The organism is uncultured Tateyamaria sp., assembly GCF_947503415.1.
Lineage (GTDB): Bacteria > Pseudomonadota > Alphaproteobacteria > Rhodobacterales > Rhodobacteraceae > Tateyamaria.
This window is the reverse complement of sequence record NZ_CANNDS010000004.1, coordinates 226,322-337,369: the sequence shown is the minus strand read 5'-3', so window position 1 is coordinate 337,369 and position 111,048 is coordinate 226,322. Positions and strand designations below refer to the sequence as shown.

116 protein-coding genes, 1 tRNA gene and 1 pseudogene (2 of these 118 only partly in view) are annotated in these 111,048 nt (G+C 59.9%); 49 read left to right on the top strand and 69 right to left on the bottom strand.

Going from position 1 to position 111,048, the window contains the following annotated elements:
- Window positions 1–122 carry the beginning of a CBS domain-containing protein gene (locus Q1A32_RS20610; RefSeq protein WP_299614272.1) on the bottom strand. The gene continues 313 nt to the left of window position 1, outside the view, so the window shows 122 of its 435 coding nt (coding positions 1–122); its start codon is at window positions 120–122; its stop codon lies beyond the left edge, outside the window.
- Between the two features lie 187 nt (window positions 123–309).
- Complete coding sequence (locus Q1A32_RS20605; RefSeq protein WP_299657535.1) at window positions 310–1,221, bottom strand: LysR family transcriptional regulator; 912 nt, start codon at window positions 1,219–1,221, stop codon at window positions 310–312.
- A gap of 121 nt (window positions 1,222–1,342) precedes the next feature.
- Between Q1A32_RS20605 and Q1A32_RS20600 the strand changes: the two genes are divergently transcribed.
- From Q1A32_RS20600 to Q1A32_RS20575, 7 genes and pseudogenes are all read left to right on the top strand, one after another.
- A complete protein-coding gene (locus Q1A32_RS20600) occupies window positions 1,343–2,842 on the top strand; it encodes a CoA-acylating methylmalonate-semialdehyde dehydrogenase (RefSeq protein ID WP_299614269.1) in 1,500 nt (499 codons plus the stop codon).
- 1 nt (window position 2,843) lies between these two features.
- Window positions 2,844–3,278, top strand: a complete 435-nt coding sequence (locus Q1A32_RS20595) for a hypothetical protein (protein WP_299614267.1) — start codon at window positions 2,844–2,846, stop codon at window positions 3,276–3,278.
- A gap of 61 nt (window positions 3,279–3,339) precedes the next feature.
- Window positions 3,340–4,482 (top strand): acyl-CoA dehydrogenase family protein, encoded by a 1,143-nt coding sequence (locus tag Q1A32_RS20590; RefSeq protein ID WP_299657534.1) that lies wholly within the window; start codon window positions 3,340–3,342, stop codon window positions 4,480–4,482.
- The gene (locus Q1A32_RS20585; protein ID WP_366141250.1) at window positions 4,479–4,829 is read left to right on the top strand and encodes a RidA family protein; all 351 of its coding nucleotides are present in this window, start codon (window positions 4,479–4,481) and stop codon (window positions 4,827–4,829) included. Before Q1A32_RS20590 ends, Q1A32_RS20585 begins: the two co-directional genes overlap by 4 nt.
- Window positions 4,826–5,809, top strand: a pseudogene (locus Q1A32_RS24075) (enoyl-CoA hydratase/isomerase family protein); the annotation flags it as partial. The gene Q1A32_RS20585 and the pseudogene Q1A32_RS24075, both read left to right, overlap by 4 nt.
- 57 nt (window positions 5,810–5,866) lie before the next feature.
- A complete protein-coding gene (gene mmsB, locus Q1A32_RS24070; protein ID WP_366141251.1) occupies window positions 5,867–6,739 on the top strand; it encodes a 3-hydroxyisobutyrate dehydrogenase in 873 nt (290 codons plus the stop codon).
- Window positions 6,740–6,832: 93 nt separating this feature from the next.
- Window positions 6,833–8,089: an EAL domain-containing protein gene (locus tag Q1A32_RS20575; protein ID WP_299657529.1), complete on the top strand. Its 1,257-nt coding sequence runs from the start codon at window positions 6,833–6,835 to the stop codon at window positions 8,087–8,089.
- Here Q1A32_RS20575 and uvrA read toward each other — a convergent pair whose 3' ends face one another.
- The 8 genes from uvrA to Q1A32_RS20535 all read right to left on the bottom strand — a co-directional run bounded on the left by uvrA (window position 8,090) and on the right by Q1A32_RS20535 (window position 20,827).
- Window positions 8,090–10,972 (bottom strand): excinuclease ABC subunit UvrA, encoded by a 2,883-nt coding sequence (gene uvrA / locus Q1A32_RS20570; protein ID WP_299657527.1) that lies wholly within the window; start codon window positions 10,970–10,972, stop codon window positions 8,090–8,092.
- Between the two features lie 103 nt (window positions 10,973–11,075).
- Window positions 11,076–12,230 carry an MFS transporter gene (locus tag Q1A32_RS20565; RefSeq protein WP_299657525.1) on the bottom strand — a complete coding sequence of 385 codons (1,155 nt, stop codon included), beginning with the start codon at window positions 12,228–12,230 and terminating at the stop codon, window positions 11,076–11,078.
- Window positions 12,231–12,271: 41 nt separating this feature from the next.
- On the bottom strand, window positions 12,272–12,670 hold the full coding sequence (locus tag Q1A32_RS20560) for a hypothetical protein (protein WP_299657524.1): 399 nt from the start codon (window positions 12,668–12,670) through the stop codon (window positions 12,272–12,274).
- A 77-nt stretch (window positions 12,671–12,747) separates the two neighbouring features.
- Window positions 12,748–14,145 carry a dihydrolipoyl dehydrogenase gene (lpdA, locus tag Q1A32_RS20555; protein ID WP_299657522.1) on the bottom strand — a complete coding sequence of 466 codons (1,398 nt, stop codon included), beginning with the start codon at window positions 14,143–14,145 and terminating at the stop codon, window positions 12,748–12,750.
- Between the two features lie 147 nt (window positions 14,146–14,292).
- Window positions 14,293–14,871 (bottom strand): DUF924 family protein, encoded by a 579-nt coding sequence (locus Q1A32_RS20550; RefSeq protein ID WP_299657520.1) that lies wholly within the window; start codon window positions 14,869–14,871, stop codon window positions 14,293–14,295.
- A gap of 90 nt (window positions 14,872–14,961) precedes the next feature.
- Window positions 14,962–16,230 (bottom strand): MFS transporter, encoded by a 1,269-nt coding sequence (locus Q1A32_RS20545; protein ID WP_299657517.1) that lies wholly within the window; start codon window positions 16,228–16,230, stop codon window positions 14,962–14,964.
- Window positions 16,231–16,324: 94 nt separating this feature from the next.
- Entirely contained in the window at window positions 16,325–17,377 is a 1,053-nt protein-coding gene (gene queA / locus Q1A32_RS20540) for a tRNA preQ1(34) S-adenosylmethionine ribosyltransferase-isomerase QueA (RefSeq protein ID WP_299657515.1), read from the bottom strand.
- A gap of 21 nt (window positions 17,378–17,398) precedes the next feature.
- A complete protein-coding gene (locus Q1A32_RS20535) occupies window positions 17,399–20,827 on the bottom strand; it encodes a DUF3971 domain-containing protein (RefSeq protein WP_299657513.1) in 3,429 nt (1,142 codons plus the stop codon).
- A 72-nt stretch (window positions 20,828–20,899) separates the two neighbouring features.
- On the opposite strand from Q1A32_RS20535, the gene bcp reads away from it, so the two are divergent.
- The 5 genes from bcp (at window position 20,900) to Q1A32_RS20510 (ending at window position 25,661) form a co-directional block, all read left to right on the top strand.
- Complete coding sequence (gene bcp, locus Q1A32_RS20530) at window positions 20,900–21,361, top strand: thioredoxin-dependent thiol peroxidase (RefSeq protein WP_299657511.1); 462 nt, start codon at window positions 20,900–20,902, stop codon at window positions 21,359–21,361.
- 2 nt (window positions 21,362–21,363) lie between these two features.
- Window positions 21,364–22,173 carry a ferritin-like domain-containing protein gene (locus Q1A32_RS20525; protein ID WP_299657509.1) on the top strand — a complete coding sequence of 270 codons (810 nt, stop codon included), beginning with the start codon at window positions 21,364–21,366 and terminating at the stop codon, window positions 22,171–22,173.
- Between the two features lie 175 nt (window positions 22,174–22,348).
- On the top strand, window positions 22,349–23,680 hold the full coding sequence (locus Q1A32_RS20520; RefSeq protein WP_299614560.1) for a M23 family metallopeptidase: 1,332 nt from the start codon (window positions 22,349–22,351) through the stop codon (window positions 23,678–23,680).
- A complete protein-coding gene (locus Q1A32_RS20515; protein WP_299614250.1) occupies window positions 23,670–24,182 on the top strand; it encodes a polymer-forming cytoskeletal protein in 513 nt (170 codons plus the stop codon). Before Q1A32_RS20520 ends, Q1A32_RS20515 begins: the two co-directional genes overlap by 11 nt.
- 12 nt (window positions 24,183–24,194) lie before the next feature.
- The gene (locus Q1A32_RS20510; RefSeq protein WP_299657507.1) at window positions 24,195–25,661 is read left to right on the top strand and encodes an MFS transporter; all 1,467 of its coding nucleotides are present in this window, start codon (window positions 24,195–24,197) and stop codon (window positions 25,659–25,661) included.
- Between the two features lie 113 nt (window positions 25,662–25,774).
- Here Q1A32_RS20510 and Q1A32_RS20505 read toward each other — a convergent pair whose 3' ends face one another.
- Window positions 25,775–26,332: a peptidylprolyl isomerase gene (locus tag Q1A32_RS20505; RefSeq protein ID WP_299657505.1), complete on the bottom strand. Its 558-nt coding sequence runs from the start codon at window positions 26,330–26,332 to the stop codon at window positions 25,775–25,777.
- On the bottom strand, window positions 26,322–26,831 hold the full coding sequence (locus Q1A32_RS20500; protein WP_299614246.1) for a peptidylprolyl isomerase: 510 nt from the start codon (window positions 26,829–26,831) through the stop codon (window positions 26,322–26,324). Before Q1A32_RS20500 ends, Q1A32_RS20505 begins: the two co-directional genes overlap by 11 nt.
- Window positions 26,832–26,961: 130 nt before the next feature.
- Between Q1A32_RS20500 and pgk the strand changes: the two genes are divergently transcribed.
- From pgk to Q1A32_RS20470, 6 genes are all read left to right on the top strand, one after another.
- Window positions 26,962–28,149 (top strand): phosphoglycerate kinase, encoded by a 1,188-nt coding sequence (pgk, locus tag Q1A32_RS20495; RefSeq protein WP_299657503.1) that lies wholly within the window; start codon window positions 26,962–26,964, stop codon window positions 28,147–28,149.
- Between the two features lie 78 nt (window positions 28,150–28,227).
- Complete coding sequence (locus Q1A32_RS20490) at window positions 28,228–29,001, top strand: SDR family oxidoreductase (RefSeq protein WP_299657501.1); 774 nt, start codon at window positions 28,228–28,230, stop codon at window positions 28,999–29,001.
- Window positions 29,002–29,091: 90 nt separating this feature from the next.
- Window positions 29,092–29,391, top strand: a complete 300-nt coding sequence (locus Q1A32_RS20485) for a septum formation initiator family protein (protein ID WP_299657499.1) — start codon at window positions 29,092–29,094, stop codon at window positions 29,389–29,391.
- Between the two features lie 125 nt (window positions 29,392–29,516).
- The gene (gene pdhA / locus Q1A32_RS20480) at window positions 29,517–30,530 is read left to right on the top strand and encodes a pyruvate dehydrogenase (acetyl-transferring) E1 component subunit alpha (protein WP_299614242.1); all 1,014 of its coding nucleotides are present in this window, start codon (window positions 29,517–29,519) and stop codon (window positions 30,528–30,530) included.
- A gap of 14 nt (window positions 30,531–30,544) precedes the next feature.
- Window positions 30,545–31,924 (top strand): pyruvate dehydrogenase complex E1 component subunit beta, encoded by a 1,380-nt coding sequence (locus tag Q1A32_RS20475; protein WP_299657497.1) that lies wholly within the window; start codon window positions 30,545–30,547, stop codon window positions 31,922–31,924.
- Window positions 31,925–31,936: 12 nt separating this feature from the next.
- Complete coding sequence (locus tag Q1A32_RS20470) at window positions 31,937–33,235, top strand: pyruvate dehydrogenase complex dihydrolipoamide acetyltransferase (RefSeq protein WP_299657495.1); 1,299 nt, start codon at window positions 31,937–31,939, stop codon at window positions 33,233–33,235.
- A 413-nt stretch (window positions 33,236–33,648) separates the two neighbouring features.
- Here Q1A32_RS20470 and cysE read toward each other — a convergent pair whose 3' ends face one another.
- The 25 genes from cysE to fabD form a co-directional block, all read right to left on the bottom strand.
- Window positions 33,649–34,458 carry a serine O-acetyltransferase gene (gene cysE, locus Q1A32_RS20465; protein ID WP_299657493.1) on the bottom strand — a complete coding sequence of 270 codons (810 nt, stop codon included), beginning with the start codon at window positions 34,456–34,458 and terminating at the stop codon, window positions 33,649–33,651.
- 109 nt (window positions 34,459–34,567) lie between these two features.
- On the bottom strand, window positions 34,568–38,506 hold the full coding sequence (locus tag Q1A32_RS20460; RefSeq protein ID WP_299657491.1) for a glycoside hydrolase/phage tail family protein: 3,939 nt from the start codon (window positions 38,504–38,506) through the stop codon (window positions 34,568–34,570).
- Window positions 38,506–38,955 (bottom strand): NlpC/P60 family protein, encoded by a 450-nt coding sequence (locus Q1A32_RS20455; RefSeq protein ID WP_299657488.1) that lies wholly within the window; start codon window positions 38,953–38,955, stop codon window positions 38,506–38,508. The genes Q1A32_RS20460 and Q1A32_RS20455 overlap by 1 nt, the downstream gene beginning before the upstream one ends.
- Window positions 38,952–39,839: a DUF2163 domain-containing protein gene (locus Q1A32_RS20450; RefSeq protein ID WP_299657485.1), complete on the bottom strand. Its 888-nt coding sequence runs from the start codon at window positions 39,837–39,839 to the stop codon at window positions 38,952–38,954. The genes Q1A32_RS20455 and Q1A32_RS20450 overlap by 4 nt, the downstream gene beginning before the upstream one ends.
- Window positions 39,839–40,471 (bottom strand): DUF2460 domain-containing protein, encoded by a 633-nt coding sequence (locus Q1A32_RS20445; RefSeq protein ID WP_299657482.1) that lies wholly within the window; start codon window positions 40,469–40,471, stop codon window positions 39,839–39,841. The genes Q1A32_RS20450 and Q1A32_RS20445 overlap by 1 nt, the downstream gene beginning before the upstream one ends.
- A 23-nt stretch (window positions 40,472–40,494) precedes the next feature.
- Window positions 40,495–41,160 carry a phage tail tape measure protein gene (locus Q1A32_RS20440; RefSeq protein WP_299657479.1) on the bottom strand — a complete coding sequence of 222 codons (666 nt, stop codon included), beginning with the start codon at window positions 41,158–41,160 and terminating at the stop codon, window positions 40,495–40,497.
- Window positions 41,157–41,363: a rcc01693 family protein gene (locus Q1A32_RS20435; RefSeq protein WP_299614233.1), complete on the bottom strand. Its 207-nt coding sequence runs from the start codon at window positions 41,361–41,363 to the stop codon at window positions 41,157–41,159. The genes Q1A32_RS20440 and Q1A32_RS20435 overlap by 4 nt, the downstream gene beginning before the upstream one ends.
- Complete coding sequence (locus tag Q1A32_RS20430; protein ID WP_299614231.1) at window positions 41,360–41,677, bottom strand: gene transfer agent family protein; 318 nt, start codon at window positions 41,675–41,677, stop codon at window positions 41,360–41,362. The genes Q1A32_RS20435 and Q1A32_RS20430 overlap by 4 nt, the downstream gene beginning before the upstream one ends.
- The gene (locus Q1A32_RS20425; protein ID WP_299657476.1) at window positions 41,677–42,096 is read right to left on the bottom strand and encodes a phage major tail protein, TP901-1 family; all 420 of its coding nucleotides are present in this window, start codon (window positions 42,094–42,096) and stop codon (window positions 41,677–41,679) included. Before Q1A32_RS20425 ends, Q1A32_RS20430 begins: the two co-directional genes overlap by 1 nt.
- Window positions 42,097–42,123: 27 nt before the next feature.
- Complete coding sequence (locus Q1A32_RS20420) at window positions 42,124–42,534, bottom strand: DUF3168 domain-containing protein (RefSeq protein WP_299657474.1); 411 nt, start codon at window positions 42,532–42,534, stop codon at window positions 42,124–42,126.
- Window positions 42,531–42,869 carry a phage head closure protein gene (locus Q1A32_RS20415; protein WP_299614228.1) on the bottom strand — a complete coding sequence of 113 codons (339 nt, stop codon included), beginning with the start codon at window positions 42,867–42,869 and terminating at the stop codon, window positions 42,531–42,533. The genes Q1A32_RS20420 and Q1A32_RS20415 overlap by 4 nt, the downstream gene beginning before the upstream one ends.
- Complete coding sequence (locus Q1A32_RS20410; protein WP_299657471.1) at window positions 42,866–43,462, bottom strand: head-tail connector protein; 597 nt, start codon at window positions 43,460–43,462, stop codon at window positions 42,866–42,868. Before Q1A32_RS20410 ends, Q1A32_RS20415 begins: the two co-directional genes overlap by 4 nt.
- A 161-nt stretch (window positions 43,463–43,623) precedes the next feature.
- Window positions 43,624–44,802 carry a phage major capsid protein gene (locus Q1A32_RS20405; protein ID WP_299614226.1) on the bottom strand — a complete coding sequence of 393 codons (1,179 nt, stop codon included), beginning with the start codon at window positions 44,800–44,802 and terminating at the stop codon, window positions 43,624–43,626.
- Between the two features lie 40 nt (window positions 44,803–44,842).
- Window positions 44,843–45,406 (bottom strand): HK97 family phage prohead protease, encoded by a 564-nt coding sequence (locus Q1A32_RS20400; RefSeq protein ID WP_299657468.1) that lies wholly within the window; start codon window positions 45,404–45,406, stop codon window positions 44,843–44,845.
- A 30-nt stretch (window positions 45,407–45,436) separates the two neighbouring features.
- The gene (locus Q1A32_RS20395) at window positions 45,437–45,664 is read right to left on the bottom strand and encodes a hypothetical protein (RefSeq protein ID WP_299614223.1); all 228 of its coding nucleotides are present in this window, start codon (window positions 45,662–45,664) and stop codon (window positions 45,437–45,439) included.
- Window positions 45,657–46,841 carry a phage portal protein gene (locus Q1A32_RS20390; RefSeq protein WP_299657465.1) on the bottom strand — a complete coding sequence of 395 codons (1,185 nt, stop codon included), beginning with the start codon at window positions 46,839–46,841 and terminating at the stop codon, window positions 45,657–45,659. The genes Q1A32_RS20395 and Q1A32_RS20390 overlap by 8 nt, the downstream gene beginning before the upstream one ends.
- A 134-nt stretch (window positions 46,842–46,975) precedes the next feature.
- Window positions 46,976–48,202 (bottom strand): DNA-packaging protein, encoded by a 1,227-nt coding sequence (locus Q1A32_RS20385; protein ID WP_299657635.1) that lies wholly within the window; start codon window positions 48,200–48,202, stop codon window positions 46,976–46,978.
- Between the two features lie 55 nt (window positions 48,203–48,257).
- Window positions 48,258–48,602: a hypothetical protein gene (locus tag Q1A32_RS20380; protein ID WP_299657462.1), complete on the bottom strand. Its 345-nt coding sequence runs from the start codon at window positions 48,600–48,602 to the stop codon at window positions 48,258–48,260.
- 331 nt (window positions 48,603–48,933) lie between these two features.
- Window positions 48,934–50,100 (bottom strand): endolytic transglycosylase MltG, encoded by a 1,167-nt coding sequence (mltG, locus tag Q1A32_RS20375; protein ID WP_299657459.1) that lies wholly within the window; start codon window positions 50,098–50,100, stop codon window positions 48,934–48,936.
- On the bottom strand, window positions 50,100–51,359 hold the full coding sequence (gene fabF / locus Q1A32_RS20370) for a beta-ketoacyl-ACP synthase II (protein WP_299657456.1): 1,260 nt from the start codon (window positions 51,357–51,359) through the stop codon (window positions 50,100–50,102). Before fabF ends, mltG begins: the two co-directional genes overlap by 1 nt.
- 267 nt (window positions 51,360–51,626) lie before the next feature.
- Complete coding sequence (locus tag Q1A32_RS20365; RefSeq protein WP_299614218.1) at window positions 51,627–52,172, bottom strand: GNAT family N-acetyltransferase; 546 nt, start codon at window positions 52,170–52,172, stop codon at window positions 51,627–51,629.
- A gap of 149 nt (window positions 52,173–52,321) precedes the next feature.
- Window positions 52,322–52,555: an acyl carrier protein gene (locus tag Q1A32_RS20360; protein WP_299614217.1), complete on the bottom strand. Its 234-nt coding sequence runs from the start codon at window positions 52,553–52,555 to the stop codon at window positions 52,322–52,324.
- Between the two features lie 222 nt (window positions 52,556–52,777).
- Window positions 52,778–53,515: a 3-oxoacyl-ACP reductase FabG gene (gene fabG, locus Q1A32_RS20355; RefSeq protein WP_299657453.1), complete on the bottom strand. Its 738-nt coding sequence runs from the start codon at window positions 53,513–53,515 to the stop codon at window positions 52,778–52,780.
- Between the two features lie 17 nt (window positions 53,516–53,532).
- Window positions 53,533–53,970, bottom strand: a complete 438-nt coding sequence (locus Q1A32_RS20350) for a hypothetical protein (protein ID WP_299657450.1) — start codon at window positions 53,968–53,970, stop codon at window positions 53,533–53,535.
- Window positions 53,963–54,895: an ACP S-malonyltransferase gene (gene fabD / locus Q1A32_RS20345; protein WP_299657447.1), complete on the bottom strand. Its 933-nt coding sequence runs from the start codon at window positions 54,893–54,895 to the stop codon at window positions 53,963–53,965. Before fabD ends, Q1A32_RS20350 begins: the two co-directional genes overlap by 8 nt.
- Window positions 54,896–55,065: 170 nt before the next feature.
- Between fabD and Q1A32_RS20340 the strand changes: the two genes are divergently transcribed.
- Window positions 55,066–56,292 carry a cytochrome b/b6 domain-containing protein gene (locus Q1A32_RS20340; RefSeq protein ID WP_299657444.1) on the top strand — a complete coding sequence of 409 codons (1,227 nt, stop codon included), beginning with the start codon at window positions 55,066–55,068 and terminating at the stop codon, window positions 56,290–56,292.
- A gap of 314 nt (window positions 56,293–56,606) precedes the next feature.
- On the opposite strand, the gene Q1A32_RS20335 is transcribed toward Q1A32_RS20340, so the two are convergent.
- Complete coding sequence (locus Q1A32_RS20335; protein WP_299657441.1) at window positions 56,607–57,176, bottom strand: YceI family protein; 570 nt, start codon at window positions 57,174–57,176, stop codon at window positions 56,607–56,609.
- 134 nt (window positions 57,177–57,310) lie between these two features.
- On the bottom strand, window positions 57,311–57,796 hold the full coding sequence (locus Q1A32_RS20330; protein ID WP_299657438.1) for a hypothetical protein: 486 nt from the start codon (window positions 57,794–57,796) through the stop codon (window positions 57,311–57,313).
- 241 nt (window positions 57,797–58,037) lie between these two features.
- Between Q1A32_RS20330 and rpsF the strand changes: the two genes are divergently transcribed.
- From rpsF to Q1A32_RS20310, 4 genes are all read left to right on the top strand, one after another.
- The gene (rpsF, locus tag Q1A32_RS20325) at window positions 58,038–58,391 is read left to right on the top strand and encodes a 30S ribosomal protein S6 (protein ID WP_076630132.1); all 354 of its coding nucleotides are present in this window, start codon (window positions 58,038–58,040) and stop codon (window positions 58,389–58,391) included.
- 18 nt (window positions 58,392–58,409) lie between these two features.
- Window positions 58,410–58,637: a 30S ribosomal protein S18 gene (rpsR, locus tag Q1A32_RS20320; protein WP_028957713.1), complete on the top strand. Its 228-nt coding sequence runs from the start codon at window positions 58,410–58,412 to the stop codon at window positions 58,635–58,637.
- Window positions 58,638–58,648: 11 nt separating this feature from the next.
- Window positions 58,649–59,293 carry a 50S ribosomal protein L9 gene (gene rplI, locus Q1A32_RS20315; RefSeq protein WP_299614210.1) on the top strand — a complete coding sequence of 215 codons (645 nt, stop codon included), beginning with the start codon at window positions 58,649–58,651 and terminating at the stop codon, window positions 59,291–59,293.
- Between the two features lie 103 nt (window positions 59,294–59,396).
- Window positions 59,397–59,957 (top strand): DUF4329 domain-containing protein, encoded by a 561-nt coding sequence (locus Q1A32_RS20310; RefSeq protein ID WP_299657435.1) that lies wholly within the window; start codon window positions 59,397–59,399, stop codon window positions 59,955–59,957.
- 204 nt (window positions 59,958–60,161) lie between these two features.
- Here Q1A32_RS20310 and Q1A32_RS20305 read toward each other — a convergent pair whose 3' ends face one another.
- The gene (locus tag Q1A32_RS20305) at window positions 60,162–60,935 is read right to left on the bottom strand and encodes an ion transporter (RefSeq protein WP_299657431.1); all 774 of its coding nucleotides are present in this window, start codon (window positions 60,933–60,935) and stop codon (window positions 60,162–60,164) included.
- Between the two features lie 731 nt (window positions 60,936–61,666).
- Between Q1A32_RS20305 and Q1A32_RS20300 the strand changes: the two genes are divergently transcribed.
- On the top strand, window positions 61,667–62,113 hold the full coding sequence (locus tag Q1A32_RS20300; RefSeq protein ID WP_299657428.1) for a GNAT family N-acetyltransferase: 447 nt from the start codon (window positions 61,667–61,669) through the stop codon (window positions 62,111–62,113).
- Between the two features lie 98 nt (window positions 62,114–62,211).
- Here the strand turns inward: Q1A32_RS20300 and tig are convergent, their stop codons facing one another.
- A complete protein-coding gene (tig, locus tag Q1A32_RS20295; RefSeq protein ID WP_299657425.1) occupies window positions 62,212–63,546 on the bottom strand; it encodes a trigger factor in 1,335 nt (444 codons plus the stop codon).
- Window positions 63,547–63,813: 267 nt separating this feature from the next.
- Here tig and Q1A32_RS20290 point away from each other — a divergent pair, with 267 nt between their 5' ends.
- The 4 genes from Q1A32_RS20290 (at window position 63,814) to Q1A32_RS20275 (ending at window position 69,380) form a co-directional block, all read left to right on the top strand.
- Window positions 63,814–64,197: a response regulator gene (locus Q1A32_RS20290; RefSeq protein WP_299614203.1), complete on the top strand. Its 384-nt coding sequence runs from the start codon at window positions 63,814–63,816 to the stop codon at window positions 64,195–64,197.
- Between the two features lie 66 nt (window positions 64,198–64,263).
- Window positions 64,264–67,563 (top strand): chemotaxis protein CheB, encoded by a 3,300-nt coding sequence (locus Q1A32_RS20285; protein WP_299657422.1) that lies wholly within the window; start codon window positions 64,264–64,266, stop codon window positions 67,561–67,563.
- Window positions 67,564–67,646: 83 nt separating this feature from the next.
- Entirely contained in the window at window positions 67,647–68,882 is a 1,236-nt protein-coding gene (locus Q1A32_RS20280; protein ID WP_299657419.1) for an ATP-binding protein, read from the top strand.
- 111 nt (window positions 68,883–68,993) lie between these two features.
- Window positions 68,994–69,380: a response regulator gene (locus Q1A32_RS20275; protein WP_299614199.1), complete on the top strand. Its 387-nt coding sequence runs from the start codon at window positions 68,994–68,996 to the stop codon at window positions 69,378–69,380.
- A 159-nt stretch (window positions 69,381–69,539) separates the two neighbouring features.
- Here the strand turns inward: Q1A32_RS20275 and Q1A32_RS20270 are convergent, their stop codons facing one another.
- From Q1A32_RS20270 to Q1A32_RS20245, 6 genes are read right to left on the bottom strand one after another with little or no spacing between them, the layout of a single operon-like run.
- Window positions 69,540–70,844, bottom strand: a complete 1,305-nt coding sequence (locus Q1A32_RS20270; RefSeq protein ID WP_299657416.1) for a TRAP transporter large permease — start codon at window positions 70,842–70,844, stop codon at window positions 69,540–69,542.
- Window position 70,845: 1 nt separating this feature from the next.
- Window positions 70,846–71,382, bottom strand: a complete 537-nt coding sequence (locus Q1A32_RS20265) for a TRAP transporter small permease (RefSeq protein ID WP_299657413.1) — start codon at window positions 71,380–71,382, stop codon at window positions 70,846–70,848.
- Window positions 71,383–71,391: 9 nt separating this feature from the next.
- Complete coding sequence (locus tag Q1A32_RS20260) at window positions 71,392–72,432, bottom strand: TRAP transporter substrate-binding protein (protein WP_299657410.1); 1,041 nt, start codon at window positions 72,430–72,432, stop codon at window positions 71,392–71,394.
- A 25-nt stretch (window positions 72,433–72,457) separates the two neighbouring features.
- The gene (gene maiA / locus Q1A32_RS20255) at window positions 72,458–73,108 is read right to left on the bottom strand and encodes a maleylacetoacetate isomerase (protein WP_299657407.1); all 651 of its coding nucleotides are present in this window, start codon (window positions 73,106–73,108) and stop codon (window positions 72,458–72,460) included.
- A 10-nt stretch (window positions 73,109–73,118) separates the two neighbouring features.
- Window positions 73,119–73,832 (bottom strand): fumarylacetoacetate hydrolase family protein, encoded by a 714-nt coding sequence (locus Q1A32_RS20250; protein WP_299657404.1) that lies wholly within the window; start codon window positions 73,830–73,832, stop codon window positions 73,119–73,121.
- Window positions 73,829–74,869 (bottom strand): cupin domain-containing protein, encoded by a 1,041-nt coding sequence (locus tag Q1A32_RS20245; protein ID WP_299657401.1) that lies wholly within the window; start codon window positions 74,867–74,869, stop codon window positions 73,829–73,831. The genes Q1A32_RS20250 and Q1A32_RS20245 overlap by 4 nt, the downstream gene beginning before the upstream one ends.
- A 120-nt stretch (window positions 74,870–74,989) precedes the next feature.
- Here Q1A32_RS20245 and Q1A32_RS20240 point away from each other — a divergent pair, with 120 nt between their 5' ends.
- Window positions 74,990–75,787, top strand: a complete 798-nt coding sequence (locus tag Q1A32_RS20240; RefSeq protein ID WP_299657398.1) for an IclR family transcriptional regulator — start codon at window positions 74,990–74,992, stop codon at window positions 75,785–75,787.
- Between the two features lie 67 nt (window positions 75,788–75,854).
- On the opposite strand, the gene Q1A32_RS20235 is transcribed toward Q1A32_RS20240, so the two are convergent.
- Window positions 75,855–75,930 (bottom strand) — tRNA-Thr (locus tag Q1A32_RS20235).
- Window positions 75,931–76,061: 131 nt separating this feature from the next.
- Between Q1A32_RS20235 and Q1A32_RS20230 the strand changes: the two genes are divergently transcribed.
- A complete protein-coding gene (locus Q1A32_RS20230; protein ID WP_299657395.1) occupies window positions 76,062–76,937 on the top strand; it encodes a hypothetical protein in 876 nt (291 codons plus the stop codon).
- On the opposite strand, the gene Q1A32_RS20225 is transcribed toward Q1A32_RS20230, so the two are convergent.
- Window positions 76,934–77,362 (bottom strand): GFA family protein, encoded by a 429-nt coding sequence (locus Q1A32_RS20225; RefSeq protein WP_299657392.1) that lies wholly within the window; start codon window positions 77,360–77,362, stop codon window positions 76,934–76,936. The two genes, Q1A32_RS20230 and Q1A32_RS20225, sit on opposite strands and share 4 nt — an antisense overlap.
- A gap of 51 nt (window positions 77,363–77,413) precedes the next feature.
- Here Q1A32_RS20225 and Q1A32_RS20220 point away from each other — a divergent pair, with 51 nt between their 5' ends.
- Entirely contained in the window at window positions 77,414–77,905 is a 492-nt protein-coding gene (locus tag Q1A32_RS20220; RefSeq protein ID WP_299614189.1) for a helix-turn-helix domain-containing protein, read from the top strand.
- Between the two features lie 5 nt (window positions 77,906–77,910).
- Here the strand turns inward: Q1A32_RS20220 and Q1A32_RS20215 are convergent, their stop codons facing one another.
- A complete protein-coding gene (locus Q1A32_RS20215; RefSeq protein WP_299614188.1) occupies window positions 77,911–78,174 on the bottom strand; it encodes a DUF2312 domain-containing protein in 264 nt (87 codons plus the stop codon).
- Between the two features lie 107 nt (window positions 78,175–78,281).
- Here Q1A32_RS20215 and Q1A32_RS20210 point away from each other — a divergent pair, with 107 nt between their 5' ends.
- The 4 genes from Q1A32_RS20210 to Q1A32_RS20195 are packed head-to-tail and all read left to right on the top strand — an operon-like array spanning window position 78,282 to window position 79,831.
- Window positions 78,282–78,524 carry a hypothetical protein gene (locus tag Q1A32_RS20210; RefSeq protein ID WP_299657389.1) on the top strand — a complete coding sequence of 81 codons (243 nt, stop codon included), beginning with the start codon at window positions 78,282–78,284 and terminating at the stop codon, window positions 78,522–78,524.
- Between the two features lie 12 nt (window positions 78,525–78,536).
- The gene (locus tag Q1A32_RS20205) at window positions 78,537–78,956 is read left to right on the top strand and encodes a YeeE/YedE family protein (RefSeq protein WP_299657386.1); all 420 of its coding nucleotides are present in this window, start codon (window positions 78,537–78,539) and stop codon (window positions 78,954–78,956) included.
- Window positions 78,956–79,387 (top strand): DUF6691 family protein, encoded by a 432-nt coding sequence (locus tag Q1A32_RS20200; RefSeq protein ID WP_299657383.1) that lies wholly within the window; start codon window positions 78,956–78,958, stop codon window positions 79,385–79,387. The genes Q1A32_RS20205 and Q1A32_RS20200 overlap by 1 nt, the downstream gene beginning before the upstream one ends.
- Window positions 79,388–79,396: 9 nt before the next feature.
- Window positions 79,397–79,831 carry a TIGR01244 family sulfur transferase gene (locus Q1A32_RS20195; RefSeq protein ID WP_299657379.1) on the top strand — a complete coding sequence of 145 codons (435 nt, stop codon included), beginning with the start codon at window positions 79,397–79,399 and terminating at the stop codon, window positions 79,829–79,831.
- Here Q1A32_RS20195 and Q1A32_RS20190 read toward each other — a convergent pair.
- The 5 genes from Q1A32_RS20190 to Q1A32_RS20170 all read right to left on the bottom strand — a co-directional run bounded on the left by Q1A32_RS20190 (window position 79,828) and on the right by Q1A32_RS20170 (window position 85,874).
- Window positions 79,828–81,039 carry a FliM/FliN family flagellar motor switch protein gene (locus tag Q1A32_RS20190; RefSeq protein WP_299657376.1) on the bottom strand — a complete coding sequence of 404 codons (1,212 nt, stop codon included), beginning with the start codon at window positions 81,037–81,039 and terminating at the stop codon, window positions 79,828–79,830. The genes Q1A32_RS20195 and Q1A32_RS20190 overlap by 4 nt on opposite strands.
- Window positions 81,040–81,127: 88 nt before the next feature.
- A complete protein-coding gene (locus Q1A32_RS20185; RefSeq protein ID WP_299657373.1) occupies window positions 81,128–83,806 on the bottom strand; it encodes a sensor histidine kinase in 2,679 nt (892 codons plus the stop codon).
- Window positions 83,803–84,105: a hypothetical protein gene (locus Q1A32_RS20180; protein WP_299657370.1), complete on the bottom strand. Its 303-nt coding sequence runs from the start codon at window positions 84,103–84,105 to the stop codon at window positions 83,803–83,805. Before Q1A32_RS20180 ends, Q1A32_RS20185 begins: the two co-directional genes overlap by 4 nt.
- Window positions 84,102–84,476 (bottom strand): response regulator transcription factor, encoded by a 375-nt coding sequence (locus tag Q1A32_RS20175; RefSeq protein ID WP_299614179.1) that lies wholly within the window; start codon window positions 84,474–84,476, stop codon window positions 84,102–84,104. Before Q1A32_RS20175 ends, Q1A32_RS20180 begins: the two co-directional genes overlap by 4 nt.
- A gap of 90 nt (window positions 84,477–84,566) precedes the next feature.
- On the bottom strand, window positions 84,567–85,874 hold the full coding sequence (locus Q1A32_RS20170) for a helix-turn-helix transcriptional regulator (RefSeq protein WP_299614178.1): 1,308 nt from the start codon (window positions 85,872–85,874) through the stop codon (window positions 84,567–84,569).
- A 231-nt stretch (window positions 85,875–86,105) separates the two neighbouring features.
- Here Q1A32_RS20170 and Q1A32_RS20165 point away from each other — a divergent pair, with 231 nt between their 5' ends.
- From Q1A32_RS20165 to aat, 8 genes are all read left to right on the top strand, one after another.
- Window positions 86,106–87,443, top strand: a complete 1,338-nt coding sequence (locus tag Q1A32_RS20165; protein WP_299614177.1) for a substrate-binding protein — start codon at window positions 86,106–86,108, stop codon at window positions 87,441–87,443.
- A gap of 126 nt (window positions 87,444–87,569) precedes the next feature.
- Window positions 87,570–88,601 (top strand): branched-chain amino acid ABC transporter permease, encoded by a 1,032-nt coding sequence (locus Q1A32_RS20160; RefSeq protein ID WP_299657367.1) that lies wholly within the window; start codon window positions 87,570–87,572, stop codon window positions 88,599–88,601.
- Window positions 88,602–88,604: 3 nt separating this feature from the next.
- Entirely contained in the window at window positions 88,605–89,804 is a 1,200-nt protein-coding gene (locus Q1A32_RS20155) for a branched-chain amino acid ABC transporter permease (RefSeq protein ID WP_299657364.1), read from the top strand.
- A 12-nt stretch (window positions 89,805–89,816) separates the two neighbouring features.
- A complete protein-coding gene (locus tag Q1A32_RS20150; protein WP_299657361.1) occupies window positions 89,817–90,581 on the top strand; it encodes an ABC transporter ATP-binding protein in 765 nt (254 codons plus the stop codon).
- Window positions 90,582–90,645: 64 nt separating this feature from the next.
- The gene (locus Q1A32_RS20145) at window positions 90,646–91,401 is read left to right on the top strand and encodes an ABC transporter ATP-binding protein (RefSeq protein ID WP_299614172.1); all 756 of its coding nucleotides are present in this window, start codon (window positions 90,646–90,648) and stop codon (window positions 91,399–91,401) included.
- A 192-nt stretch (window positions 91,402–91,593) separates the two neighbouring features.
- The gene (gene accB / locus Q1A32_RS20140; protein WP_299657356.1) at window positions 91,594–92,085 is read left to right on the top strand and encodes an acetyl-CoA carboxylase biotin carboxyl carrier protein; all 492 of its coding nucleotides are present in this window, start codon (window positions 91,594–91,596) and stop codon (window positions 92,083–92,085) included.
- Window positions 92,086–92,095: 10 nt separating this feature from the next.
- On the top strand, window positions 92,096–93,442 hold the full coding sequence (gene accC, locus Q1A32_RS20135; protein WP_299657353.1) for an acetyl-CoA carboxylase biotin carboxylase subunit: 1,347 nt from the start codon (window positions 92,096–92,098) through the stop codon (window positions 93,440–93,442).
- Between the two features lie 108 nt (window positions 93,443–93,550).
- The gene (gene aat / locus Q1A32_RS20130; RefSeq protein ID WP_299657633.1) at window positions 93,551–94,186 is read left to right on the top strand and encodes a leucyl/phenylalanyl-tRNA--protein transferase; all 636 of its coding nucleotides are present in this window, start codon (window positions 93,551–93,553) and stop codon (window positions 94,184–94,186) included.
- On the opposite strand, the gene Q1A32_RS20125 is transcribed toward aat, so the two are convergent.
- Genes Q1A32_RS20125 through Q1A32_RS20115 form a run of 3 tightly spaced genes read right to left on the bottom strand, consistent with a single transcriptional unit; the run spans window position 94,150 to window position 95,348 of the window.
- Window positions 94,150–94,515 carry a DUF2155 domain-containing protein gene (locus tag Q1A32_RS20125; RefSeq protein WP_299657350.1) on the bottom strand — a complete coding sequence of 122 codons (366 nt, stop codon included), beginning with the start codon at window positions 94,513–94,515 and terminating at the stop codon, window positions 94,150–94,152. The genes aat and Q1A32_RS20125 overlap by 37 nt on opposite strands.
- Window positions 94,512–94,964, bottom strand: coding sequence for an outer membrane lipid asymmetry maintenance protein MlaD (mlaD, locus tag Q1A32_RS20120; RefSeq protein ID WP_299657347.1), 453 nt, complete (start codon window positions 94,962–94,964; stop codon window positions 94,512–94,514). The genes Q1A32_RS20125 and mlaD overlap by 4 nt, the downstream gene beginning before the upstream one ends.
- Complete coding sequence (locus Q1A32_RS20115; RefSeq protein ID WP_299614167.1) at window positions 94,965–95,348, bottom strand: NADH:ubiquinone oxidoreductase subunit NDUFA12; 384 nt, start codon at window positions 95,346–95,348, stop codon at window positions 94,965–94,967.
- Between the two features lie 149 nt (window positions 95,349–95,497).
- On the opposite strand from Q1A32_RS20115, the gene Q1A32_RS20110 reads away from it, so the two are divergent.
- Window positions 95,498–97,306 carry an FkbM family methyltransferase gene (locus Q1A32_RS20110; protein ID WP_366141249.1) on the top strand — a complete coding sequence of 603 codons (1,809 nt, stop codon included), beginning with the start codon at window positions 95,498–95,500 and terminating at the stop codon, window positions 97,304–97,306.
- Here Q1A32_RS20110 and Q1A32_RS20105 read toward each other — a convergent pair.
- The 3 genes from Q1A32_RS20105 to Q1A32_RS20095 form a co-directional block, all read right to left on the bottom strand.
- The gene (locus Q1A32_RS20105) at window positions 97,303–97,671 is read right to left on the bottom strand and encodes a RidA family protein (protein WP_299657344.1); all 369 of its coding nucleotides are present in this window, start codon (window positions 97,669–97,671) and stop codon (window positions 97,303–97,305) included. The two genes, Q1A32_RS20110 and Q1A32_RS20105, sit on opposite strands and share 4 nt — an antisense overlap.
- Window positions 97,672–97,795: 124 nt before the next feature.
- Window positions 97,796–99,061 (bottom strand): ATP-dependent Clp protease ATP-binding subunit ClpX, encoded by a 1,266-nt coding sequence (gene clpX, locus Q1A32_RS20100; protein ID WP_299614164.1) that lies wholly within the window; start codon window positions 99,059–99,061, stop codon window positions 97,796–97,798.
- 161 nt (window positions 99,062–99,222) lie between these two features.
- The gene (locus Q1A32_RS20095; protein WP_299614163.1) at window positions 99,223–99,864 is read right to left on the bottom strand and encodes an ATP-dependent Clp protease proteolytic subunit; all 642 of its coding nucleotides are present in this window, start codon (window positions 99,862–99,864) and stop codon (window positions 99,223–99,225) included.
- A gap of 176 nt (window positions 99,865–100,040) precedes the next feature.
- Between Q1A32_RS20095 and Q1A32_RS20090 the strand changes: the two genes are divergently transcribed.
- Window positions 100,041–100,424, top strand: coding sequence for a DoxX family protein (locus Q1A32_RS20090; protein WP_299657341.1), 384 nt, complete (start codon window positions 100,041–100,043; stop codon window positions 100,422–100,424).
- 6 nt (window positions 100,425–100,430) lie between these two features.
- Entirely contained in the window at window positions 100,431–101,684 is a 1,254-nt protein-coding gene (locus Q1A32_RS20085; RefSeq protein WP_366141248.1) for an FAD-binding domain-containing protein, read from the top strand.
- Between the two features lies 1 nt (window position 101,685).
- On the opposite strand, the gene Q1A32_RS20080 is transcribed toward Q1A32_RS20085, so the two are convergent.
- Window positions 101,686–102,753, bottom strand: coding sequence for a zinc ABC transporter substrate-binding protein (locus Q1A32_RS20080; protein ID WP_299657338.1), 1,068 nt, complete (start codon window positions 102,751–102,753; stop codon window positions 101,686–101,688).
- 100 nt (window positions 102,754–102,853) lie between these two features.
- Between Q1A32_RS20080 and Q1A32_RS20075 the strand changes: the two genes are divergently transcribed.
- Genes Q1A32_RS20075 through Q1A32_RS20065 form a run of 3 tightly spaced genes read left to right on the top strand, consistent with a single transcriptional unit; the run spans window position 102,854 to window position 104,854 of the window.
- Window positions 102,854–103,339, top strand: a complete 486-nt coding sequence (locus Q1A32_RS20075) for a transcriptional repressor (RefSeq protein WP_299657335.1) — start codon at window positions 102,854–102,856, stop codon at window positions 103,337–103,339.
- A complete protein-coding gene (locus Q1A32_RS20070; protein ID WP_299657331.1) occupies window positions 103,330–104,070 on the top strand; it encodes a metal ABC transporter ATP-binding protein in 741 nt (246 codons plus the stop codon). The genes Q1A32_RS20075 and Q1A32_RS20070 overlap by 10 nt, the downstream gene beginning before the upstream one ends.
- Window positions 104,063–104,854, top strand: a complete 792-nt coding sequence (locus Q1A32_RS20065; protein ID WP_299614157.1) for a metal ABC transporter permease — start codon at window positions 104,063–104,065, stop codon at window positions 104,852–104,854. The genes Q1A32_RS20070 and Q1A32_RS20065 overlap by 8 nt, the downstream gene beginning before the upstream one ends.
- Window positions 104,855–104,863: 9 nt before the next feature.
- Here the strand turns inward: Q1A32_RS20065 and Q1A32_RS20060 are convergent, their stop codons facing one another.
- From Q1A32_RS20060 to Q1A32_RS20030, 7 genes are all read right to left on the bottom strand, one after another.
- Complete coding sequence (locus tag Q1A32_RS20060; protein ID WP_299657328.1) at window positions 104,864–105,553, bottom strand: ABC transporter ATP-binding protein; 690 nt, start codon at window positions 105,551–105,553, stop codon at window positions 104,864–104,866.
- Window positions 105,550–106,305, bottom strand: a complete 756-nt coding sequence (locus tag Q1A32_RS20055; RefSeq protein ID WP_299657325.1) for an ABC transporter ATP-binding protein — start codon at window positions 106,303–106,305, stop codon at window positions 105,550–105,552. Before Q1A32_RS20055 ends, Q1A32_RS20060 begins: the two co-directional genes overlap by 4 nt.
- Complete coding sequence (locus Q1A32_RS20050) at window positions 106,298–107,281, bottom strand: branched-chain amino acid ABC transporter permease (RefSeq protein WP_299657322.1); 984 nt, start codon at window positions 107,279–107,281, stop codon at window positions 106,298–106,300. The genes Q1A32_RS20055 and Q1A32_RS20050 overlap by 8 nt, the downstream gene beginning before the upstream one ends.
- Window positions 107,281–108,198 (bottom strand): branched-chain amino acid ABC transporter permease, encoded by a 918-nt coding sequence (locus Q1A32_RS20045; RefSeq protein WP_299657319.1) that lies wholly within the window; start codon window positions 108,196–108,198, stop codon window positions 107,281–107,283. Before Q1A32_RS20045 ends, Q1A32_RS20050 begins: the two co-directional genes overlap by 1 nt.
- 86 nt (window positions 108,199–108,284) lie before the next feature.
- Entirely contained in the window at window positions 108,285–109,412 is a 1,128-nt protein-coding gene (locus Q1A32_RS20040) for an ABC transporter substrate-binding protein (protein ID WP_299657316.1), read from the bottom strand.
- Window positions 109,413–109,498: 86 nt separating this feature from the next.
- Window positions 109,499–110,683, bottom strand: coding sequence for a kynureninase (kynU, locus tag Q1A32_RS20035; protein ID WP_299657314.1), 1,185 nt, complete (start codon window positions 110,681–110,683; stop codon window positions 109,499–109,501).
- A protein-coding gene (locus tag Q1A32_RS20030) for a tryptophan 2,3-dioxygenase (protein WP_299657312.1) crosses the window boundary here: on the bottom strand, window positions 110,684–111,048 show its final stretch. Its footprint extends 460 nt past the window's final position; only the last 365 of its 825 coding nucleotides appear in the window; its start codon lies off the right edge, out of view; it ends in the stop codon at window positions 110,684–110,686. It lies immediately after the preceding gene.

The following is a 111,048-nucleotide window of genomic DNA, read 5'->3' as shown; positions in this document are numbered from 1 at the left end:
ACGACCACCGTCCCGATCTTGCGCTCCGCGAGGATCTTGGCGGCCTCTGACACCTTGCTGCCGGGCTGAACCGTAACGACGGCATCATCGGACTTGGACTTCAAAATCTGGTGCACAAGCATGGAACAGGACCCTATCAATTTTGCGACATGATTGAGCGTCCGCCGGACGAGGCCCTTCTGTCAAGTGTATGCCGCGTTTCAAGCGAACCACTGCTGGTAGAAATGCAATCACGCAATGTGCAGCACGGCAGCCCACCAACCCAGCAAGGCCAACATCAAATAAACCCCGCAAGCACCTGATGAATATTCATAAACTGCCTTCGAGGCGCGCCACTTCCGCCCGAACGCCCTGAACCAGAAGCTCGGCAAACTGGTTCAATCGCGTATCTCGCGTGTCTGACTGATGTCGGATCAGGAAAAAACTGCGCGACAATGACAGCTGATCTTCGAGAACCCGGCGCAATCCGGGTGCCAAGGGCAACGCAAAGTCATGCACAACCCCGACCCCCGCTCCTTGCCGCAACAGGTTCAACTGCACGGCGACCGAGTTCGATGCCATCGCAACCCGCGCCACGCCAGCATCCGCAAGGTAATCCAACTCGCGGTCAAATATCATGTCGGGGATGTAACCCACGACCCTATGCGCATGCAGATCCGCCAGAGTGTCCAGGGGCGGAGCGTCCGCTAGGTACTGCGCGCCGGCCGCAAAATGCAGGCGATAATCCGTGATCCGTTGCACCGTCAACTGCCCCGCGGTGGGCGCGCTGACGCCAATGGCAAGGTCCGCTTCGCGCCGGGACAGGTTGAAAACGCGCGGCAGGGCAACGATCTGAATGTCCAGATTCGGGTGCGCCTGTCCCAACGCCGTGCACACCTGCGGCAGAATGTAGTTGGCGCATCCGTCCGGCGCACCGATACGGATCTGGCCGGACAGGCCCGTATCCGCTTCGACCCGACCTGCGCCGGTGATCCCGTCGGTCGCCGCACGCATGGCTTGTTCCACAGCCTCCGCCCTGTCCAGCAATTGCGCGCCGGCTTCGGTCAACGCATAGCCTTGTGGGGATTTACGGAACAGCACGACGTCCAGATCCCGCTCCAGCCGCGCCACACGACGGCCCAGAGTGGCCGCATCCTTGCGCACATCCTTTGCGGCGGCTGACAGTGTCTCCGCCCGTGCGACAGCCAGAAACAAGCGCAAATCATCCCAATGCGGCAGCATCTACGGCCCCTCATCATGCAAAAATGCAGAACGGTTTTGTCCACTTGCCTCTTTTACCGGCTATTTTGCAAGACTATCCTGCGCGCAAATCAAAACACGGCTCATGCCCCGGAGGATTCCCATGCAAGAACTCACCCACTACATCAATGGCGCTCACGTCAAAGGCACGTCCGGCCGTTTCGCCGATGTCATGAACCCCGCCACGGGCGAAGTACAGGCCAAGGCCCCCCTCGCCTCGACGGATGAGATCGCGCATGCGGTGGACATAGCGGCCAAAGCACAACCGGCCTGGGCTGCCACCAATCCGCAGCGCCGCGCGCGTGTGCTGATGAAATTCGTGGACCTGCTGAACCGCGACATGGACAAGCTTGCCGAAGCGCTCAGCCGTGAACACGGCAAGACGCTGCCGGATGCCGCTGGTGACGTGCAGCGCGGCCTTGAGGTCGTGGAATACTGCATCGGCGCGCCCCACCTGTTGAAAGGTGAATACACCGACAGCGCGGGCCCCGGCATCGACATGTATTCCATGCGGCAGGCGCTTGGCGTCACGGCTGGTATCACACCTTTCAACTTCCCTGCCATGATCCCGATGTGGATGTTCGCGCCCGCCATTGCGTGCGGCAATGCCTTCATCCTCAAACCGTCGGAGCGTGATCCGTCGGTGCCTTTGATGCTGGCCGAGCTGATCGAAGAGGCAGGCCTGCCCAAGGGCATTCTGCAGGTCGTGAACGGTGACAAGGAAGCCGTGGATGCCATCCTGCACAACGACGTGATCCAGTCCATCGGCTTTGTCGGCTCGACCCCGATTGCCGAATACATCTATGCCACCGGCTGCGCCAACGGCAAACGTGTGCAGTGCTTTGGCGGGGCCAAGAACCATATGATCGTCATGCCCGATGCGGACATGGATCAGGCGGCCGACGCGCTGGTCGGTGCCGGCTATGGGGCTGCGGGCGAACGCTGCATGGCGATCTCGGTTGCGGTGCCCGTGGGTGATGAAACCGCAGACCGGCTGATCGAAAAGCTGGTGCCGCGCATCGAAAAGCTGAAAGTGGGACCATACACGTCTGGCAATGACGTGGACTATGGTCCCGTTGTGACCGGCGCGGCCAAGGCCAATATCGAGCGGCTGGTGCAGACCGGAATCGACCAAGGCGCTGAGTTGGTGGTCGACGGACGTGATTTCAAATTGCAGGGCTATGAAGACGGCTTTTTTGTAGGCCCTCACCTCTTTGATCGCGCCACCAAGGATATGGACATTTATACGCAGGAAATCTTTGGACCCGTCCTGACCACCGTACGGGCGCAGACCTATGAAGAAGCGATCGGCCTTGCCATGGACCATGAATACGGCAATGGCACCGCCATCTTCACCCGCGACGGCGACACCGCGCGCGACTTTGCGAACCGCATCAACATCGGCATGGTCGGAATCAACGTGCCTATCCCTGTTCCATTGGCGTATCATACATTTGGGGGCTGGAAAAAATCCGTATTTGGTGACCTAAATCAACACGGTCCTGACGCATTTAAGTTCTATACGCGTACGAAGACAGTGACGGCACGGTGGCCGTCTGGAATAAAGGAAGGCGGAGAATTCTCGATTCCCGTTATGGAATAACATGCCGATACGTTTTCGCATCTTCCCGGACCGCGGTTTGGTCGTGGTCCGGTATTCAGGGTTCGTCACAATCGACGACACGATGGGCGCCACCCGGACATATGTGGCGCACCCGCACTATGCGCCGGGACAAAAGCAACTGATCGATTTCAGTGCAATCACTGACTACGAAAGAGACTATGTGCGGTTCATGCTGATGCAGGCGAAAAAGGCCGGCCGGTTCGCAAGTTCCGGCACCCAATCGCTTGTCGTCTACATTGCGCCAACCCAGATCAGTCAGGAACTCAGCGCCCTGTTCATCAAGTCATGGGACGACGTGGATGCAGTTGTGCCGATGGTCCAAAACTCCGAATCCGAAGCGTTGACGCTGCTGGGCCAGCCCGAAAGCTCCGTTGATATGCTTATGCCACCGGTTGGCGGGCAGGCCTTGCAATAGTCCTGCAAACATCGGAATTTAACGTGCGTTCAATTCAAGCCATCGCGCAAGGGGAGGCAGCATGGACTTCGCACTGACCGAGGAACAAACCGCAATTTTCGACATGGCCCACGCCTTTGGCCAATCCGAGATTGCGCCCCACGCCCGCGACTGGGAAGCCGCAGGCACCATCCCCAAGGATCTTTGGCCCAAAGTGGGCGAGTTGGGCTTTGCCTCACTCTATGTCTCCGAAGATGCGGGCGGCGCAGGTCTGTCGCGGCTCGACGCAACGCTGGTCTTCGAAGCGCTCAGCATGGCCTGCCCCTCCGTCGCGGCCTTTCTGTCGATCCACAACATGTGCGCCAAGATGCTCGACACCTTTGCGGATGATGCGCTGAAGGCGCGTGTGATGCCGGACGTGCTGAGCATGAACACCGTGCTCAGCTATTGCCTCACAGAACCGGGCTCCGGCTCGGACGCGGCCGCCCTGCGCACCCGCGCCGAGCGCACGAACGAAGGCTACACCCTGAACGGGACCAAGGCATTCATCTCTGGCGGCGGGTATTCCGACGCCTATGTCTGCATGGTCCGCACGGGCGAAGACGGCCCCAAGGGCGTGTCCACCGTCTATGTCGAGGACGGCACAGACGGGCTGTCCTTCGGCGGTTTGGAAGACAAGATGGGCTGGCGCAGCCAACCCACCGCACAGGTTCAATTCGACAATTGCAAGATTTCCGGCGGCAATCTGGTTGGTGAAGAGGGTCAGGGGTTCAAATACGCCATGATGGGTCTTGATGGCGGCCGCCTCAACATCGCCGCCTGTTCACTCGGTGCGGCCCAAACCGCTCTGAACCTGACGCTCGCCTATATGGGCGAACGCAAGGCCTTCGGCCAACCCATCGACCAGTTCCAGGGCCTGCAATTCCGCCTCGCCGATATGGAGATCGAGTTGCAAGCCGCCCGCACCTTCCTTCGCCAGGCGGCCTGGAAGCTGGACAACGGCGCGGCGGATGCAACCAAGTTCTGCGCCATGGCGAAGAAGTTCGTGACCGACGCAGGCTCAAAGGTTGTCGATCAGTGCCTGCAATTGCACGGCGGCTACGGCTATCTGGCGGACTACGGCATCGAAAAGCTGGTGCGCGACTTGCGCGTGCACCAGATCCTCGAAGGGACAAACGAAATCATGCGGGTCATCGTGGCGCGCGACATGCTCAAGAACCGATGACCCATCTGAAACGCTTCGATGTTGGTCCTCGCATGAGCCAAGCCGTCGTTCACGGTGAAACTGTGTATCTTGCCGGACAATGCGGCAAGCCATTCGCAAGCATCGACGAGCAGACGCAGGGCGCACTCGCCAAGATCAGCCAACATCTGAACACCGTCGGATCGGACAAAACACGTCTGCTGACGGTGACCATCTGGCTGTCATCCATCGCCGACTATGATGCGGTTAACCGGATTTGGGACGCCTGGATACCACCGGGCACCGCCCCTGCCCGATCCTGTGGCGAAGTTCAGATCGCAGGGGACGGCTATGACATTGAAATCATCTGCACGGCGGCACTGCCATGACTGATATCTCCATCCGTATCGTGGGCCAGGCCGGTCGGATCACCTTACAGCGTCCGCACGCGCTGAATGCCATGACCTACGAGATGTGTCTGGCGATCGAAGATGCGCTGGATGGCTGGGCGACAGATGACACGGTCAAAGTCGTCGTGATCGACGCGGAAGGCGACCGTGCCTTCTGCTCGGGCGGCGACATCGCGGAACTCTACAAGACGGGCACCAAAGGCGACTACGCTTACGGCCAGAAATTCTGGGCCGACGAATACCGCCTGAACCACAAGATCTTTCACTACCCCAAACCCGTTGTCAGCTTCCTGCAAGGCTTCACCATGGGCGGCGGGGTTGGCATCGGCTGCCACGGCTCGCACCGGGTCGTCGGCGACAGCAGCCAGATCGCAATGCCAGAATGCGGCATCGGGCTGGTGCCGGATGTCGGCGGCTCGCTTATGCTCGCCCTCGCCCCCGGACGAATGGGCGAATATCTGGGCACGACGGCGGCACGCATGAATGCAGGTGACGCGATATTTGCAGGCTTTGCGGACCACTATGTGATCGAAGCGCACTGGCCCGCCCTGATTGCCACGCTGGAAGCCACTGGCGACACGTCCTGCATTGCGGCCTCGGCCACACAACCCGCGCCTGGTCCGCTCCAGACGGCACTGCCGGACATCGACAGACATTTTCACGGCGCATCCCTGTCCGACATTCTGACAACATTGCGCGCCGAAGACAGCGACTTTGCCCGCGACACGCTGAAACGGATGGGACGCAACAGCCCGCTTTCGATGGCCTGCGCAATTGAAACGCTGCACCGTCTGCGTGGTCCCTCCCTGACGCTGGAAAAAGCGCTGGACCTCGAATACTGCTTCACCGCCCGCGCGATGGAGCATGGCGATTTCCTTGAGGGCATCCGCGCCGCGATCATAGACAAGGATCGCACGCCGAAATGGAAATATGCAGATCAGGATGTGCCCGCGACGGCTGTCAGCAAGATGCTGATGCCGCTTGGAGAAATGGCACTGAAGTTGGGAGGATCAGGCATGAAGATCGGATTTATCGGGCTCGGCAACATGGGCGCGCCCATGGCCGCAAACCTCGCCAAGGCTGGCCACGAGGTGACGGGTTTCGATGTGGCGGGCACCACTGCCGAAGGTGTCACCAATGCAGACACCGCGGCAGACGCTGCAGCGGGCAAGGATATCGTGATCACCATGCTGCCCAATGGCGACATCCTGCGCGCTGTTGCGGGTGACGTGATCCCGGCAATGAAATCGGGGGCCACGTTGATCGATTGCTCGACCGTGGATGTGGAAAGCGCGCGCGCTGTTGCGGAACAAGCTGATGCAGCAGGTCTGGGATGCGTGGACGCACCTGTCTCTGGCGGCATCGGCGGTGCTTCGGGCGGGACGTTGACCTTCATGGCCGGTGGCAGCACAGCGGCTTTTGAGGCGGCTAAACCGCTCTTTGACATCATGGGGCAAAAGGCGGTGCATTGCGGTGACGCTGGTGCGGGACAAGCCGCCAAGATCTGCAACAACATGATCCTTGGCGCCACCATGATCGCCACCTGCGAGGCGTTCGCGCTGGCTGACAAACTGGGACTGGACCGGCAAAAGATGTTCGATGTGGTCAGCACGTCTTCGGGGTATTCCTGGACCATGAACGCGTACTGCCCTGCCCCGGGCGTTGGACCTCAAAGCCCCGCTGACAATGAATACACACCCGGGTTCGCGGCTGAATTGATGCTCAAGGATCTGGGGCTCAGCCAACAGGCGGCTGAGGCTGTGGATGCGGACACGCCCATGGGTGCACGTGCGTTGGAGCTGTACCGGCAATTTGTCGAAGACGAAGGCGGGCGTGGCAAGGATTTCAGTGCGATGTTGCCCCGGTTTGCCACGCGCGGTCGGACTTGATTCAAGTCTTAGGGGCTTTCGCCGACCCAAAGCAGGCATTTCATTAATCGTTTCGGTCCATCGTGTTGCTTACGCAGTGACTGAGGGACTCGGATGGACAGCGAAGCCAGCGCAACAGCCGCTCGCCTGATGGGCGAAACCATGACCCGCGGCATGACCACGGATGAGACGATCAACACCGCTCTTGATTTCGTGCGCGGCCATCTTGGGATGGAGGTCGGCTATCTGTCCGAATTCATTGGCGATGATCTGGTGTTTCGGGCCGTCAGTGCTCCGGGATTGGAAGACATGGTGTCGGTCGGTGACAGTATGCCACTGGACGCGGTGTACTGCCGCCATATCCTCGCCGGGCGCCTGCCCGAGTTGATCCCGGACACGGGCGACATTGCCCTGTGTCAGGACATTCCGCTCACAAACGCTATCCCGATCAAAGCGCATGCCAGCATTCCAATCCACCGACGCGACGGATCGGTCTATGGCATGTTCTGCTGTCTCAGCCGCTCGGCGCGGGCCGATTTGAACACGCGCGATCTCGACGTGATGCGCGCCTTTGCTGCCATTTCGGCTGAGCAGGTCAACAGCCGCCTCAGCTTTGAGACAGTGCAAGCCAAGCAACGGGCACAGATCACGCGCATGCTGGAAACGCAGGATTTCGACGTCGTCTATCAACCGATCATGGACGCACAGCAAAAGATGCCCAAGGGGTTTGAAGCATTGTGCCGCTTTCGCCCCACCCCCTATCGCCCGCCAAACCTGTGGTTTGACGATGCGCAGGACGTGGGGATGCAGGTCGAACTGGAAGTCTGTGTGATCAAGCGGGCGTTGCAGGCCCTCGATCATCTGCCGGCTTCCGTCTACCTGTCTGTAAATGCCTCACCTGACACGGTTTCTTCGGGTGTCTTGCTGGACGTGTTTGCCGGGTGGCCGACCGAACGTGTGGTGCTGGAAGTAACAGAACACACCAGAGCCTCTGACGAGGACGCGTTGGACGACGCCCTTAAAAAACTGCGGTTCACCGGTGTGCGTCTGGCGATTGACGATGCGGGCGCAGGTTATTCCGGGTTGCAGCAAATTGTGCGTTTGCTGCCGGACATCATCAAGCTCGACATCTCTTTGACTGAACGCATCGACCAGGATGTTGTACGCCGCTCGCTTAGCGCCGCTCTGGTATCCTTTGCAAAGGAAATCGGTGCAGACATCGTTGCCGAAGGGATCGAGACCGGCGACGAACTCTTGACGCTCGCCGATCTCGGTGTGCCGCTCGCTCAGGGGTATTTTCTGGGCCGACCCGCTGATCTGTCCGAAGCACTCGCGTGGTTCGCATCCCCTTCGGACGCAAACCGCGCCTGACTATTCCGCAGCGACCTTGCGGGACATCAGCATCGGCTTCAAATACTGACCCGTATGGCTGCCAGACACCTCTGCCACCTCTTCGGGCGTGCCCGTGGCCACGACCTTGCCACCGCCATCCCCGCCTTCGGGACCGATATCAATGATGTGGTCCGCGGTCTTCACCACGTCCAGATTGTGTTCGATCACGACAACCGAATTGCCCTGATCCACCAATTCATGCAGCACTTCCAACAGCTTGCGCACATCTTCAAAGTGCAGACCTGTCGTCGGTTCGTCCAGAATGTACAGCGTCCGCCCCGTCGACCGCTTCGACAGTTCCTTGGACAGCTTCACGCGTTGAGCCTCACCCCCCGACAAGGTCGTCGCCTGCTGGCCCACCTTGATATAACCAAGGCCAACCCGCATCAGCGCATCCATCTTCTCGCGGATCGACGGCACAGCTTGGAAAAACCTCTGCGCGTCCTCGACGGTCATATCCAGCACATCCGCAATGGACTTGCCCTTGAACTTGATCTCTAGCGTTTCGCGGTTGTAGCGCGCACCCTTACAGGTCTCACATTCCACATACACGTCCGGCAGAAAGTGCATCTCGATCTTGATGACACCGTCACCCTGACACGCCTCGCACCGCCCGCCCTTCACGTTGAAGCTGAACCGCCCCGGCTTGTAGCCGCGCGCCTTCGCCTCCGGCAGCCCCGCAAACCAGTCGCGGATCGGCGTAAACGCGCCCGTATACGTGGCCGGGTTCGACCGCGGTGTCCGGCCAATCGGCCGCTGATCAATGTCGATCACCTTGTCCAGATGTTCGAGCCCCTTGATGGTTTCGCAAGGCGCAGGCGTCTGCCGTGCCCCGTTCAGCTGCATCGACGCGGTCTTGAACAATGTCTCAATCGTCAGCGTGGATTTGCCCCCGCCTGACACACCCGTCACACAGACAAACTTGCCCAACGGGAAGTCCACGGTCACATTTTGCAGGTTGTTCCCGGTGGCCTTCACCACGGTCACTTTCTTCTTGCCCTTCTTGCCTTTGCGCCGCTCCAGCGGCACCGCAATCTCGCGCTTGCCGGACAGGTAGTCACCGGTGATCGACCCACTGGCGGCAAGCACATCCGGCGTGCCGTGCGCAACAACCTCGCCCCCGTGCACACCCGCACCCGGCCCAATGTCAAAGACGTAGTCTGCCTCACGAATGGCCTCTTCGTCATGTTCAACCACAATGACGGTATTGCCCTGATCGCGCAGGTTCTTGAGCGTGCCAAGCAGCCGGTCGTTGTCGCGCTGGTGGAGGCCAATCGACGGCTCATCCAGTACATACAGAACCCCGGTCAGACCCGACCCAATCTGGCTGGCCAAACGGATACGCTGGCTCTCTCCTCCACTCAATGTACCACTTGAACGTGACATCGTAAGATACTCAAGTCCCACATTATTCAGGAACCCAAGCCGCTCGCGGATCTCTTTCAGGATCGCCCGCGCAATCTCGTTGTTCTGGTCCGACAGGTTGTCTGGCACGGTCTGACACCAGGCATAGGCTTCGCGGATCGACATCTCCACCACCTGCCCCACATGCAGCAACTGGTCCGGATCACCAGACGGCCCAATCTTCACCGCCAGCGCCTCGGGCCGCAGGCGGAAACCACCGCAATCGCCACAAGGCCGGTTGTTCTGATACCGCTCAAACTCCTCGCGAATCCAGTTCGAATCCGTCTCGCGATAGCGGCGCTCCATGTTCGGGATCACGCCCTCGAACACGCGTGTCACCTGATAGACACGCCCGCCTTCGTCATAGCGGAACGGGATCTCCTCATCGCCCGATCCATACAGAAACACCTGTTTCACATGGGCGGGCAAATCCTTCCACTTGGTCTGCGCATCGAACTCGTAATGCTTGGCAATGGCCTCGATGGTCTGCAGGAAATATGGGCTTTTCCCCTTCCGCCACGGCGCCAGCGCCCCGTCATAAACCTTCAACGTCTGATCCGGCACCACCAGCCGCTCGTCAAAAAACAGTTCCTGCCCCAACCCGTCACAGGTCGGACACGCGCCAAACGGTGCGTTGAACGAAAACAGGCGTGGCTCGATCTCGGGGATGGTGAAGCCACTGACGGGACAGGCAAACTTCTCAGAGAATGTGTAACGCTCAGGCTCACCCTCACTCGGCGCTGTCTCCAGAACGGCAATCCCGTCTGCCAGGTCCAACGCCGTGCGCAACGAATCCGCCAGCCGCGTTTCCAGCCCTTCGCGGACCACGATCCGGTCCACCACGACGTCAATGTCATGGCGGAACTTCTTGTCCAGCGTCGGCGGCTCGTCCAGCTCATAGAAGGACCCATCCACCTTCACCCGCTGGAAGCCCTGCTTGCGCAGTTCCAGAAATTCCTTGCGATACTCGCCCTTGCGGTCACGGATGATGGGGGCAAGCAGATAGGCGCGCGTCCCCTCCTCCATCGTCATCACGCGGTCGACCATGTCCTGCACCTGCTGCGCCTCGATGGGCTTGCCGGTGGCAGGGCTGTACGGCGTGCCAACACGGGCAAAAAGCAGCCGCATGTAGTCGTAAATCTCGGTCACGGTGCCAACGGTCGATCGGGGGTTCTTCGACGTTGTCTTCTGTTCGATCGAAATCGCAGGTGACAGGCCGGAAATATGATCCACATCCGGCTTCTGCATCATATCCAGGAACTGGCGCGCATAGGCCGACAGCGATTCCACATAGCGGCGCTGCCCCTCGGCATAGATCGTGTCGAAGGCGAGGCTCGACTTGCCCGACCCCGAAAGCCCAGTGATCACAACCAGTTGGTCGCGCGGGATATCCACGTCGATGGATTTGAGGTTGTGCTCGCGCGCGCCGCGCACCTCGATATTCTTTTGCTCGGCCATGTCAGCCCCCCGGATTAACGATCTGTACATAGGTCAGATGGCCGGAACAGCCAATGGAAAAGTGCGAACAGATGGCGAACATGCGCCTTGCTGACGCGAGGTGTCAGTGGGCGCGTCGCGCCGCCATCCACGCATGCGCCGCAATCCCGCAGCCAAAGACGGCAATGCAGGTCCAGATCAGCCCCGGAAAGCCCGCAACGCCCAAGACTGCCAGCAGCACCGGTGTGCCCAAAGTGTTGCCCAGATTGCCAGTTTGCGCGAGGCCACCATAGGCTTGGCTTTGATGCGCAGCCGTGTCGTTCAACTGCGGCACAGCGGCAAAACTGGCACCCTGCACCAGCCCCAAAGCCCCCGCCAAAGCCAAGCAGGCGGCGGGCAATCCGGGTGCCGCCCATAGCCACAGCAGCGCTACGATGCACAAGGCAAAACCGATCTGCACCAGCATCACTGCCGAGATGAACCGCAGAACAAACACACCCAGCGTCAGCGACACCGCAATCGACGTCAAAGGCATCGCCCCCATCACCCACGCCCGCCATTCGGGCGCAATAAAGGGCGGCAGGACCGTCAAGATCGCCAGAAAACAGAAGGTGTAAAACATCCACCCCGCCCCCGGTGCCGCAATCGACGGCGACCGGTAGATCGCAACGTGATCGCGCAGAATACCGCCCAGTGACAGCGCCCCCTCTGGCGGCACCTCAAGCGGGCGCAGAAACAGACCAAGGATCACGGCAAATACAGCAAGCCAGATCGCATGGGCCACAAACAGTGCAGGCACGCCCATCGCATCGACCAATGGAAGGCCCAGAGCAACCAGCAGCGTAAACGCGACAGAGAAAAACGTACTCCACAACGTCAGGGTAAACCCGCGATGCCGCTCCGCACTCAGTTGCGCGATCAGCGTGGGTGCTGCCACGACCATGGCCAGATGCGACACCCCCTCCAGCGCGCGGCTCAGCAGCATCAGCGGCAGGCTGGGCAGCGTGGCTTGGAACAGCGACAACGCCGCCCCTGCCCACAGCGCCCACAGCATTGCGCGGCGGTACCGAATGCGCGCCACAACCAGACCGGCCACCACGCCCAATACGATACCCAGAAATCCGACCAGAGAAACGATGAACCCCAGCGCCGCGCCTGCGTCCGGATACACGGCCGGAAGGCGATCAAAAATCACCGAAATCTTGGCGTATTGCCCAGCTGCCCCAAGGCCCGCCCCCCACAGGGCAAAAACGAGCGAGAAATTGGTGCGATCGGTCATGCCCGAGGCTCATCACAGCGACGCGGGCGGCGCAAGTCCTGTTAGCCGGCGGCTTCGTAAATCTCGACGCGGGTCACGGTGGAGCCGGTGCCGAACACCCGAACCAGAACAAAGCCGATGACTTGTGACCGGATACGCTGAACCGTGTGATACGAAGGATCGTAGGCACATCGCCCGGTGATCATCGCGCGCCGCTCCGGGGTGAAAAAGAAGTTGTCCACCTGGTCGCCTGAATCGCGTTTGCCGAACTTGTGGACGTTTGCACGGTCCTGCTGCACGATCCCGCAGACATCGTTCAGGGGCGCCCCGCGCGAGTTGTAAGTGTCCTGCGCAGACAGCATTGTGTAATATTCGAACATCATCTGCTGGGCAGATGCGGGCGCGCTCACCAGCCACAAGCTGCACAAAGACGCGGTTACAAATGTCAAAATTCGATACATGGCAGGTCCTTCCAATTCAAAAAAGAATGACCGCAGAATAGCGGTCATTCAAACGTCCGGAAAGGAAATCGCCGCCCTTACATATGAATCACACGATCATACGCATCGAGAACGCTTTCGTGCATCATCTCCGACAGTGTCGGGTGTGGGAACACGGTGTGCATCAGGTCTTCTTCCGTGGTTTCCAGCGCCTGGCCCACGACATAGCCCTGGATCAGTTCGGTCACTTCCGCGCCGATCATGTGCGCCCCCAACAGCTCACCCGTTTTGGCGTCGAACACGGTCTTGATCAGGCCCTCGGGCTCGCCCAATGCAATCGCCTTGCCGTTGCCGATGAAGGGGAACTTGCCCACTTTCACCGTGTGCCCCGCCTCTTTCGCCGCCGCTTCGGTCAGACCAACGCTCGCCACCTGCGGATGGCAATAGGTGCAGCCCGCAATCGAGTTCGGCTTGATCGGATGCACATCGTTCTTGCCTGCGATCAGTTCCGCCACCATGACCCCCTCGTGGGAGGCTTTGTGGGCCAGCCAAGGCGCGCCTGCGATGTCGCCGATTGCATAGATGCCCTCGACCCCGGTGCGGCAATATTCGTCCGTCACCACATGGGTCCGGTCCACCTTCACGCCCAACTTTTCAAGGTTCAGCCCCTCGACATTGCCGACGATGCCCACGGCGGAGATCACGGTGTCAAAATCGTGCTTTTCAACATTACCACCCACTTCGATATGGGCGGTCACCTTACCCTTGGCGCGGTCCAACTGCTTGACCATCGCCTTCTGCATGATCGTCATGCCCTGCTTTTCAAAGCTCTTCTTGGCAAAGGCCGAAATCTCGGCATCTTCGACGGGCAGCACGCGGTCCATGACCTCCACCACAGTCGTGTCAGCACCCAATGTGTTGTAGAAACTGGCAAATTCGATCCCAATCGCGCCCGACCCAATGACCAGCAGCTTCTTTGGCATCCGCTTGGGCGTCAGCGCCGCCTTGTAGGTCCAGACCAGTTCACCATCAGCCTCAAGGCCCGGCAGTTCACGCGCCCGCGCGCCGGTGGCCAGAATGATGCTCTTGGCGGTCAGCTCCTCGGTGCCCTTGTCGGTCTTGACCGACACCTTGCCCTTGGACGGGATCGTGCCCTCGCCCATGATCACGGTCACCTTGTTCTTTTTCAGCAGATGTTGGACGCCGCCCGACAGCTGACCCGCAATCTTGCGGGACCGGTCCACAACGGCAGGCAGATCATATCCAATGCTGTCCGCCTTCAGGCCAAACTCCTTGGCGCGGTGCATCAGGTGAAACACTTCGGAACTGCGCAACATCGCCTTCGTTGGAATGCAGCCCCAGTTCAGGCAGATGCCGCCCAGATGCTCGCGCTCCACAACGCAGGTGCTGAGGCCAAGTTGGGCCGCTCGGATCGCCGCCACGTAACCACCGGGGCCGGACCCAATCACCACCACGTCAAAGGATTTCGCTGCCATATCAATGTCCTCGCCAAGCGCTGCGTCAGATTTAGTTTACCGTTAAACTATTTCCAACGGCATCACAACGAAACCATGGCGCGACAAATCGACTGACGCAAGGGAAGCCTTGCGCCACGCCGAGAAAACGAAGCGATCAGATGCAGATCAGGCGGCTTCGTCCGCCTCAAGCCCGCGCACTACGGCACCATAACCACCGGCATCCAGATGCACTTTTTCCGCCGCTGTCGTCGCCCTGCCCATCAGCGCGTTTCGATGCGGGAACCGGCCAAACTGGCGGATCACCTCGCGATGCGCGCGGGCATGCAGAAGGAAATTGTCATCCTTCATCCGCTCACAGATCAGGCGCACAGCGCGGTCCTGATCACACAGGTTCTCCGAATGCTCGAGCGGCATGTAGAAGAACTGCCGCGCGGGCAGATCAAGGCGCATGTCCCACCCTTTCGCGATCGCCGACTTCGCCGCCGCAAGGGCCGCCTTGTCGGTCGAGAATGCCGCAGCATCATCGCGGAACATGTTGCGCGGGAATTGATCGGTCAGAATTACGTACGCCAAGGCACCTGATGGATAGGTCAGCCAAAGGGCGAATTGGCCCTCGGTCGCTGCCTTCCATGTTTCGCCAAAACGGTCGCGTATGGTCTGATCAAACACGGGATCGGACTTGAACCATGCCTCCGGACCACACTCGTCTAACCAAAATCGTAAAATATCGTCCGGACCCACCATGGTCTGTCTCCTGCTACCGATGCCCCGTTTTCAAAGCGTTACACAAGTTGTCCACAGACCCCAATCACGAAATACGACATCTCCGACACATTACCCGGCACGGTTGTCATCTTCGCCCTCAAGGTCACTTTCGATGGCGTATTCTTGTGCAATTTCCATCGCGACAGGTGTGGTCGCCGCCTGCGACATGGCAACGTAGGACCCGGTTTCGTCGACGGGGATGGTGGCCCGCTGCGTGGCCCGATACGCCGCGTAAGACACCAGTGCCGCAAACAAAACGCCGGTGAACATGTAAAAGCCCGACGGCCCCACCGTTTCCATCAGCGCCCCCACGATCAACGGACCAAAGACAGCCCCCAGCCCGTTGATGAACACCAAACCGCCCGAAGCCGCCGCCATATCATCGTGATCAAGAAAGTCGTTCGTGTGCGCCAAAAGCAGGGAATAAAGTGGGTTTGACATGCCTCCGACCAAAAAGGCCGACACCAGCAGCATCGCGAAACTTCCCCCCAGAATCAGACCAATCAAAGATCCCACCCCGCCCATCGCAGCCACGCCAAGGATCAACGTCCGTCGGTCCATCCGATCCGAAATCCAGCCAATCGGATATTGCAACAGCATCGCGCCGACAAAAAACGCCGACACGAAGGTCGAAATTTCCGCCACGGACAGGCCCGCTTGGGTGCCGTAAACCGCGGACATGCCGAATTGCGCGGCAAACACGCCGCCCAGCAGGAACATGCCCACGCATCCCAACGGCGACGTCTCGACCAGCTTGCGCAGCGTCATCGGCTTGGTGGTGTCGAAGGCGGGCACCGGGCTGATCGACAAAAGGATCGGCGTGATCGCCAGCGACACCAGCACAGATGGGATCACAAACAGGATGAACCCGGACGGATCCGCCGTCAGCAGCAGGTACTGGCTGGTCACAATGCCCACCATCTGCACGATCATATAAAGCGACAGGGCCTTGCCCCGGTTGGAATTGTCCGCCGCATCATTCAGCCAGCTTTCCGCCGTCACATAAACGGCCGAAAAACAGAACCCGATCACGATCCGGCCCACGGTCCAGACCCATGGGTCAGCCAAGGCAGGATACAGGATCATCACCGCCGAAATCAGCGATGCCAGGGCCGCGAACACCCGCACATGGCCCACCCGCTGGATCATGCGTGGCGCCAACCGACTGCCCCCCAGAAACCCGAGGAAGTAGGCGGACATGACGATGGACATCTCGGCAGTCGAAAAGCCCTCGATCTCGCCCCGGATACCCAAGAGCGTGCCCTGCATGCCGTTGCCGACCATCAAAAGGCCCATGCCAAACAGCAGCGCCCATGCGCTTGTCAGTACCTGGAACATCTCGCTGAACTCCTTGGCCGTGTCGGTTATAAGTGGCCGGTTTCGCAGGCCGCTGTCGCAGATATGAGCGACTTGGCCATGTCGGTTTCCGGTGTCACGTTTGCGGCAACAAAAGCGACGCATCCCCGTACGAGAAAAAGCGGTATTCCGAGCGCACCGCATGGTTATAGATGGCGCGAATGCGGTCCTGCCCCATCAGCGCTGACACCAGCATCATCAGCGTGGATTTGGGCAGGTGGAAATTCGTCATCAGCCCATCTGCCACGCCAAAGGTGAAACCGGGGTAAATGAAGATATCCGTGTCGCCCTCCCACGGCGAAATACCACCATCCCGCGCCATGGTTTCGATCAGACGCAGCGCCGTTGTCCCCACCGGAATAACCCGACTGCCCCGCGCCTTGGCCGCCGCGATATCTGCGGCAGCCTGCTCTGACACCTGCCCCCACTCCGCGTGCATCTTGTGCTGCGTGACGTCGTCCACCTTCACCGGCAGGAACGTGCCCGCCCCCACATGCAGGGTGACATAGGTGATCTCGACCCCATGCGCGGCCAATGCGTCCATCAACGCCGCGTCAAAGTGCAGGGACGCCGTGGGTGCGGCCACTGCCCCTTTGTTCGTGGCCCAGATCGTCTGGTAATCCGTCTTGTCCTGCGCATCCGCTGGCCGTTTGGCTGCGATGTAGGGCGGCAGGGGCATGGCCCCGGCGTCGGCCAGTGCAGCATCAAAATCGTCACCCGCCAAGTTGAACCGCAAATGCCCCTGGCCATCCGCGCTGCCTTCAAGCGTCGCAGACAGGTCATCGGAAAAACGCACGACTTCGCCCGGCTTCACCTTCTTCAACGGCTTCACCAGCGCCGACCACGTGCCATCGGCGCGCGGCTCCAGCAATGTCACCTCGATCCGCGCCTCGGTCAGGCCCTGCGCACTTTGCCGTGCACGGCTGCCAAACAGACGCGCGGGGATCACCCACGTGTCGTTCAGCACCAAGAGGTCACCCGGGCGCAGCCACGACACCAGGTCGGTCACGTGCTGGTCATGGATCTTGTCGCCATCAGCCACCAGCAACCGGGCCGACGACCGGGGCACGGCAGGCCGGGTCGCAATCAGCGCCTCGGGCAACTCAAAATCGAAATCATCCAGTTTCATGCGCGTCCCCTAACCGCGCACTCACCGCTCATCAATACGTCGTTGACGTTCCAGCCGTCTTTGTTCGGCATCGCTGGGCCCGGTGTCCTCGGGGGCAAAGGCTTCGGGCACAGCAGGGGCCGGACCCTCGCCATCGACCTGCGGCACATCGGGCGCAGGCGCGCGGAAAATCTCGCGGAACATGCCGGGGGTCAAAGCCGACAGCGGATTGACCTGCACACGCGGATTGGCGACAGGCCCGCGCAAGCGGTAGTTGAAGCCGATCAGCCCCTCGCCCCGCCGGGTGAAAATGCTGCCGATCCCGTTGATCAGAAACAGGGGCGAGATCACGCCCTGCATGTCCAGCCGCCCCCCCGCCACATCATAGACACCGTCCATCGACAGGCCCATCGATGGCCCCGTGGCACTGGCCTGGGTCAGGGTCATGGTCGACGGGGTCAGGCGAAACGACGCCTCGACCTCCTGAAAGTGGATGCCGCTGCCGCCCATCTGCTCCAACAGGCCCACAACGCTCAACGCATTGAGCAGGGCCGCAATGGCTGGCGCATCCTGCACGCGCGTCTCTTCAACGTTCAGCGTGCCGTCAAAGCTCGCCGCACCCACGGGCAACAGGGTCAAGGACAAGGACCCTCCCCGCGCCTGTTTCAAAATCCCGGCTGACGCCGCAACACCGCCCGCATCGGCCGAGGTGACGCGGATCGCGCTGCGCCCGTTCTGCGGCAACACCTGCCCGCGGATGGGCGTGCCGCCGTTCACACGCGCGGTGAACGCACCATCAAGGCCCCGCGCCATGTTGAACTCACCGGACAAGCCGTCCAGCGCGATGGTGTCCGTGATCTGCAAACGGTCCAGCTTCAGGGTCAGCGGTCCGCCCCCCTGCTGTCCCCCCGTGCCGGAACCGGAGCCACCGAAATCCGCCTCTCGCAGGTCCAGCGTGCCGCCGCGCACCAGAACGGCGGGGGCCGCTCCACGGCCACGACCCACAAGATCAACGGGGCCATTCATCCAATTGCCCACCCGCACCGAACTAAAGGTCGCGCGACCGAGACCACCATTCGGATTGGTGGTGATGGCCCCTTGGGCCTTCAGGCCGGGTGCGTCCAGAACCAGATTGTCCACACGCGGCGCATCGCCCAGCACGCCATTCAACGACAGGGCCGCAGTCGATCCCGCAGGCTTCGACCAGCCAAGGGGTGGCGATGACAAACGCACGCCCTGTAAATTCGTGGACAGCGCAAAGGACGGGGCACCATCCCCCACCGGCAATTCTATTCTGATGTCACCGGTCCCGCGCCCCGACACCAACCCATCCGGCAGGCCAAGGTCAAACGCATCAATGGTCCGTTCCGACAGCTCGATCGTACCGGTGACGGAACTGGGCTGCGGACCACCACGACCCAAGGGCTGGGCCCATGTCACATCAAACGGAACCCCATCGAGCGTGCCCGCACCCGACACCGCAACCCCGGTCTGCGAGGCGACAACACGCAAGGTGTCTGCCGCCAGTTGACGGCCTTCGATCAGGGTGGTGCTCAGCACATCGCGGGCCGTGCCCGTCGCGTCATACACCACATCCGACGGTGTGGTGCCCTTCTTCATGGGAAAGGCCAGCGTGCCCGCCGCCTGAATGCGCCCGTCGGCCAGACTGGGCGACAGACCGGCACGCTCCATCACATTCAGGGGCGGCAAATCCAGCAAGGACAAGCCCGCAGTCACGGTGCCATCGGTCTGCAGACGGACGACCGCAGGCACACCATCGCGCGCACTGATATCGGGAATGATGAAGGATGATCCGCCCACATTGATGCGACCACCAAGAGGGGCCGGCACACTGCCCTGATCCACGGACACCACAAAGCGGTTGTCGAGCAGGCTGGCACTGCCCCGCGCCTCCTCGACCGGTGGCATCGTCTTGAGATAGCGGACTTTGGCCCCTTCATAGGCGAAACCCGCATAAATCACCGGCTGGGTGGTCGGACCATCACGCAAGGCAAAATCCAGATCACGCATGTAGCCGTCCAGCAGGTTGGTCAGCACCCATGTCCGCGCCTTGGGCGCAAAACGGTCGGGCCACAGCTCAAGCAACCGTTCGGGCAGCATGCCAGCCATCTGCGCGTCAACCTCGTAACGCCAGCCCTCGGACGCTGCCAGCAATGCACCACGGGCAATCAAATCCTGCCCCTGATCCTGAAACAGCGCCTGCCCCACATCCAGGCGGAACGGATCAAGTGTCAGGCGGAAATCCAGCTGGGCCGCCTCCATCACCACAGGCTCGGGATACAGGCCATCCGGGTTGGCGCTCAGCGACGAGGCGCTGAACTGGCCCACCAGATCGGCCAGCCCGCCCTGATCGTCCAGACCCAGCACCGCCTGCCCATCGATCTGCGCTGTGATCCAGGCGCTTTCGACCGACAATTCGTCAAAGATCAGCACCGTGTCATTGGGATCATAGCTGAAATAGCTGCGCGCAGAGGCAAACGGCACGGGCCGGGTTGCGTCCGTAGGCTGGATCACGCCCGCACCAATGTTCAGGGCGACATTTACGGGGGCCAGCGTGCCATCGACACCGAAAACACCACGTACCGCGCCCGAAATGGGCGCGCGCAACACATCCAGCCAGGCAAAGGCCGGTGCGAGCGTGGCGATGTCGCTCGAATCCACGTCATTGACCAGCACGCCAAACGTGGCGGCTGACTCGCCCACCCGGCTCTCGTAATTGGCCTCAAGCGTGGCAACACCCTGTCCACCGCTCAGCAGCGCAAGGTCCGACGTGATGCGCAACGCGTCCCCGTCGCGGTTCAGGCGCAGACGCCCGCCATCAATCGTCCACGCGCGCGCCGATCGCACATCCTCGATCCGCAGGGTCAGCGCTTGTATGTCCGCACCCGTCAACGCCGACAGGCCGGGCACGGTGATCAGATCATCAAGCCCCTCGATCAATTGGGCGAATGTTGCGGCCTGTTGCGTGGGCGCAGTCAGGTCCAGACCACCCGACAGCAGGACCGAACCATCGATTTCGCGCCGCAACTTGGCAAAAACCCCGGTCACACCAATCTCGGTCGGTCGAAACTGGCCCCTTGCCAGATCAGCAACGGACAGGCCGATCCGCATTTCGGAAAAGCCGACAATCTCGGCCCCGGCATCGTTCAGGAGTTGCACATTGGTCATGCGCACGCGTGGCTTGGTGTTGTCCTCGACCATCAGATCAAGCGCGTCAAAGCGCAGAGATGCCGCCCCCAACGCTTCACCTGCGCGCAGCTCGATCCGGTCACGCAACCACTCGGGTGCCGCCACCGGGCGACCGATCAAAACATAGATTGCAGCGCCCACGACAACGGCAAGGAACAGGCTGAAGAACAGGCTGAAGAACAGGCTGTTCAGCCCAAGGCGACGCCACAGGCTTTTCTTCCGCCGACGCGGCGGGTCCGTTATGGGGTCTGCACTGCTCACATCTTTATTCTTGTCCGCTCAGCCCTATCATGCCAGTCACAACTTTCCCAAGTCTGACGAAAAGGTCGAATAATGCTGGATATCGCCTCACCCGCTCCTGATTTCACCTTGCCAGATGCCGATGGCAATGACGTTACCCTGTCGGCTCTGCAAGGTGGGCCTGTCGTGATTTATTTCTACCCACGCGATGACACGCCGGGATGTACCAAGGAATCCATCGCCTTCTCGGAAAATCTTTCAGAATTCGAGGCAGCGGGCGCAAAGATTTTCGGCATCTCGAAAGACAGCGTCGCCAGCCACGCCAAATTCGCCAAGAAACGCGAGCTGTCCGTTGGTCTTTTATCGGACGAAAACGGCTCGGTCTGCGAGGATTACGGGGTGTGGAAGGAAAAGAACATGTACGGCAAGAAGTACATGGGCATCGAACGCACCACCTACCTGATTGACGCGCATGGCAACGTCGCGATGGCGTGGCCCAAGGTGAAGGTGCCCGGCCATGCCGAGGCTGTGCTGGCCGCCGTGAAAGCGCTCTGATCATGATGCCACTGGCGCAGATGGCGGACGCGGTTCTGCGCACCGGCGATGGTCGGGAAAAGACGGCCCTGTCGCGCAAACTGGCCGCCGAATGGCGCGCCGCCCGCGAGGGTGGTGCGGCGCCCGAGATCGGCACCGCCACCCCGCCCCTGCACCCGGCGCGGCCCGCAAAGCCAGAGCTTCTCAGCCCCCGCGACGTACCACGCCGCCGCCCCGGCAGCCCGCAGGGCCGCATCGCGCTGCTCCATGCCGTCGCGCATATCGAGTTGAACGCCGTCGACCTGCACTGGGACATCATCGCCCGCTTCACCCACGTGCCCATGCCCATGGGCTTCTACGATGACTGGGTGAAAGCCGCCGACGAAGAATCCAAGCATTTCAACCTGATGTGCGACTGCCTTGAAGAGTTGGGCAGCCATTACGGCGCGCTCCCGGCCCACGCAGGCATGTGGCGTGCCGCCGAAGACACTGCTGACGATTTCATGGGACGTCTGGCCGTGGTGCCCATGGTGCTCGAAGCGCGCGGGCTCGACGTCACGCCAGGCATGATCGACGTGTTTCGCAAAGCGGGCGCGGACAGCGCCGTCGCAGCACTCGAGACGATCTATGCCGAGGAAGTGGCCCACGTGGCCTATGGCTCCAAGTGGCTCCATTTCATGTGCGGTCGCGACAACCTCGACCCCAAGGAGGCGTTCCACGCACTGGTGCAACGCTACTTCCACAGCCCCCTCAAACCCCCCTTCAACGAAGAGAAACGGGCCGAGGCGGGCCTGCCCCCGGATTTCTACTGGCCCCTCGCCGTAGCAGACTGATCCGTATGGAGAATATGCGCGGTTTTCCGCCAATTTGACGCTTTTCAGCACCGTTTTTGAACAGATGTTCACCGAAGGCTTGCCGCCAAAGCCCCGCGACTTTATGCACAGGTCCCAAGGCGCCGTGTTGGGGGATATGAGCGTCGACATTGGGATGGGACAAGGGACGAGCGTTTTGCGAACACGCCTCGGCATTAAATGGCACGGCCTTCTGGAGCACTATTTTCCCGAACGGCGCGTGTTTCTGAAATCGGACAACGACACCCGTTTCATCCGGCTGCGTCCGGGCACCCAACTGATTGCGTTTGCGGGCAGCTCCTTTGTCGTGGCATGGGCCATCGTCGCCACCGCCATCCTGCTGATGGACAGCATCGGATCTGGAAATTTCCGCGAACAGGCCAAGCGCGATCAAGACACCTATCAGGCCCGTCTCAACGATCTGGCAGGGCAAAGGGACACCCGCGCCGAAGAGGCAATCGCCGCCCAACAGCGCTTCAACGCCGCCCTCGAACAGATTTCGGTCATGCAGTCCGAACTGCTGGCGTCCGAGACGCGCCGCCGCGAACTTGAGACCGGGATCGAGGTGATCCAGGCCACCCTGCGCGGCACGATGAAAGACCGCGAAGCAGCCCGAAAGCAGCTTGCCAGCCTTCAGGAACAGGTCGAAACCGGTGGGGCGGGCACGGCCCTGGCCGCAAATTCTGGTGGCGCACCCATAGATTTCGTGGCCGCCGCCCTCGCCAAAACCGCCGCCGAACGGGACCAGATCGAACTGGACGCGCAGGACGCGCTGCTCGCCGCCGACGCCATGGCCGGCGAAATCGCATTGATGCGGGAACAGAACGACCAGATCTTCCGCCAACTCGAAGAGGCGATGACCGTCTCGGTCGAACCGCTGGACAAGATGTTCCGCGCCGCGGGCATGCCCACCGACCGGATCATCGAACAGGTGCGCCGCGGCTACTCGGGCCAGGGCGGCCCGCTTACGCCCCTGTCCTTTTCCACGCGGGGCGAAGAACCCACACCGGACACGCGCCGCGCAAACCGTCTTCTCAATCAGATGGACACGCTGAACCTCTACCGCATCGCCGCGCAAAAGGCGCCGTTCGCGACACCGGTGAAATCCGCGTTCCGCTTCACATCTTCGTTTGGCTTCCGCCGCGACCCCAAAACGGGCGGTCGCCGGATGCACAAGGGCGTCGATTTCGCGGCCTCGCTCGGCACACCGCTTTATGCCACGGCGGATGGGGTTGTGACCCATGCAGGCTGGCAATCGGGCTATGGCCGACTTGTCAAAATTCAACATGAGTTCGGCATCGAAACACGGTACGCGCACCTGTCACGTTTGCGCGTAAAAGTTGGCCAAAAGGTCTCGCGCGGGGATCGGATAGGTGATATGGGAGCGTCCGGACGGGTGACTGGTGTGCACTTGCACTACGAAGTCCGCGTCGGCGGAAAAGCCGTCAACCCGATGATCTATATCAAGGCAGCCAACGATGTTTTCTAAGAGCAAAATCAACGAACCTGGCCCCAGCACGGATGCGGCCAAACCTGCGGCACCGGCCGCCCCTGCCCCCGCAGCACCCAAGCAAAGCGAATTCAAGGCCAGCGCGCCCAAAGCCAAGCCGCCCGCCTCGATTCTGTCTGCGGACCTGCACATCACCGGCAACATGAAGACAACCGGCGACATTCAGGTTGAAGGCACGGTCGAAGGCGACATTCGCGCCCACCTGCTGACAATCGGTGAAAGCGCCACGATCAAGGGCGAAGTTGTGGCCGACGACGTCGTGATCAATGGTCGCATCGTGGGCCGCGTGCGCGGCCTCAAGGTGCGCCTGACCTCGACCGCGCGTGTCGAAGGCGACATCATCCACAAGACCATTGCCATTGAATCCGGTGCCCATTTCGAAGGGTCCGTGCAGCGTCAGGATGATCCCCTGAACGCAGGTGGCAACAAGCCCAAGGGCCATCAACCGCAACCGGGCCAGCCGCCGCAGCAAAACGGCTAAGGTCACGTAAACATGACAGAAACACGGGCGCCCCAGACCACTGCGGCGCCCGTTTTTCATGCAGGCTTCTGCGCCGAACACAGCAGACCATACCTTCTTGTCGCCGCAGTGCTCGCCTCTGCCCTCGGCATCATCGACAGCACCGTTGTGGCCATCGCCCTGCCCGCCATGCGCGACAGCCTTGGCGCGGGTCTGGTGCAAGCGCAATGGATTCACAACGCCTATATGCTCACGCTCTCCGCCCTCATCCTGCTGGGCGGCGCGATGGGCGATCGGTTTGGCCTTGGCCGTATTTTTGGCGCTGGCATTGCGCTGTTTGTCACGGCGTCGATGTTCTGCGCGTTGGCACCAACGCCGCTTTTCATGATTACCGCACGGGCCGTGCAGGGCGTGGGCGCCGCCATCATGGTGCCCGGCTCGCTCGCATTGATTGCCCGTGCCTACCCTCGGGAAAGCCGGGGGCGTGCCATCGGCATCTGGGCCTCGGCCACGGCAGTCACCACCGCCGCCGGGCCCATCATTGGCGGGCTGACCCTGACCATCGGCGGCCCCGAGATGTGGCGCTGGATCTTTGCCATCAACCTGCCATTGGGTTGCGTGGCGCTCTACCTTCTGGTCCGACACTTGGGCGATGATCCGGTCAAGAAGGATGCCCGCGTTGATGTCCCCGGCGCTGTGACCGCCACGCTTGCGTTGCTCGCCATTGCATGGGGTCTCACATCCCTTGATCACGATGGGCAGGCAACGCTGTGGCTCGTGGGCGGCGGTGCCCTGCTGCTTGTCTTCTTCTGGACGCAGACGCGCAGCGACCACCCCATGATGCCGCTGTCGTTGTTTTCTTCCCGGCCCTTCTCAGCTGCCAATGCGCTCACCTTCACGCTCTATTCCGGGCTGTCGATGATGTTTTTCTTCATGCCCATGACCTTCATCGCGGGCTGGGGTCTCAGCGAAATCGCGGCCTCCGCCGCCTTCGCACCGATGTCCGTGTTCATCTCCCTGCTGTCTGGTCGGGCCGGAGCATTGGCGGACCGCATCGGCCCGGCCCCCCTTCTCACCGTCGGATCGCTCATCGTGGCGTCGGGCTACGCCGCGATGGCATTACTCGCCCCGTATCAGGATTTCTGGCGCCACATCCTGCCCGCCATGTGTCTCGTGGGTCTGGGCATGTCCGCCGTCGTGGCCCCGCTCTCAACCGCCGTGATGGGCGCCGTGGACGAGGCGCAGTCCGGCATTGCCTCAGGCATCAACAACGCCGTGACACGCATGGCGTCTCTGATCTCGGTGGCAGCCGTGGGTGGCGTCGTTGGGGCGTTGTATGTCGGGGCTGGTGGCTCTGCGAGCTTCGGGATCGAAAGCGATACGGAAGGTCACGCAGCCGCCATGACCACCGCCTTCGTCGGTCTCGCCTGGATTGCGACGATGTTGTCTCTGATCAGTGCGGGGCTCGGGTGGTTGACGCGCAGTGTAACGGAAAATTAACCAGCGTTAACCTTCCAGAAAGGTGAAGAGCTTCGCGCAACCTTCTGTCTTGAAACGCAAAAAGGGCGCGCTTGTTGCACACCCTTTAATTTTGTCCCCGCGGGGACAGATTTTCACTCGGTCACGGTGACCGTCTGCATCACATCCGGCGCACCGGTGATCGCGCCCGACCGCGGGTTCCCGCGCTTGATCTGATCAAGTGTGTCCAAACCATCTGTGACCCGCCCGACAACGGTGTATTGACCGTTCAGGAACGGCCCCGGCGCGAACATGATAAAGAATTGGCTGTTGGCACTGTTGGGGCTTTGCGACCGGGCCATGCCGACCACACCACGCTCAAACGGAATGTCCGAAAACTCCGCTGGGAGGTCAGGCTGATCCGATCCACCCCGCCCTGCCGAGCGGGCGTCGTACTCTGCCGTGGTGTCGCCAAACTCCACGTCGCCCGTCTGCGCCATGAAACCGTCGATCACACGGTGAAAGGCCACACCATTGTACTCGCCCGCCTCGGCCAACGCTGTGATGCGGTCCACGTGTTGTGGGGCCGTCTCTTCCAGCAGGTCGATGGCGATGGTGCCGTTGGCCTCGCCCGTCACTTCGATCTCGATGCCGGTAGCAAAGGCTGTCCCGGCGGGGACAATCAATGCTGCGGCCAAAAGGTTACGCCACATCGGCGGCAACCTTCACGCTGATCATCCGGTCCGGCTCCGCTGGTGGCTCGCCGCGGGTGATGGCGTCCACGTGCTCCATCCCGGCGGTGACCTGACCGTAAACGGTGTACTGACCATTCAGGAAGTCATTGTCCTTGAAGTTGATGAAGAACTGCGAGTTCGCACTGTCAGGGTTGGCAGACCGGGCCGCACCAAGCGAGCCGCGGGCGTGCGGGATCTTGGAGAACTCGGCCGGCACGTCCGGCTTGTCAGACCCGCCGGTGCCGGCCATGCGGATGTTGAACCCGTCTTCCATATCGCCGTGCTGCACGTCACCGGTCTGCGCCATGAACCCGTCGATCACCCGGTGAAAGGCCACGTTGTCGTACTCGCCCGCACGCGCAAGTTCCTTCATACGCTCGACATGCTTCGGCGCCACGTCGGGCAGCAATTCGATGGTGACAGTGCCGCCCTTCAGCTCCATCAGGATCGTGTTTTCGGGGTCTTTGATATCGGCCATGAGTGCTCTTTCCATATGGTTTGGGCACCTACCTAAGCCGCAGGGCTGCCGGGGACAAGACACGTGGTTGACCGCAGCGGCATTTGCCGCGATGCAAGGGCGCATACACAAGACATAAGGAGTGCGCGACATGGGCTGGAATTCGCTGGACGACATGGACCTTGCAGGCAAACGCGTGCTGACACGCGTGGACATCAATGTCCCCATGGAGAACGGTCAGGTCACCGACGCCACGCGGATCGAGCGGATCGTACCGACGATCAAGGACATCCGCGCCAAGGGCGGCAGCCCGGTGTTGCTGGCCCACTTTGGACGGCCCAAGGGCAAGCCGAACCCCGAGATGTCGCTGCAGCCGCTGATCCCTGCCCTTGAGGACGCCTTTGGCTGTCCGGTCACCTTTGTCGAACGTCCCAGCCGCGACTTCATCGATGCGCAACCCAGCGACGCGGTGATCCTGGTCGAGAACACGCGCTTTACCCCCATGGAAGAAGCGAATGATCCGCAGATGGCGCAGTTCCTCGCGAGCCTTGGAGATGTGTTCTGCAACGACGCATTCTCGGCCGCGCACCGGGCGCATGCCTCGACCACCGGGGTGGCGCATCTGCTGCCCAATTGCGCGGGCCGTTTGATGCAGGCGGAACTGGAGGCGCTGGAGGCGGCCCTGTCCAACCCCAAGCGTCCCGTGGGCGCGGTTGTGGGGGGCGCGAAAGTGTCGACCAAATTGGACCTGCTGCAGAACCTTGTGAAGAAGATCGACGTACTGGTGATCGGGGGCGGCATGGCCAACACGTTCATCGCAGCTCAAGGCGCAGACCTTGGCGCGTCGTTGCAAGAGGCCGACCTGCATGACACGGCGCGGGACATAATGGCAGCCGCCGATGCTGCGGGCTGCACCGTGATCCTGCCCACGGATGGGCGGGTTGCGACCGAGTTTAAGGCCGGTGCGGACCACGACATTATTGCCCTTGGGCAAGACACGAAGCTGGCCGCGGACCAGATGGTGCTGGACGCGGGCGACGACGCGGCAGAGACCATCGCACGCAGCTTTGACGGTTTGGAAACCTTGATCTGGAACGGACCGCTGGGCGCGTTCGAGATTGCGCCCTTTGACACGGCAACCGTGACCGCGGCCAAGGCGGCGGCGGCGCTGACACGCGCGGGCAAACTGGTCACTGTGGCTGGTGGCGGTGACACAGTGGCCGCTCTGAACCAAGCGGGTGTGGCGGATGACTTCACCTATATTTCCACCGCGGGCGGTGCATTTCTGGAGTGGATGGAGGGCAAGGAATTGCCGGGGGTTGCGGCCCTCACTCGCTGATCGCGCCAAACCGTTGGCGACAGACAGGTGCGCCCCCATATGACAGCGTATTGACCAGCACCAAACAGGGATCACGACATGGCTTGGACACTCATCACTGGCGCTTCCGAGGGCCTTGGCGTGGAATTTGCGCGCATCGCAGCCAAGGAAAGCCGCAATGTGATCCTTGCGGCGCGGTCCAAGGACAAGCTGGAAAAGGTGGCCGATGAGGTGCGCAGCCACGGTGTCGAAGCGGTCGTGATCCCGGCGGATCTGTCGAACATGGATGAGGTGGACCGGCTGTGGTCCGACGCCACGGACGGGCGCGAGGTTGATGTGCTCGTGAACAATGCGGGGCTTGGCTACAACGGCCCGTTCGAGGCCGGTCAAAGCTGGGAACGGGAACTGGCGTCGATCAACGTCAACATGCTGGCGCTGACGCGGTTGATGAAGCTGGCGATCCCGCACATGCAGGCGCTGCCCAAGGGCCGTATTCTGAACGTGGCGTCGGTGGCGAGCTTTACCCCCGGTCCACATATGGCGACGTATCACGCCACCAAAGCCTATGTCCTGTCGCTGTCCGAAGCGGTGGCAGAGGAATTGCGAGGATCGACCGTCACGATCACGGCACTGTGCCCCGGGGCCACGGCCACCAACTTCTTTGAAGATGCCGATATGGACGGTGTGCGTCTGCTGAAGTTGTCGAAGCCGATGAAAGCCAAGGATGTTGCCGAAGCCGGTTGGCTGGAGGCGCGGATCGGCAAGCGCATCGTGGTGCCCGGCGCGATGAACAAGTTCTTTGCCTTTTTGCCGCGCGTCTCGCCGCGCTCAATGACCACGCGGATCGCCGCACAGATTATGGGAAAACACTAGGTCATTGAAACAAAGGGGATTCACAGGAAGAATCACCTGTGTCATACTGTGTGAAACCGCACGACAGAGGCGGAGCAGAGGCAGTTTGACATGACCCGTACCGCGCGTCCCGCTTTGGGCACTTTCGTTTTCTTCTCAGTTGCGTTCGCTTTGGCGATCTATTTCACCTTTGCCGCCGTGCAAGGGGATTTCGGCCTGTTTCGCCGGGCAGAGATCGATGCGGAGGCCCGTGATCTGGCGCGCCAGTTGACGGACGTGCAGGCGGACGTGACGCAGATGGAGAACCTGACCAAGCGCCTGTCGGACGATTATCTGGACCTTGATCTGCTGGACGAACAGGCCCGCAGTGTCTTGGGCATGTTGCGCAGCGACGAGATCGTCATTCGCTAACCCCCAATAAAACATGGTGATCGCGCGCAAGTTGCCGTTGCGGCACATTGACACTCGCGTATGGGAACCGAATCCTGTAGGGAATAGTTTAACGCTAAACTATTCCTTTTGAGGGAGGTCGCCCTATGGCCGCACGCAAAGCCGCAAAGAAACCGAATGTGTCCGCGGAGGAGCTTCAGGGCTACTATCGCGACATGCTTTTGATCCGCCGCTTCGAAGAGAAGGCGGGCCAGTTGTACGGCATGGGTCTGATTGGTGGGTTCTGCCACCTCTATATCGGGCAGGAAGCGGTTGTTGTGGGTTTGGAAGCGGCCGCCGAGGAAGGCGACAAGCGCATCACATCCTACCGCGATCACGGCCACATGCTGGCCTGTGGCATGGATCCCAACGGCGTGATGGCCGAGCTCACGGGCCGCGAGGGCGGCTATTCCAAAGGCAAGGGCGGGTCGATGCACATGTTCTCGAAAGAGAAGCATTTCTACGGCGGTCATGGGATTGTGGCGGCTCAGGTGCCGCTTGGGGCGGGTCTCGCCTTTTCCGACATGTACAAGGGCAATGACCGCGTGACCTTTACCTATTTTGGCGACGGCGCGGCGAACCAGGGCCAGGTCTATGAGGCCTACAACATGGCCGAGCTGTGGATGCTGCCCTGTATTTTTGTCATTGAAAACAACCAGTATGCCATGGGCACCTCGACCCAGCGGTCGACCAAATCGCCCAGCTATTGGGAGCGTGGGGCGGCTTATGGCATCCCTGGTGAGGAAGTGGACGGTATGGATGTTTTGGCTGTGAAGGCGGCCGGCGCCAAGGCTGTGGCCCACTGCCGGGCTGGCAAGGGTCCGTATATCCTTGAAATCAAGACATATCGCTATCGCGGGCATTCCATGTCCGACCCGGCCAAGTATCGCACCCGCGAGGAAGTGCAGAAGATGCGTGATGAGCGTGATCCGATCGAGGCCGTCCGCTCCATGCTGCTCACTGGCAAGCACGCCACCGAAGAGGACCTGAAGGCCATCGACAAAGAGATCAAGGAAATCGTGAACGCCTCTGCCGAGTTTGCGAAGGAAAGCCCCGAGCCCGCGCTTGAAGAGCTTTGGACCGATATCTATGCCGCCGAAACGGCGCCGCAGAACGCGTAAGGGGAGATTGACCAATGGCAACTGAAATTCTCATGCCCGCCCTGTCCCCCACGATGGAAGAAGGCACGTTGGCGAAGTGGCTGGTGAAGGAAGGCGATACGGTATCGTCCGGTGACATCATGGCCGAGATCGAGACTGACAAGGCCACGATGGAATTCGAGGCCGTCGATGAGGGGATCATCGGCAAGATCCTGATCGACGAAGGCACCGAGGGCGTGAAAGTGAACACCCCCATCGCCGTGTTGATCGAAGAAGGTGAAAGCGCTGACGATATCGAAGCGTCCAGCGCCCCTGCCCCCGCAGCTTTGAGCGGCGAGGAAGGCAAGGCTGCGTCGCCCGCAACCGCCTCCACCCCGGATGCGCCCCCGACCCCGTCTGTCGATTTGAGCCCCGACTATCCCGAGGGCACGACCATGAAAGAGCAGACCGTGCGCGAAGCGTTGCGCGATGCCATGGCCGAAGAGATGCGCCGCGACGACACCGTTTTCCTGATGGGCGAGGAAGTGGCCGAGTATCAGGGTGCCTACAAGGTATCGCAGGGCCTGCTGGACGAGTTCGGCTCCAAGCGTGTCATCGACACGCCCATTACAGAGCATGGTTTTGCGGGGATTGGTGTGGGTGCCGCCTTTGGCGGATTGCGTCCCATTGTCGAGTTCATGACGTGGAACTTCGCCATGCAGGCGATTGACCAGATCCTGAACTCTGCCGCCAAGACGTTGTACATGTCCGGTGGTCAGATGGGTGCGCCCATGGTGTTCCGTGGCCCCAACGGTGCTGCGGCCCGCGTGGGTGCCCAGCATTCGCAGGACTATGCCGCATGGTACATGCAGGTGCCCGGCTTGAAGGTTGTCATGCCCTACTCTGCCGCGGACGCGAAAGGTCTGATGAAGACTGCCATCCGCGACAACAACCCAGTGTGTTTCCTTGAGAATGAGATCCTCTACGGTCGCAGCTTTGAAGTGCCGGACATGGATGATTTTACGGTTCCGTTCGGCAAGGCGCGCATCTGGCGTGAGGGGTCTGACGTGACCATCGTGTCCTTCGGCATCGGCATGCAATATGCGCTTGAGGCTGCCGACAAGCTGGCCGAGGACGGCATCAGCGCCGAAGTGCTGGACCTGCGCACAATCCGGCCTATGGACACAGGTGCCATCATCAATTCGGTGATGAAGACCAATCGCTGCGTGACTGTGGAAGAAGGCTGGCCGCAAGGGTCCGTCGGCAGCTACATCAGCTCGGTTATCATGCAAGAGGCGTTCGATTATCTGGACGCGCCCGTCATCAATTGCACAGGCAAGGACGTTCCAATGCCCTATGCCGCAAATCTTGAAAAACACGCGCTGATCACCACCGACGAGGTGATCGCAGCCGTCAAACAAGTCACCTACCGCTAAGGAGCCGCAGACATGCCGACAGAAATTCTCATGCCCGCGCTGTCTCCGACGATGGAGGAAGGCACGCTTGCGAAATGGCTTGTAAAGGAAGGGGATACGGTATCGTCCGGTGACCTTCTGGCCGAGATCGAGACCGACAAAGCGACCATGGAATTCGAAGCCGTGGACGAAGGGACAGTGGGCAAGATACTGGTGCCTGAAGGTTCCGAGGGGGTGAAGGTCAATACACCGATCGCAGTACTTCTCGAAGAGGGTGAAAGCGCGGATGACATTGGCAGCGGTTCTGCTCCCGCCGCCCCTGCACCAGCGGCTCCCGAGCCTGAGGCAGCGCCCTCGGAAGCAGCGGCGCCAGCTACTCCCGCACCGGCCGCTTCGAAAGGAAGCGATGGCAAACGCGTATTTGCATCCCCCCTCGCCCGCCGGATCGCTGCTCAAAAAGGTCTCGACCTCAGCGGTATCAAGGGATCAGGACCGCACGGACGCATCGTAAAAGCGGACGTCGAAAACGCGGAGGCAACTCCCGCCAAGTCCGAGGCACCTGCTGCATCCGCACCAGCCACTGCCGCGGCAACGCCGTCTGGCCCGTCCAGCGACGCCGTCGCCAAGATGTACGAAGGCCGCGACTACGAAGTGGTAAAGCTTGACGGGATGCGTAAAACAATCGCCGCGCGCCTGACGGAAGCCAAGCAAACCGTCCCGCATTTCTATCTCCGGCGCGATATCAAGCTGGATGCGCTTCTGGAGTTTCGTGGCACGCTGAACGGCCAACTTGCCGACCGCGGTGTGAAATTGTCGGTCAATGACTTTATCATCAAGGCCTGTGCGCTCGCACTGCAACAGGTGCCCGAAGCCAATGCAGTCTGGGCCGGCGACAAAGTTCTAAAGCTGACTCCTTCCGATGTTGCAGTGGCGGTCGCTATTGAAGGCGGTCTGTTCACACCTGTGCTTCAGGACGCACATCAAAAATCGCTTTCGACCTTGTCCGCTGAGATGAAGGATTTGGCAGGTCGCGCCCGCGATAGGAAACTTGCTCCGCACGAATATCAGGGTGGCAGCTTTGCCATCTCGAACCTTGGCATGTTCGGCATCGACAATTTTGACGCCGTAATCAACCCGCCACATGGGGCAATCCTTGCGGTCGGTGCTGGCGTGAAAAAGCCGGTCGTAGGCAAGGAAGGCGCGCTGGAAGTTGCGACTGTGATGTCGGTAACACTGTCGGTCGATCACCGGGTCATCGACGGCGCGCTCGGCGCCCAACTGCTGCAAGCAATTGTCGAAAATCTTGAAAATCCGCTGACTATGCTCGCATAAACACACGTAGAATCAAAAAAGCCCCCCTTGCTTCGCGGCAAGGGGGGCTATTCATTTCGGATGAGATGTCGTTGGCACGTCTTCGACACAGTGCCATAAACTCAAACAACTAGAATCTGTCTACAAAACGTTGGACGGCTCTGGACTGCCCAAATTCGTTTACAACGAAAACAGAGACTAACGAGTCCCCGTTAATGAGTATCCGGACGACGTCGCCAGTCGAATTGTTCGATACGATTTTTTTGGCGAAATGATTGCAGGACGAGCGAGCATCGGCAGCAGCCCAATTGTTTCGTTGATCTCACCTTCAGCACCGACATCAGAGGCGGCTCGAGGCAACAAGGCGATCCACTTCACGCACCACTTGGCGGATCGTAAACCTGACCATCAGATTTGTAGCAACTGATCAAATGCTATTGGTTCTTGCCCAGCATATGGTTCATGGACACTGCCGGTTGGTCGCACCCCGCCTCCCCTACAATCTTGGCCGGAATGCCGGCAACCGTCTTGCATGGCGGCACCTCTTCAAGAACGACCGATCCCGCGGCAATACGGCTGCAGTTTCCGATGCGAATGTTGCCTAGAACCTTCGCTCCCGCGCCAATCAGGACACCGTCCCCAATCTTTGGGTGGCGATCTTCTTCTTCCTTGCCTGTCCCGCCCAGCGTGACGGAATGGAGCATAGACACATTGTCACCAACCACGGCCGTTTCACCAATGACGATGGAATGGGCGTGATCAATCATGATGCCTTTGCCTATCCGGGCGGCCGGATGGATATCGACACCGAAGATTTCCGATACCCGCATCTGGAAAAAATAGGCAAGATCCGCGTGGCCTTGTTCCCACAGAAAATGGCCCACCCTATAGGCCTGCATCGCCTGATATCCTTTGAAGTACAAAATGGGCTGCAACAGACGATGGCACGCGGGATCACGCTCGTAGACCGCGACAAGATCCGCGCGTGACGCCTCTACCAACTCCGGAGACTTCTGGTACGCCTCTTCGACAATCTCGCGCACAACGACCATCGACATCTCGTTTGAAGCCAGCTTGGCAGCAATACGATAGGACAGCGCCTTTTCAACCGATTTGTGGTGCAAGATACAGGCATGCACAAATCCGCCAATCAACGGCTCATCTGAGACCGCTTGCCGCGCTTCTTCTGTGATTTGGTCCCAAACTGGATCAACAGAAGCGATATTCGTACGTAGGTCAGCCATGATGTGTCCTTTCAGGCTCTCGATACCCTACTTAAGACACTTTCTCCAAACGCAAACCCGTGATGGATATCATTGCAAAATGAGATCAATCCATAGTCATCGCACTCTGTCAGTTGCCCCAGGATGCCGTTTTGAACGGACCAGGACCAAATCGCGCCGAATTCTGCGCAACCGATATGTCAAAACCACCAATGATCTCATCAGCATCTTGCATCGATGACGTATACGCCCATTGTGGTGAATCAACGACGACTTCTCGCTTGACCTCCCCGCCTTGGGTCACACGAACGGTATAGCTTTCCGCCTCTTCCGCCAGCGGCACTTCTGGCAAACCCCAATCGTCACCGTCTAGTCGCGTGCGTCGAATCCACTCAGCACTGACGCCAGAGGTTCCATCCGACAATCGAAGATGAACCGGCGCGTACGGTCGCAGCCCGTTACCATTAAATGCGGCCGCAGTCTGAGTGTAAGACGGATCATCAAAACTTCTCTGACCAGGGCCGAAACGAAAAGTCTGAGAGACACGGCGCAGCGCTCTCGACAACTCAATCTGTGATGGCACACCATTTAACAACACGAACCAAGAGCCTACAGGCCACTCGTCGGCAATGAATGCGTCCGTCCCCGCTTGACCCCGAAGGCGTTCGGAAACGAGATACTGATCAGGTGCGATAAGTTCTGCACTCTGGAATTGCACCAGCTCCCAATTATCCGGCGACCCATCACCGACGGCGGCCAAGTTGCCACCACTCAGAAAAGCAAGATCCGGAATGGATTGCAGCGTCCCATGGAGCATCTTAACCTCCAACGGTGCACCACGATCGATTACTCCTGTAGCGCTGCGCCGAAGCGGACTACTCAAAAAACCAATACTTGATCGGGCAGCGACGACTGAGTTGAGTACGAAGTCAGACTCAGTCGGCGATTGGTACACTGCGACGCTTCCAGGCCACGGGGTTCCCGTCACGGCGAGGTGCGGTGCATGCTCAACCTCGTCTCCGGACAACAGTGGCAAGTCCAGGAAAACCGATGTCAATGGTACTGGTGGTACGAATTCCCGCACACCTGCAAGTTCGTCGGAAAGCTCGGAAGGCGTATAGACTTCCGGCTCAATACGCACCGCCTCCAAAAGCTGCATTTCACCGTGCTCGACCCGATCTACGCGATAAAGCCCAGCGCCTTCAGACTGATCCGCCGTTACTTCTATGACATCACCAGCCCCAACGCCAATTTGTGACGGTGGCAATGCAAGCTTGATGGCTTCTCTGGCAATCCGGGCTTCGGCCAGCCACCGTTCGGCAACTTGCCTCCCTTCAGGTCGCGTCAAAGCCATTGGAACTTCGCTTGTGGACACGGCGTGCGTTGCGTCGTCGGCAAGGATCGCTTCCTCAGACAGGACATCAAAGTTGCCATCAGTTTGCACAAACCTTACGCGCACTCGACCAGCCAACTCGGCCTCCGATTCGCGTGCTTGCTCCAATCGACCATCCAAGTCCGGATGGATGGCAATGGTATCCGAAGGAAGCGATACGGCGCGTTTGCCTGTCCGCGAAATGAATTTCAGGATGCCATCACGCTCAATCGCATCGAACGCAAACCGCAACATGAGCGGCTGCAACGCGCCGCGCGCATCGGTGACGTCATCAACAACGTAGCCTCGAACATACCCAAATAACTCTGACGTGTCGTAGTGTTTCAACCCCGACCGCTCACAGATTTCACCAACGACCGACGCAAGACTACGACCCGAGGTACGCCCGTTGATCCAGTGCCCGCGTGGATAGTTCTCGCCGTCAGACCACATGCGCAAAGAGTTCGGAAAAAATGGATAAGGCCGCGCATCCCACGCCCAAACGAAAGCCCTCGACATATCCACCATTCGGCCTTCGTAGTCAGTAGCGGCCGGGTTGTTTTCCGGATCCCGCCAATAACTATGTACCGCGCGCAGGTACTGTTTCTGGATCAGATCGTCGCGTGCACCGTTCGAATACTTCGGCAGACTGCTCTCGGACGATTTCTGATCGAGAAACTTGTTAGGTTGATTTGTACCCTTGTCGATTGCGGCGCAACCAAACTCTGTAAACCAGATAGGCTTAGATCCTGGCACCCAGTCGGTCGAGCTCGCTGAACGAACACCATCGATACGTTCGTGGTGCGCGTTGCTCCACCAATTTCGAATATCTTTGTACCTGTAAATCCAAGGCTCGTCGTGAGCCCCGTCAGTGATCGGTGTGCGTATTTGTGCCGCTTCTGCTTCGGCCGATTGGTAGTACCAATCATACCCCTCGCCACCCTCGATATTAGCGCTTAGATAGTCCAAGTTGTATATATCTTGCCAGTGAGCGTCCGCGTGATCGTCACCTTCGCGCCAGTCCGACACAGGCATATAGTTATCAATGCCGATAAAATCGATATTGTCGTCGGCCCAAAGCGGATCAAGATGGAAGAAGCGGTCACCTGAACCGTCTTGCGGTTGATAACCAAAGTATTCGGTCCAATCCGCTGCGTAACTGATCTTAGTATCTGGCCCAAGTAGCAGGCGAACTTGCGCTGCAAGTTCCTTCAGCTTCTGTACAGCATAAAAACGGTTCTCAACTCCGCGGATCTGGGTCAAGCCGCGCATCTCGGAGCCTATGCAGAACGACTCCACCCCGCCTGCCCAACGACACAACGCCGCATAGTGCAAAATAAAGCGCGACAAAGACCATTCTTGAGGACCGAAGTACTCAAATGAGCCTGTGACGCGGAAATCCGCCGCCGTGACTGTTCCAAAAAACGCGTCGACCTCAGCTTCTGCTGCTTCGGTCCCGTCGGGTGATCCGTCCACGCCGGGTGCACGAGACAGGGTGATGCGACCACGCCATGGCAAATGCGGCTGAGTGTCATCCGGAGCATATGGATTTGGCAAATCGTTGCCTTCCAATTGGTCCATCAGAATGAATGGATAGAACATCACATTCTTGCCTGCAGCACGTAGGCCGTTGATGGCTTCCACAACAGCTGCGTCAGCTGGCGTACCTCCATAAATCGGACGATCATTTATGTAAGGGACACGCTCCACAGTGTTCCGCAGCCTATGCGCAACCCGCCACGGCATGTTCTCACCGTCAATATCAAGGCGTTCGACTTTCGGTTTAACCTCGCAAGACCCACACCTCAGATCGTTACCAAACCAGGAAACAATCAAGGACGCCGCTTCACAGTTCGGCATCTCCGTCGTCAGCGCATCCAACGACACAGCAAAATCTGGCCGGCCAGCGGGGGTGTTGATATTCGCGCTCCATCGGCCTCGGTTCCCATCGACATAATTGACCGCGGTCGTCGCCAATGCGTATTCACCAGTACCGGGCATCAGCGCGACAGCCTCTACTGCGCGCGTGATCTCTTCGTCTGCACCAACCTCTTCTGGTTGCTCTGGGCGGACAACTTCGAAGGACAGCTGCGGCACACGATTGCCGAATTGGCCCAGCGCGAGGTTTTCAATAACCACATAGGCAGTACCCCGATACGCCGGGACCAGACCCTGCCCTTCGGTGGCTTCCATCAACGGATCAGGAAGTTGATCCCGCGCGCCGGTGTAAACGCGCATGTTCAAATCGTTGATTGACACCTCTTCGCCGTCAGCCCAGACGCGGCCAATCCGCGTGATTTCCCCTTCGCAAACGGCGAGGGCAAGGCTGACGGAATAAGAGTATTCACGCACTTTTGGCGACGCTTTCTGGCCGCCAGTACCTTTGCCGCCTCCACCGCCACCGGTGACAGTGACGGTTTCCTTGAAATCCGAAGACCAAATCACCTGACCACCTAAACGCATACGGCCGTACAGTTGCGAGATAGGCGCGCCTTCACCCGAATTCGACAATCTAAAACGGTCAACCTTACCGTGCTCTACGACATCAGAACCCTGCCCCATCACACGTTGGTCGATGACCCGACCCAGCGTTGCTCCAATCGCGCGCCCGATCGCAACCGATGACAAGCCCAAGGCAGTGCCACCAATCGATCCGCCAATAGCCGCGCCAGCGGCAGAAAGTACTACGGTTGCCATCAGTCGGCCTCCACATCGGGAAATTGGAAACGGGCCACAGCGCGTCGGGCCCAGGGTTCGCTCATGGGGCTTTCAACAACGCCATGTCCGCTATATGCGTGAACAAAACTTGGTGCGGCGCCAATGCCAGCTTGAATTCCCAAATGCTTGGCAATGGAACCCTCGCGCATGCGAAAGAGGATCACATCGCCAACCGCCAAGGTATTCAATTGCTTCGGATGCAAGTGGCGAGACGCAGCACCCCACAATTGTTCTTCGCCCTGCGGCTCCGACCAATCCATGCTATAGGCGGGAGGTAACTCCGGCTCGGACCCGAAAAGCGCCCGCCACACACCGCGGACCAGGCCCAGACAATCCGTGCCCGCCCCGCGCGCAGCCATCTGGTGGACATAAGGTGTACCAATCCAGGTTCGCGCCTCTTTAACGATCAACGACGGTGACACAGTCATCGCAGGCTCCCCCCAGAATTTGTGCCACCGGAGGTGGGATAGGTCATCATCCAGTCATCACTTGGCAAATCAGGAAAACCCTGAAAATTCAGCAAGTTGTTGAACTTTAAACGGCAGGTATCAAAACGCTTGTCGCAGCCAGCGGTTAGCCGGACCGCATCAGCGCGGTTCATCTGTCCGCGCACGGCTTCCCACAGCTCAATCCGCCGTACGCCGTCTTCGAACGCATCGCGCTTGATCATCCCCCAAAGCCCTGCTGCATTTCCCGATGTCACATCAAGACGGCCACGGGAGAACCACCGGGGTTCAAAGCCGGCCAGATCGTCCCACTCGAAAACACGGTTATCGATCACGCGATCCGGTTGGCCTTCGAACACATATCCCGGTTGGCTCAGGTCAAAGCCGCACGAGCCATCACCCAGTACTGCTGTACATGGCTTTTGGTATATACGGCCCAACGGTCTGTTCAGGGCTTCGGTCAATCCGCGCAATTCCGCATGGAACGCGCCGCCTGAACGACGCAACTCACCAATTGAGCCACGAAATTGAAGCCATCGCACGTCCGGCTTTGCCCAGTTGACCATCCAAGCGCGTACTTCTGCATTGTCAAAACGACCCGCTTCGATCTCATCTTCGCGCACGGATGCATCAGTCAACGCACCCAATGCTTCAGTGTTGTCGACGCTCAAGCCTGTACTCTGCGCCAAGGCAGCCGCCGACAAGCCGGTGTCCGCCCGAAACTCTATGCCATCGAAGTTTAGAGGCGTGTCATGGTCGGTGAAGCCAAAGGTCTTGCCGTCTGTCCGCAGAATAGCCCACGCCCGGCACAACGTTGTGACACCTGTTCCAGCGTGTGCGAGAAACTCTTCACTTTGCCCGCTCATCACACACGCACCTCGATGATTGGAACGTTAGGGACCGTGCCCGCTTGGAAGCTCGCAACCGAGGTCTGAATTTGGTCCGTATCAAAACGCACGGGTACATCGAATTCGAAACCAGCTGTGATTTCCTCATTCTCTTCTGGGGGGTGCTGGAATGTGATCAACCCGGTGGACAGATCTACGTCGTAATCCACGCCTTCCTGCATTTCATCACGACCCAAGCCCACGCGGACAGTGCCAGCCACGGGTTTCACGATTGGGCGGGAATATGAAAACTCGCCGGAGCGATAGGTTTTGAGAAGCGGGAAGGTGTCGACAATGCCATCACCCTGAGCGATTGTCTGGTCTGAAAAGCGCGGGTCAGCGCTTGCAGCACCAGACTTGAAATCCGCCCAGTCCTTCCAGCGGAACCCATACATCTGTCCCATCCGGGCTTCAAAGAACGCGATCAACGTCTCGACATCATCCAATGATCGCATCCCCAAACCTGCATCATATCGGCGACGCGAATGCGCCCACGGCGTGTTGCGCTCCTCAAACCCATTGGCAAGGGTCACAACTTCTGTGCGGCGTTGTGGCCCGCCAACCGAGCCAAAGCTCAAGGACGCGGGAAATCGAACCTCGTGAAAATTCATGGCCTTGGCTCCCCTTCAATTTCTTAACGGTTTCGGCTCGCGCGGCTCAGCGCGCGGTTCATCTGTGCGGCGATCTGGTTCTGGGATCGGGCAAAACCCTGTACGTCCGGCGTCGTGATATTCATCACCACGGTCGGGCCGCCCTGCCCGCCGCCTCCACGCACGCCCAACTTGCCGTCCGGGCCACGGGCCAACGGCATGATGGCCTCTGGTCCTGCCTCGCCCATCACACCGGTACCACCACGCATTCCAAAAGGTGTGGCCGAACTGACAATGCCGCCAGACGCAAAGGGCATCACGCGACCCTGGCTAAAGGGCGCGCCATCGGCAAAGGGCAGGATCTTCTCGAAGAGCCCGCCGGCACCAGTGGCAAGCAACCCGCCGACATGATCGGTTACGGGCTTGATCGCAGCATTATACGTCGCGTTGATCATGGAGTTGGCCACGGTATCCAAGGCATCCGACAGACTCAGCCCATCAAACACCAACCCGTCAAAAGCCTTCCGCAAACCGCGCGACAAACCCTTCTCAAGGGTCGCCACGTCCTTGTTGGTCGCAGCAAGGCTTTCGCGCATCCGCCGCAACTCGCTGTCAAAGCCAGTCACCATGATCGTTGTCGCATCCAGTGTCTGACGCAATCCATCGGTATGATCTTCGAGATTTTCAATCTCATCTCGGTAATCGCTCATGTCTGATCCCCTTCCGACTGTTCGTCCGGCCAGGCAGCCATCAGAGCATCCAGCCCACCACTCAACAGCGGCGCGCTCTGACCCGGTGTGCCCAGCATCATCTGCAATTCGGCAGGGGTCAGCGCCCAGAACGCCTCAGGCGTCAGGCGAAGCCCCTGCATCCCGGCCCGCATCAAGGCGGGCCAGTCAAGTGTCTTGGTCATACCTCTGGCACCACGAAAGCGCGGGCGATCAACTCAGCTGCAGCGCGAGCAGCACCCATCGGACCACCTGCGATCTCAGCATGATCGAGTTGCGCGGGATCAAAAGCCGCCCCACCGCCAACAAGCCCGGCTTTCAACACGGCCAATACATCACCGCTCGAAAACCGGCCCTGTTCAAATCGTTCGACCAAGGCAACCAACGAAGGCTCAGCCAAAGCCGCCTCAAGCCCTGCAAGCGCTCCAAGGGTCAGCCGCATCACCTGCGGCGCCCCCTCAACCACCAGCGTGACCTCTCCCCTCCAAGGATTGGTCATCAGGCCACAAGCGCCGTAAAGGTCAGCGCGCCAGCAGATGCCAGCGACATCTCATAGGTCGCCTCGCCATTGTGGCTCCCACTGTATTCCAGCGACGTCACCTGAAACGAGCCTTCGACAATGCCGAAGTCGGGGATGATAACCTGGAACTCCGGTGTCTCTCCGTCAAAAAAGATCTGGCGCGCGCGTTCGTCCGTGCCTTCGTCCTTGAAGACACCACCACCTGAAATGTTGGCGGACCGAACACCGGCACCAGCGAGCAGCTCACGCCAGCCACCTTGGCTTTCCAGACTGGTGACGTCGACACTCTCAGCGTTGAAACTGACGCGTGTCGCCCGCAGACCAGCAATGGTTTCGAACTGCCCGTCCGAGGTCATGTCGACCTTCAGCAGCAGGTCCTTTCCGTTCTGAGCACCCATGGGTTTTCTCCGTTTGAAATTGGTTGATTAGTTGTCTTCAGTCCGCGCGCGGAAAGTCAGATCAATGCGGCGCCCTGTGCCCTTGTCGATCTTGACGGCGCGGGCACGCTCAAATCGCAGGGACACGAGGCGCCCACGATCCAGAGGCAAGTCAGCATCATGCAACACGTCACACACAGCGCCTGCAGCTTCCTTGGCCGCAAAAAAACCGGGGACGTCAGTCACGACAGACACGACAAAGTTGTGAACGGCGCCACTGCCCGTCTTGTCATCCGCCACACGCACGGTCTCGGGACCAAGGTTGACATAAAGGCTCGGCAACGCGCCACTGGGCAGCGCGTCATACACAGCATCTCCAACCGCATCTCCCACGGCCAGATCAGCAGCAACAGCAGCAAACACGGCGCTTTGAAGCGCCGCTGCAACAGCATAGCTCATATCGCGATCTCCTCGTCGGCCATGCAGACCAGATAGCGACCCTCGGGGTCGCGCTCGGCCACACTGCGGATGTTGAACAGGCGGTTTCCATCTCGGAAACGTTGCTCGGCCATGGGGCGTTCTGGGTGACCCACGGGCGCACCACGCACAACGACAGTGTAAGGCACGGCAGAAACAGCTGCCCCGGTGGTCACCGTTTCGCGACCCGTCCGCGCCGTCAGTTCGGCCCAGATCACACCCAAGGACGTCCAGCTTTCGGCGTACCCCCCCGCTCCATCAGATGCGCGAGATGGGCTTTCCAGGTTCAGGCGCCGGTTCAGGCGCGGCGTCTTCACCGGACACCCCCGCCCAAACGAATGGGCTTGTAGCGCTCGATCAGACTGGTCACGCCAAAGGGCATGCAACCTTCACTCAAGGTCGTCTCATGGCGGAATTCATAGTAATGCGAAGCCAAAAGCATCACAGCCTGCGCCAGATCAGCCGGCACCTCGGACCAGACAGCCCCGTACCCGGCGGTGAAGCTCACGGTCATAGTTCCGGCAACAGGGATCGTCGGCAGCGCGTGACCGACCGACCGCAGACGCGGGCGGTGCATGTCACGCTCAAGCCAAAACAGATCACCGCCGATAGGCGTCTCATCGCCCGCACGATCGACCAGAGCGACCGCGCCAATCGCAGCGACAGGCGCCACGGGCAAAGCAACGGCATCATCCGCAGCCAATGCCGTTACCGACAGAACAAAATCACGCGCGATCAGGACCTTGCCCGTGCGCGCCTCGATCGCCGTGACAGCCGCTCGCAAAAAGCTGACCAACACCGCATCCTGTACGCTGTCATTGCCAAACCCGCTGCCCAGACGCAGATGCGCCTTGAATTGCTCGACCGGAAGTGCTGCATCAGGCACCGTGGTCACTTCGTTCAACATCATGGAACATCTCCAGAAAAACTCTGCCCCTCGGCTCCAAAGGCCCGGGTGCGCGCCAGTCCACGTTGCTCGGACGGAGGGGAGCAGCTAGACAACACGGCGCACTTCAGCGCGCACCCGGAACCGGGGATGGTCACCCACCCCCGGCCATCCACGATCAACCCTTAGGCTGTCGCGAATTTCAGCAGCTTGATGGCCGCAAAGTCGCTCACGTCACCGCCAACGCGCTTGGTGGCATAGAACAGGACGTGGGGCTTCGCGCTGAAGGGGTCACGCAGGACACGCAGGTCAGGACGCTCGGCCACGGTGTAACCGGCGGCAAAGTCACCAAACGCAATGGCGTCGGCATCGCTGTCCGCATCAGGCATGTCTTCGGCGATCAGGACGGGGTAACCCATCAGGGTCGCAGGCTGACCAGCGGCCAGACCGTCCGACCACAGGAAACGACCGTCATTGTCCTTGAGCTTGCGCACAAGACCAGCGGTCTTGGAGTTCATCACGAAGGACGCGTTGGCGCGGTATTCAGCACCCAGGGCATACACCACGTCGATGATAGCCTCGGCAGTCACGTCACCGTCGATACCCGAAGGCACATAGCCAAGGTTGCCCCAGGCCCACACGTCATTGTCGACCGATGTGTGGGTCAGGAAACCGCGGGGCTTGTCCACGCCATCACCGTTGATGAAAGCAGCCGCTTCGGCGCGGGCGAACTTGTCGGCAATACGACCAGCGAGCCACGCTTCGATATCAAACGCGCTGTCGTCCAGCAGGCGCTGTGACGCTTTCGGCAGGGCCGACAGCTCATGCAGCGGGATGGTGATGCGGTCAATGGTGGGGGTGTCGGTCTCGGCCTGTGTGGCCGTTTCGGTCGCCCAGCCTGCGCCGACGTCGGTGTGATCCACCAGCACGTCATAGGACGTCGCTTCGACATTCACGACGCTTGCGATGGAACGGATCGACGCGGTTGCGTTCAGAACCGACTTCACGCTCTCGGATGTGGTCGGATCTACAAGGTAGCCGCCATCCGAATTCACTGCCGTGGACAGCGATTTGCCCTCCAGTTCAAGGCCACGCAGGCCATCATCTTCGCCCGAACGCAGATAGGCATTGAACGCCTTCTGATGGGGGGCACCCAATTCGACGGCCCCGGCCAGAGGGGTACGCGTCGCAGTCATGTTTTTCCGATCCAGCATGGTCAGTCGCTCTTCCGTTTGTTGAAGTTTGGATTGCAGTTCGGCTTGGAAGCCTTTGAATTCCGTGACGAAACCCTGCACGGCTTCGGCCACGTCCTGGGCGGGGGACAAACCTTCCCCGGCCCGAGCCTTGATCTCGGTCTTGCTCATCAGCATGTCCTTGATGGTTGGTATGAAACGGCCCTGCGCGTCAGCGCTGCGCCAACTCCGCGCGCGCAGCCCGCAGGGCCGCCGCCATGTCACGCAGATGCGCGTCCTGATCCGAAGACATCTCTTCGGCCTTGGCCGCCACCCGCGCACTGGGCAGCATCGGGAAGGTCACAAGCGACACCTCCCAAAGCTCCAGTTCGGTCAAGAGCCGCTGGCCCTTGTCGTTCTTCGTGGCCTTCACGGTCTGGTAGCCGATGGACAGGCCATCAATGGCCCCCGCACCAATCAGCTCCGCCGCCTCGCGACCCTTGGCAATGGACGGCAACAGCCGCCCCTTCACCCAAAGCCCCTTGGCATCTTCCCGCACCTCGTCCCACACCCCGATGGGATAGGCCGGATCGTGTTGCCACAGCATCTTCACGTTGCGCCCCTCGGCGGCAATGGTCTTCAACGACGCCGCATAAGCGCCCTTGCCCACGACATCACCACCTTGATCGCAGGCACCGAACAGGCTGGCATAGCCCTCGATCACGGTGCCGTCCTGCACTTCGACACTGTCGCCAAAGCGCGCAAATTTCGTCTCCAGACCGGTTTCTGCCTGCATCTGCTCTCTCCTCATTCTCAATGCGGCCCACTAATGGGGTATCGCCGCCATGATCGATTGAAACCCAGTCGCCAGAACAACGGCCACAACGCCATAGACAGTCAGCCAAAGCCGCTTCTCCAACCGCTCCATCAACGTCTCAAGACGCTGCAAACGGTCAAGAATATTGGCGAAGTGAACTTCCGTCAGACGCTCATGGGCTTCCAGTTTCAGCCCCGGACCGCACGCAAACTTTTCCCAAAGCTTCGCATCATCCATCCGCATCCTCCTCGGCCACCGCGGGCAGACCCAACAGACGGCGCTTCTCGGCCACGCTCAGGAAATCGGCCCCTGCCACCCGCGCCCACTGCGCGTCGCGCTCGGCAGACAAGGCAGGCACCTGATCCAGATCCGGAGACAGCACCACATCCTCGCCCGTATGGGCACCAAGCCATTCGGCCAAAGCCGCCGCCACGCGCGTGGCCAGGGGCAGAACTGTCAAACGATAAAACGCCCGGTTCGCCTCCTGATAATTGGCGTAAGTGGCATCACCCTGAATGCCCAAAAGCATCGGCGGCACGCCAAAGGCCAACGCGATCTCCCGCGCCGCAGCCTCCTTGGTCTTCTGGAACTCCATGTCCGACGGCGAAAAGCCCATCGGCTTCCAATCCAGACCACCCTCAAGCAACATCGGCCGCCCCGCATTGCGCGCGCCCGAATGGTTGGTCTCGATCTCACTCACCAGACGGTCATATTGATCGCCTGACAATTGCGATTGGCCATCAGACCCGCGATACACAATGGCCCCCGAAGGACGCGCCGCGTTATCCAGCAAGGACTTCGACCACCGAGACGCCGCCGTATGGACATCCAGCGCCATGGCCGCCGCCTGCATGGGCGAAAACCCGTAATGATCATCCTGGGGATGAAAGCTCTTGATATGACAGATCGGGCTCACCGGCCCGGAGGCGTCAAAACGGTGCGTCTTGCCGCCCACGGAATAGTCATAGGCCACAGGCCACCCATCCGCACCGGGCACAACAGACATCCGGTCCGACCGCAACACATGCAACTCCAGCGGCGCGCCGCTTTCGCCGGCCACGGCCTCGACATAGGCATTCCCGGACAGCAAAAGCTGCGCATAGAGCGCCTCCAAGAGCTCCGCACGCCCCTGCCCCGGATTGGGCCGCTTGATCAGCGAAAGCAGCGGATGCACGTCAAAGCGTTGCTCCATATCCTGCAAAACCAGGGGCAAGGCCGCAGCAGCCTCAGCAATCAGCTTGACGGACCGAAACCCAACCGGGTTCCCGGAAAAGCCCGAACGGGTCAAAGACACCGCATCGCGCGGGGACCACGCCACACGGCCCCCCGTCTGCCAGGCCACAACCTTCCCCGTCGCACTTGCCTTCTGCTCTGGTACATCCGCCACAGCCCGGTTCCGAAAGAAATCAAACACGAAGGGTCTCCTTTTGATCCCAATGGGCCGCCCGGCCCGTCGTCCAAAGAAAAAGGCGGCTCAAAAAGAACCGCCTCACCGCAAGGGTCATCCCCTGCTTCATCTTGCCAAATAAACTCGCCCCGCAGGGCCGCTCACAACCGGCGCACACCGGGCCTCTGGTACTGGCCAGCGGGCTCGATCATCAACTCGTGCAACGCCCAGACCAAAGCATCGACCCGGTCCGGCGACCCCTGTCCCTCATAGCCAGCGCGGGTCATCCGCGTCATCTGATCCTCCAAAGGCCCCAGTTCCAACGCATGTGTCACACGGTCCTGCTCGTACAAGGCCGCCACCGGCTCCGATCGCGCCACCTTGCCCCGAGAGGCGTGCACAGTCTTCAAAGACACCAGCGGGTCGACCTGCCGGATCACCTCGCTGACAAGCTGCCCGCCCTGATTGACCTCGGCCACGAGGCGGTCAGCATCGTATTTCTTCATCGCATCAATGGCCGCCTGCGCCCAGCCTGCAGGTCCCAGTCCCTGCACGGTGCAATCGGCAATCACATGGGCGCGCCAATCCTGCGGCGGGCCGTCCATCGACACGCCAGCCACGATAATCCCACACGCGTCCGACGCTTTGCCCGACGACACCGCAGGGTCCAGCCCCACCACCACGCGATCAAGCTTCGGCTTGCGCTTGCGGCGCACAGCATCCAGCATCGCTGTGGTCCACAGCGCGCCCTCGGCATCACTCAGCAGAATGCCTTCCAGCTCCTGCCGGCCCAACCGCGTCCCAGCATAGCGGCGCTTGACCTCGGCAAGGAACGACGACGCCAGATTGGCCGCATTGGCCTCGGTTGGCGCATGCGTGACAACAGTCGATGACTGCTCCAAAAGCTCTTTCAAAACCTCGACATTGCGCGGCGTCGTCGTCACGCAACAGCGTGGATCATCGCCCAGCCGCAACGCAAATTGCAGCATGTCCCAGGTCTCGGCCCCGCGTTTCCACTTGGCCAGCTCGTCCACCCATGCACAGTCAAATTGCGGCCCCCGCAATCCTTCGGGGTCAAAGGCCGTGTGAATTGTGGCAACAGCCCCGTTGGGCCATTCCAGCATCTTGCGGCCTGCATGAAACTTGGGCCGCCGGTCCGATGGCGAACAGGCCAGCAAACCGCTTTCGCCAAACACCATGACCTCCCGCACCTGCTCGATGGTCTCGCCCACCAATGCAACGCGCCTGGCCTTGCCCTTGTCCAGCGGCATGTCACCTTCGACCATGCTGCGCACCCACTCCGCCCCGGCCCGGGTCTTGCCCGCACCGCGCCCGCCCATGATCACCCAGGTCCGCCAATCCCCCTCAGGTGGCAGCTGGTGCTCCATGGCCCAGAATTCGAACAAAAAAGGGAGGGCGCCCAAAGCGCCCTCCGCCTCCAACTCACTCAGAAACCGATCCTGTGCGTCCACAGTCGCGCAAGCGACCAAGCGCGCACCGAACCTGAGCTCGGGCAATGCTAAGGTCGAAAGCATATCCGTTTTGGGCAATGCCACTGCGGGCTTGTCTGAACGTGTCAAGCTTGTGCTCCGCTCCTTGCAGGCTCACCACCAGCTTTGACAAGGATGTCAGCTGGCCGTTCACCTCGGTTTCCTTGAATTCCTCCCCGGCATCCGCCTTTTCTTTGAAGGCTTGGATTGTCTGTCGCAATTCAGCGAGCGAAGCCTGCATCGAAGAGACAAGCTCCTCGCTGCGGGCTTCTTCAGCCTCCGGGGTAATCAGTGTCATGTGATATGACCTCTCATGCGTTGGATTGTCTCCGCACGAGAGAAACAGAAAAGCGACCTCGGATCACTCCGACGGCCGCTTGCCCACTTCTTCTAGCTTGACACAAGTTATACGTGTGACCGTTCGCAGAGTCAAGCGAATTCCGGATGAGCTGCGCCCGCTAACCGTACGGTACGATTAACAAATTCCTAATCGAGAGGTTAAAATGTGGTTAACGCAACACGTAACCTCTTGATCCCCCACAACAACGGTTGTCTGTCCCCGCGGGGACAAATATCAAAACGGTTCAAACAGCCCGTAGGGCGGGCTTCAGCCCGCCACCTTTCCCGGCCTATCCCCCGTCCGACTGGTTCGCCCGTTCCGCTTCAATCTCACGCCAGCGCGCCACATTCCGGTTGTGCTCGTCCAATGTCTCGGCAAAGGCGTGCCCGCCCGTCCCATCGGCCACAAAGAACACATACGGCGTCTCATCCGGTTGCGCCGCCGCCATCAGGCTTGCACGCCCGGGGTTCGCGATGGGCGTCGGCGGCAGTCCCTGAATGACATATGTGTTCCACGGCGTCGCCGCCCGCAACTCGGACCGGCGCAGGCCACGGCCCAGCACACCCTGCCCCCGCGTGACACCATAGATGACGGTGGGGTCGGTCTGCAGGCGCATGCCCCGGTTCAACCGGTTCACAAAGACAGACGCCACCTGACGCCGCTCCTCGGCGACCCCCGTCTCTTTCTCGATGATGGACGCCAGTGTCAGCAATTCCTCCGGGCTCTCCAGCGGCAGATCTGGATCGCGAGACTCCCACGCAGCCGACACCCACAACTCCTGCTGCTCGGTCATCTGCGCAAGAATGCCGGCACGGTCATCCCCCTCGCGGACTTCGTAGCTGTCCGGCGCAAGCGCACCCTCGGGCGGGATCTCGGACACCTCACCCGACAGCACGTCCATGTTCTGAAGGGCATTCACCACCTGCCAGCTGGTCACACCCTCGGCCAGGGCGATGCGATACCGCGTGTCCTGTCCTTCACGCACTTCACTATAGATGGCGGGTGTCTCTTCCTCACCCGGCTGAAACTCGGCCCGCTCCACAAAACGATTGGTGGCCGGGTCCAACTCGCGGACCTGCGCGCTCAAGCGGTTGACCCCGACGCGATAGACCACTTCGGTCCCGCACGTGCTGGCCCCGCCCCGGGTCACCGCATCCACGATCTCTTCCATGGACGCACCCGGCTCGACCAGGAAACTCCCGGCCTTCAACTCGCCGGTTTTGCCTGAATAGTCGGCACCCGTCCGAAAAATCCAGCCATAGGACACAGCGCCCTGCTCTTCCAGATCGGCACTCACACGGCGAAAGTTCGATCCGCGATCCACTTGCACGCAAATCGCATCGGTCAGCGGTCCGGGGCCTTCATACTGGCCACGTCCCCACAGGATTAATCCGCCCAGAACAAACAGGGCCACGATCAGAAATGTCAGTGCGTTCGAGGCGATGGATCGCCACATCAGCTGACCTTTCCAAAGATCACGCTGGCGTTTGTTCCACCAAAGCCAAAGCTGTTGGACAAGGCATAGTCCACCTTGCGCGCCCGCTTGGCATTCGGTACCAGATCAACGGGCGTCTCAACAGCCGGATTGTCCAGATTGATGGTCGGCGGACACACTTGATCGCGGATGGCCAAGATCGAGAAAATCCCCTCAATCGCGCCCGCAGCCCCCAACAAGTGCCCTGTCGCTGACTTGGTCGAGGACATGGTTACATTGCCTGCATGATCGCCCAACAAACGCTCCACCGCGCCCAACTCAATCGTGTCGGCCATGGTCGAGGTGCCGTGCGCATTGATATAGTCGATGTCCGACGGCTCCAGCCCTGCGTTGCGCAGTGCAGCCTTCATGGACCGCTCGCCGCCCTCACCATCCTCGGACGGGGCCGTGATGTGGTAGGCATCACCGGACAGGCCATAGCCCAGAACCTCGGCATAAATCTTCGCACCGCGGGCCACGGCGTGTTCATATTCTTCAAGCACAACGATGCCCGCGCCCTCGCCCATCACAAACCCATCCCGGTCCGCATCATAAGGACGGCTCGCCGCTTGGGGATCATCCGCGCGTTTCGTGGACAGGGCCTTGCACGCATTGAACCCGGCAATCCCGATCTTGCAGATCGCAGCCTCAGCCCCGCCCGCAATCATCACGTCGGCATCCCCATGCTGGATCAGGCGGCTCGCGTCACCAATGGCGTGCGCCCCGGTGGAACAGGCTGTCACAACCGAATGGTTCGGCCCCTTGAACCCGTACTTGATGCTCACCTGACCGGAGATCAGGTTGATCAGCGCACCCGGCACAAAGAAGGGCGACACGCGGCGCGGCCCCTTCTCTTCCATCATCACGGCGGTGTTCGCGATGGAGTTCAACCCACCAATACCGGAGCCAATCAGAACGCCTGTGCGCTCAAGGCTCTCGGTGTCTTCCGGCATCCAGCCTGCATCCTCGACCGCCTGCTGGGCGGCGGCGAGACCAAACATGATAAAGGTGTCGACCTTGCGCTGTTCTTTCGGCGCCATGTAGGTGTCGGCATTGAAGGTGCCATCGCTGCCATCCCCGAGGGGCACTTCGCACGCGTATGTGGTGGCAAGACCTTCGGTGTCAAAACCGGTGATCGGACCTGCACCCGATTGGCCATCCAGAATACGGCTCCAGCTGGCCTCGACCCCATCGGCCAACGGCGTCACCAGTCCAAGACCTGTCACGACAACTCTGCGCATCTGCTCATGCCCCTTCACGTTTCTGGCCCGCCTCTTACCGCGCCGTGTGTCCCCTGTTCAAGTCCCGACAGGGGATGCACCCTACTGCTCCATGGTATGGCTGACAGCTTTGATGATCGGCAACTAGCTACTCCACGGTGTGGCTGACAGCTTTTGCAAACAAAGGCAGTCCTTGCCACTGGCCGCGTCTGCCTACGCAGCCGCAACCTATCTCGCTTTGGTGAGCCCGAAGCGCCAAGTGAAAAATGTAATGCGCGCACAGCGCGCTCAATAGGATCCCGCCTGAGGCGGGGACTTGCGCAGCTTCAGCTGGATCGGGCCAAACTCATCCTCGGCCATCCGCATATCGACATAGCCGATATGACCAGCGATCCGCGCCGACGCCTCATGTTCCGGGTCCATCATGCACACCAAAGGCCCGGTCACGACACGGTCAAACCAGTCGTGTGCCGCCTGCACGGCCTCAATCCCAAGGCCACGGCCCTGCGCCTCGGGCGCCAACACCCAGCCCGCTTCGGGCACGGTGTCAAAATCCTCTCCCAAGCCCCGCGCGCCGTAGAAGAAACCGACCTGACCGACCAGCTTTTGAGATCCATGTTCTTCAATGCCCCACTGGCCAAAGCCCGTGACCTGCCAGTGGCCTGCTATGCCCAGAAACGCTTTCCAGGACATGTCACGACTGCGCGGTGTGCCGCCGATGTAGGTTGCAACTTCGGGCATCGCCCAAATCTCGGCAAAGCGGTCGAACTCGCCCGGCCGCATTGCGCGCAAGGTCACGCGCGCCGTGTTGATGGTCGGCACATGTCTGCCCATGGTGTATGTCCTGCCCGAACAATATGTTTGTTTTGACAAACCTTGTCCCCGCGGGGACAGCAAAGGCAAGAGCCCATCTGCCGGGCACAAAAAAACGGCGTCCTTTCGCATGAAAGAACGCCGTTCTGTCGAGCAAATGCCCGAAAACCTTACGAGGCTTTGGTGATGAAGCCCACTGCGTCGCCGAATGTCTGGATGGTTTCGGCCGCGTCATCAGGGATTTCGATACCGAATTCCTCTTCGAACGCCATGACCAGTTCCACGGTGTCCAGGCTGTCAGCGCCCAGGTCATCGATGAACGAGGCGTTTTCTGTCACCTTTTCTTCGTCCACACCCAGGTGTTCCACAACGATCTTCTTCACGCGATCGGCGATGTCGCTCATATGACTGTCCTCATTCTATGCCGGGGCAAATCGTGGCGCCCCCAAGTGGTGTCCCTGTGCATACAGGGCTCTGGTCTTGCCCCCTTGGGGCGGTGAAGCCTCGCCCCGTGAGGGGCGGTGCAGCGCCGGGCCGTGATAGTGGCCCGCCGCCGGAAACTGCGCCGCCTATAGCATATCCCGAAAAGATGGCAATACGCAGCGTGTAGGGTCAGGCCCTCGCGCCTACAACATGGCCATGCCGCCATTGACGTGCAAGGTCGTGCCCGTGACATAGGCCGCCTCGGGGCTGGCCAGATACAGGGTTGCGGCAGCGATTTCATGCGCCTCACCCATGCGACCGGCAGGAATTTGTTCCATGATTCCAGTCTTTTGGTCGTCCGTCAACTTGTCAGTCATGGCCGTCGCGATAAAGCCCGGTGCCACGGCGTTCACCGTGATCCCACGGCTTGCGACCTCGTAGGCGAGGCTTTTCGACATGCCCACCATACCCGCCTTGCTTGCTGCATAGTTGGCCTGGCCCGGATTACCCGTGGCCCCGACAACCGAGCTGATATTCACAATCCGGCCCCAGCGCGCCTTCATCATGCCCCGCATGACCCCTTTGCACAGCTTGAAGGTCGAGGTGAGGTTCACATCAATCACCGATTGCCATTCGTCATCCGACATCCGCATGAACAGGTTGTCACGCGTGATCCCCGCATTGTTCACGAGGATGTCGAGCGCGCCCATCGCCTCTGTCGCCTGTTTGGGCAGCGCATCCACGGCTGCGAAGTCACTGAGGTTGCAGGGCAGCACATGCGCCCGCTCTCCAAGCTCGCTGGCCAGCGCCTCAAGCGGATCGGTGCGCGTCCCGCTAAGACCCACGGTCGCCCCGGCGGTGTGCAGCGTGCGTGCAATTTCCGCTCCGATGCCACCCGAAGCGCCGGTGATCAGCGCGGATTTTCCTGTCAGATCAAACATATGAACCTCTTCATTCTTCAAGCTTGGGCCACGTCCATATAGACGTCGCAAATATTCAGGGAGGAGTCCTTGGCCACAAAACGATACACTTCGCGCGCCCATCCCGTGCGGATCAGACCGCGATTTTCCACCTCTGCCGTCAGGGCCTTGTAGACCCCCGGCAGCGTGTCAAACGGCCCGCAGTGGCGCATGTGCAGTGCTGTGGCTTCGGCCACCTCAAACATCTGGAAGCCCGGCAAGGGCTTGGGCAGCGCCACGCCAATGCGGATTTCCATATCGTCGCCATCGACGCGGTAGAGCGCTGTCTGTGGCCCCGCAAAGAAGATGCCCGACTGGCCCAACGCCGAATCCATGCGACCGAAAACATCGGGTATGAACTGGAACCGGCGCGCAAACGGCACCGTATCGATCACACCGCCGAGGGTTTCCGGTGGCAAGGTGACCAGATCAGCCATCCAAGGCCGCTTTCACATCATCCGGTGTGCCTACGGCGCGGCATGCAATGGACCGGTCAATGCGGCGCACCATGCCCGACAGAGCCTTGCCTGCGCCAATCTCCCAGATCTCGGTCACGCCCTGCCCGGCCATATAGGTCACGCTTTCGCGCCAGCGGACGGAGCCTGTGACCTGCGCCACAAGCTGAGCACGCAGTTCATCGGGATCGGACCCGGCTTGCGCTGTGACATTGGCGACCAGTGGCACGGCGGGTGCGTTGAAGGTCACACCGCTCAGAGCCTCTTGCATCACCTCCGCTGCCGGAGCCATCAAGCTGCAATGGAACGGGGCGGACACGGGCAGCAGAACGGCCCGCTTGGCCCCCTTGGCCTTCGCCAGATCGACCGCACGTTCGACGGCGGCCTTGTGACCCGACACAACCACCTGTCCGGGGTCGTTGTCATTGGCCGCGGCGCAAACCTCACCTTGAGCAGCCTCTTGCGCCACCTCGGTCACGGTATCGAAATCGAGACCCAGCAGGGCCGCCATGGCACCAACACCCACCGGCACCGCCTCCTGCATCGCTTGGCCGCGGGTCCGCAACAAGCGCGCAGTGTCGGCGACACTCAGCGCACCAGCAGCACAGAGCGCGGAATACTCACCCAGGGAATGGCCCGCCACAAAGCTGGCCTTGTCAATGGTGACCCCTTCGGCCTCCAGCGCGCGCATCACGGCCATGGAGGTGGCCATAAGCGCGGGCTGCGCATTCAGCGTCAACGTCAGCGTGTCCTGATCTCCCTCCCAGATCAGGGTGCTCAGGCTTTCGCCCAATGCCGCGTCCACCTCGTCAAACACTGCACGTGCCGCAGGATAAGCATCGGCCAACGCCTTGCCCATCCCGATTGTCTGCGCACCCTGTCCCGGAAATACAAATGCCACGCTCATGGCCTGCCCCTTCTTTGTCTTTTCACGTCTGTGTGTACTGGCACCGTCCGCCCCGGACAAGGGACGGTCGCACGGCATCTGTGCATGAATTGCAGCTTGCGCTGAAGCCAAAGCGCATAACATTAGGGTCAGAGGTGTTAGACCCTTACGCAACGCTCGGAGATCACCCAATGCCGCTCGCCAACACCGCTGACCGTTATGGCAGCCTGTCCAAGACCTTTCACTGGCTCACAGCCCTTCTGATCATCACGCTGATCCCATTGGGCGTTGTCGCCAACCGCATGGCGTATCAGCTGAAGTCTTCATCTGCGCCCGCGGATGATCTCGTCGCTCAGACGGCGTGGCTGTTTTCCTTGCACAAAACGCTTGGCGTGATCGTGTTCTTTGTGGCCGTGCTGCGCATCCTCTGGGCATTGAGCCAGCCCAAGCCCGGCCTGTTGCATCCGGACCGCAAGCTGGAAAGCTTTGCCGCCGAAACCGTGCACTGGCTGCTTTATGGCAGTCTGGTGGTCGTGCCGCTGTCGGGTTGGATCCACCACGCTGCCGCCTCCGGCTTTGCGCCGATCTGGTGGCCCTTTGGGCAAACACTGCCGCTGATACCCAAGTCCGAAGCATTGGCAGGCGTCATGGCCGGAGCACATTGGGTGTTGACCAAGGTACTGGTCGCGTCTGTGCTGCTGCATATCGCGGGCGCGCTCAAGCACCATGTGATCGACAAGGACGCCACCTTGCGCCGGATGTGGTTTGGCCGCGCCGACATCCCGGCCACCGATCCCAAGCACAAGCACGCAGCCCCCATCACTGCGGCATTGGCCCTCTGGGCGCTGGCCCTGTCCGGCGGTGCAGCATTGGGCGTCTACGCGCCACATGAAGGCGCGGTGGACGTCGCAGAGCTGGAAGAGGTGCAATCCGACTGGCAGGTTCAAAGCGGTACGTTGGGCATCACGGTGACCCAGTTGGGATCGGAGGTGGAAGGACAGTTCGCGGACTGGACAGCCGCCATCAGCTTTGACGAAACCGTCCAGAATGGCGTGGCCGGATCGGTCGAAGTGACAATTGCAATCGGCTCGCTCACCCTGGGCTCGGTCACGGATCAGGCCATGGGCCCGGATTTCTTTGACGCACAAACCTTCCCCACAGCGACTTACGTGGCGGATATCATTCCCGTGGTGGACGGGTACGAGGCGCAAGGCACTCTGACAATCAAGGACCAGTCGGTGCCGATCACCCTGCCCTTCGGGCTATCGATCGACAGTGACACGGCCTCGATGTCGGGCGGGCTCACCCTGGATCGTCGCACCTTTGGGATCGGCGACAACATGGCAGACGAAAGCTCGCTCCACTTCGCTGTCGGGGTCGATGTCCGGCTGACGGCAACCCGTGCGCCAGCGGAGTGATTGCCCGACGGGCGGGCCGATGCGCCACTCTTTGTCTTCTTCTGACTGAAAATACCACCGCCGGAGGCAAATCGCAGGAGGGTCTGAAAAGGCCCTCCTGAATAATTCGTGTCGCGCCGAAGGCGCGCCAATACAGGACAGGCGCCGAGGGCGCGCCAATACAGGACAGGCGCCATAGCTGCACCGTTGAAGGACAGGGTCCAAGCGCGCCAATCAAGGACCTTTGGTACAGGGCGGCCAGGCCCACGACGACCATAGAAAAAGGGCCATGCGAAGAGATCGCACAGCCCCGAGGTCTTCCGTGAGTGGTGGTCTTATTCTGCCTTTTCAGCCTCAACCGAAATCTGCACCTGAACTTCATCGCTTACGGCCGGAGCAAAAGCGCCAAGACCGAAATCGGAACGCAGCAAGGTTGTGGTGGCATCAAATCCGGCCCAGTCCTTCTGGCTGACCGGGTTGGGGCCGACTTGGTTCAGCTTCGCATCCAGAACAACCGACTTGGTCACGTCATTCATGGTCAGGTCACCGGTGATCTTCGCGGTGTCCTCGCCTGTCACTTCAACCGCAGTCGACGTAAACGTAATGACGTCTTCATCTGTGGCACCGAAGAAATCTTCGGACATGAAATGGGCCTCGCGCTGTTCCCAGCCGGTGAACATCGACTTTGTGGGCATTGACACGTTGACGGTGGAGTTGGCCGGGTTTTCCTGATCAAAGCTGATCTCGCCCTCAAACCCCGAGAACATGCCCCACGTCGTCGAGAAGCCGAAGTGGTTGTAGGAAAACAGAACCTGGGCGTGGCTCGAATCAACGGTGTATTTGTCCGCGGCAAAGGCAAATGATGCGGATGTGGCCAGCGCAGCGGCAAGGAGGAGAGTTTTCATGGGACGTGCTCCACAAGAGTTAAAGTATGTGGAGAAGATGCCCCATGCCACGATTTAAACAAGCGCACATCCATCAACATGTCGTGCGCGCATCTGAACAATGTGCCCGCACGCAATGTCCGGAATTGGTGCTTTTACAGTTTGCCCGCGTCCCGCAAGGCCCCACAAAGGCTCGAACGCACCGCCGCATCCGCAAGCGACACCTCGGCCAGAAAGTCACCGTTGGCGGCGGACAGGCGGACCGTTTCGCCAATCTCTTCAGCCCGGCCCAGATCACGGATGGCCGTACGACGTGTGACTGCGCGCTTGCGCCCATGCGACCGGATCAGACGCACCTCGCGACGTACAGTGTCAATCTCGACCTCTTGGCCGCTGGGCGCATTGTGCGTCTGCATGAGCGCCAGCCCGGCAAATCCGAAGGTCAGCGACAGGCCCAGCTTCATCAGGATCAGGTCCGTGTCGACATGCGCACCAGGTTCCAGCCATAAGCCCAATCCCGCCAACAGCAGGGCTCCGCCCGCAATTTTTCGCCCATAGGCCGTGAAAAGGGCGCGGGCCTCCAGCGCCTTGGGCACATCGGTCTGGTCCGTATCGGTCATCGCATCGAAAGTGGCAGTCATGGCAGTGATCCTCCAACTTGGTTAAGCAATCCTTGTCGGGCAAACATGACCAAAATGCGGCCCGTCCAAGGAAAGCCCGTGATCGGAAACGCGTGGGCCAATCCACCCTTGCGCGGCCCGCTCAACGATGTATAGAGACGCGTCCCTGCAAACCTGTTTTGCCGCGCAGTCTCTCGTGACCGACCCGCAGGGAATGAATGGTCGGTCTATGAAATGCGCCTTGATAGAAGTGGAGAAGTCCATGCCTCTTTATGAGCATGTGATGATCGCCCGTCAGGACCTGAGCAACACTCAGGCCGAGGGTCTCATCGAACATTTTGGCACCGTTCTGGCCGACAATGGCGGTCAACTCGTGGACAACGAGTACTGGGGCGTCAAAACAATGGCCTACAAGATCAACAAGAACCGCAAGGGCCACTACGCCTATATGCGCACCGATGCCCCTGCCCCTGCGATCCAGGAAATGGAGCGTCTGATGCGCCTGCATGACGACGTCATGCGCGTTCTGACGATCAAGGTGGACGAGCATGCCGAAGGCCCCTCGATCCAGATGCAGAAACGTGACGAACGCGACAGCCGTCGCGAGCGCCGCTAAGCGAAGGAGAGCTAAGTCATGGCTGCAAAACCGTTTTTCCGCCGTCGTAAAGTGTGCCCCTTCTCGGGCGAGAACGCACCCGCGATCGACTACAAGGACACACGTCTGCTGCAACGCTACATTTCCGAGCGTGGCAAGATCGTGCCGTCCCGTATCACCGCCGTCTCGGCCAAGAAGCAACGCGAACTGGCCCGTGCCATCAAGCGCGCCCGCTTCCTCGCCCTGCTGCCCTACGCCGTGAAATAAGGAGCGAGACGATGCAAGTTATCCTTCTCGAACGTGTGGCCAAGCTGGGCCAGATGGGCGACGTCGTTGACGTCAAACCCGGATACGCCCGCAACTATCTGCTGCTGCAGAAAAAGGCGCTGGTCGCATCCAAAGCCAACATCGCAGACTTCGAGTCGCAGAAATCGCAACTGGAAGCGCGCAACCTTGAAACCAAAAAAGAGGCCGAAGCGCTGGGTGACAAGCTGGATGGCCAGCAGTTCATCGTGATTCGCCAAGCCTCTGATGGTGGGAACCTCTATGGCTCCGTCACACCCCGTGACGCGTCGGACGTGGCGACCGCCGAAGGGTTCAGCGTTGACCGCAAGCAGGTCGTGATCCCGAACCCCATCAAGGAGCTGGGCTTGCACGACGTGCACATCACCCTGCACCCTGAAGTGGACGTGGTCATTCAGCTGAACGTGGCCCGTTCGCCCGAAGAAGCCGAGCTGCAGGCCTCCGGCAAATCGATCCAGGAGCTGGCTGCCGAAGAGGAAGCCGCTGCGGAGTTCGAAATCCAGGAGCTGTTCGACGATATCGGTGCAGCCGCATCCGAAGACGAAGAGCTGGCGGAAACCGCAGGCATCGCCACTGACGATGCAGCCGAAGGCGACGCGGAAGAAGAGCCAAAAGCCTGATCTGCCGCCGACTGACAAGATTGGAAACCGCGCCTTCCGGGGCGCGGTTTTTTTGTGACCGCACCTGTTTGACCTTTGTCTGGCGCATCGCCAAGGTGCGCCCATGATCCGCAGCCTTTTCCCCCTTGCCCTTGTTGTCACCCTCGCAAGCTGCGAGCCAATTGTGGACCCGGCCTTTGTCTCGATGGCGCCGCGTGCACAGCCGCAGACCGAAGCCGAAGTGGCGTTTGTGGCTGACCTTTTTAACGAGATACAGCCGCTGTCGATCAGCGAGGGGCGCGAGTATTGCGGTCTGATCGGTGTTGATCGGACGGGTGCTTTGGTCGCCACATCGGCCCGACGCGGCGGTGTCTCATCCTGCCTGCCCCCCGAACGTGCAGGTCCGGGCGTGACGGTTCTGGCCTCCTATCACACTCATTCCCACTACGATCCCGACTACTGGACCGAGGTGCCCTCCTTTGACGATATGCGCACGGACATCGAAGATGACACCGACGGCTACATTGCCACGCCCGGTGGGCGGCTGTGGTATATAGACGCGCGCGCCCAATTGGCTCAGCAGATTTGTGGAACGCGATGCCTCGTCAGCGACCCCGATTACCGCGAAGATCCCGAGTTTCCCGTGCTGCAGCAATACACACTGGATGATCTGCGCGCGTTTTGAGCGTTTGGTTTGTGCTGAAGTCCGCCGGGGCGTTTGCGAGAACGAACCGATGTCCGTTGAGATGACCGCAGCTTGGGTCATTTCCGCTGTTTGGATTTGTAGCGGGATCATTGGGGTGATGGACGTCCGTTACTGCGGTAAGCCCGCTTTGCAGTGCGGCTCGATTTGCGTTGAGACGGGCCCCTAGGCTCGGGGCCTGTCCCCTCAGTCCTGCACCCGAACCGCCTTTTCGATCTTCTCCAGCCGGGCGATCATCTCGTCGCGGAACTTGTCGGTGGCTGCAACTTCGACCTCGGAATAGGCGGCCTGCATCGAATTCACGATCAAACCCACCAGCAGGTTCACCACCGCGAAGGATGTCACCAGAATGAAGGGCAGGAAAAATGCCCACGCATAGGGATATACGGCCATCACGGGGCGCACGATGCCCATGGACCAGCTTTCCAACGTCATGATCTGGAACAGGGTGTAGCCGGACAACCCAAGATCTCCGAACCACTCCGGGAATGTCGCGCCAAACAGCGTCGTTGCCATAACCGACCCGATGTAGAAAAGCATCGCCATCAACACAAACACCGACACCATGCCAGGCAGAGCGGCGAACAGTCCTTCGACCACGCGACGCAAACTGGGGGCCACGGACAGCACTCGGAAAAGCCGCAGGATGCGCAGCGCTCGCAGCACCGACAGCCCGCTTGATCCGGGGATCAGCGACGTGCCGACGATGACAAAGTCGAAGAGGTTCCAACCCGTTCGAAAGAAGTCACGGCCCCTGGCAACCAGCTTGGCTGTGATTTCAACCACGAAAATCGTCAGACACAGAGTATCGAGCACCGAAAACACAGGCCCTGCCGCGTTCCTGACCGGCGCAATGGTCTGAAGGCCGGCGATCACTGCGTTGAACAGGATGACCCCGAGGATGAAATTGTCGATCAGGGTGTGGTCAAGGATCACTTGTATGCGCTTGGGAAAGGACATGGTGGCTCCAATTTGGTTTCAGCCGGTTTTTGCATCGGTAAATGCAGGTTCGATTTTGATACGGTGCGTCATTTGCGGTTCTGTAATTCTGACTGCGCGTTCGATTGCTACCTGTCCAATAAGTGCCTGTTTCCGGCGTTTCGGTTCACAGGTCTGGAAAAGTCCTATTGAGAAGGTCCTTCATGGCACGTGCCTTGAGGAGGGACCTTGTGCGAACGACTTCTGTCCCGCAGGTTTGCGAGGGCCCAAAATGTGCGTTCGTAAGGTCAAGTCGGAGGTGCGCCGGTCGGCTCTCATACGTTCTGACGTAAGGGATGGCTGTGTTGACTGACGTTATTGGTCTGCGCAGCACACAGTTCGCGAAAGGCACATTGGGCGGCTGCGTTCTGAACTAGGACGTGTTTCGTGACAATTCATCACTGATGGCCACGAAGCGCCGGCGTCAATCCGTAGGCCATGAGCGGCCTATCCTATAGGCACGTTGGGTCGTCAGGCACGCACGGCCCAGCAAGACATTGGTATGTATCGGAATTACCGGGATCGTCAGGGCCAGCGGCGCTTGAAACCTTGTTTTTGCAGGTCGTCAGCAGGGCGCTTTTGAAGACATCACGTGCGCGATGGAGGTTTTGACTAACCAAATACGGGGCAAATCTGACGTTCGCCTTTCCACCGCTTGTCGATACTCTAAAAATATCTGAAGCTGACGAGTGCTAGGCATTGATGAGTTTGAAATGGTTGTGAAAATCCGACGGGCCGCTGAGCAAGATCGGGCTGCATTGAACGCTCTGTTCCAAGCCTACTGTGCATTTGGCGGAGAAGAGCAAACCTCTGAGATGAGAGACAGGGTTTGGGGCTGGATACATGATCAAGACGCTCAAACTCGCTGTTTCATCGCTGAAAACGATCAGCGTGAAGTGATTGGTTTCGTTCACTTTAGGCCATATGAGCGTCCAATGCCCGCGACGAAAGGTGCATTCATCGACGATATGTTTGTCGCACCTTCAGCACGTGGGCAGGGTGTCGTTGAAGCAATGATTGAAGCGGTCGGTGTATATGCCAGTGATCACGGCTGGGATGTGGTTCGATGGATGACGTCCGAAACCAATTACCGCGCAAGATCAGTCTACGATCGGCACGCGACCAAGAGTAACTGGGTGACCTATCAGCTGAATACCTGAATCATTGAGGTTTGGGCGCACGCCAGCCGGGCCTACCCCCCAAACAAAAGGGCCACGCCGGTTGGCGTGGCCCTTGAACTCTCACCTGTGTCGGTGACTTAGTCTTCGTTTTCCAGCGCTTCGACGGCTTTTTGCAGGTCGTCCTTGCTGACTTCCTTGTCTTTCACCGATGCGTTCTCAACGATGTGGTCGACCACTTTGTCTTCGAACAGCGGAGCGCGCAGCTGTTGCTGCATCTGCTGGTTTTGTTGCACGAATTCAAAGAACTGGCGTTCCTGACCGGGATACTGGCGCGCTTGCTGCATGATGGCCTGGCTCATCTCGGCGTCGGTCACTTCGACCTCTGCCTTTTGACCCAGCTCTGCCAGCAACAGGCCCAGACGCACACGGCGTTCGGCCAGTTCATTGTGCTCAGCTGTAGGCTCGACCTCGGGGTGGTCGTGACCTTCGACGTCGGGGTTTTCCTCGTGCCACAGCTGATGCGCGATCTGCTTGGCTTCGGCTTCGACCAGCGACGGCGGCAGGTCGAATTTCACGATGTCATCAAGCTGGTCCAGCAGGCCACGCTTCATCACCGCACGTGCTGCACCGGAGTATTCACCTTCCAGTTGCTCTGCGATGCGGGATTTCAAACCGTCCAGATCGTCAGCGCCGTATTTCTTGGCCAACTCGTCGTTGATTTCGGCAGCGACGGGTTCCTTGACCTCTTTGATGGTGCAATCGAACACAGCTTCCTTACCGGCGAGGTGATCGGCCTGATAATCCTCGGGGAACGACACGGTCACGGCTTTCTCTTCGCCCGCTTTCGCACCCACAAGCTGTTCTTCGAAGCCGGGGATGAACGAGTTGGAGCCCAGCACCAGCGGGTAATCTTCGGCTGCGCCGCCTTCGAAAGCTTCGCCGTCGACCTTGCCGAGGAAGTCCATGACAACCTGATCGCCGTCCTTGGCCTTGGAGCCTTTCTTGCGCGCTTTGAAGTCCTGCGCATTCTCGGCCAGTGAGCCCAGAGTTTCTTCAACGGCTGCGTCGTCGGCTTTGACAACCAGACGCTCCAGTTTGACCTTGCTCAGGTCCACTTCGGGGATCTCGGGCAGTGCTTCGTAGGACATCTCGACGTTCACGTCGTCGCCTTCTTTCCAGTCCTCGTTGGTCATCTTGACCTCGGGCTGCATGGCGGGGCGGTCGCCACTGTCTTCGAAATGCTTGTTCATTGCGCCATCGATGCTTTCCTGCATCGCCTCGCCCATCAGGCGTTGGCCGAACTGCTTTTTCAGCAGGGCCATGGGGACCTTGCCCTTGCGAAAACCCTTCATCTCGACATCGGGCTGCGCCTCGGTCAGCTTTTCATTGACCTTGTCGTCCAGCTCGGCGGCGGTCACGGTGATGGCATAGCCGCGTTTCAGCCCTTCGTTCAGCGTCTCGGTGACCTGCATGTGTGCTCCCATGGGGTAAAGGCCCCCGCACATTGGGGGGCTATTCGGAAATTCGCGCCCTTCTATGCAGGGCGCAGCCTAGGTGCAAGGGGATTGGCGCAGGTCGCGGTCAAAATTGCCCGGCGGTCACGATGACGGGCCATTTTTGGTGGACTGGCAGACCCTGCGGCATAATTCAGTAAGGGGATGGTGGGATGCGTATTTGTTTGATAACCTTAGATTGCATCGTCGATAGGGACGCAGTGCACTGCCGGTCAGGACACCATCATGTTACAGCGTAAAAAAGTACTTCTTATTGAGGACGACCAGTTCAGTCGCTTCATGATGAAGGAAGTCATCGATATGCTGGGCGTGCATGTTGATATTGCCGAAAACGGCAAACAGGGCTGCGATACGCTGGACCAGAACCCCGAAGACTATGGATTGGTTCTGATGGATGTGCACATGCCCGAAATGTCCGGCATTGATGCGACCAAGTACATCCGGGCCAAAGTGCCGCCGAACGCGGTGCCCATCATCGCTGTGACGGCCGACATGGACTACCACGACGCGCGCTTGGTCGAGGAACTGGGAATGAACGGCTATGCCAGCAAGCCCGTATCCCCCGGCCAACTGATGCAATTGATTGATCAATACTGCCACGTACATTGACCCGACCGTCTGCAAAAACAAACAACAACACGACCGTAACGCGGTGATCCAACACCTGAGGACACGATGAGCGCGGACCAGACACCTGACGCCGAAACCGACACTCCCCTTCCCGAAGACACGGATCAGAAAGACCCAGCACGTGTGATCGGCATTGCCGCATCCGCTGGTGGGCTTGAGGCTGTATCCCTGCTGGCGCAGAACCTGCCGCAGGACGCCAATGCGTTCTACGTGGTGGCCCAGCACATGTCGCCCACCCACAAAAGCGTGCTGTCCACCCTGATCTCGCGCGAGACAAGCCTGCCCGTGCGCGAGTTGGAGCCCGAGACCGTTCCCGAGCGCGGCTATATCTACGTCACCCCGCCCAACACCGATGTTGTGCTGGAACACGGCATTCTGCGCTTGCGCAATCCGTCCGGTCACGCGGCCTCTCCCAAACCTTCGGCTGACCGTCTGTTCAAAAGCATCGCCGCCGAGCGGGGCGAGAATTGCATGGGTATCGTGTTGTCGGGCACCGGGTCTGACGGCAGCTACGGCGTGCAAGCCATTCGCGAAGCGGGCGGCATCACGATCGCGCAGGATCCCGCAAGTGCCAAATATGACGGCATGCCCACCTCGGCCATCGAAACGGGATGCGTTGACCTGACCCTGTCGCCCGATCAGGTCGGCACACATCTTGAAAAGATCCTGGCACAGCCCCGAAATCTGGACAGCCTGCGCGGTCTGCAGGACGAACCCAACCCGTTGGGCGAATTGTTCGGCATTCTTCTGGCACGCACCCAGGTGGATTTTGCCGACTACAAGGAAAACACCCTGAACCGGCGGATTGCCCGCCGTATGACCGCTCTGGGTATTCAGAAATATGACGATTATGTCGACTATTGCCGTGCAAACATGGCCGAAGTCGACGCCCTGCACCGTGATCTTTTGATCTCGGTCACCCGTTTCTTTCGCGATCCGGACCAGTTCGAGAAACTGCAGCGGGAGATGGAATCGTCGCTCAAGAAGCGCGCAAGCGGACAGATCAGGATCTGGGTCGTGGGCTGTGCCACTGGCGAAGAAGCCTATTCCATCGCGATCATCATCGCCGAAATCCTCGGCGGGATCGAGATGTTGGCCCAACGCAATGTTCAGATCTTCGCCACTGACATCGACCAGAACGCGATCGAGATTGCCCGAAAGGGCATCTACCCGATTGCCGCCGCATCGGACATACCGCCGAAGCTGCTGAGCAATTATTTCACCATTGGCGATACCGAAATCACCGTGCGGCCCGAATTGCGCAGCGCCACGCTGTTCTCGCACCATAACGTGTTTCAGGATCCGCCCTTCATCAACGTGGATGTGGTCAGCATTCGCAACCTGCTGATCTACTTCAACCTCGCCCTGCAAGAACGTGTCCTGAGCCGCCTGCACTACGCCATGGCCGCCGGCGCGCTTCTGTTTGTCGGCACGTCCGAGACGGTTGGCGAGATGGGCGTGTTCTTTGAGGGCCGACAGGGGGCCGACAAGGTTTATGTCAAACGCCGTGGCATTTCCGGCGAATTGTCGATTGATCCCGGCGCGCGCGGGTACAAGGGCGGCGTCCGCCCCTACCCCAACAATCGGCAGGGTGCTGCAAGTGCCCAGAAAGAGGAAAACCGCGAACTGACCCTGGCCCGTGTGGTCGCGCCAAACGGTATGATCTGCACCCAGAACGGCAACATCATCGAAGTGCTGGGCGATCTGAGCCCCTTCATGGAAATCCGTGCCGGTGCGCCGACGTCGCTGAACGTCAAGATGCTGATCGACCCTCTGAAGACCGAAGCGACAAGCCTGATGGCCGTCGCCATCCGCAACCGTGGCCGCCGCATTGGTCGCTGGCACAAGGTATCGCTGCCTGTGGGCAATCACATTCAGATGCAAGTTTTCCCCTTTATCGGACAGTCGGGTGGCGAGCCGCAGTGCCTGATTGCCATCGACACCAAGTTCGAAGAAATCAGCGAACCCAATCTGGACGAAATCTCGGATCGCGATCAGCGCGCCTATGTCGAAAAGATGGAACTGGAGATCAAATCCACCCAAGAGGCGCTTCAGCAGACCATCGAAGAATTGCAGACGGCAAACGAGGAGCTGCAATCATCGAATGAGGAATTACAATCCACCAACGAAGAGTTTCAGGCCACCAACGAAGAGCTTGAAACCTCGAACGAGGAACTGCAGTCCACCAACGAGGAATTGTTGACCGTCAACGAAGAGCTGCAGATCAGCTCTGCCGAACGGCAGGCCTTGGCGTCGGAGTTGGAAGCTACCATGACGTCGGCCCCCTACCCCGTGGCGCTTGCCGATCAGGCGCTGATGGTGCGGCGGTTGTCGAAGGTTGCGCTTGAATTCTTTGGCCTCAAAGAGATGCCCCCGACCGGTATTCACCTGAGCCAGTGCAACCTGCCGGCCGGTTTTCCCGCCCTCGCCCCGATTGCCAACACAGTCCTGCGTATTCAGGAACCACGCCGCCTGCCCGTGTTGTCGCATGGCAAGTACTATACGATGCTGATGTCACCCGTGCACGATCAGCATCGCAAGCTGATTGGCCTGTCGATCACCATCACGCAAGACATCAGTGACCCGCTGAGCATTGTCATCGACATGATGAGCGATGTCAGCAACGTGGCGCATTGGTCCTATAACCTCGACACCAAGGAACTTGTCTGGTCCCCGGAGATGTTCAAGATCTACGGGCGGTCGGACACTGGCGACATGCCGACATGGGACGACATGTACAACATGATCCACCCGGCGGACCGCGAAGGGTTCCGTTCGTTGATCGAAGCCTTGATGAAGGACGGCACAACCGCGTCTTACGACATCCGTATCTTTGGTGCCGATGGTCACATCTTCAAGATCGACGGCAGTGTCACCCTGATCCGCGATTCCGAAGACGACCCCGTGCAAATGGTCGGTGTGACATGGGATTCCGCCGAAGGTCTGGCGCGCGATATTCGTCTGTCGAGCCTCGAAGCGGTGCAGGATGATCTTGGGGTCGGCTTTTTCTCTTTCGATATCGAGAACAATACCGGGCTCTGGAGCACGCCCATGTTCGACATCCTTGGCTTTGATCCCGCCCGGCACATACCATCGGTGGAAAGCCTGCTGACCCGTGTTGCCGATGGTGAACGCGCTGATGTCGGAAGTGATTTCCAAGCCGTGCTTGAGGATGGCTCGCCCTTCAAACGCGAGATTACGCTGATGCGTGATGGTGTTGCCCCTGTGATTTGCGCCTGTCTGGGCAAGGCGCGGCATGGCGATGACGGCCGTGTGACCCATGTGTTCGGCAGTTTGCGCGTTCTACAGGACGCCGAGGAAAGCGAAGAGCGCACTCGGGCCTAAGTGCATCCGAGGCTTTAACACTCCATTCACCATCTGAGGGCAGTATCCGCCTGGCTCGCCCAAGGAAGGATGATCAGCCCAAAATGAACATGATGTCTGCCCCCCGCCTGGTGCGTAACGCGTATTCCCAAGATGTGGATCGGGTACTGGCCCTTTTGCCGAAGACCGCGGATGTCGATACCGACACCCTGAGCGCGGCCTTTCTTGCCTCACCCTACGCGTCGTTTCTGCTGGATCAGGATGCACGGGTGCTTGTCTGCAATCGTCGGGCGGAACGGATGTATATTCCGACTTCGCCCAACCTGACTGAGACCGGGCGTGGCATGTCCATGCATGAACTGACCCGCCTGACCCGGGAAGAGCTGGCAGACGCCTTGCGCCGTGGCGCCGCCCGCAGTTCGGTCGAATTGCCCATGCTCACCGCCAATCGAACCAGCGCCGTGCGACCGACCGTGTTCCGTGTAGCCCTGCTGCGGTCACCTGACCGTGGTGAGCGGCTTTATCTGCTGACCCAGGATCACCTCAAGGCAGCCGCCGAAGCGTTGGGTCAGATGAATCAACGCCGTATTGAGACCCGCGAAGAACTGGCCAACTTCGAAGCGCGTTTCGTAGATTTGCACGCGTCATTGATGGCGATGGAATCTTTTGCCCAGCAGGCATCGCATGACTTGCGCACCCCCCTGAGCACCTTGTCCGGTCTGTTGCAATTGTTTGACAGCAAGTTCGGGACGGAGGTGCCGGACAAGGCACGCGAATATCTGGCGGTGATGTCGCGGGCCGTGGTGCAGATGGACGCGCTGACCAATGACTTTCTTGAACATGCGCGCAGCGTGACATCCGAAGTATCCGCTGAACCGCTGGATCTTCGACAGGTCATCAAGGATGTGCGGCGCGATCTTCAGAACGGTCTGACAGAATCGGATCTGACACTGCTGATCGAGGGTCCAAGCTGTACCCTCATGGCGGAACCCACATTGTTGCGCATGATGCTGATGAACCTGCTCAGCAATGCACTAAAATATCAGCATCCGGACCGCACGCTCAGAATCACCGTGTCACTCGACGCCGTGGGCGACTGTGAAACGATTCTGCGCATCGCCGACAATGGGCGCGGTTTTGACCCAAAAGAAGCCGACAACATTTTCCTGCCGTTCCGCCGCTATCATACGTCCATCGACGGGACCGGTATTGGCCTTTCCACATGCTCCGAAGTCTGCAGGCGGCATGGCTGGGATATCTCGGCACAATCCGATGGAAGCAGCGGCGCAACCTTCAGCATACGCTTTCCGCAAACCCAACAATCCTTACAAAGCCGTTAAAACTTTCATGTTTTAGGTCAGAAGCGGACTTCTTCACGGTTTGCGCGGTATGTTAAGAATATTTTTAACCAGGCAACAGTAACTGGTCGACGTCAGAAGGCGGAGTATCTCATGGCGATAGTTTTGGTTCTTGAGGACGATCCGGGTCTACAATTCACGTTTTGTGAAGCGTTGGAAGAGGCCGGGCACAAGGTGCATATCGCATCCAACAACGAGCAGGCCATGAACGCGATGCGGCGCTGTGCACCGGATGTTCTGCTGTTGGATCTGATGGTCTCTGGTGGCCTGTCCACCGATGTCGCCAATTACGCAGGCTACTGCGCACCGGACGCCGAAGTCATTTACGTCACCGGCAGCGGATTGTTCACCAAGGGTGAGCTGTTTTCCATGACACGCAACGCCAGCATGGTGCTGCGCAAGCCTGTCAATCTTCGCGAATTGACCATGATGATCAACCACGTCGCACCAAGCGCCATGGCGGTCAGCGCCGCCAACTGACGGCAGACCTTTACTGTGCGGTGATCTCGGCCAATGAGCACATGAATCGGCGGTTGCAAAACGCAAAGGGAAACGGTCGCGTTCTTTCGTTTGAAGCCACACGACCACTTTGCCAAAACACATTCCGAACGTGTCGATCTGCCGGGAACGCCCCTGAGGTCAGAAACCAAGCCCCAACACTTTTGGCAACCAAAGTATCAAGCCAGGCACTGACACAAGCAGACCCAGCCTGACAACATCCGCACCTATAAATGGCAGTATTCCACGCGATATGTCCGCCAGGGAAATACGCGGTGCCACACCTTTGACGACAAACAGGTTCATGCCGATCGGTGGTGTGATCAGACCAATCTCGACAACCGAAACCATCAGCACGCCAAACCAGATCGGATCATAGCCCAAGCTGGTCACCAGCCCGTGTGCGGGCACCACCGTCAACAGAATGATCGACAGCGAATCCATGAAGCATCCCAGCACGATGTAGAACACCAACAGCGCCAGAATGACGGTGCCAGGTGCAAGGTCTGCGGCGGTGATCCAGTGCAGCAGGGTCTCTGTCAGCTGGGATTGTTCGAGGAAGAAATTGAACAGTGTCGCACCGATCAGGATCATGAAGATCATTCCGGTCATGCTGGCAGTTTCGAGCATGCCATTGCGCAGGCTGGTGATGTTCAACCGGCGGCGCATAAACGCCACCAGCAAAGCGCCGCCCGCCCCCACCGCGGCCGCCTCTGTGGGTGAGAACAGTCCGGCATAGATGCCGCCGATGACCACGACAATCAGCAACAGCGCGTCCCACATGCCTGCCAATGCCAAGAGTCGGCCGCGCCACGGCACATAGGCAGTGGGTGGGGCCATGTCTGGATTGCGCCGCACCAGCAGGCGAATGGCAATCACGTAAAGTGCCGCGGCCAGCAATCCGGGAATCAGTGCGCCGGCAAAAAGCGCGCCAATCGATTCCTCGGTCATCAGCGCGTAGATCACCAGCAGGATGGACGGCGGGATCAGAACACCCAGCGTGCCACCTGCCGCGACCACAGCGCCCGCAAGACGCGGTGCATATCCCCTTCTCTCCATCTCCGGTAAGGCGATCTTGCCCATGGTCGCGCAGGTGGCCAAAGACGAACCACTTATTGCACCAAACACCGCACACGCCCCGATTGTCGAAGACGCCAATCCGCCCGGGCGATGTCCCACAAACGCGATCAACCCGCGAAACAGGTTTTCCGAAAGCCCGGAATGGCCCGCAAAGACACCCATGAAGATGAACAGCGGCACGACGGACAATCCGTAGGGAAAGATCGTCTCGAATGGCAAGCTGGCCATCACGTAGGTGGATGAGAACCAATCGCCAAGCATGATCGACCCGACGATGCCAACCGACGCCATGGCGAGGGCCACGGGCACGCGGCACATGGCCAGAAACAGCGCGGCGCCAAACCCTGCGATGCCAATCCACGCCATGTCAGCGCCTTTGCGTCAACGCCAGCCGCATCACGCGGACAAGGCATATGATGGTGGAGAGCGCCAGCCCGGCAACAAGAGCCCCCCAGAACCAGATCATCGGGATTGCCAGATCCTGAGAGACATCGCCATAACTCCAGATCTCCCGCGCGCGGCCCGCAGACAGCCAGCTTAGAAATGCAGTGATCACGGCACCTGCCAGTGCTGCGCATATGTCCAGCGCTTGGTTCACACGATGGCTGAAAATCCCCGTCAGGAGGTCGACGCTGACATGCCCTGCCGTGGCAAAGGTGTAGGGGATCGCCATGGACACCGCGATCATTACGCTGAATTGGGTCAGATCAACCGACCCGATAAAGGACCCGCCCCCCAACCGCCGCCAGACGATGTCCCCGACAACCACAGCAATCGCAACGACAAGGGCACACATGCCAAAAACGGCGAGGCCCGAAGTCAGTCGCAACAGAAAGCCGTCCAGGCGCAGGGCGAACGTGGCCACCGGGCCCGCTTCGGGTGGTTGAGACAGGGGGACAGGCATCTTGTCGGCTCAGGCGCCTTCGAACCCTGCCACCAGGTCCTGCGCGTGGGCATAAAGTGCCTGCGGATCCGCAACGCCTTGGTCCGCCATATTGGCAAGAAAGCCCTCAATCATTGGCTGCAATTGCGCGCGCCATGCAGCCCGCGTGTCGCTGTCGATCTCGATGATCTCATTGCCGCGTTCGATGGCGTCGGTTTTGCCGCGTGCGTCCCATGCATCCCACCAGTCACCGAAACGTGCCACCAGATTGTCACCGGTCATGTCGTCCAGCACATCGCGGATTTCCGTCGGCAGCCCATCGAATTTGCGCTGGTTCATAACAACATGGAACCCGGCAACATACGCGCGCGCATCGGTGTGGTATTTGAGCAGTTCGTTGGCCCGAATGGCGCCAACGAGGTCCCAAGTGGTAACCACCCCGTTCAGGCTGCCCTTCTGCAGGTTTTCATAGATGGCCGAGGGCGGCATCCCAACCGGAGAGGCACCAACCGCTTCGAGCATGGCAGACACCGCTGGGCTTGGTGTCCGCAGGCGCAAGCCAGCGAGGTCTTCGAGCGTGCGCACCGGTTTGTCGACGGTATGAAACAGCCCGCCGTGATGGGTAAACAGGCCCAGCACCTTGAAGTTCTCGTAATCCGACCCAAGCGCCCCTTCCTTGTAGAGCTCCCACAAGGCTTTCGATCCGGCGCCCGCATCTTCGACCAGAAACGGCAGTTCAATGACGGCGGCAGACGGGTAGCGGTCGCGCGGAATGCCGTTCAATCCCAACCCGATGTCGATCACCCCTGCCCTGACCTGATCGGCCTGCCGGTCAATCTTGCCAAACGCGCTTGTGGCATCAAAGAGTTCAACCGCGACAGCTCCGTTTGTGCGTTCGGATATCTCGGCCGCCCACGGGGCCATGAAGTCAGCCGTAAAGCCGTGGCGTGGTGGCAGGTAGTTGCTGATCTTGAGCGTGACGTCCGCCGCACTGGCCTGTCCGGCCAATGAAACGAGTGATGTGGCGCCCATAGCGGCAAGCGCGCCGCGCCGTGTGAATGTTGATGTCATGTGATCCTCCCTGATCTTTTGACGTTCAATCCGGTTTTGGTGCAGCCACCTGGAATGCGGCCTGCGTTGTGCAATGCGCGTCGATGGCATTGATCCTCGCGAATTCGTCGATCGGAACGCCAAAGCGTCGGGCGTTCAGCACCTGTGGCACAAGGCACAGGTCAGCGAGCGTTGGCGTGGTGCCGATGCAGAACGGACCGCGCGAAGCATAACGTTCGAGTTGCCGTTCAAGCACGGTGAACCCTTCGCGCACCCAATGGGCATACCAATCGTCGCGCACGTCTTCGTTCTGCGCCATTGAGCCAACAAGGTGATTGAGCACGCGTGGCGTGTTCAGTGGATGGATGTCGCACGCGATGGCAAGCGCAATGCTGCGTACGGCAAGGGCATCATCGCAGTCTTCGGGGATCAGACGTGGATCGGGATACACCTTGTCCAACCATTCGATCAGCGCGATGGATTGTCCAAACGCAGCCGGACCAAAGTCCATGGACGGAACCATCGGAGCATCCGAAACAGCCAGGTAATCGTCGCCTTTCTGTTCAAATGCACGAAGATTGATACCTTTGGTTTGCCTTGGGGCCACGCCCTTGAGGCTCAGCGCGATCCGAAGCCGATAGGACGCCGACGAGAAGGGAAAGTCATAGAGTGTGGCAGATGAAACCTGCAGGCTCATGCCCTTGCCCTCACTCTTGCCCGAAGGGTGCGCCGACGCTGACCTTGAGGTCCGGCAGTCCCGCGATGGTGCACGTGATCTCGTCCCCGCTGTCCACCGGACCTACACCCGCAGGCGTACCGGTATAGATCAGGTCGCCGGGGCGAAGTGCGTAATATTGGGACAGGTCGGCGATGATTTCCGGAACGGACCAGATCAGCTCATCAATGTCGGCGTCCTGACGCGTTTCGCCGTTGACGGTCAGATGGATGCGCCCGGATCGGATATGTCCTGCATCCGTCACCATCTGCAATCGCCCTGTTGGGCAGCTGTCAGATACGTTTTTCCCCGTGTCCCATGGCCGGCCTTTTTCACGCGCTTCAAGCTGCAAGTCGCGCCGGGTCATATCGAGACCAACAGCGTATCCATAGACATGATCGAGCGCGGCCTCCCGGCTGATGCGAAATCCGGCGGTGCCGATGGCCACGACCAATTCGGCCTCGTGATGAAAGATTTCAGTTGCGGGTGGATATGGAATTTCCAGATTGTCCTCGGGCGCGCTGTTGCGCACCGTCTCCGCCCATTTCGTAAAGTAAAACGGTGGATCCCGGTCGGGATCCTTGCCCATCTCACGCGCGTGAGCGGCATAATTGCGCCCCACGCAAAACACGCGCGACAAGGGGAAATCGCGATCATCTGTGGTTTTCAGAAACGAGGTGGCGTCCGGCGTAAAAAGGGCAGTCATTGTTCAAGGCTTTCTTTCCAGAACCCAAGTTTTTCATGGCAAGCGCGATCCGAGTACGAAAACAGAACCAGCGGTTCATCACTGCTGTTTTCAATCTGAAGCGCGCCCCAGGATGGCACCGCCGCCACGTCTCGTGGGCCGACAGTCAGTGGCGTATCATCAACGATCAGGGTGCCGACGCCGCACACTCCGGCATACACAGCGCCTGCACTTTGCCTGCGCGGTTTGGTCGTCATGCCCGGCGGCACCCACGTCACAAAGGCTGAAATCGTGCGCATGACCGACCCGCCATTGCGCGGGTTCGTGAATTCCAGCGTCCAGCCGCGATGTGGATCGACAGGGACCTTCGCCGCGTATTCGGCCAAGGATTTGGACCAGACGGCATAGGGGAAATGGAACAGGGGCGTGTCGGTGTCGACATCTTCGGTGCGTGCGGGCTTGAGGTTCGCGCCATATGCGGCACGCGTGCGCCCAGACACGGCATCATCATTGGCAGGCACGTTCCCGTCCCTTTCGGCGAACCCGGCCGAAAACCGCTGGACGATCGGAATGTCGAGCCCATCGAGCCAGATCGTGGGCGACGTCGCTCCGCCATGCTCGTGCCACCGCCAAGACGGTGTCAGAACCAGGTCGAACGGTTGCATCTTTACGGGCTCGCCATCGACAGATGTCCACGCGCCATCCGATTCAAGAACAAAACGCAGCGCTGATTGTGTATGGCGGTGGACCGGAGCGGTTTCCCCAGGCAGGACGAGTTGGAGACCGGCATAGAGCGCGTCGGTGATTGTGTGATCACCGTCCGTGCCCGGATTTTCCAGGATAAGCACGCGCCGTTCCGCCTGCTCGGCGGTGATCCGGTGGCCAGCTTCGATCAGCCGTGGCTGCACATCTGCATAGGGCCACACATATGGCACCGCGCGGGGCCGCGGCGTTTCCGTCACAAGGGCAGCCATCACATCCCACAAAGGCGAAACCGACGCGTCCTTCATTCCTTTGCGGAACACGGCATCACCGTCCGGTGCGTCCAGTGTTGACATGATTCCCCTCCTCACTCACGTATTACGCATTGCGTATACTATTACGCAAAATGAAATGGCAAGCGATTCTGGACGCGTCGTGTTGCAAGCTGTAATCGGCGACACAAAGAAGGACGGATCATGGACCAGCCCAGTGACAGCCCGACACGTGCCCGCCGCAGCGGCGTGCAATCGATTGAAATCGGTGGTGATCTGCTTGAGGTGATGGTGCGCCTCGGCGCGCCGGCCACCCTGTCCGATATCGCGAATGCCGCGGGCCTGCCCTCGGCCAAGGCCCACCGCTATCTGACCAGTCTGTGCGAGATTGGCCTGACGCTGCAGCATGCGGGCACTGGGCACTATGGCCTGGGGCCGTTGGCGCTCCGCATGGGGCTGGCAGCCATTGCACAGCACGATATTGTTGAGCGCGCCTACGAGGTGCTGACCACTCTGTGCAACGAGTTTCGGACGTCCGGACACCTTTCCGTTTGGTCAGATGTCGGCCCGGTGGTCATCCGCAGCGCCCATGGCGGGCCGCCCGTGATTTCACCCGTCGCCGTGGGAACTGTGCTGCCCTTGCAGAGGTCAGCCTCGGGGCTCGTCTACCTCAGCTTCATGCCAGAGACGTCGACATCGGATGCGGTACACGCACAGATGCCGCAGGCAGAGGTTGAAAGCGTCGGAGTTGAGGACCTGCGGCAAAACACGATCAAAGCGGGCTACGCCCTGGCCAGCGGTCAATACATCCCGGGGCTATGTGCCATCGCATTGCCGATATTCAATCACGACGGAACGCTCGCGGCCGCTGTGACGCTGGTTTCCACGGACATGTCCGCCTTTACGAACGACAGCACAGCCACGAAGCGCGTCGTGTCCGAGGTGCAAAACCTGAACCGGCGGTGGTCCCGCGACAACGCCGCCACATCGGAACAGCGCTGACGGCCTGTCGCAAGGACTTCGCGGCTACAAACCCAACGCGGTTCGTCGTTCAACCCTGTAAGATGAATGGTGCCCCCACACGGACTCGAACCGCGGACCTACTGATTACAAATCAGTTGCTCTACCAGCTGAGCTATAGGGGCCTTCGGCGCATCGTCTACTCCGTGTTTCTTGCGGTGGCAAGATCGTTTTTCCGCTTTGGTCAGAGGTTTTATCCGGACAGAATTCCGGTATATCTGAGCCACGCAAAATCAGCCCCTTCAGGTCGCCCAATATGCAAATTGTTCTTCACGCCGGCGCGCATTTCACCGAGGAAGATCGCCTCGTCCGTTGCCTGCTGCGCAACAAGGAGGACTTTTCCAAGCGGGGCGTCGCCGTGCCCGGTCCCGGCAAGTACCGATCGTTGCTGAAAGAGACCATGTCGGCCCTGCAGGATGCAGCCCCCGCGCCTGACGCCCGGGACGTTTTGCTGGACCTCATCCTCGATGAAGAGAACGCGGATCGCATGATCCTGAGCCACATGTACCTGTTCGGAGCCCCCCGTGCCTGCGTGCGCAACGGCCAGATCTATCAATCCGCGCCGGAGCGGGTCGCGCAATTGTCGGCCTTGTTTGCGCATGACGAGGTGGAGCTGTTTCTGGCCATCCGCAATCCCGGTACGTTCCTGCCGTCATTGTTCAATAACGCGCCTCAGGACGACATGGATGCGTTTCTGCGCGGCGCCGATCCGTACAGCATCCGGTGGTCAGATACACTGGCTGCCATCCGGTCGGCAGCGCCGGAGGTCACCATCACCACGTGGTGCTTCGAAGACATGCCAATGCTGTGGGCACAGATCGTGCGCGAATTGGCAGGGCTGGAACATGGCGAGAAAATCATCGGCGGCTTTGATCTGCTGTCGGAGATCATGTCCAAGGAGGGCATGCAGCGGTTCAGGGCCTACCTCAAATCCCACCCGACCATGACAGAAATGCAAAAGCGCCGGGTGATTGCCGCCTTCCTAGACAAGTTCGCGATCGAAGAAGAGATCGAAGAAGAGTTGAACGCACCCGGCTGGACCGACGCGGTGATCGACGCGATGACCGAGGTGTACGAAGAAGACATGGAGCGCGTCGCGCGTATTCCGGGTGTCACGCTCATAACGCCCTAGCCTGTCGGCAAATCTTCGAACACAGCAATACCTTGCGGGACGGTGTGAAACGCAGGCGCTTCGCCGTGGCAAATCGCGACATGCGGCGTAAATCGGCTGGGATCATCCAGCGTTCCGACCTTGACGACAACGGCCGGGTTGTCTTGCCTGCGGGTGACAAGCGATGTGCCGCAGGTCGGACAGAAATACCGTGTGACCGCGTTTGGCAGGTCCGGTCGCGCATATTCCGCCGGAGACCCTTTGGTCCAGTCGAACCCTTCCGGCGGCACCAACAGGAAGAATTGCGGCGCACCCCCGGCATAGCGCTGACACGCCCGACAATGACATTGCCCCTTAACCAGCGGCGGTTTGGAAACCGCATACCTGATGGCCCCGCAATAGCAGCCACCATCTTTGGTAGTGTTAACTATGGTCTGAGCAGGCATTTCAGGCTACCTTTGCACCAACAAGAAAAAAACTGACAGAGCAGAGTTCAAATGTCAAACTCAGATGACGCGCCCGTGCGTGAAAGCCCCGTTCCGCTGTCCGAATGCGGTGCAGCCCTTGCCATTGATCAGATCCCCGACCGTTGGACATGGCTGATCTTGAGAGAGATGTTTTACGGGGTCAGCCGGTTTGCAGACATCCAGACAGACATCGGAATTCCCAAATCGGTCCTGTCAGGCCGCTTGGCTCAAATCGTCGAAAACGGGTTGGTGAAGAAAGAAGCCTATCGCGACGGCTCGGCGCGCACCCGCTATGCTTACGTTCTTACGCAAAAGGGGCGCGAATTGGTGCCGGTGATCCTCGCGCTCATGCAATGGGGCGACAAGCACATCAAGAACGGTGAGTCGGCGCTTGAATTGACGGACAAACGGTCGGGCAATCCGGTCAAGATCGGCGTCGTGCCCAAAGGCGGCGCCCTGCCCCTGCGTTGGGTGACCTACAAACCGGTGTGGGACAAGAAACAAGCAGACGGCAGCAGCTGAGCCGATCAGCTCATGCCCAACGCTTCCTTGTAAAGCTCAAGCACGGCTTCTTCTTCGGCGATGTCGTCGCTGTCGCGTTTGCGCAGCGCGATCACTTTACGGATGACCTTGGTGTCGTAGCCACGGGCCTTCGCCTCGGCCATCACTTCCTTTTGCTGATCCGCGATGTCCTTTTTCTCCATCTCAAGCCGTTCGAACCGTTCGATGAACTGGCGCAATTCGTCTGCAGTGACACGGTAACTTTCGGCATTGGTGGCGGTGTCGGTCATCGCGCGCTCCTTGGGTCAGATGGATGTGCTGGATAGCGGTGCGGGGCCAGTGCTGCAAGGGGTGTTGATCCCTTGCCATGACGCGGCGGCTCGGATAGCCCGAGGGCATGGAACAGGACACACATTTTTCGCTTTTCGACGGCATCATTTGGGGCGGCGCTGCCCTGTCTGTTGTAGGGTTGGTCGGGTTGATATGGTGCATCGCAAAGGTCTGGCGTGCACGCGCGGCAAAGCTGGACGACGTTGACATGCGCGCCGTCATGGCCAGTGTCCTGCCATTGAACCTGGGTGCCTTGTTTGTTTCTGTGATTGGGCTGATGCTTGTTATCGTAGGCATATTCCTGGGCTAAAGGAGGCGAAAGATGCCAGTGGACTGGATTTGGGGACTTGTCGGCGGTTTGATGATCGGAACCGCGGCGGCTGTTTTTCTTCTCGGAACGGGTCGCATCATGGGGGCCAGCGGCATCGTAGGCGGGTTGATCGATGGCTCCGGCACGGACAAGTCGACGACGATTGCGTTTCTTGTGGGATTGGTCGGAATGCCGGCACTTTTGACCTTGGGCGGGTGGCAGGTCAGCACCAATGCCACACCCGTGCCTTGGCTGCTGATTGCGGGGGGGCTTTGCGTGGGCATCGGCACCCGGTTTGCCAATGGCTGCACCTCGGGCCACGGCGTTTGCGGGATGTCGCGGCTGTCAGTGCGCGGCTTCGCGGCCACCATTGCATATATTGGTGCAGGCGCCGTCACAGTCACCTTCTTGCGCGTGGGGATGGGCTTGTGATGCGCGCGCTGATCGCTGTGTTGAGCGGCGCGCTTTTTGGCGCAGGCCTTCATATCTCGGGCATGACAGACACGGCGAAGGTTCGTGGTTTTCTGGATTTCGCCGGTTCTTGGGACCCGACGCTCGCCTTCGTCATGGGCGGCGCAATGCTGCCTATGATCGTGGCATGGCGTCTGACCACAAATCGCAAACCCGTCACCGGAGATGCATTTCCGCCGCCGCCCTCTGCCGAACTTTCGCGGCCGTTGATCGTCGGATCCCTGCTTTTTGGGGTTGGCTGGGGTCTTGTCGGGCTGTGCCCGGGTCCGGCCCTTGCATCTCTCAGCTATGGCGGATGGCAGGGTGTGCTTTTCCTGGCGGCGATGCTGGCGGGCATGTGGGCCGTTCCGCCCATACGCCGCGCGCTGGACAGTCGACGGGCCGCGGCCTAGACATCATCCATGGATATCCGACAAATCACCCAGACCTATTTCGTGGCGCCGCAAGTTGACCCTGCGGACATGGCCGATATCGCAGCGGCAGGGATCAAAACGGTGATTTGCAACCGACCCGACGCCGAGGTGCCGCCAGCATTTCAAGCGGATGCTGTCGAAGTCGCGGCCCGTGCGGCGGGGCTTGAGTTTCACCGATTGCCCCTCACCCATCAAACGATGACACCTGACAACGTGGCCAGACAGATGGCTCTGGCAACCGAAAACGATGGGCCCGTGCTGGCCTATTGCGCGTCCGGCACACGTTCTACCATCGTGTGGTGCCTCAGCCAGGCCGGACACATGACCGCCGACGATATCCTGAAAACAGCACGGGACGGTGGTTACGACCTTGGTGCGTTGCGGCCCACACTGGATGCGATAGCAGCGCATAAGCGCGACTAGCGCGCAGCCTCGGCCCCAAGGTCCGGCAACTCTGACAAATCCGGCAGGTCGGACAGGTCGGGAAGATCCGCGAGATCCGGCAATTCATCCAGATCGGGCAGCGCGTCCACGGAAGGCAGCTTGATATCTGCATCATCAATGTCGGCATCGACCACTGCCGTCACCGCTGTCGGCACATCTGCCGGGCGCAAGGCCGCCATCGCGGCCTCGATATCCGCTTCGCTGACATCCATCGGATCATCGTCGCGCCGGTTGGGGGTCGCCAGTTCTTCGACACGGGGCATATCGACCATGTGCTCGTCCGACTCGCGCCGCAAGGGTTGGCTGGCATGGCTTGGCTTGCGTTGCGGCTTGACCGCGCGCACCCCGTCGACATGGCCAACGATCCCGCGCCCGACAACCCGACCCGTATTCGTCATGATCTGAACTTTGGGAAATGCTCCCGGCTCAAGCGGCAATTCGTCGCCTTCGGACAGCGCCTGCAAAGCGCGCAAAGGCAGATGCAAGCGACACAGAACCATCTGCAGGTCGGCGTTCAGCCCCATGACCGTGTCAGTCATGTTGGGTGCAGCACCCTCGTCCCATTCCCCATCTTCGGGAAGCGCCGTGTTGCTGGTATCCGGAACAGGCAGGATGAACTGGATTTCACCTTGTCGCGCCCCGCGGGCGATATCGACCGTCAGTCGAATCACCGCATATTCGTGTGCATCAAGCGCCATTGCCAGAGTGCGCGCATCATCCGCCTTGGCGCCAAAGCGATACCCGTCGATCAAGGCCACTTCATCCGGATCATCCAGAACGGGGCAAACGCGTTCCAGCAACGCATCAATCAGCGGCGCACAAATGGCGGCGTCCGTTCTGGTCATCGTGCGTGTGGCACCCATATCGGCCTGCACCGCGCCCATGGTCTGCTGTTGGATAAGGCCACCCACGACAGTTGCCTCGAACACCGCCGCGCCAACATGACCGTCAGGTCCGTCGAGCACCATCAGCAAAGCAGACTCGTTCAGATGCGTTTCGATGGTTTCGCCATCGACACTGTCGACAACGCCCCCAATGACGGCCACAGGCAGGTCCATCAGCGCGTCCGCCACCTTGGCCAGCGTCAAGCGCATGGCTTTCGGAAGCGTCATGGCCTTGGCCTTACGCTCTTCGCGCCCCGCTGCTGCGATGCGTCCCAATACACTGTTTGTTGCGGTTTCGCCCATTCACTCCGCCGTTTCTACGGCCTGTACATGCCCGTCCGGTCTAAGGGCGATAAGTTACCAAGGGCTTTAAGTGTCAGAAAATTCGCACCTATTGCGCGGCCAAAGCCGCCTGCGCAGGCAGATGAACCACAAAGGCGTTCCCATCAGGGCGGGGTTCATGCGTGATGTCCCCGCCCAAGCGGGTCATGATCTCTCTGCAGATAGCAAGGCCAAGACCAGCGCCTGATCCGTCCTTGTCATTGATCCGGGCAAATTTTTCAAAGATCAACGCGCGTGCTTCCGCTGCAATGGGCGTCCCATTGTCATGGAAAACCACTTGAACACGCGCGCCCATGTCAATGACATCAATAGACAATTCAGGCTTGGAGGCGTCGCAGTATTTCTGTGCATTGGTGATGAGGTTGATGAACACCTGCCGCAGTCGATCAAGGTCGGTTGTCAGCACAACACCGGTATCCGCCCGCGCATATTTCACCGTCAAATGCGTACTGCGATCCCCGCCTGCCGACAGCACCGCCTGTTCCAGAAGGTCGCGCAACGAGCCGCTGTCCAGGTTCAGACTGACCTGCCCGTTTTCAAGAACACTCAGGTCCAAGAGATCATCAAGCAAACGCGTCAACCGGATAGTTTCACCATGAATGATAGAGGCGTATTTGGTCTTTTCGGCCTGATCCAACCCGTCCGTGTCCCGCAGAATCTCCGAAAATGAGCGGATGGATGTCATCGGCGTCCGCAATTCATGACTGATCTGCCCCAGAAACGCGTCCTTCTGCACCGAAAGCGCCGTCAACTTTGCATTTGCCTCGCGCAATTGCCGGGCGGTGCGACTGAGTTCCGCCGATTTTGCCTCAAGCCGGTTCGAGTATTCAAGGATTTGGGCGGATTCGTCTGCCACTGCCATCAGGTCTTCGACCGAGACAGATGTTCCGCCCACAAGCTGGCTGATCATCGCATGGGCCGTCGCAGACCCCACCGACCCGGCAAGTTCCCGTTCCAGTGTTTGCAGAAAGCCCTGGGTTGGTTCGGGCAAGTGCCCCGTCAATCCCTGCCGCTGTGCCTCTTCCCGGAACAGCGACAGGGCATCGTTGGGTCCAAGGATGCGCTGCGCCATGATCATCAGGTCTTCGGAGGTGGCAAGGGCCGCGTCCCAGCCACGTGCCTGCGTTGAATGGTCAAACACGTTGACAAATTGCGCGCCCTGCAGCCGTTCCAACGGCGTGGGGAAGGTCAGCAATGACACGCCCAGAAAAGCGCCGATGTTCAGCGTAAGCGACCAGACAACCGCATGCACCGTTGGATCGATGCCTTCGATTCCGAACAGGGCTTGCGGCCGCAGCCAACCCAGACCGGCGATTCCGTTGTCAAAAACCTCCGCACTCAGCACCGCATCAGGCCCGAAACTGGGCAGGAGCGAGCAGAAAATCCAGACCGCGAAACCGACCGTCAAACCCGCAAGTGCCCCCCAGCGCGTCGCCCCGCGCCAGAAGATACCGCCAAGCATGGCAGGCAGAAACTGCGCGACCCCGGCAAAGGAGATCAGGCCAATTGCAGCCAGCGCAGAGCCGCCCCCCGACAGACGATAGTAAATGTAGCCAAATCCGATGATCACCAGAATGGACGCCCGCCGGGCAAGGATCACGACGTTGCGCACGTCGCCAGACACTTGCGCCCCTTCGGCCTGAGTGCTCAGCCACACGGGCATCACCACGTGGTTCGACACCATCGTCGACAGGGCCAGAGTGGCAACGATCACCATGGATGTGGCCGATGAAAACCCCCCAAGGAAGGACAGCGTGGCCAAACCACCCTGCCCTTCGGCCAGCGGCACGGTCAGAACAAACAGGTCCGGGTTCGATCCCGCAGGCATGATGTCGAGGCCGATCACGGCAATCGGCACGACAAACAGGCTCATCAGCATCAAATAGACAGGAAAGGCCCAGCTTGCAATTTGCAGGTGTCGCTCATCCTCGTTCTCGACGACCAGCACCTGAAACATCCGCGGAAGCGCCAGAAAGGCAGCTGCCGACAGCGCCGTGAGGGCGACCCACCGGCTGCGATCCATGCTCCATTCCCCGATGGGCGACGCGTCGATCCGTTCCATCATGGGCGCGATGCCACCAGCGATGCCCCAGACCACAAAGATGCCAACGGCCAGCAAGGCAATCAGCTTGACCACCGCCTCGACCGCGATGGCGATGACCACGCCATCGTGCCGTTCGTTCGCATTGAGGTTCCGGGTGCCGAATAGGACGGTGAACAGCGCAAGGCCGAAGGCGACCCAGAAGGCGGTCGAGATGGTCAGGCTTTCGGAAACCTCCGGCCCGGAGAAAATCGACAGCGACAACGTCACCGACTGCAATTGCAGCGCAATGTATGGGGTGACCCCGACCACGGCCATCAACGTGACGACAATGGCCAACAGGTTCGACTTGCCATACCGGGCCGAGATGAGGTCAGCCACCGACGTGGCCCGTTGCGCACGGCCAATGCGCACCAGCTTGCGCAGCACCCACCACCAACCGATCATGACCAGGCTTGGGCCAAGATAGATGGTCACGAACTCCATGCCCGACCGGGCCGCATAGCCAACCGCGCCGTAAAACGTCCACGCGGTACAGTAGATTGACAGGGACAACGTATAGACCAGCGGCGAACGCAGCCAGGCGCCACGTCCTCTGACCGATGCGCGTTCGGCGAAAAACGCGATGGCAAACAGGAAGGCGACGTAGACAAGGCTGACGCCGACAAGCTGGTTGACGGAGATCATGGGTCCCGCTCGGATACGGGGTCTTTGTGAATGCGCCCGTTGGGATCAGCAAGGGCCAGCCACAGCCCCATGCCGGACAGGATCAGACCTGCCCACACCACAAAGACATATGTGACGGCACCGGACATCGCGACGGGCGGTGGTGCGCCTGCGGCATCATTGGCACTGGGCCAAAAGACGGGAAGGATCCAAAGCAGGACGCCGACAACCGGCAACAGACGCAGCGCATCCATCATGCGGCGGCGGCGATAGCTGCGCCGTTCGAGAAACAGGGATGTCTTGCCCGACGCGTCGCTCATTGCGCCAGTTGCACAAGATCGCGCACCGCCGTCATCACCTCCGTGTTCGAAAACGGCTTGGTCATGAAGCGACTGACGCCTGCGCGCTCGGCCAGTTCGCGGTCGCGGCTCTGACCGCGGGCGGTCAACATCAGGACAGGCAGGTTCTGGAAATCGGGGTCCGCACGCAGTTCAGTCAGGATATCAATGCCGTTCTTGCCGGGCAGCATGTAATCCAGAACCACCAGGTTGGGGCGCATCCGGCGCACGGTGTCGACGGCCGTGGCCCCGTCCGAATGTGTATCCACTTGCCAGCCTTCGCGGCTCAGCAAAAACTGGATGGCTTCGATGATATTGATCTCGTCTTCGACGAGCAGAACATGCTTGCCCATGTCTGCGCTTCCTCCCCAAATCACGCGGACGTTCGGGCGTTTCACCTCTTTGTCTGCGCAGACCAACTATGTGCCGATTTGGACAGGCTGTCAAAAGCCTCCGAACCCGTCACTCAGGATTGATGGCTCGCGACGTCCGGGGCAGCCGCCACGCGGGCAGATGCGGCAGGCCGGACCGATGTCCTGCACGGCCACTCCCGCGTCGACGGGCGCGTCCGGCACCGGCAGAACGAGCATCGTCGCTTCCAACAATGGTGGGGCATTCAGAACGATGGGTCCGGCCGGTTCTGCCGCCGCAAAACAGTCAAAAACGGCGCCATCCCGCGTCGGCATCTGCACCCGTGTTCGGATCACCTGACCCGCCTGCCCCATGACCTGGAACAACGGCCACAAGGGACAGGCCGCGCCATGGCGGGGAATGGTGAACCCGGCAAGGTCCTTGCGAAACAGCAGACTGCCAGCCCGGTCAGCCACAACCAGCCCCGCATCCAGACCGGGAACAGCGGCCAGGCGGCGCATCATATGCGGCACGGTGACGGAAAACCGATTTGCCAATGCGATCACGTCTGGTCCAGCCTCTGCCAGGGCGGATTTCAGCGCCTTCATCGGCACCTGCGCACTGTCGGCAACCACACGCTCCAGAACGGTACGGGCAAGGTGACGCGACTGGGCCGATACCAGCTGCGGCGCTTCGGCAACGATGTGATCGGGTGTGTCCGATCCATCCTCAAGTGCCGCAAAGCCATAGTCATGCGCTTCCAGAAACTGCGCCACTTCCTCCTGCGGCGACCCGGATGGCGCAGCCTCTCCCGTCTCCGTATCCAGAAAGCCCACAAGCGCTTTCGAGCTGTCGGCCAGACGGCGGCTGTCGGCATCAATGTTGGCATGAAACCGGTCGCGCCAGTCGTCGGTGATGGTCTTGTCTTCGGCCAGAATGGAGGCTGTGGATCGGATCGACGCTGCCGTAGACAGAACCTCGTGGACCGACGCGGCCAATTCGGGATCGTGGGCCAGCCGGTCGCTCAACGTCTCGACCGTACGTTCGAGATCAGCAATCTTGCGGTGGGCGGCGGCCAGCGCATCGGCCCACCCGGGAAAACGACCCGCGAATTCCTCGGCCCGCTCGCTTTCGACATCGGGCAGGCGCGCACGCTGGGCGGCCTCTTGCAGGGACGCGATCAGCGCAGCCTCTGCCCCCTCACTCAGAACGGTCGGTTCGACACTCAGAGCGGCGGCAATATCAAGCAGCAGCTTGCCCCCGATTCTGCGGCGATTGTGCTCGATCAGGTTGAGATAGGATGCAGAAATTCCGATTTGGCGTGCCAGATCAGACTGTTTCAACCCACCCATGGCCCTGCGCTCGCGTATCCGCGTGCCTGTCAATGCATCTCGCGCCATGGTCCGTCCCGCTCAATTGTCAGTCATTTCAACGCGTTTCTGCGCTGCGACATAAGAAAGTTTACAAAGTATACCGCCGTATTGTGCAAATGTTTACAAAATAATTCTGCAAAACAAGGGGTTTATTGCGCAGTTTTCCAATACCGCGCGATAGTGCATTTGCATCAAAAGGTGCCCGCGCGATCCGGTTGAGGAGCAGGACCGCGCATTTCAACAATTGGGAGGATATTCATGTCCAAAATGAATCTGACGCGTCGTGGCGTGCTCAAGACCGGTGCCATTGCAGGTGCCGGCGTCGCAGCGCCAACGATCTTTACGGCGCAGTCGGCCGCTGCTTTCACCAACGAACCCACGGGTTCCAGCGTGACACTCGGCTTCAACGTGCCGCAAACCGGTCCATACGCCGACGAAGGCGCGGACGAACTGCGCGCCTATGAGCTTGCTGTCGAGCACCTGAACGGTGGCGGCGACGGTGGCCTGATGAACACCTTCTCGTCCAAGGCCCTGCAGGGCAACGGCATCCTCGGCAAGAAAGTCGAGTACGTCACGGGCGACACGCAAACCAAATCCGACGCAGCCCGCGCCTCCGCACGGTCGATGATTGAAAAAGACGGCGCCGTGATGATCACGGGTGGCTCGTCTTCGGGTGTGGCCGTGGCCGTGCAGGCGCTCTGCCAAGAGGCGGGCGTCATCTTCATGGCGGGTCTGACCCACTCCAACGACACCACCGGCAAGGACAAGAAGGCCAATGGCTTCCGCCACTTCTTCAACTCCTACATGTCCGGTGCAGCGCTCGCGCCCATCCTTGCCAACAACTACGGCACGGACCGCAAGGCCTATCACCTGACAGCGGACTACAACTGGGGCTACACGACCGAAGAAGCCGTGCGCACCTCGACCGAAGCAATGGGTTGGGAGACTGTTGCAGCTGTGAAAACACCGCTGACACAAACCGACTTCTCCTCCTACATCGCGCCTGTTCTGCAGTCCGGTGCCGACGTTCTGGTTCTGAACCACTACGGCGGGAACATGGTGAACTCGCTGACCAACGCGGTTCAGTTCGGCCTGCGCGACAAGCTGGTGAACGACAAGAACTTCGAGATCGTTGTGCCGCTCTACTCCCGCCTGATGGCGAAGGGTGCGGGTGCCAACGTGAAAGGTATCTTCGGGTCCACCAACTGGCACTGGTCGCTGCAGGACGAAGGCTCCAAAGCATTCGTCAAGTCCTTCGGCACCAAGTACGGCTTCCCGCCCAGCCAGGCTGCGCACACCTGCTACGTTCAGGCCCTGCTGTATGCAGATGCCGTGGAACGTGCGGGCTCGTTCAACCCCTGTGCGGTTGGCGAAGCGCTCAAGGACTTCGAATTCGACGGAATGGGCAACGGCCCGACACTCTATCGTGGCGAAGACCACCAGTGCTTCAAGGACGTGCTGGTCGTGAAAGGGAAAGAGAACCCGACATCCGAGTTCGACCTTCTCGAAATCGTGGAAGTGACGCCTGTCAGCCAGGTGACATACGACGCGTCGATCTTTGGTGGCGAACTGGGGTCCTGCAACCCCGGCGCATAAGCCATTGAAAATATTGGGTGGGCCCTGTGTGGCCCACCCTTCCCTGGCACCTGATCCCAGGCATCCCAAAATTTAACATAATGTGTCCCATCGTGGGACAGATGCCCCCAACCAGAGGTTCGGCCGATGGAAGCGATCATCCTTCAAATTCTCAACGGGCTCGACAAGGGCTCGGCCTATGCGCTGATTGCGCTGGGTCTCACGCTGATTTTCGGCACTCTGGGCGTGGTGAACTTTGCCCACGGTGCCCTGTTCATGATCGGGGCGTTCTGCGCCGTGACGCTGAGCCGGATCATCTCGACAAGCCACACCATCATCGATGAGACGCAGACCGACTTTCTGGGCAATCCGCTCAAGGTCGAGGTGCCTTATGTCATGGACTGGTTCGGAGAGGCGACAGGTGCCGCCATCATTGACTGGGCCGTGCCGCTGTCGATCCTGTTTGCCATCCCGGTGATGATCGCCATCGGGGTCATTATGGAACGCGGCCTGATCAAGCACTTCTACAAGCGCCCCCACGCGGACCAGATCCTCGTGACGTTCGGTCTGGCCATCGTGCTGCAAGAGATCATCAAGTACTACTACGGTGCCAACCCGATTCCGACGCCCGCCCCGTCGGCCTTTGTCGGATCGTTCGATTTCGGCACCATGCTCGGCTTTGAAGCGAACCAGATCATCTACCCGTACTGGCGGATCATCTATTTCGCCTTTGCCGCCATCATCATCGGTGCCGTCTTTGCCTTCCTGCAATTCACCACCTTCGGGATGGTGGTGCGGGCCGGTATGGCCGACCGCGAAACCGTGCAGCTTCTGGGCATCAACATCGACCGCCGCTTTACCCTGATGTTCGGCATCGCGGCGGCCGTCGCGGGGCTCGCAGGTGTCATGTACACGCCCATCAACTCGCCCAACTACCACATGGGCATGGACTTCCTTGTCCTGAGCTTCGTGGTTGTCGTTGTGGGCGGCATGGGCTCCCTGCCCGGCGCTGTCGCTGCGGGTTTCCTTCTTGGCATTCTCGAAAGCTTTGCGTCGATGCGCGAAGTGCTCAATGTGCTGCCCGGCCTGAACCAGATCATCATCTACCTGGTCGCCATCATCATTCTGTTGACCCGTCCTCGGGGCCTTATGGGCCGCAAGGGCGTGATGGAGGAATAATCCATGTTTGGACTGGACAAAAAAGACACCCGCCTGCTGCTTCTGGTCGCTGTACTGGTCGCTCTGGCCCCCTTCATCCTGAACCCTTTTCCCGAAGGGTCCGGCATGGCGCAATTCAACGCGGGCTATCCCGACCTGATGCAGCGATTCGTGATCTTCGGTATCTTCGCCATCGGATTCAACATCCTCTTCGGGCTTACGGGCTACCTGTCCTTCGGGCACGCGGCTTTCCTGGGTGTAGGCTCCTACGCCGCGATCTGGATGATGAAACTGCTGACCATGAACGTCATCCCGGCCGTGATCGTTTCGGTCATCGTCGCGGGCATCTTCAGCCTTGCGGTGGGCTGGATCAGCCTGCGCCGCTCGGGCATCTACTTCTCGATCCTGACACTGGCCTTTGCGCAGATGTCATATTCCCTCGCCTATTCGGTGCTGACACCGATCACCGGCGGTGAAACGGGCCTGCAGCCCAAGGTCAACGACGCCCGTATTCTGGACGGTGCGCTGACGGATGGCGCGACGCCCAAAGCCAACCTCTTTGGCCTGGAAATGGGATCAAGCATCGAGTGGAGCGTGGGCAACTGGCTCTTTACTTTCAACGCTGGCTATTACGTCGCAGCCATCGTGATGCTTCTGGCCTTTTACCTGTCGATCCGCATCTTCCGGTCTCCCTTTGGCATGATGCTGCGGGCGGTGAAGTCGAACCAGCAACGGCTGAACTACACAGGCTTGAACGCCAAGCCCTACACGCTGGCAGCCTTTGTCATCTCGGGCATGTATGCCGGTCTGGCCGGTGGTCTGATGGTGGCGATGGACACGCAAGTGGGGGCGGAGCGCATGTTCTGGACCGCCTCTGGCGAGGTCGTGCTGATGTCTATCCTGGGTGGCGTTGGCACGCTGATCGGCCCTGTGCTGGGCGCTGGTGCGATCAAGTACATGGAAAACATCCTGTCCAAGATCAACTCGGACATCCTGCACACATGGTTTGCCTTCCTGCCCGATGGGCTTGAAGACTTCGTGGTCACGCTGATCTACCCCTTCATCGGGAAAGGCTGGCACCTGACACTTGGCCTGATCTTCATGCTGGTCGTGATCTTCCTGCCCGGTGGTCTGGTCGAAGGCGGACAACGCGTTGCGCGCCTATTCGGTCGAAAGAAGAAGTCCACCGACACGCCGGACGGCAAAACCACGCCTGCGGAATAAGGAGAGAAACCAATGGGTATTCTTGAAGTCAAAAACGTAGGCAAACGGTTCGGCGGTCTGCAAGCGCTGGGGGACGTGAACCTGAGCGTGGCCGAAAACTCGGTCCATGCGATCATCGGGCCGAACGGCGCGGGCAAGTCCACCCTGCTGAACTGCCTGGTGGGCAAGCTGATCCCCGACACCGGGTCCGTCATGTTTGACGGGCAGTCCGTGCTGGGACGCAAACCGTTTGAAATCAACCAGATGGGCATTTCCCGCGTGTTCCAGACGCCCGAGATTTTCGGCGATCTAAGCGTACTGGAAAACATGATGATCCCCTGCTTTGCCAAACGGGACGGCGCGTTCACGCCCAACGCTTTCATCAACATGATGAAGGACAAGGAGATCGTGGAACGGGCTGAGCAGATGCTGGAAGAGATGAACATGGCCGACGCGCGCAACGACAATGCGGCGACCATGTCACGGGGCAACAAGCGGCGGCTCGAAATCGGCATGTGTCTGGCGCAGGAACCGCGCCTGCTGCTGCTGGACGAACCCACCGCCGGGATGGCGCGGGCCGACACCAACAATACCATCGACCTGCTCAAGCAGATCAAGGACGAACGGGACATCACCATCTCGATCATCGAACACGACATGCACGTGGTGTTCAGTCTGGCCGAACGGATCACCGTTCTGGCCCAGGGCACGCCGCTGGTCGAAGACACGCCCGACAACATCAAGGGCCACCCCAAGGTGCGCGAAGCGTATCTGGGCGAAACGCAGGACGCGGCTTGAGGCCGACCGCCAAGAAAATTCGCACGAATTTTCTTGGCCCCACGGACCCGATTGGAGCACCACAATGAACGTCAAACCCGACTTTTCCAAAGGCGTCAGCCACGCCCAGACCGCCCCCGCCTTCCTGAGCATCTGGGACATGCACGCCTATTACGGCGAAAGCTACATCGTGCAGGGCATCAGCTTTAACGTGCACGAGGGCGAAATCCTTGCCCTTCTAGGGCGCAACGGGGCGGGCAAGACCTCGACCCTGCGGTCCATTGCGCGCATTGGCGATCCGCAGGTGACCCATGGTGAGATCTGGCTGGACCACCAGCCGTTGCACAAGATGGCGAGCCACGAGGCGAGCCAGGCCGGACTTGGTCTGGTGCCCGAAGATCGCCGCATCATTCCCGGTCTGACGGTTGAGGAGAACCTGAAGCTCGCGCAGATCGCGCCACCCATCGGATGGTCGATCGAACGGCTATATGACCTGTTCCCGCGCCTTGGCGAACGGCGCACGCAAGAGGGCACAACCCTGTCGGGCGGCGAACAGCAGATGCTTGCCATCGCCCGCGCACTGGCGCGTGACATCAAGGTGCTGTTGCTGGATGAGCCCTACGAGGGTCTGGCCCCTGTGATCGTGGACGAAATCGAAAAGACCCTGACCGTGATCAAGGAACAGGGTATCACTACGGTCATCGTGGAACAAAACGCAGTACGTGCCCTGCAATTGGCAGATCGTGCCGTGATCCTTGATACCGGCGGCATCGTCTTTGACGGCACTGCATCCGAAGTCCTTGAGAATGAAGAGCTTCGATCGGAATACCTCGCCATCTGACGGGCCTCGCGTACTACAGGACACATAATCAGGGGGCCTCACGGCCCCTTTTTTGCGCGTTGACGTCTGATGCAAGCCTGAGGTGATGACCCGGCGTCAGGAAGGGTGCTTTCCACGGGCTGCATCCAAGGATATAAGCGCGGCGATATATGGCGGGGCGCATCGCGCCTTTGGCAATCGTTGAGGATAAGAATGACAAAGAGCAACCATGACGCGGATGTGGCCTTTATTCAGGCACTGGCCGAACTTCTGCGCGAAAACGATCTGACCGAATTGCAGGTCAAACGCGAATATGGCGAAGATGACAGCCTGAACGTGCGCGTCTCGCGCCATACGGCGCAGCAAGTGGTCACACAGGTTGCGGCCCCTGCCCCGGCAGCAGCGCTTGCGCCCGCGACATCTGCGCCTGCTGCCGTGACGGCAGAGCCCGCCGCCGACCCCGCCAATGATCCGGGTGCCGTCACATCCCCGATGGTTGGCACGGTCTATATGCAAGCCGAACCCGGCGCGCCGTCCTTCATCAAGGTGGGCCAGCAGGTCAGCGAAGGCGACACGCTGCTGATCGTCGAGGCCATGAAGACCATGAACCACATCCCTGCCCCGCGTGCAGGCACGGTCAAGCGCATCCTTGTCGATGACGGGGCTGCCGTGGAATTTGGCGCACCGCTCGTGATCCTTGAATAAGGGGCGGGTCATGTTCAACAAGATCCTGATTGCCAACCGCGGAGAGATTGCCCTGCGCGTCATCCGCGCGGCCCGCGAGATGGGCATCGCAACGGTTGCTGTGCATTCGACGGCGGACGCCGATGCCATGCATGTACGTATGGCCGACGAGTCTGTCTGCATTGGACCGCCTGCATCCCCGCAGTCCTATCTCAGTTTTCCGGCCATCATCTCCGCCTGCGAAATCACAGGGGCCGAAGCCATCCACCCCGGTTATGGCTTCCTGTCCGAAAACGCGCAGTTCGTGCAGATCGTCGAAGATCACGGCCTGACCTTCATTGGCCCCACCGCCGAGCATATCCGCGTCATGGGGGACAAGATCACTGCCAAGGACACGATGAAGGCGCTTGGTGTGCCTTGTGTGCCCGGATCGGACGGCGGCGTCCCCACATTGGAAGACGCCAAGAAACTCGGCGACGAGATGGGCTATCCCGTCATCATCAAGGCGACCGCCGGTGGTGGTGGGCGTGGCATGAAAGTGGCGCAAACTGCCGCTGACATGGAAAGCGCGTTCATGACGGCCCGGGCCGAGGGCAAGGCCGCCTTTGGCAACGACGAAGTCTATATCGAAAAATACCTGACCACCCCCCGCCATATCGAGATCCAGGTCTTCGGCGATGGCAAGGGCCGTGCCGTGCACTTGGGCGAGCGGGATTGTTCGCTGCAACGCCGCCACCAGAAGGTGTTCGAAGAAGCCCCAGGCCCCGCCATCAGCGCCGAAGAGCGCGCGACAATTGGCAAGGTCTGTGCCGATGCAGTCGCCAAGATCAACTATATCGGCGCGGGCACCATCGAGTTCCTGTACGAAAACGGCGAGTTCTACTTCATCGAGATGAACACGCGCCTGCAGGTGGAACACCCGGTGACCGAAGCCATCTTTGGCGTCGATCTGGTGCGCGAACAGATCCGCGTGGCCTCCGGCATGGATATGTCGTTCCAGCAAGACGATCTGGAAATCAACGGCCACTCCATCGAAGTCCGCCTGAACGCTGAAAAACTGCCCGACTTCACACCCTCGCCCGGTCGGATCACGCAATATCATGCGCCCGGTGGACTGGGTGTGCGGATCGATTCAGCACTTTACGACGGCTATGCGATCCCACCCTATTACGACAGCCTGATCGGCAAGCTGATCGTACATGGTCGGGACCGGCCCGAGGCACTCGCCCGCCTCAACCGTGCATTGGGTGAATTGATCATCGACGGGATCGACACCACTGTGCCGCTTTTTCACGCATTGCTGGCGGAAAAGGACATTCACACAGGGGATTACAACATCCACTGGTTGGAAAAATGGCTTGAAGCGCAGGCAGACTGACGGATTGCGCACAAATTGGAAAGGGATCGCCGCGGCGGTTCCTTTTTTATGTCTTGGCGCAGGCGTAAGGTTGATCGAACCTCGGTGGACCCGCCCATGAAAGACGACATCAGACTGACCCCTGACCTGCTGTTGCAGGGATATGCCGCGGGCATCTTTCCGATGGCGGAGTCGCGCGATGATCCAGAGATCTTCTGGGTCGACCCGCGCATGAGAGGGGTCATGCCGTTGGATGGCTTCCACGTGTCGCGGTCACTTGTGCGGGCAATGCGGCGCACAGAGTGGACCCTGCGGATTGATACCGACTTTGCCGGCGTGGTGGATGGATGCGCCGACCGGATCGATACTTGGATCAACCCGGAAATCCGTGACCTCTATCTGGCATTGCACGATCGACGCCAAGCGCGATCCTTTGAAATCTGGGACGGCGCGCAGCTTGTTGGCGGTGTTTACGGTGTCGTGATGAAGGGTGCCTTTTTCGGGGAAAGCATGTTTTCGCGGCGTACCAACGCATCAAAAATGGCGTTGGCAGCTGCGGTCGATCACCTGCGCCGCGCAGGGTTCGCCTTGTTCGATACGCAATTCCTGACGACGCATCTTGCCAGCCTTGGGGCGCTGGAAATCACGCGGGCAACGTACCATGCCCGTTTGGAACGGGCTTTGGATGTACATGACGCGCATTTCGACGCGCTGCCCGTAAGCTCACTTTACGATGTGATGCAGCGCATGACCCAAACGTCATAGCGCGGGTGTTCCATAGCATTCAAAGCCGGGGCCGATGCGATCATCCAACCAGAGAACACAACGCCCTCGCGCCCGATTTCGGTAATCTGAAGTCCGGCATATGCGTTTCCGGATGGATTGCCTGACGGATAACGGCATTCGGTCAATGTGATGGTCAGACGTTCAAATTGGGCCGTGCTGCCCGCCTGCATCTGGATGTCGACAACCTGACCGCTGAACTTGTCAAGACCGCGCAGCACAGCACCGGTCGCGCTTTGCGTCTCTTGCTGTGCCATGGCACCGGTGCCCAACACCACCAACGCCGCTGCGATTGCGGCGCGCAGGCTCATCCTTCTTCGCCCCCGGAGACGAATTTCAAGAGCAGTGAAATGAGGCTTACGGACCCTTGGGTGTCGGTAATCTCATCCCCGGCTTCGAAGTAGAACGGCGATCCGCCGGGTACGATTTCCACGAAATTGCCACCCAGCAACCCTTCGGAGCTTATGATAATGGCACTGTCGTCCGGAATTTGTGTGTCAGACCGGACGGACACCACGGTGTCTGCACGGTAGGTTTCCGCGTTCAGGTCCACGTCTGTCACCGTGCCGACCTTTACACCTGCAAGGCGCACATCGGTTCCGACGTTCACGCCTTCAAGACTGCGAAAGCTTGCGGTCAGTGGGTAGGCAGAGCCGCCACTGTTGCCCAGGCCCGCAACTTGCGCGCCATAAACGGCAAAAGCGATGGCAGCAGCCAGTACGACACCGCCCACCAGAACTTCGGTCGTGTTCTCAGCCATTTATTCGGGCGTCCAAGCTTCGTAGTCGGATCGTTCGGCAGGTTCCGCGCGGCGAATTGAGCCTGCAGGCGCATAGGCCATGGCCGTCCCGGTCAGGTTTGGCTGGTGCGGCTTTTCCCAGTCCTTGCGCTTGAGCGGCTTGTCGGTGGGCGGCTCGTCCCATGTGCGGTGCAACCAACCGTGCCACTCCGGATCAACGCGGCTTGCTTCGGCTTCACCGTTGTAGATCACCCAGCGACGGCTGTCGTCTTGCGTCTTGTAGAACACGTTGCCTTCGCTGTCCTCGCCCACTTTCACACCCTTACGAGCTGTGAAAAGCTGTGTGTTCAGCGTCTGACCGTTCCACCAAGTGACCGCCCGTAAAAGCGTGTTCAGAATGCCCATGTCTTGCCTCCGGCGTTTGCACCAGTCTATGCCGCAATCCCGGACGGGCGTCTAGTGGCACGGATGCCGCAGATCGCAGACATATGGAGCCCGCGAGAGCAGAAACCAGTAGGATGATTCAACCTCTGCGATTATTAGTTTCTTAACTAATGCGTTCGAGGTGTATCGTGAAAAGTGAAGAGACGTTGGAGCTTGCAACTCCTGAAACTGCGGCAACCTGTTTCGGCGTTAAAGTGCCTGCATCGCCGTTTCTAAACGAAACCCGCATTCGTCGTATGAATGCAGGGCGTTATGAGGGAGAAGAGATCACCGGTGCGCTTGCGGTGGTTCAGCCGGGTGACCGGGTGTTGGAGTTGGGTGCCGGCCTTGGGGTTGTCGGCGCTGTCATCGCCAAGAATGCAATGCCCGACGCTGTTCTGTCCTTCGAAGCCAATCCCAACCTGATCCCGCATATCGAAGCGCTGCATCGCCTCAACAGCCTCGAAGACGTTATGGAAGTGCGCCATCAGGTCGTGACTGCTGGACCAGACCAGCCCGACACCATTACCTTTCATCTGCGCACGTCCTACCTTGGATCGTCCTTGATCCAGCACGAACATCGACGCACGACCCCTGTCGAAGTACCGACCGTCCCCTACAACGACGTCATCAATGCGTTCCAACCAGACGTTTTGATCATGGACATCGAGGGAGGCGAACTGGACCTGCTGCGCCACGCGAACTTGCGCGGCATTCGGGCCATTGTTCTGGAATTCCATCCGGATGTTTACGGCAAAAGCGGCACCCGCGAGTGCAAGAAAATCCTGCAAAAATGCATGTTCAAAAAGAACGAGGACAAATCGACCCGTTTTGTGTGGACCTGTACCCGCGAAGAAAAATGGACGCATCCGGACGCCAGTTGGCCGGACCCTACGGGCGGATGGTCAGAACGCATACAAACCTGTGAAAACGCTGTCGTAAAACCAAGTGACACCAGCGGGCTTGCGAGTCCCTCCGGTGTTCAAACTGCATACGGTCACGATGTTCCTATGGGCGCTCACTGGCGGAAGAAGCGGCGTTCGACACTGCCGTTTGAAAAACTTACCCGAGTTCCCCCGAAGTTGAACGGGCGCTGGATCTGGGGTGGGGTAATTTACAATAATTTTGCGCATTTCGTCGCGGAATCCTTGGGACGGTTGTGGGCATTGGACACGGTCCAGGGGGATGTCGACGGAATCTTGTTCGCGCCTCGCAGAAAAGGCCAAAAGAGTACTTTGAAAGCATTTCACACCAACATGTTCGACCTGTTTGGCGTAGATATACCTGTCAAAATTTTGGATGCACCGCATCAGGTTGAGGAGCTGATTGTGCCCGGTCAAGGATTTGGTTTGGGCGAGATTATTTTGGGGACATCTTCCTACCGGCGTTTTGTTCAGAACAACTTTGCAAAGGCCGTCGAGCCAGAAGGCGGCGAACGACTGTATATCTCGCGCTCAAAACTGTCGATCAACAGAGGTGGCCTTTTGGGCGAGGCACGGATCGAGGAAAAGTTGAGGGCGGAAGGCTATGACATCTTTCACCCCGAAGAACACTCCCTTGCCGTCCAGATTGCGCGCTACAAGGCTGCAAAGGAAGTGATTGCATGCGAAGGATCGGCCCTGCACGTGCTCGCGTTTTGCTGCAACACCGAACAACGCGTGGCAATGATCACGCGCCGGAAGTCTTCGGCAACGGACATGATCGGGCGTCACATCACGTCCTTTACCGGGAACAAGCCAACAACTGTGGCCTCGTTGAAATCGGTCTGGAACCATCCCAATACCCACCGCGGACGCCTGGCATTGGGGGAGCCGAACATGGGCCGGATCCACGCGGCACTGCTGAATGCCGGGTTCATATCCAACTCCAAGCCCTGGCTTGAATTGGGTCGCAACGACGTGAAAGCGGTTGTGGACGCCCGGTTCAGCTTGGCTGCCTAATTCTGCTCCGGAAGCAGCGCTGTGACCTCAATCTCGATCCGGAATTTGGGGTCGAGCAATCCACATTCGATCATGGTTGCCACGGGTGGATTGGCACCGAACGTGCTGGCCAGCATCGGCCAGCACGGTTCGAACTCATGCCGGTCGGGCAGCATGTAAGTCACGCGCACCACGTCTGCCCATCCTGCCCCCGCTTCGGTCAAGGCCGCGTGGATAATCCCGAGTGCGCTTTGGCATTGCTCGGTGACTGTGTCACCCTGCCCCACCGTTCCGGCCACGTGCACCCAACCGCCTGCGACGACCGCGCGGCAATAGCCAATCTTGGGCTCAAACTCGCCGCCTGAGTGAATACGTGTGATGGTCATGTGTCCGTCCTTTCTTCGGCGCACGCACAAGTGCGCCTTACGGTGTTTGGTCACTGTGCCAAGACTGCGCACAAGAAAAAAGGCGGGTCAGAGACCCGCCTTACTTTTTGACGTGAGATGTTTGTCAGCTGGCTGACGCCGGCTCTTTTTCTGCCTCGGCATGGATCATCAATGGTGCGGCGTCAGATGTCACCGCCTCTTCATTGACGACCACTTCGGTCACTGACTCAAGTCCGGGCAATTCGAACATCGTGTTGAGCAAGATGTCTTCGAGGATGGACCGCAAACCACGTGCGCCGGTTTTCCGCTCGATCGCGCGTTTGGCGATGGCGCTCAGCGCGTCGTCGGTAAAGGTAAGTTCCGTATCTTCCAGCTCAAACAAGCGTTGGTACTGCTTGACCAGAGCGTTCTTGGGAGCCGTCAGGATCGTGACCAGCGCGTCCTCATCCAGATCTTCGAGCGTTGCAAGAACCGGCAGACGACCCACAAATTCCGGGATCAGACCGAATTTCAACAGATCCTCGGGTTCAAGGTCGGTAAAGATTTCGCCCACGCCGCGCGCATCATTGTCCCGCACGTCCGCACCGAAGCCCATGGCGGAGCCTTTGCCCCGCTGTGCAATGATCTTGTCGAGCCCTGCAAACGCGCCACCACAGATGAACAGAATGTTCGTCGTGTCCACTTGCAGGAATTCCTGCTGCGGGTGTTTACGCCCACCTTGCGGCGGAACCGATGCAACGGTCCCTTCCATAAGCTTGAGCAGTGCCTGCTGCACGCCCTCGCCCGACACATCGCGGGTGATGGATGGGTTTTCGGACTTACGCGTGATCTTGTCGACCTCGTCGATATAGACGATGCCGCGTTGCGCGCGTTCGACATTGTACTCGGACGATTGCAACAACTTCAGAATGATGTTTTCGACATCCTCGCCCACATATCCGGCTTCGGTCAGGGTCGTCGCGTCCGCCATCGTGAACGGCACGTCCAGAATACGCGCCAGCGTTTGGGCCAGAAGCGTTTTGCCGCAGCCCGTAGGACCAATCAGCAGGATGTTGGATTTTGCCAACTCGATGTCCCCGCCCTTCTGGGCATGGTTCAAGCGTTTGTAGTGGTTGTGCACGGCAACTGACAGCACGCGCTTGGCCATGGCCTGACCAATCACGTAGTCATCCAGGACCTCGCAGATGTCCTTGGGCGTTGGTACACCATCGGTGGATTTCAGGCCCGACGCCTTCGTCTCTTCCCGAATGATATCCATGCAAAGCTCAACACACTCGTCACAGATAAAGACGGTTGGTCCTGCAATCAGCTTGCGGACCTCGTGCTGGCTCTTGCCGCAGAAGCTGCAGTAGAGGGTATTCTTGCTGTCGCCGCCCGAATTCGTGGCCATATCGCGTCCTTCCCGGCAGATGCCGCCATTCCAGGTGCCGGTCGTGTCCGGCGCGCCCCGCGTTGCCCGTCAGCTTAAGACAGGCCCGCGGGGTCCACAATCGTCTTTTTGCCTGACCTCGCGGTCAAATCACGCACTTTGTGAAGCGCGCGATTCCAGCCTTAGCTGTCGCCTTCATCATCTTTGGAACGCTTGTCCACAATCTCGTCGATATGACCCCATTCCTTGGCTTCTTCAGGGGTCAGCCATGTGTCGCGGTCCAGCGCCTTTTGCACGGTATCATAGTCTTGGCCTGCATGTTTGACATACAATTGGTACAGGCGTTCCCGTGTCTTTTCGATGTGGCGCGCCGAGATCAGGATGTCCGATGCCATACCCTGCGATCCGCCGGACGGCTGGTGCACCATGATTTCGGAGTTTGGCAGGGCAAATCGCATACCCGGCTCCCCCCCGATGGCAATCACCGATCCCATGGACGCTGCCATACCGCAGATCAGCGTGGACACCTTGGGTTTGATGTATTGCATCGTGTCGTAGATCGACAGGCCCGCCGTCACTTCGCCACCGGGCGAATTGACATACATGCTGATTTCTTTCGACGGATTTTCCGCCTCAAGGTGCAGAAGCTGCGCCACGATCAGGTGGCTCATGCCCGAATGGATCGGACCGTTGATGAAAACAATCCGCTCCTTCAGCAGGCGCGAGAAGATGTCATAGGCCCGTTCGCCCCGGCTGGTCTGTTCAACCACCATGGGCACCAGGTTGTTCGTGATGTGTGCATATTGATCGATGGGATCGCGCATATTGTCCTGCCTCGTCAGACTTCCGCGAGACCATACCCGCTGAAGTGTTACCCGAGTCTTAGTATCGGCATTCGGGGGCTGCAAGGGGACGTGAAATGCGTTGTGGCGCAAATGATCTTGATTAATATTAGTACGATATACGTAATACTTTGTGCAAACGGCCATCTGGAGTAGTCATGACTGTTATTTTTTTTGCTGGGCGGGGTATCTTGGCATCCCTGTTCATCCTCGCGGGCATCGACAAAATCACTGATCCAACAACGACTATCGCAACCATGACCGACGCTGGTCTGCCGTTGCCCGCCCTTTTGATCGTCGCGGTGATCGCGGTGGAATTGGGCGGCGGATTGGCCGTCGCCGTGGGGCTGGGTCGGATCGGACAAGTGGCGGCAATTGCCTTGATCCTTCACACACTGGCCGTAAACGTCACGCTGCACCCATTCTGGGCCGTCGCGCCGGACATTGCGCGCACGGAATTGTCGCTGTTTTTCAAGAATATCGCAGTGATTGGCGGTCTCATGATGGTGGCGGCCGGGGCACACACCAATGCGAAGAGTTGACCGGACTTGGCGACGCGTTACCTCCGGTTCATGACCGAAGCCCTGACCCGTTTTCCTCCGACCCGCACTGCAGCCCTTGAGCGTCTGAACCGCTTTCTGCCTCATGCGGGGCGGGACTATGCGGCGCGGCGCAATTACGATCTGGGCCGGGACGGTCATGTCGGGGTGTCGACCCTGTCGCCTTACATCCGGGCGCGGCTGTTGACCGAAACCGAGGTTTTGGAAGCCACACTTGGCCGTCACAGCGCCAATGCCGCTGATAAATTCATCCAAGAGGTTTATTGGCGGACATATTGGAAGGGCTGGCTTGAAATGCGGCCGGCAGTCTGGGGACAATACAAGTCGGCGCTGAAAGGTGCTTTGGACAATACCCAAACTCAATCGGGTTTGCGTGACCGATGGGAAGCCGCATGCAAGGGTGAGACGGACATCGCGTGCTTTAACTCTTGGGCGCAAGATCTTGTAAGTACAGGATACCTGCACAATCACGCCCGGATGTGGTTCGCGTCCATCTGGATCTTTACATTGCGATTGCCGTGGGAACTGGGCGCCGATTTCTTTCTCAGGCATCTGTTGGATGGGGACCCGGCGTCCAACACGTTGAGTTGGCGCTGGGTCGCGGGCATTCAGACACCGGGCAAGACGTATCTCGCGCGCACCTCCAACATCTCGAAATACACAGTAGGGCGGTTTGCGCCCAAGTGGCAGTTGGCAGGAGAGGCACCTGCCCTGTCTGGCCCTCCCGTGCCTGACCGTGCGCCGATACCAGACACGGATGTGCCACTTGTTGAAGGTCGCACCGGCCTGATCCTGCATGATGACGATCTGAGCCCCGGATACGTGTTGGACACCGGGACTTCGCCGGTTGCGACAGCCGCGATAGTTACGCGGTCGGGTCTTTCGCCGCTCGAAGTTGCACCGTATGTCGCGGACTTTGCATCGCAAGCGATCCATGACGTCACAGAGCGATTTGGATCACGCCTAGGGCCGGTCTCGCACGTCGTACCCACTGCCAAGGCACTTGCAGACTGGGCACAGGAAAACGCTCTGGATCAAATCGTGACTGCCTATGCGCCGGTGGGTCCAGCAGCAGATGTGCTGGCCCAACTGGCGTCAATGGACGGTGCACCACCCATCAAACTGATGCGGCGTCCTTACGACAGCGCGGCATGGCCGCACGCGACACATGGGTTTTTCCGCTTCAAAGACAAGATACCGCAGCTCTTGGGCAATCTGCGCGGTCTGCACGCAGCAGAATAGGTCACTTGAAACACTCAGCCAGCGACGTTGCCATGGCGCGGATCACCGAAGCGTAAAGGTCCGGGCCAGGTTCGGCTGTCACACCGATGGGGTCTATCTCACCCAATTTCAGATCGCCCATCGCATTCATGATACCCGGATTGAACTGAGGTTCAGTCAGCGCGCAAACGGCGTCGTGCTGCTGCACTTCCTCGCGCAGTTCTGCAACGCGTCGCGGGCTGGGGTCCTCGGCATCCGACGCTGATACGGCGCCAACGGCAGCAATGCCAAAACGTGCCTCAAAGTATTGGTAGGCGTCGTGAAACACGATGAACGGACGGTCTGAAACGGGTTCCAGCATCAGTTTGGCTTCAGCGTTCAAATCGCTGATTTCCTGCTCGAACGCTTGCGCATTGTCGGTATAGGTTTGGGCATTTGCGGGATCGATCTCAGCCAGCTGTTTTGCGATCTCTCCAGCCCAGATCACGGCGTTCTGCGGGTCAAGCCATGCATGTGGGTCCATACCGTCGGCGTGAGCGTGATCGTCATGCGCATCGTGCGCGTGGTCCTCGTGCTCTGCGGTTTCATGGTCTTCATGGGCGTGTTCGTCGTGCCCATGATCGTCATGCCCATCCTTGTCGTGTGCGTGCTCGTCATGCCCATCATCATCATGCGCGTGGTCTTTGTCGCCATGATCATCGTGATCGTCGTGCCCGTGATCATGATCATGCGCGGCAAATGCAGCGCCTTCTCGCGATTCCAATCGGATCGTCTGCGGCAAATCCAGCAACTCGATGTGCAAGGCGCCCTCGCCCAGCGTGTCCACTGGCCCTTCAAGCCATGGCGTCAAGGCATGCCCCATCCACACAACGACATCCGCCTCATCGAGCGCGCGCGCTTCGGAGGGGCGCAAGTTGTGATCATGCGGAGACGTGCCGGGTGGTACAATCAGATCAGGTGTTCCCACCCCGTCCATCACCGCAGCGACGATGCTGTGCACCGGCGCGATGTCCACTGCGACGCGCGGCACCTCGGCCAGCGCAGCGCTGCTTGCAAAGATTACAGACGAAGTCAGAAAAATTCGGCGCATCACATCCTCATTGATATGTTATAACATATAAGGTGAGTTGCTATCTGTCATAGTATAACATATCAACCCACAAAATTTGACGGCGGCTCTCTGAGGTCCCATGCCAACCCTAGGTTTCCACGACCACGATCACGCATCCTGCATTCGCTCGACCTTGGCGCGGGCGGAAGCGCATTGCGTGGCGCATAAGCTGAAGTTCACGCCTGTACGGCGGCGCACGCTGGAAATCCTGTTGGCAGAGCACAGGGCGATCGGTGCCTATGATCTTTTGGCGAAATTGGCCGAAGAAGGTTTGGGCGCAGCCCCACCTGTCGCCTATCGCGCCTTGGATTTTCTGACGGCTGCAGGTTTTGCGCACAAGATCGAAGGCTTGAACGCCTATATCGCCTGCGCGCACCTTGGCGAAGATCACGCCCCGGCGTTTCTGGTCTGCACCAATTGCCGATCTGTCGCAGAGGCGGATACAGCCAGCGACAAGGGCCGGTTGGGCCAAGCGGCCGCTGCCACCGGGTTCAGGATCGAACGCACGGTGATCGAAGCCATGGGCCTGTGCCCTGCCTGTGTCGAGGATACACCATGCGCCTGATGACTGCCGAAGGGCTGAGCCTTGGTCACGCCGGTGCGACGACCTTGCGCGATGTCGATTTCCACATTGACCGCGGAGAGATTGTGACGTTGGTGGGACCCAACGGCTCCGGCAAGTCAACCTTGGTCAAAGGGTTGATCGGTGCGCTGCGCCCCCTTAGGGGCCATGTTGACCAGTTGCGCGACCTGCGCATCGGGTATGTCCCGCAAAGCCTGCAGATCGATAGCTTTTTGCCGCTCACTGTCACACGGTTTCTGTGCCTGCCCCATCGCCATTCTGCTGAAGCGATGGCGCGTGCGCTCCAGGAAGCGGGGGTGCCCGACCTTGCCAAACATCAAATGCGCGACCTGTCCGGCGGGCAGTTCCAACGCGTGTTGCTAGCGCGTGCGTTGCTGATGAGTCCTGATCTGCTGATCCTGGATGAAGCGACCCAAGGGCTTGATCAACCGGGCGCGGCTGCGTTCTATCGCCAGATTGCAGAGGTGCGCGATCAGTTGGGATGTGCGGTCTTGATGGTCAGTCACGACCTTCATGTCGTTATGGCCGCATCCGATAGGGTGTTGTGTCTGAACGGGCACGTCTGCTGCCAAGGCACGCCGGATGTGGTGCAGGATGCGCCTGAATACCGCGCCTTGTTTGGCACGGGCACACAGGGCGCTTTCGCTCTTTATCGGCATCAACACGACCACCACCATCATCACGACCACGACCACGACCACGAAGATGCTTGACGATTTTCTTGTACGTGCCGGGCTTGCGGGTGTCGGCACCGCGTTGGCTGCCGCCCCTTTGGGCTGCTTTGTTGTCTGGCGTCGCATGGCCTATTTCGGAGACGCCACGGCGCATGCCGCGTTGCTGGGCGTGGCGCTTTCCCTCGCATTCCAAGGCCCCATCATGGTCGGGGTTCTCGCCTCTGCGCTGAGTATGGCTGTGCTGGTGCAGGGATTGTCGGGGCGCGGATTGGCGGAAGATACACTGCTTGGCGTGATGGCGCATGCCGCGCTGGCTGTCGGTTTGGTTGCCGTGTCACTGATGTCGGGCGTGCGCGTGGACCTGATGGGGTACCTTTTCGGTGATATTCTGGCAGTGTCCAAAACTGATCTTGGCTTGATATGGTCGGGCGCTGCAGTGGTCGTGGGGCTGATCCTGTGGCGTTGGCAGCGGCTGCTCACAGCGACGTTGAACCCCGATCTTGCCCAATCGAGCGGCATTTCGGCCCGCACGGAACAACTGGTGTTGACGGTCGCACTTGCCGTGACCGTGGCCGTTGCAATCAAGGTGGTCGGCGCGCTGTTGATCGGCGCGCTCTTGGTTATCCCACCGGCTGTCGCGCGGCCACTTGCCCGCACCCCAGAGAGCATGGCCATGATGACGGCGCTCATTGGCAGTGCATCTGCCGTCGGCGGTCTGGCAGCCGCGTATCAGTTCGACACGCCAACCGGTCCCACAATTGTATGCGTCGCAGCGGGTCTGTTTGTTTTGACGACACTGTTTGGCGCACGCATCACACGCTGAGGCCTACGGTCAAACCCCGAGATAGGTGTTGGCAACCTCGCCGGCGACCTGCGACATCGCACCGTGCCACACAGACCGTCCCCGTTCGAGGATCACGGCACGCTCGGCAATGCGGCCAAGTTCGGCCAGCGATTTGTCCACGACCAATAGGGACAGGCCGCTGTCTCGCCGCACCGCATCGAGGGCTGACCAGATTTCTTGACGGACAACCGGAGCCAGCCCTTCCGTCGCCTCGTCCAACAGCATGAGCCGCGGGTTGGTCATCAAGGCCCGACCGATGGCAAGCATCTGCTGTTCACCGCCCGACAAATGCCCGGCAACCTGCCCCGCCCGTTCACCAAGGCGCGGAAACAATTGGGTGACCTTGCGCATGTCCCATGGTCCCGGTCGCGCAGCAGCAATCAGATTTTCCCCAACGGTCAGGTTGGAGAACACACGTCGCCCTTCGGGCACCAATCCAAGCCCCGCGCGCGCCGCCACGTGCGGCGGAGTGCGGGCCATGTCCTGACCAGCAAAGCGCACCTGACCCGCCGAGTGCGCCATCAAACGACAGATCACGCGAATGGTGGTGGATTTGCCCATACCGTTGCGGCCCATCAGGGCCAGCACTTCGCCCTCGTCCACGGTCAGATCGACACCGAACAGGGCCTGCGCCGCGCCATAAGCCGCCTCGATCCCCTCCAGGTGCAGCAGGGTCATGGCGCGACCTCCTCGCCCAGATACGCCGTCTGCACCTCTGCATTGCGGCGGATCTGCGCAGGCGTGCCCGTGGCAATCACCCGCCCCGACACCAGAACAGAAATACGGTCGGCCAGCGCAAACACGGCGTCCATGTCATGCTCAACCAACAGGATCGGTGCCTCGGCCCGCAACCCATCCAGAAAGGCGGTCATGCGCGCAGACCCTTCGGACCCAAGCCCTGCCATCGGCTCGTCCATCAAAAATGCCTTTGGCTTCAATGTCAGGGCAACAGCCACTTCCAGAAGACGGCGCTGGCCGTGGCTCAGCTCGGCCACACGCATGGCGGCAACATCGCCAAGGCCGACCCGGTGCAATGCGGCCTCGGCCTCTACCCTTAGGCCCGCGTCCCGCATCACGGGGCGCACAAACCGCCAGACCGACCGGGACGCGCCCACAGCCCCAAGCATCACGTTCTGCAACACACTGTTTTCCATGGCCAGTGCGCTGATCTGAAAAGTGCGCCCAAGGCCTGCCTGCGCCCGCTGCGCCGTGCCCAGCCCGGTCACATCCCGCCCCTCGAACAGGATACGCCCCGCATCGGGGGCCAGCGCGCCCGCCACTTGCTGGATCAACGTGGATTTGCCCGCGCCGTTGGGTCCGATCAGGGCATGGATTTCGCCGCTGCGCAGGGTCAACGACACGGTGTCAGTGACCCGCAACGCACCAAAGGACTTCGACAGCCCCTGAAGGTCCAGCAGCGCGTCACTCATGCCGGCCACCCTGCCCGACCAGCGCCCCGATGACGCCACCCCGCGCAAACAGGACCACAAACAAAAGGATCGCCCCCAGATAGATCAGCCAGAACTCGCTGACGCCGCTCAGCAAATGTTCCAGCAACACAAACAGGCACGCGCCAACCACCGGACCAAACAGCCGCCCGATGCCGCCCAGGACAATGAACACGATGAATTCACCCGACATCTGCCAGCTGAACATGGTGGGCGACACAAAGCGGTTCAGATCCGCAAACAGCGCCCCGGCAAGCCCGGTCACGGCCCCCGAAATGACAAAGGCCACAAGGCGCAACTTGAACGGGCTCAGGCCCACAGTCTCGACCCGCGTCGCATTCTGACGCGCCGTGCCCAGTGCCAGACCAAACGCGGACCGCTCGATCCGCCCCATGATCCAAAGCACCAGCGCCAGCAGGGCAAAGACAAGCCCGAAGAACTGTACAGGGTCGAGCGTGTTAAGCCCCGGAAAGCTGTTGCGCACATAAATGCTCAACCCGTCCTCGCCCCCATAGGCGGGCCAGGAGATGGTGAAATAGTAAAACATCTGTCCGAAAGCGAGCGTGATCATGATGAAATAGACACCCGTGGTGCGCAGAGCCAGCAAGCCAATCAGCAGTGCTGCCAGCGCGCTGACACTGATGGCGACCAGCCAGATCACGGGCATGGACTTGGTCCCGTCGATCACGAACAGACCCAGATCAAGCGGGGCATAGCTCTGGGCATGGCTGGCCAGAATGCCCATCGCATAGCCCCCAAGGCCGAAAAACACCGCATGGCCCAGGCTCACCAGCCCGCCCAGCCCCAGCGCAAGGTTCAGCCCCACAGCCGCCAACGCAAGGATGGCCGCCCGCGTGGCAAGGGTAATGGTAAACGGCTCGTCCAACGCCAACGCGGCCAACGCCACGGCAGGCAAAGCCAGAAAGACCAGCAAGTTCAGGATGGTCTCGCGCCGCATCATGCCGTTCCGTACAGGCCCGTGGGCCGAAAGATCAGGACAATGGCCATCAGGATATAGATCGACATCGACGCCAGCGCCGAGCCGACGGAGGTGGCCGCCGATGCCTCCATCACGCCGCTCAGGGCAAGCGGCAACAAAACCCCGCCCAGCGTGTCGGTCAGCCCGACAAGCAGGGCCCCGACAAGTGCCCCCTTGATGGACCCGATCCCACCGATGACAATCACAACAAAGGCTAGGATCAGCACCGGCTCCCCCATCCCGACCTGCACGGACTGAATGGCCCCCACAAGCGCACCTGCAAGGCCGGCAAGGGCCGCGCCCAAGGCAAAGACCAGCGTGTAAAGCCTTGAAATATCGACACCAAGGGCCGCAATCATCTCTCGGTCGCTTTCGCCCGCGCGAATCTGAATGCCGATGCGCGTGCGCGCAATCAACAAGAACAAACCAGCAGCCACCAGCAAGCCCACAACGATGATCAAAAGCCGGTAGGCAGGGTATTGGATGCCCCCCGGCAGCGTCACCGGACCCGCCAACGCGGCAGGCACATCAAGATACAGCGGAAAGGATCCGAACACCCACCGCGTGCCCTCCGACAGGATCAGGATCAGCGCGAATGTGGCCAGCACCTGATCCAGATGGTCCCGGTCATAAAGCCGCCGGATCACGGCCACCTCGATCACCGCACCTGCCGCCGCAGCCGCCACCAGACTGGCGGCAAGGGCCAGCACAAACGATCCCGTCGCCCCGGCCACCGCTGCGGCGGCAAAGGCCCCGATCATGTAAAGCGACCCATGCGCCAGATTGATCAGGCCCATCACCCCAAAGATCAGCGTCAAACCCGCCGCCATCAGGAACAGCATGATCCCCGATTGCAGCCCGTTCAGCACCTGCTCGATCAACAGAAGCGCGCTCATCCACCCCATGTTGCAGGGTGAATGTCACCCCGCAAGCCCTTTATTATGTTTGGAAATAGCCCCGGCGCAAACCGGGGCCGTTCAGATCACAACTTGCAGTCAGCGCCATAAGGATCGCTGTGATCGGTGGCGGCTGTTCCAACGATCCGGTTGGTGACCAGATCACCTTCCTTGACCACCTCACGCATATAGATGTCCTGCACCGGGTGGTTGTTGGCCGCGAAGGAAAACTTGCCCCGCACCGACTGAAAGTCGGCCTCTTTCAACGCGGCCCGGAACGCATCGGCATCGTTCACATCGGCCTTGGCCGCAGCAGAGGCCAGCAGCAGGCCCGTGTCGTACCCTTGCGCTGCATAGATCGACGGCAAGCGGCCAAATTCGGCCTCAAACGCCGCCACAAAGTCGGCATTGCCGGGAACGTCCAGATCCTTGGACCAGTGTGCGGTGTTCTTTGCGCCCACAGCGGCGTCGCCAATGGCCCCCAGAATGCCCTGATCGAAGCTGAAGGCCGGGCCAGAGACGGGCTTGTCCACGCCCGAGCCTGCATATTGCTTCATGAACGAAATCCCCATGCCACCCGGCAGAAAGAAATAGATCTGGTCAGCGTCGCTGGCGCGCATCTGCGCAATCTCGGCGGCGTAATCGGTCTGGCCCAGCTTGGTATAAACCTCCGCCGCGATCTCACCCTGATAGGTGCGCTTGAAGCCCGCCATGATGTCCTGACCCGCCGGGTAGTTCGGGGCCATCAGGAACACTTTGCCCGCCTCACCGCTCAGCGCCGTGCCAGCCGCTTCGGAAAACGCATCGTTCTGCCAGCTGACGTTGAAGTAATTCTCGTGGCACCCCTTGCCCGCCAGCGCCGAAGGGCCTGCATTGGGCGACAGGTAGAACTTGCCCTGCGCCGTCGCCGCAGGCACCACCGCCATGGCCAGGTTCGACCAGATGATCCCGGTCATCACATCGACCTTTTCGGACTGGATCATCTTGTCGGCCAGTTGCACCGCGATGTCCGGTTTGCGCTGGTCATCCTCGATCACCAGTTCGATGTCGTCATTGCCCTTGGTGGCCAGCAGGAACCCGTCCCGCACGTCAATACCAAGGCCCGCACCGCCCCCCGACAGCGTGGTGATCATGCCCACCTTGACGCCATCGGCCTGCGCAGCCGTTCCCAGCGCCGCAACACATGTCGCAGCCATCAACTGTTTGAATGTCATAGAAGTCTTCTCCCTTTTGGTGCCCGGCTCTGGCGGCCCGGCTTTCGGTGTTATCAGACCCTTACGGGCAGGCCCTCTGTCAAGCCCTAGGTGACCTTTTGGCGGGTCATAAAGACCGGATCGTCCCACAATCGGTCCCGCATCACCATCTCGATATGATCCACGGCAGCCAGCACATCACCTTCGTCCAGATAAAGCGGGGTAAAGCCAAAGCGCATGATGTCGGGCGCGCGGAAGTCCCCGATCACACCGCGCGAGATCAGCGCCTGCATTGCGGCGTAGCCATGCTTGAAACTGAAGGACACCTGACTGCCGCGCTGCGTCCCGTCGCGCGGGCTGGCAAGGGTCAGGTCGGGCACGCGGGCTTCCACTTCGTGGATGAATAACTCCTGCAAAGCAATTGATGCAGAACGCAATTCCAACATATCGACGCCATCCCAAACCTCCAACGCGGCCTCCAGAGCGGTCAACTGGATGACGGGCGGTGTGCCGACACGCATACGCTCAATCCCCGGCGCGGGACGATAGTCGAGGTCAAAGGCAAAGGGCGCATCATGTCCCAGCCACCCGGCCAGCGCAGGGTCCACGCTGTCAGCCAGATCCTCACGCACATAGATGAACGCAGGCGCGCCCGGCCCGCCGTTGAGGTATTTGTAAGTGCACCCAACCGCGAATTCACACGCGCAGCCTGCGACATCCACGGGCAACGCCCCTGCACTGTGAGCCAAATCCCAGATCATGACCGCGCCCGCGCTGTGCGCCAGTTCGGTGATTGTTGGCATGTCATGCAATCGCCCGGTGCGGTAATCGACCTGCGTCAGCATCACCGCCGCCACGCTGTCGTCGATGGCCTCGGGAACCGCTTCGGGGTCCACCACGCGCAGCTCGTACCCGCCATCCAGCATCTGGATCAGCCCCTGCGCCATGTAAAGATCCGTGGGAAAATTGCCGGAATCGCTCAGGATAACCTTGCGATCCGGGCGCATTTTCAAGGCCGCCGCCAGCGCCTGATAGACCTTGATGGACAGCGTGTCGCCCATCACAACTGTGCCCGGAGGTGCACCGATCAGTCGCCCGACGGCATCGCCAACACGGCTGGGCTGGGCCATCCAGCCCGCACTGTTCCACCCCTTGATCAGCTGCGCCCCCCATTCGTCCTGCATCATCGCCGCCACACGCGCCTTGGCGGTCCTGGGCAGCGGACCAAGCGAGTTGCCATCAAGGTAGATCACGTCCTCGGGCAGATCGAAAAACTCTTTGTTCAGAACCATCTACAGGGCTCCTCTCACATTCCAAAGTTCAGGAAACAGAACCACATCCAGCATCTTGCGCAAATAGCTGACACCCGCCGTGCCGCCCGTGCCGCGCTTGAAGCCGATGATGCGTTCCACGGTGGTGACATGGTTGAAGCGCCAACGGCGAAAATAGTCTTCCAGGTCTACCAATTTTTCCGCTAATTCGTATAATTCCCAATGGGTTGCCGGTCTTTCATAAACCTTTTGCCACAGGTCCTGCACGACATCGCGCGCTTTCCACGGCCCGGTATGCGGCGCACCTGCCAGATCGTCCGCACCGAAGTGCCCGCCAAGCCGCGCCAGTGCCACCTGATACAAGCTGGGTCGCGATAGTTCTTCCG

Excerpts from the sequence above, each read along its gene's own strand:
- Q1A32_RS20605 (WP_299657535.1), bottom strand. The coding sequence starts at position 1,221 with ATGCTGCCGCATTGGGATGATTTGCGCTTGTTTCTGGCTGTCGCACGG.
- Q1A32_RS20600 (WP_299614269.1), top strand. The coding sequence starts at position 1,343 with ATGCAAGAACTCACCCACTACATCAATGGCGCTCACGTCAAAGGCACG.
- Q1A32_RS20595 (WP_299614267.1), top strand. The coding sequence starts at position 2,844 with ATGCCGATACGTTTTCGCATCTTCCCGGACCGCGGTTTGGTCGTGGTC.
- Q1A32_RS20590 (WP_299657534.1), top strand. The coding sequence starts at position 3,340 with ATGGACTTCGCACTGACCGAGGAACAAACCGCAATTTTCGACATGGCC.
- Q1A32_RS20585 (WP_366141250.1), top strand. The coding sequence starts at position 4,479 with ATGACCCATCTGAAACGCTTCGATGTTGGTCCTCGCATGAGCCAAGCC.
- mmsB (WP_366141251.1), top strand. The coding sequence starts at position 5,867 with ATGAAGATCGGATTTATCGGGCTCGGCAACATGGGCGCGCCCATGGCC.
- Q1A32_RS20575 (WP_299657529.1), top strand. The coding sequence starts at position 6,833 with ATGGACAGCGAAGCCAGCGCAACAGCCGCTCGCCTGATGGGCGAAACC.
- uvrA (WP_299657527.1), bottom strand. The coding sequence starts at position 10,972 with ATGGCCGAGCAAAAGAATATCGAGGTGCGCGGCGCGCGCGAGCACAAC.
- Q1A32_RS20565 (WP_299657525.1), bottom strand. The coding sequence starts at position 12,230 with ATGACCGATCGCACCAATTTCTCGCTCGTTTTTGCCCTGTGGGGGGCG.
- Q1A32_RS20560 (WP_299657524.1), bottom strand. The coding sequence starts at position 12,670 with ATGTATCGAATTTTGACATTTGTAACCGCGTCTTTGTGCAGCTTGTGG.
- lpdA (WP_299657522.1), bottom strand. The coding sequence starts at position 14,145 with ATGGCAGCGAAATCCTTTGACGTGGTGGTGATTGGGTCCGGCCCCGGT.
- Q1A32_RS20550 (WP_299657520.1), bottom strand. The coding sequence starts at position 14,871 with ATGGTGGGTCCGGACGATATTTTACGATTTTGGTTAGACGAGTGTGGT.
- Q1A32_RS20545 (WP_299657517.1), bottom strand. The coding sequence starts at position 16,230 with ATGTTCCAGGTACTGACAAGCGCATGGGCGCTGCTGTTTGGCATGGGC.
- queA (WP_299657515.1), bottom strand. The coding sequence starts at position 17,377 with ATGAAACTGGATGATTTCGATTTTGAGTTGCCCGAGGCGCTGATTGCG.
- bcp (WP_299657511.1), top strand. The coding sequence starts at position 20,900 with ATGCTGGATATCGCCTCACCCGCTCCTGATTTCACCTTGCCAGATGCC.
- Q1A32_RS20525 (WP_299657509.1), top strand. The coding sequence starts at position 21,364 with ATGATGCCACTGGCGCAGATGGCGGACGCGGTTCTGCGCACCGGCGAT.
- Q1A32_RS20515 (WP_299614250.1), top strand. The coding sequence starts at position 23,670 with ATGTTTTCTAAGAGCAAAATCAACGAACCTGGCCCCAGCACGGATGCG.
- Q1A32_RS20510 (WP_299657507.1), top strand. The coding sequence starts at position 24,195 with ATGACAGAAACACGGGCGCCCCAGACCACTGCGGCGCCCGTTTTTCAT.
- Q1A32_RS20505 (WP_299657505.1), bottom strand. The coding sequence starts at position 26,332 with ATGTGGCGTAACCTTTTGGCCGCAGCATTGATTGTCCCCGCCGGGACA.
- Q1A32_RS20500 (WP_299614246.1), bottom strand. The coding sequence starts at position 26,831 with ATGGCCGATATCAAAGACCCCGAAAACACGATCCTGATGGAGCTGAAG.
- pgk (WP_299657503.1), top strand. The coding sequence starts at position 26,962 with ATGGGCTGGAATTCGCTGGACGACATGGACCTTGCAGGCAAACGCGTG.
- Q1A32_RS20490 (WP_299657501.1), top strand. The coding sequence starts at position 28,228 with ATGGCTTGGACACTCATCACTGGCGCTTCCGAGGGCCTTGGCGTGGAA.
- Q1A32_RS20485 (WP_299657499.1), top strand. The coding sequence starts at position 29,092 with ATGACCCGTACCGCGCGTCCCGCTTTGGGCACTTTCGTTTTCTTCTCA.
- pdhA (WP_299614242.1), top strand. The coding sequence starts at position 29,517 with ATGGCCGCACGCAAAGCCGCAAAGAAACCGAATGTGTCCGCGGAGGAG.
- Q1A32_RS20475 (WP_299657497.1), top strand. The coding sequence starts at position 30,545 with ATGGCAACTGAAATTCTCATGCCCGCCCTGTCCCCCACGATGGAAGAA.
- Q1A32_RS20470 (WP_299657495.1), top strand. The coding sequence starts at position 31,937 with ATGCCGACAGAAATTCTCATGCCCGCGCTGTCTCCGACGATGGAGGAA.
- cysE (WP_299657493.1), bottom strand. The coding sequence starts at position 34,458 with ATGGCTGACCTACGTACGAATATCGCTTCTGTTGATCCAGTTTGGGAC.
- Q1A32_RS20460 (WP_299657491.1), bottom strand. The coding sequence starts at position 38,506 with ATGGCAACCGTAGTACTTTCTGCCGCTGGCGCGGCTATTGGCGGATCG.
- Q1A32_RS20455 (WP_299657488.1), bottom strand. The coding sequence starts at position 38,955 with ATGACTGTGTCACCGTCGTTGATCGTTAAAGAGGCGCGAACCTGGATT.
- Q1A32_RS20450 (WP_299657485.1), bottom strand. The coding sequence starts at position 39,839 with ATGAGCGGGCAAAGTGAAGAGTTTCTCGCACACGCTGGAACAGGTGTC.
- Q1A32_RS20445 (WP_299657482.1), bottom strand. The coding sequence starts at position 40,471 with ATGAATTTTCACGAGGTTCGATTTCCCGCGTCCTTGAGCTTTGGCTCG.
- Q1A32_RS20440 (WP_299657479.1), bottom strand. The coding sequence starts at position 41,160 with ATGAGCGATTACCGAGATGAGATTGAAAATCTCGAAGATCATACCGAT.
- Q1A32_RS20435 (WP_299614233.1), bottom strand. The coding sequence starts at position 41,363 with ATGACCAAGACACTTGACTGGCCCGCCTTGATGCGGGCCGGGATGCAG.
- Q1A32_RS20430 (WP_299614231.1), bottom strand. The coding sequence starts at position 41,677 with ATGACCAATCCTTGGAGGGGAGAGGTCACGCTGGTGGTTGAGGGGGCG.
- Q1A32_RS20425 (WP_299657476.1), bottom strand. The coding sequence starts at position 42,096 with ATGGGTGCTCAGAACGGAAAGGACCTGCTGCTGAAGGTCGACATGACC.
- Q1A32_RS20420 (WP_299657474.1), bottom strand. The coding sequence starts at position 42,534 with ATGAGCTATGCTGTTGCAGCGGCGCTTCAAAGCGCCGTGTTTGCTGCT.
- Q1A32_RS20410 (WP_299657471.1), bottom strand. The coding sequence starts at position 43,462 with ATGATGTTGAACGAAGTGACCACGGTGCCTGATGCAGCACTTCCGGTC.
- Q1A32_RS20405 (WP_299614226.1), bottom strand. The coding sequence starts at position 44,802 with ATGAGCAAGACCGAGATCAAGGCTCGGGCCGGGGAAGGTTTGTCCCCC.
- Q1A32_RS20400 (WP_299657468.1), bottom strand. The coding sequence starts at position 45,406 with ATGCAGGCAGAAACCGGTCTGGAGACGAAATTTGCGCGCTTTGGCGAC.
- Q1A32_RS20395 (WP_299614223.1), bottom strand. The coding sequence starts at position 45,664 with ATGGATGATGCGAAGCTTTGGGAAAAGTTTGCGTGCGGTCCGGGGCTG.
- Q1A32_RS20385 (WP_299657635.1), bottom strand. The coding sequence starts at position 48,202 with ATGGAGCACCAGCTGCCACCTGAGGGGGATTGGCGGACCTGGGTGATC.
- Q1A32_RS20380 (WP_299657462.1), bottom strand. The coding sequence starts at position 48,602 with ATGACACTGATTACCCCGGAGGCTGAAGAAGCCCGCAGCGAGGAGCTT.
- mltG (WP_299657459.1), bottom strand. The coding sequence starts at position 50,100 with ATGTGGCGATCCATCGCCTCGAACGCACTGACATTTCTGATCGTGGCC.
- fabF (WP_299657456.1), bottom strand. The coding sequence starts at position 51,359 with ATGCGCAGAGTTGTCGTGACAGGTCTTGGACTGGTGACGCCGTTGGCC.
- Q1A32_RS20365 (WP_299614218.1), bottom strand. The coding sequence starts at position 52,172 with ATGGGCAGACATGTGCCGACCATCAACACGGCGCGCGTGACCTTGCGC.
- Q1A32_RS20360 (WP_299614217.1), bottom strand. The coding sequence starts at position 52,555 with ATGAGCGACATCGCCGATCGCGTGAAGAAGATCGTTGTGGAACACCTG.
- fabG (WP_299657453.1), bottom strand. The coding sequence starts at position 53,515 with ATGTTTGATCTGACAGGAAAATCCGCGCTGATCACCGGCGCTTCGGGT.
- Q1A32_RS20350 (WP_299657450.1), bottom strand. The coding sequence starts at position 53,970 with ATGGCTGATCTGGTCACCTTGCCACCGGAAACCCTCGGCGGTGTGATC.
- fabD (WP_299657447.1), bottom strand. The coding sequence starts at position 54,895 with ATGAGCGTGGCATTTGTATTTCCGGGACAGGGTGCGCAGACAATCGGG.
- Q1A32_RS20340 (WP_299657444.1), top strand. The coding sequence starts at position 55,066 with ATGCCGCTCGCCAACACCGCTGACCGTTATGGCAGCCTGTCCAAGACC.
- Q1A32_RS20335 (WP_299657441.1), bottom strand. The coding sequence starts at position 57,176 with ATGAAAACTCTCCTCCTTGCCGCTGCGCTGGCCACATCCGCATCATTT.
- Q1A32_RS20330 (WP_299657438.1), bottom strand. The coding sequence starts at position 57,796 with ATGACTGCCACTTTCGATGCGATGACCGATACGGACCAGACCGATGTG.
- rpsF (WP_076630132.1), top strand. The coding sequence starts at position 58,038 with ATGCCTCTTTATGAGCATGTGATGATCGCCCGTCAGGACCTGAGCAAC.
- rpsR (WP_028957713.1), top strand. The coding sequence starts at position 58,410 with ATGGCTGCAAAACCGTTTTTCCGCCGTCGTAAAGTGTGCCCCTTCTCG.
- rplI (WP_299614210.1), top strand. The coding sequence starts at position 58,649 with ATGCAAGTTATCCTTCTCGAACGTGTGGCCAAGCTGGGCCAGATGGGC.
- Q1A32_RS20310 (WP_299657435.1), top strand. The coding sequence starts at position 59,397 with ATGATCCGCAGCCTTTTCCCCCTTGCCCTTGTTGTCACCCTCGCAAGC.
- Q1A32_RS20305 (WP_299657431.1), bottom strand. The coding sequence starts at position 60,935 with ATGTCCTTTCCCAAGCGCATACAAGTGATCCTTGACCACACCCTGATC.
- Q1A32_RS20300 (WP_299657428.1), top strand. The coding sequence starts at position 61,667 with ATGGTTGTGAAAATCCGACGGGCCGCTGAGCAAGATCGGGCTGCATTG.
- tig (WP_299657425.1), bottom strand. The coding sequence starts at position 63,546 with ATGCAGGTCACCGAGACGCTGAACGAAGGGCTGAAACGCGGCTATGCC.
- Q1A32_RS20290 (WP_299614203.1), top strand. The coding sequence starts at position 63,814 with ATGTTACAGCGTAAAAAAGTACTTCTTATTGAGGACGACCAGTTCAGT.
- Q1A32_RS20285 (WP_299657422.1), top strand. The coding sequence starts at position 64,264 with ATGAGCGCGGACCAGACACCTGACGCCGAAACCGACACTCCCCTTCCC.
- Q1A32_RS20280 (WP_299657419.1), top strand. The coding sequence starts at position 67,647 with ATGAACATGATGTCTGCCCCCCGCCTGGTGCGTAACGCGTATTCCCAA.
- Q1A32_RS20275 (WP_299614199.1), top strand. The coding sequence starts at position 68,994 with ATGGCGATAGTTTTGGTTCTTGAGGACGATCCGGGTCTACAATTCACG.
- Q1A32_RS20270 (WP_299657416.1), bottom strand. The coding sequence starts at position 70,844 with ATGGCGTGGATTGGCATCGCAGGGTTTGGCGCCGCGCTGTTTCTGGCC.
- Q1A32_RS20265 (WP_299657413.1), bottom strand. The coding sequence starts at position 71,382 with ATGCCTGTCCCCCTGTCTCAACCACCCGAAGCGGGCCCGGTGGCCACG.
- Q1A32_RS20260 (WP_299657410.1), bottom strand. The coding sequence starts at position 72,432 with ATGACATCAACATTCACACGGCGCGGCGCGCTTGCCGCTATGGGCGCC.
- maiA (WP_299657407.1), bottom strand. The coding sequence starts at position 73,108 with ATGAGCCTGCAGGTTTCATCTGCCACACTCTATGACTTTCCCTTCTCG.
- Q1A32_RS20250 (WP_299657404.1), bottom strand. The coding sequence starts at position 73,832 with ATGACTGCCCTTTTTACGCCGGACGCCACCTCGTTTCTGAAAACCACA.
- Q1A32_RS20245 (WP_299657401.1), bottom strand. The coding sequence starts at position 74,869 with ATGTCAACACTGGACGCACCGGACGGTGATGCCGTGTTCCGCAAAGGA.
- Q1A32_RS20240 (WP_299657398.1), top strand. The coding sequence starts at position 74,990 with ATGGACCAGCCCAGTGACAGCCCGACACGTGCCCGCCGCAGCGGCGTG.
- Q1A32_RS20230 (WP_299657395.1), top strand. The coding sequence starts at position 76,062 with ATGCAAATTGTTCTTCACGCCGGCGCGCATTTCACCGAGGAAGATCGC.
- Q1A32_RS20225 (WP_299657392.1), bottom strand. The coding sequence starts at position 77,362 with ATGCCTGCTCAGACCATAGTTAACACTACCAAAGATGGTGGCTGCTAT.
- Q1A32_RS20220 (WP_299614189.1), top strand. The coding sequence starts at position 77,414 with ATGTCAAACTCAGATGACGCGCCCGTGCGTGAAAGCCCCGTTCCGCTG.
- Q1A32_RS20215 (WP_299614188.1), bottom strand. The coding sequence starts at position 78,174 with ATGACCGACACCGCCACCAATGCCGAAAGTTACCGTGTCACTGCAGAC.
- Q1A32_RS20210 (WP_299657389.1), top strand. The coding sequence starts at position 78,282 with ATGGAACAGGACACACATTTTTCGCTTTTCGACGGCATCATTTGGGGC.
- Q1A32_RS20205 (WP_299657386.1), top strand. The coding sequence starts at position 78,537 with ATGCCAGTGGACTGGATTTGGGGACTTGTCGGCGGTTTGATGATCGGA.
- Q1A32_RS20200 (WP_299657383.1), top strand. The coding sequence starts at position 78,956 with ATGCGCGCGCTGATCGCTGTGTTGAGCGGCGCGCTTTTTGGCGCAGGC.
- Q1A32_RS20195 (WP_299657379.1), top strand. The coding sequence starts at position 79,397 with ATGGATATCCGACAAATCACCCAGACCTATTTCGTGGCGCCGCAAGTT.
- Q1A32_RS20190 (WP_299657376.1), bottom strand. The coding sequence starts at position 81,039 with ATGGGCGAAACCGCAACAAACAGTGTATTGGGACGCATCGCAGCAGCG.
- Q1A32_RS20185 (WP_299657373.1), bottom strand. The coding sequence starts at position 83,806 with ATGATCTCCGTCAACCAGCTTGTCGGCGTCAGCCTTGTCTACGTCGCC.
- Q1A32_RS20180 (WP_299657370.1), bottom strand. The coding sequence starts at position 84,105 with ATGAGCGACGCGTCGGGCAAGACATCCCTGTTTCTCGAACGGCGCAGC.
- Q1A32_RS20175 (WP_299614179.1), bottom strand. The coding sequence starts at position 84,476 with ATGGGCAAGCATGTTCTGCTCGTCGAAGACGAGATCAATATCATCGAA.
- Q1A32_RS20170 (WP_299614178.1), bottom strand. The coding sequence starts at position 85,874 with ATGGCGCGAGATGCATTGACAGGCACGCGGATACGCGAGCGCAGGGCC.
- Q1A32_RS20165 (WP_299614177.1), top strand. The coding sequence starts at position 86,106 with ATGTCCAAAATGAATCTGACGCGTCGTGGCGTGCTCAAGACCGGTGCC.
- Q1A32_RS20160 (WP_299657367.1), top strand. The coding sequence starts at position 87,570 with ATGGAAGCGATCATCCTTCAAATTCTCAACGGGCTCGACAAGGGCTCG.
- Q1A32_RS20155 (WP_299657364.1), top strand. The coding sequence starts at position 88,605 with ATGTTTGGACTGGACAAAAAAGACACCCGCCTGCTGCTTCTGGTCGCT.
- Q1A32_RS20150 (WP_299657361.1), top strand. The coding sequence starts at position 89,817 with ATGGGTATTCTTGAAGTCAAAAACGTAGGCAAACGGTTCGGCGGTCTG.
- Q1A32_RS20145 (WP_299614172.1), top strand. The coding sequence starts at position 90,646 with ATGAACGTCAAACCCGACTTTTCCAAAGGCGTCAGCCACGCCCAGACC.
- accB (WP_299657356.1), top strand. The coding sequence starts at position 91,594 with ATGACAAAGAGCAACCATGACGCGGATGTGGCCTTTATTCAGGCACTG.
- accC (WP_299657353.1), top strand. The coding sequence starts at position 92,096 with ATGTTCAACAAGATCCTGATTGCCAACCGCGGAGAGATTGCCCTGCGC.
- Q1A32_RS20125 (WP_299657350.1), bottom strand. The coding sequence starts at position 94,515 with ATGAGCCTGCGCGCCGCAATCGCAGCGGCGTTGGTGGTGTTGGGCACC.
- mlaD (WP_299657347.1), bottom strand. The coding sequence starts at position 94,964 with ATGGCTGAGAACACGACCGAAGTTCTGGTGGGCGGTGTCGTACTGGCT.
- Q1A32_RS20115 (WP_299614167.1), bottom strand. The coding sequence starts at position 95,348 with ATGGGCATTCTGAACACGCTTTTACGGGCGGTCACTTGGTGGAACGGT.
- Q1A32_RS20110 (WP_366141249.1), top strand. The coding sequence starts at position 95,498 with ATGCGTTCGAGGTGTATCGTGAAAAGTGAAGAGACGTTGGAGCTTGCA.
- Q1A32_RS20105 (WP_299657344.1), bottom strand. The coding sequence starts at position 97,671 with ATGACCATCACACGTATTCACTCAGGCGGCGAGTTTGAGCCCAAGATT.
- clpX (WP_299614164.1), bottom strand. The coding sequence starts at position 99,061 with ATGGCCACGAATTCGGGCGGCGACAGCAAGAATACCCTCTACTGCAGC.
- Q1A32_RS20095 (WP_299614163.1), bottom strand. The coding sequence starts at position 99,864 with ATGCGCGATCCCATCGATCAATATGCACACATCACGAACAACCTGGTG.
- Q1A32_RS20090 (WP_299657341.1), top strand. The coding sequence starts at position 100,041 with ATGACTGTTATTTTTTTTGCTGGGCGGGGTATCTTGGCATCCCTGTTC.
- Q1A32_RS20080 (WP_299657338.1), bottom strand. The coding sequence starts at position 102,753 with ATGCGCCGAATTTTTCTGACTTCGTCTGTAATCTTTGCAAGCAGCGCT.
- Q1A32_RS20075 (WP_299657335.1), top strand. The coding sequence starts at position 102,854 with ATGCCAACCCTAGGTTTCCACGACCACGATCACGCATCCTGCATTCGC.
- Q1A32_RS20070 (WP_299657331.1), top strand. The coding sequence starts at position 103,330 with ATGCGCCTGATGACTGCCGAAGGGCTGAGCCTTGGTCACGCCGGTGCG.
- Q1A32_RS20065 (WP_299614157.1), top strand. The coding sequence starts at position 104,063 with ATGCTTGACGATTTTCTTGTACGTGCCGGGCTTGCGGGTGTCGGCACC.
- Q1A32_RS20060 (WP_299657328.1), bottom strand. The coding sequence starts at position 105,553 with ATGACCCTGCTGCACCTGGAGGGGATCGAGGCGGCTTATGGCGCGGCG.
- Q1A32_RS20055 (WP_299657325.1), bottom strand. The coding sequence starts at position 106,305 with ATGAGTGACGCGCTGCTGGACCTTCAGGGGCTGTCGAAGTCCTTTGGT.
- Q1A32_RS20050 (WP_299657322.1), bottom strand. The coding sequence starts at position 107,281 with ATGCGGCGCGAGACCATCCTGAACTTGCTGGTCTTTCTGGCTTTGCCT.
- Q1A32_RS20045 (WP_299657319.1), bottom strand. The coding sequence starts at position 108,198 with ATGAGCGCGCTTCTGTTGATCGAGCAGGTGCTGAACGGGCTGCAATCG.
- Q1A32_RS20040 (WP_299657316.1), bottom strand. The coding sequence starts at position 109,412 with ATGACATTCAAACAGTTGATGGCTGCGACATGTGTTGCGGCGCTGGGA.
- kynU (WP_299657314.1), bottom strand. The coding sequence starts at position 110,683 with ATGGTTCTGAACAAAGAGTTTTTCGATCTGCCCGAGGACGTGATCTAC.